The organism is Buttiauxella sp. 3AFRM03 (assembly GCF_003675305.1).
GTDB lineage: Bacteria > Pseudomonadota > Gammaproteobacteria > Enterobacterales > Enterobacteriaceae > Buttiauxella > Buttiauxella ferragutiae.
The window spans coordinates 2,473,207-2,588,549 of record NZ_CP033076.1; the positions used below are offsets into that span (position 1 = coordinate 2,473,207).

Genomic DNA, 115,343 nt, shown 5'->3' on the forward strand with positions numbered 1-115,343 from the left:
ATTAATTAAACAACGCCTGGATGAGCGCGGCTTTGCTATTTCCTCTGTCGGTTCGCCCATTGGCAAAATTGGCCTCGATGAAGATTTTGACGCGCATCTTGACCTGTTTCGTCACACCTTAAAAATCGCCCAAATTCTTGAAGCGCCATACATCCGCATGTTCAGCTTCTGGATGCCGAAAGATGAAGATCCGCAGCAATACTGGCCGGAAGTGTTGCACCGCTGGCAGCAACTGGTTGCCGCCGCCGAAGGCTATGACGTCACGCTACTGCACGAAAACGAAAAAGACATTTTCGGTGATACCGCCGAACGTTGCCTGCAACTGCTGGAAGCGCTGAATACGCCGAAAGTAAAAGCGGTTTTCGACCCGGCAAACTTTGTGCAGTGCGGCGTCACTCCATTCCCGGATGCGTTTACGCTGCTGCGCAAACACGTCGTCTATATCCATATTAAAGACGCTCTTTTCGCCACGGGCGATGTCATGCCTGCGGACCTGGGTGACGGGCGCATCGGCGATATGCTGGCAGAACTGGCAGCCTGCGGTTACCAGGGATTCTTGTCCCTTGAGCCCCATCTGGCCGATTTCAGCGGTTTCAAAGCATTAGAAAATAGCGCGATAACCAGTGACAAAATGGACCATGGTGAAGCCGCATTTACCTGCGCGGTGAACGCCCTGAATAGCGTCATTAATGAGCGAGGCCTGTAACATGGAAAAAGTACGCTTTGGCATTATTGGAGTTGGCAATATGGGCACCGTTCACGCCCGTTATTTGCTGGCAGGTACGGTGAAAGAAGCGGTTCTTAGCGCCGTTTGCGATAACAATCCGCAAAAGCATGAGGCGATTCGTCAGGTGGTTGGGGAAAATATCCCGCTGTTTAGTGACGCAGAAGAAATGCTGCAAAGTGGGCTTATCGACGCGGTATTAATCGTCACGCCCCACTACGACCACCCGGCGCTGGCCATGTTGGCGATGCGCAACGGCATTCATACTTTGTGCGAAAAGCCCGCAGGCGTCTACACCGCGCAAGTGCGTGAAATGAATGAATGCGCGCAGCAGTGCGATGTACTTTTCGGCCTGATGTACAACCAGCGCCCTAACCCGCTGTACCAGAAAGTAAAAGACCTTATCGACAGCGGCGAGCTGGGTGAAATCCGCCGCTCAAACTGGATCATTACTAACTGGTATCGCTCGCAAAGCTATTACGATTCCGGAAGCTGGCGCGCCACCTGGAAAGGCGAAGGCGGCGGTGTGCTGCTAAACCAGGACCCGCATCAACTGGATTTGTGGCAGTGGCTGGTGGGGATGCCGGTTCGCCTGCGCGCTTTTTGCCAGTTTGGTAAACATCGCAAGATTGAAGTGGAAGATGAAGTGACCGCTTACGCGGAATACGCCAACGGCGCGACCGGCGTGTTTATTACCACCGTGGCAGAAACCCCCGGCACCAACCGCCTGGAGATTATCGGTGATAAAGGCAAAGTGGTGGTTGAGGAAGGCAAGCTTCGCTACTGGCGTTTGCGGGAATCCGAAACCGAGTTCAACGCCCGCTGGACCGGCGGATTTGGCGAACCGGAGTGCTGGGAAGTGCTGATCTCTACCGCGTCTGAATGCAGTGAACATCATGTGATTACCCGCAACTTCTGCGCCGCCGTGCTGCGTGGCGAGCCGCTCATCGCACCGGGTGAAGAAGGGATTCGCGGGCTGACGATTTCCAACGCCATGCACCTTTCAAGCTGGACCGACGGTTGGGTGACATTGCCGCTCGACGAAGAGCTGTACAAGACACTGCTTGACGAGCGGATTACGCAGTCTGTTGAAAAACAGACCGAAAGCAAAACCCTCGACGCCAGCGGTACCTGGTAACACAGTCACCAAACGCGGGTATCCGTTCTGGTTGCCCGCTCATTCCCCCTTCACATCAGACTGTACAAACCGTTACCCGCGTTCCGTTTACGAATAATTGCTGGCCGTGATATGTTATATGGTAACAATAAACCTCAATGACACAGCCCTCCCAAATGACTGAACCCACCAAACGCTCGCCGTTTAGCTCCCAGGCGCGTGACTCTCTCGCCCCCGCGCAAGCCAGGCTGACCGGCAGACTGGTCGGCGGATTAAGCGCCGCGATCTTCCTGATGATTTTAGTGGCGCTGGTTGTCAGTATGTTCGAGTCATCTTCCCGCTGGCCGGTGCTATTAAGCAGCAATGCCGCAGCCCTGATTTTGCTGGCGATCTCTTTATTTAATGCGCAGCGGATTTGCCAGTGGCGCGCCGGGAAGTTCGCCCCCGTGCCAGAACCTGAAGCACAAACCGAACCCGCTCCCCCGCCGACCATTTACCAGCGGCTTGGGGAACTGATTCCTGTCAATTTCAGCCGTATCAATGCGTTGCTTAAGAGCGATGGCATTTGGCTCGCTTCGATGGCGCTGTTTGTGTTGTTTGTCGCGCAAGTGGATTTTGCCACGCAATACCTGGCGCTGGATGAAGGCAACTTGCGCTGGGTGGCGGTTGGGATAATTACCACGGCGATGTTTACCACGCTGGTGGCTGAACGCCATCTGGCGGCCACCGTCGATGAAGCCTGGCCGGAAGCAAAATTTATTGCGCCGCTATTACGCCTGGCTCTGGCGGTGCAATGTCTCACCCTGATCGCGCTAATTTTCCCGGCGGCTAACCTCCCGTTACTGGTCGATCTCCCTGCCATGCTGGTGATTCTGGTCGCGCTTGAGTTCCTGCTGCGCGGCCTGTTTTCCCTGTTTACTCCGCCAAAAGAAGCAGATAGCGAACCGGATTTCCTCGCCAAAAGCCAACTGGCCGCGCAGCTCGTTTGGCCGCCTCGCCCGCTGCTTTTTTTACAGCGCGAGCTGCATCAACACTTTGGGATAGATTTGCGCCAGCTGTGGGCGTTTACCGTGTTGCGGCGGGCTTTTTTACCGGTGCTGACGGTGATGCTGATTTGCGGCTGGTTGCTGACCGGCTTGCAGCAAATTTCTGCCACGCAGCGTGGGATTTATGAACGCTTTGGTAAGCCGGTAAAAGTGTTGTCATCCGGCCTGCATTACGGGCTGCCGTGGCCGTTCGGGCAAGTGGTGTTGACGGAAAATGGCCAGGTGCACGAGTTAGCCACAGGTGAAGAACCCGGCACCACCGCGGAACCATTGACCAGCGCCGAAGGTGAAGCACCGCAAAGTGCCGATCGCCTGTGGGACGCGGTGCATAATTTTGATAAAGCACAGATTATTGCCAGCCAAAGTGGTAGCCAGCAGAGCCTGCAAATCATTAATAGCGATGTGCGTTTTATGTGGCGCATCGGCCTGACCGACAACGCGGCGCTGGCAGCCACTTACAACAGTGCCAATCTGCCAGAACTGATTCGCAGCGCTGCCAACCAGGTGCTGGTGCATCAGTTTTCCTCTCAGACGCTTGAGCAGTTATTGGCTGAGCAACGCATCGCCTTAGCCAGCCAGATTAACCGCGCGGTGCAGCAAAAACTCGATAGCCTGCAGTCCGGCGTCGAACTGTTATCGACCGTGGTCGAAGCCATTCACCCGCCCGCTGGTGCAGCGGATGCTTTTCATGGCGTACAGGCGGCACAAATTTCTGCCCAGGCGCTGATTTCCCGTGAACGCGGGCACGCGGCGGAACTGGCGGCCAGCGCACAAACCACCGCGACCACCCGCCATAATCAGGCACAGATGAATGCCAGCGATGTGACCAGCAAAGCACAGGCCACAGCGGTGCGTTTCGCCGCCCAAAAACAGGCGGTGGCGCAGTCGGGCCAGGTGTTTGTCGATGAATTATGGTACAGCCAGCTGCACCAGACGCTCGGCCACAGCCCGCTGTTAATTATCGACCAGCGCATTGGCGCGGGCTCGCCACCGACTATCGACCTGCGCGAGTTTCCTTCATTGAACGATGCAGCACGGCGCGACGCGCCATCCAAACCGACACAGGAGTCTTCCCGTTGAGCCATTCACATCATCATGGTTGCGGTTGCCATCACAGCCATCACTCCGATGCACCCAAAACCAAAGCCTGGAAGCGTATTGCGGGTGCGGGATTGCTGGTTGCTTTGCTGGTCGCGGCGGCAAGCCTGGTGCAGGTGCGCTCTGGCGAATCGCTGATCATTACTCGCTTCGGTAACCCGGTGCGCGTGCTGCTCAACCCTGGGCTGGCGTGGCGCTTACCCGCACCGTTTGAGATGGCGACCGCTGTGGATTTACGGCTGCGTACCACATCGAGCGGGCTACAGGATGTTGGTACGCGTGACGGGTTGCGGATCATCGTGCAGTCTTATGCGGTCTGGCAGGTTGATAACACGCCGCAACATGTGCAGCGCTTTATGCGCGCGGTGCAAAACCAGCCCGATGAAGCGGCACGGCAAATCCGCGCTTATTTAGGTTCAGCGCTGGAAACCACCGCCAGCGGTTTTAGCCTCGCGCAGCTGGTCAATACCGATAGCCAGCAAGTGCAACTGAACCAGTTTGAAAGCCATTTGCAGGCGCAAATCAGCCAGCCGCTGCTCGAAAGTTACGGCATCCGTTTAGTGCAAGTTGGCACTGAACGCCTGACATTACCGGCGGTCACGCTGAACGCCACGGTCGACCGGATGCGTGCCGAACGCGAAACCATTGCCACCGAGCGCACCGCCGAAGGCAAACGCGCTGCCGCAGAAATCCGCTCGGCAGCAGAACGGGATGCTCGCATTGTTGAAGCTCAGGCGCAGGTTCAGGCGGCAGATATTGAAGCGCAGTCTCAGGTGCAAGCCGCTGAAATTTATGGCAAGGCGTATGCCAGCTCGCCTCAGCTTTACAGCCTGTTGCGCCAGCTTGATGCGCTCAGTGGCGTGGTGAATTCCAGCACTCGCCTGGTGTTACGCACCGATGCCGCGCCGTTCCACCTGTTAGTTGAAGGGCCGAAACTGGATAAAACCCATGAGTGAGCATCAGGTTAATAAACCCGCTGGCCCGTGGACGCAATCCATACGCCTTGCCTTTTATGCGCTGTATGCGCTGACGTTGCTGGCTGCGGCGTCGTGGTTGTTCTCGAACATCCGCCAAATCCCCGCCGACAGCCGCGCGGTGGTGCTGCACTTTGGCGCACAGCAGCGCGTGGATGAAGCGGGTTTGTTGTTAACCTGGCCGAAGCCGATTGACGATGTGGTGATGGTTCCTGCGCCCGACCGCGTTATCGAACATCACGTGACCGCACTGTTACGCTCAGCCGATGCGCAGCGCGGCGATGACAGCAGCGATGCGCTGGCGGGTTCCGGTTACTTGTTAACCGGCGATGCGGGCGTGGTGCAACTGGATATCAGCGTGTTTTATCGTGTGGTCACACCAATGGCTTATGTCTTGCAGGGCGAGCATGTGATGCCAGCACTCGACCGCCTGGTACAGCGCGCAGCCATTGCCGTTTGTGCCTCGCGGGATTTGGATACAATTCTGGTGGCGCGGCCAGAAATGGTCAGCGGCGATTCGAATGTCGCCCAACAGCGCGAACGCCTGCGTGCCGATGTGCAGCACAATATCGAACAGAATCTGCAACGCCTGGCGCTGGCGGGCAGCCCACTTGGTATTACGCTTGAGCGCGTAACCGTGCAATCAACTTTGCCGGAAACCACCGTCACCGCCTTCAACGCGGTATTAACCGCCAGCCAGCAAGCGTCACAAGCGATTGCCAACGCAAATACCGACGCTTCGTTAATACGCCAGAAATCGACACAGCTTGCCGACCAGCTACGCCAAACCGCACAAGCACAGGCACAAGAAAAAGTGGCGAAAGCGCAGTCTGACACCGCGATGGTCAACCGCCTGGCCGGTAGCCATAACGATCCGGATTTGTTAGCGCGAGTGTACCGCGAACGCATTGCGGCGATTCTGGCGCAGGCCGAATCGGTGGTCACCGTATCCCCCCAGGATGATGCCAATTTGATCCTGCAAGCGGCTGGGAAAAAGGAACCGTCTAAACCATGACAACTCATTCAGTGAACCCCGGCAGCGCGCTGTCGCATCAAGAACAACGACAAATCACCCGCCAGTTAATCCTCGCGCTGGTCGCCAGCGGCACGCTCATTTTGGGTTTGCTGTGGCGCTGGATGGCACCGGAGCAAATCGCCGTAGCCGACATTTTATTAGGCTGCGCCTCGTTAATGGTCGCCATCCCCGTCTTGCGCCACGCCTTTTACAGCCTGCGTTACCCGAGCTTGCACGGCATCACCGATCAGCTGGTAGCACTCGCGCTGATCGGTTCGTGGGCAACCGGAGATTTACTCACCGCCGCACTGTTACCGCTGATTATGATCGTCGGCCATATTCTTGAGGAGCGCAGCGTAATTGGCTCGCAGGAAGCGATTGAATCACTGAGTAAACTGACGCGCAGCCGGGCGCGACGTTTTGATGCCGAGGGGCATTTGCATGACGTCGATAACCATCAACTGGTGGCGGGCGATATTGTAGAAGTGCGCGCGGGCGACCGCTTGCCTGCCGACGGACGCGTGCTGGAAGGCCAGGCGAGCCTCGATACCGCGCCGATTACCGGTGAATCGGTGCCGCTGGAAGTGACACCGGGCATGGAGGTGTATGGCGGTGCGATAAATCTCGACGGGCGGTTGCGTATCGAAGTCACGCGCACCGGAGAAACCTCAACGCTTGGGCGCGTGATTGCCCTGATGCAAAGTGCCGAGCAAGCCAGCCCGCCAATTACCCGTTTGCTTGAACGCCACGCGGCGCGTTATCTGCTGCTGGTGTTGTTAATCGCTGCCAGCACCTGGTTTTTGACGCAAAACGCTCAGGCGATGTTAGCGGTGTTAGTTGCCGCTTGCCCGTGTGCGCTGGTGCTTTCCGCGCCCGCGACCTCCATTGCTGGGCTTACCGTCGCAGCACGCCACGGTATTTTAATCCGTGGTGCGGCCTTCCTCGAAGAACTCGCCGAACTGAACGCGGTGATCATCGATAAAACCGGCACGCTGACGCACGGCAAACTGCAACTTCATGAGTTACGCCCGCAAGCAGGAGAATCACCGGAAATTATCTCTTCCCTGGCGGCAAGTCTTGGCGCAACCAGCAACCATCCGGTCAGCCGCGCGCTGGTGAATATCGCCCCGCAAAGCGCATGGCCGCAGCTTGAAAATGTTTATGAACATCAAGGATTAGGCGTATCAGCGACGACAAGTGCGGGCGAAGCATTTCTCGGCAGGCATGAGCTTTTAAAAACGCAGTTGGATGATTTACCCGAAGAACCGCCACACGATGGGCCGATTGTCGGGCTGGTGCTGGCAGGCCGCTTCCGTGGCTGGATTTTACTGGCAGACAGCCTACGTGACGAAGCGGCCAGCGCGATGACCGAGCTGCGTGAACTGGGCTTGAATCAGCAATTATTACTGACCGGCGACCGCCAGGCTGTGGCAGAACGCATCGCCAAAAAGGTCGGCATCAATGACGTGATCGCCGGAGCGCTGCCCGCCGATAAACTGCAACAAGTCAGCACGCAAATCGACAACGGCTTCCGGCCCATGGTGGTCGGTGATGGCATCAACGATTCACTGGCACTCAAAGCGGGCGTCGTCGGCGTGGCGATGGGCGCTGGCGGCTCGGATATCGCTATGGCATCCGCCGATATCGTGTTGATTGGCGGTGACTTACGCCGCCTGGGAACCTGCGTGCGCTTAAGCCGCCTGTGCCGCCGCACGCTGCAAGTGAACGTGCTGATTGGCCTGGGCTGGACAGTGGTGATTGTTGCCGCCGCCGCTTTCGGCTGGCTCGGCGCATCCGGCGCGGTGATTGCCGCCATTCTGCATAATATGAGTACGTTGCTGGTGCTGGGCAATGCCGGGCGGATATTAAGGTTTGAAGAAAAATTGAGCGGGTGATGGAAATTGGCGTTGGCAAAATTTATACTATTTGTAAGAACAAGTCTTACATGGAGAGATTTTGATGGCACGAACAGTAACGGTCGATCTCGGTGAAGAACTGCGTGATTTTATTGATTCATTAGTCGATTCAGGGGATTACCGAACGCAAAGTGAAGTCTTGCGGGATGCCTTGCGGCTGCTGCGGGAAAAACAGGCGGAGTCCAGATTACAGCAGTTGCGCGACCTGCTTGCTGAAGGCATCAGCAGCGGAGCTCCACAAATCTGGGAACAGGATACTTTTCTAAAACGGATGAAAGAAAAGGTGAAATCAAATGAGGATAAATCGTAGTTGTAGGGTGGATAAGCGACTAGCGTCATCCACCATTTGCACCGGTTCTGGCGGGGGCGCTACGCTTGCCCGCCCTACGAAAGAGGTTATGTGACCTGTATCAGCAATCTTTATTGGGTCACTCCAGGCAACAAGCATCCGCCTTGCGTTCAAGGCCATGCAGCACAGGAATCAGTGAGCTAATCGCCGCAATCCCGTGCCCCACCTGGCAAAGTGTTTCTTGTGAAAACTCCACCACATTGCTATCCGCAAAGGTAACGAATGATTTACCGATAAAGCGCTGCGTGTGGCAAAGCCCTGCAATGCTCTCTTCGCATTGGCTGGCAAGATCCAGAGCTTCTTCGCTGGTTAAAGAATCGAGATTCACTGCGGATATCGCGTTTGCCATATCGGAATAAAGAACATCCGTATCGGCAAGGTGTGGAAACGTGTGGTCGGTTGATTGTGCTGCTGTGTTACTATTAGCGTCAGCCATAGCATTATCCTAAGTAATGGTTGTGGTTAGAGGCCCGGTTAGTGTTAGCGCACTGCTGGGCTTCGTTGTTTTTGTATGACTCATGTCATACACTTGCATGACAAAATCACTTTAAATTGGTGTCAGACACATGTCAATCATAGAATTTAAAAAGAAAGGAAATAAACAGATCGCATTGCGTGTTGAGCCATCTCTCGAAGAAGGGATTCAAAAAGCATTGAAGCTTGATGGGGATGCTTCTGTTTCAGCCTGGATTAAGCGCATCATCAGGAAAGAATTGCAGTCAAAGGGTATCAAAGCTGATCACTGATCTATCAGTTGTAGGGTGGATAAGCGACTAGCGTCATCCACCATTTGCGCCGGTTCCGGCGGGGGCGCTGCGCTTACCCCCCCTACGAAAGCGGTTTTTGTCCTCTGGCAGCCTCACACACCCTTACGCTATACTACCCGTTGAAATTGCTGGCCCAACCTCCACGGACTGGCAGTCAAAATGTACTAACCCTTAGATTTTCAACTTTCCTTCCGAGGCTCTGGCTCTAAGCCGGATAAACTATGTTAAACAGTATTTTATTAATACTTCTTCTTATCTCCGTCAGTGCGTTCTTCTCTATTTCGGAAATCTCACTGGCTGCATCCCGCAAAATCAAACTCAAGCTGCTGGCTGATGAGGGCAACTTGAACGCACAACGCGTACTGAAAATGCAGGAAAGCCCTGGCATGTTCTTTACCGTGGTGCAGATTGGCCTGAACGCGGTAGCCATTCTCGGCGGTATCGTCGGTGACGCAGCATTTTCCCCGGCTTTTAAAGTCCTTCTGGAGCGTTTTTTCTCGCCAGAAATGGCTGACCAATTGAGCTTTATTCTTTCCTTCACGCTGGTCACCAGCCTGTTCATTTTGTTTGCAGACCTCACTCCGAAACGCATCGGTATGATTTCGCCTGAATCTGTTGCTTTGCGAATCATCAACCCGATGCGCTTCTGTCTGTTTATCTTCCGTCCGCTGGTGTGGTTCTTCAACGGCCTGGCCAACGTCATTTTCCGCATTTTCAAACTGCCGATGGTGCGCAATGACGACATCACCTCCGATGATGTGTATGCCGTTTTTGAAGCGGGTGCATTGGCGGGAGTGTTGCGTAAGCAAGAGCATGAGTTGATTGAGAACGTGTTCGAGCTGGAATCGCGTACCGTGCCGTCATCCATGACGTCGCGCGAAAATATCATCTGGTTTGATTTGCATACCGACGAGCAGAGTCTGAAGAATAAAATCGCCGAGCATCCTCACTCCAAGTTCCTGGTGTGTAATGGCGATATCGACCATATCGTCGGCTATGTTGATTCAAAAGAGTTGCTGAACCGCGTATTGGGCAACCAAAGCCTTGCGCTCAACAGTGGCGTGCATCTGCGTAATACGCTGATTGTTCCCGATACATTGACGCTGTCCGAAGCACTGGAAAGCTTCAAAGCTGCGGGTGAAGACTTTGCAGTTATCATGAACGAGTACGCGCTGGTGGTGGGTATCATTACGCTGAACGACGTGATGACCACACTGATGGGCGACCTGGTTGGCCAGGGCATGGAGGAGCAAATTGTTGCTCGTGATGAAAACTCCTGGCTGGTTGAAGGCGGCACACCGATTGATGACGTGATGCGCGTGCTGGATATCGATGAGTTCCCGCAGTCTGGCAACTATGAAACCATTGGCGGCTTCATGATGTTTATGCTGCGTAAAATCCCGAAGCGTACTGATTCAGTGAAGTTTTCTGGCTACAAATTCGAGGTGGTGGATATTGATAACTACCGCATCGACCAGTTGCTGGTGACACGTATCGATAATAAACCAACGCCGTTGACGCCAAAACCGGCGGATGGTGAAGAACAGAACGCAGCTTAATTCTCAAAATCCAGAAACACTAACGGCACCCTCGGGTGCCGTTTTTGGTACTACTTATGGCTTCAAGCCATCTCCGCCTGCATACGCAAAACCTGGCGGTTTACCTCTGACATAACAGATAGATGCTGCTTATCTTTCACTTTTGGGATAAGAATCTTGCCCTTATCAAATTCAAAAGCGCCAACGTCCTTGATGTACAACCGTCCACGAAACAGGATTTTCACGTACTTCGCCACCTGAAGCGGGTTGTACCGTTGGAAAATTTTCATTCTTCTTCTCTCCTGCAGTGTTAACGCCCCTGCGGTTCCACATTTGGCCCGACAAAACGAGGCGGAAAATTTGGTGCCTGGAAACTATAGTCCATATACAAACCGACACCTAGTTTGCACAATCTTATTTACCGTATGATTACAATTTCTCAGAATAATCTTTGCAAATGTAAACAAATCTAAGCTTAAGCCTTCGAATTACAGGGATATGTGCGGCACCCCGCAAACTGGCATTGTTGTTGCGGGACAGAAAGCTATTCAGCACATATGCTTAAAACGTCACGACGAGTGGTCGGATCACCTGCAATCTTTCGCCAATAATAAGATAAGGAGTCATCATGTCCCTACGCACAACCCTTGCGCTTGCCCTGTTGCTGTTACCTCTTGCAGCATCGGCACATAATTTCGAGAAAAATCAGCGTGTCTCACCGATTGGCATTACGGATAAAGGTGAGTTGATGCTCGATAATGATAAGTTTAGCTACAAAAGCTGGAATAGCGCGCAGCTGGTGGGGAAAGTGCGAACGCTGCAACTTATTGCCGGGCGCACCAGTGCGAAAGAGAAAAATGCCGGTGTCGTTGAAGCAATTAAAGCGGCTAAATTCCCGCATGACCGCTATCAAACCACCACGATTGTGAACACCGATGACGCGATTATTGGCACCGGGATGTTTGTGCGCAGCAGCCTGGAGAGCAACAAGACACAGTATCCGTGGTCGCAATTTATCGTCGACAGCAACGGCGTGGCGCAAAAATCATGGCAGCTCGAAACCGGCAGTTCAGCGATTGTGGTGCTGGATAAACAGGGCCGTGTTCAGTTCGCCAAAGATGGCGCACTGACTCAGGAAGAAGTGCAGCAGGTGATAAGCCTGCTGCGAGAACTGCTGAGTAAATAGCTGCTTAGTAAATCGAGACCCGGAAACCAGGGTTTAAGAATGACTCGCGCGGGGTGTAGTCGAGCGACTTACCCTGCCAGTCATGAACGTGTGCACCAGCCGCTGCCGCAACCGCATGGCCTGCTGCGGTATCCCAGATATTGGTTGGCCCAAAACGCGGATAAAGCTGCGCCTGCCCTTCTGCCACCAGGCAAAACTTCAGTGATGAACCAATAGATGTCGTCTGGTGTTCACCCAACTGATGAAGATATTCTTTCAGTTCGTCGTCGCCATGGGAACGGCTGATCACCACCAGCGGCGGGCGGGCATCGCGCACATGGATTTGGCTACGCACGCCATTTTCTTCCTTCCAGGCTTTGCCTTCTGCCGCGCTATACATCACGTTCAGAACTGGCGCAAACACCACGCCCAACACGGCTTTGCCGTTTTCGATAAGCGCGATATTGACGGTGAATTCGCCGTTACGTTTCAGGAACTCTTTGGTGCCGTCCAGCGGGTCCACCAGCCAATAACGCTGCCAGTGCTGGCGCGTTTCCCAGGTCTGCGGATCTTCTTCAGAAAGTACCGGAATCTCTGGCGTAAGCGCTTGCAGCCCCTTCAGGATAATGGTGTGAGCCGCAATGTCAGCTGCCGTCACGGGTGAGTCATCGGATTTATGGGTCGCCTCCAGCGGCTTTTGCCCCTCATAAACCTGCATGATGGCAACTCCAGCCTCCCGAGCCAGTTGGCAAATTTTATCTAACATTCTCCACCTCATGTTGTGTCACACAAATAACCTGTTGTTTTACTTATACCCTAAATAATTCAAATTGCATCGAGGCGGCAAGAGAACAAGTGCCGATGAGCTTACATCAGTAAGTGATTCGGGCGCGTTCACGCAGCCAACAATGAGGCAATTTGAAGTATGTCGGGTATATATCTCATCGCGTCGGGTTGCGCCATCTGTGAAGCAATTCCGGTTTAACGATTCTGATTTCTGGCACACTTCACAAAATTGTAAGCAACAACGTTTATATACATAGCCTTCTGTGAACTAGCTTTAAAAAAGGACCTTTAACATGATTAAGTTTAGCGCAACGATCCTTGCCATGCTGATTGCCACCAGCGTTAACGCCGCAACCGTTGACCTGCGAATCCTGGAAACCTCCGACCTGCATAGCAATATGATGGATTTCGATTACTACAAAGACACCCCGACAGAGAAATTCGGGCTGGTGCGGACAGCAAGCTTAATCAATGCCGCCCGTAGTGAGACGCTAAACAGCGTACTGGTGGATAACGGAGATCTGATTCAGGGTAGCCCGCTTGGTGATTACATGGCGGCCAAAGGTCTGAAAAAAGGCGACATTCACCCGGTTTATAAAGCGCTGAATACGCTGGATTACGCCGTCGGCAACCTCGGCAACCACGAATTTAACTATGGGCTGAATTACCTGCAGATGGCGTTATCTGGGGCGAAATTCCCCTATGTGAATGCCAACATCATTGATGCCAAAACCAATAAGCCGCTGTTCACGCCTTACGTCATCAAAGAAACGGTAGTGAAAGATAAAGACGGCAAAGAGCAGACATTACGCATTGGCTATATCGGTTTTGTGCCGCCACAAATTATGACGTGGGATAAAACCAATCTGGAAGGCAAAGTGACGGTTAAAGATATTACCGAAACCGCCCGCCAGTATGTGCCTGAGATGCGTAAAAACGGCGCGGATTTAGTGGTGGTTATCGCCCACTCCGGCTTGTCCAGCGACCCATATCATGTGATGGCTGAAAATTCCGTTTATTACCTCAGCGAAGTTCCGGGTGTAGATACCATTCTGTTTGGCCACGCTCATGCTGTTTTCCCTGGCAAAGATTTTGCCAATATCAAAGGTGTTGATCTTGATAAAGGCACGCTGAACGGTATTCCGGCGGTGATGCCGGGAATGTGGGGCGACCATCTTGGCGTGGTTGATTTGGTGCTGAACAACGATAGCGGCTCGTGGAAGGTCACCAGCAGCAAGGCAGAAGCACGCCCAATCTACGACAGCGTAGCGAAGAAAGCGCTGGTGCCAGAAGACGCCAAACTGGTGGAAGTGATGAAACACGATCACGACGCCACGCGCGAGTTTGTCAGCAAGCCAATCGGCAAATCCTCCGACAATATGTACAGCTATCTGGCATTGGTTCAGGATGACCCGACGGTGCAAGTGGTCAATAACGCGCAGCTCGCCTACGTTGAAAAATACATTCAGGGCGACCCGGATCTGGCGAATTTGCCGGTGCTGTCTGCTGCGGCACCGTTCAAAGTCGGCGGGCGTAAGAATGACCCAGCCAGTTTTGTTGAAGTGGAAAAAGGCCAGCTCACCTTCCGTAATGCCGCCGATTTGTATCTTTACCCGAACACGCTGGTGGTAGTAAAAGCCACCGGCAAAGAGGTGAAGGAATGGCTGGAGTGTTCCGCTGGGCAGTTTAATCAGATTGATGTGAACAGCAGCAAACCGCAGTCGCTGATCAACTGGGATGGTTTCCGCACCTATAACTTTGATGTTATCGACGGCGTGGATTACCAGATTGATGTGTCGCAACCGGCGCGTTACGACGGCGAATGCCAGATGGTGAACCCGAAGGCCGAGCGTATTAGAGGGCTGACGTTCAAAGGCAAGCCAATCGACCCGAATGCGACTTTCCTGGTGGCAACCAATAACTATCGCGCTTACGGCGGCAAGTTTGCGGGTACCGGTGATAGCCATATCGCTTTCGCCTCGCCGGATGAGAACCGCTCGGTGCTGGCGAACTGGATTACCGCGAGCAAAGAGATTCACCCAGCTGCCGATAACAACTGGCGCCTTGCGCCAATCCACAGTAATCAGAAATTAGATATTCGCTTTGAAACTTCACCGACGGAGAAAGCCACCACCTTTATCAAAGATAAAGGCCAGTATCCGATGAAAAACGTTGGCAACGACGAAATCGGCTTTGCGATTTATCAGTTGGATTTGAGTAAGTAATCACTCACGCGTCCCGCTCACTGCGGGACGCCATTACCCTTGGCAAATTCCCTTCGATCCAATCAGCCAGTTCAGCCACTTTCTCAGCCACTTCACAGCCCAACGGCGTCAAACTGTATTCCACATGCGGCGGTACCACCGGGTAGGATTTGCGATTCACGAAACCGTCGGCTTCCAGCCATTGCAGCGTTTGCGCGAGCATTTTTTCACTCACCCCGCCCATTTTACGGCGCAGGTCGCTAAAGCGATGTGTACCACCCTGCAAGGCCACCAGAATCAGCACGCCCCAACGGCTGGTGACGTGCTTTAACACATCTCGCGACGGGCATTGTTCGGCGAACAAATTGCCATCACGCATTTGCTCGGTTAACGACAACGGGCGGTTCTCAATCTCACTCATTTCATACTTACCTTTTTGTGCGTACTTACTAAAAGTTAGTGCTGGTGATAGTGTGGCACAACTTAAGCAGAACCCCCACAGGAGATTTATCATGATCGCGATTACCGGAGCTTCCGGCCAACTGGGCCAACTCGTTGTTGAGGAATTACTGAAAACTGTTGCTGCTGACCAACTGGTTGCTATTGTGCGTAACCCATCAAAAATTAAGGCATTTTCTGAGCGTGGCGTTCAGGTTCGTGCGGCCAGTTATGAAGATAAAACCGCGCTGGTGCAAGCGCTGCGTGGCGTTGAAAAACTGCTGCTGATCTCTTCAAGCGAAGTCGGTCAACGTGCGGTTCAGCACCACAACGTGATTGAAGCCGCCAAAGAAGCGGGCGTGAAACTGATTGCTTACACCAGCCTGCTGCATGCCGATTCTTCACCGCTCGGTCTGGCAGATGAACACATCGCAACCGAAGAAATGCTTAAACAATCAGGCATTCCATTTGTGCTGCTGCGCAACGGTTGGTACACCGAAAACTACCTCGCCAGCGTGCCGCCAGCACTGCAACATGGTGCATTTATTGGCAGCGCCGGAGAAGGCAAAATCGCCTCGGCCACACGTGCAGATTATGCGGCTGCCGCCGCAAAAGTGATGACCCTCGACAACCAGGCGGGCAAAGTTTACGAACTGGCTGGCGACCACGGCTGGACGCTATCTGAGCTGACGGCAGAATTGACGAAACAAAGCGGCACAACCGTGGTGTATCAAAACCTGCCAGAAGCTGATTTTAAAGCGGCTTTGCTCGGTGCTGGCCTGCCAGAAGGGTTAGCCGCAATGCTGGCAAACTCCGATGCTGGCGCATCGAAAGGTGGCCTGTTCGAGGATAGCCGCCAGTTGAGTCAGTTGATTGGCCGCCCAACCACCTCACTTGCCGAAAGCGTGCGTTCTGCGCTGTAATTGTTAACTTTCCGTTAAACCAGGACATCCCTATACTTACGGGGTGTCCTTACGGAGATTAATGTGCAAGGCGTTCCTGAACAGTTCAGTGATGAAAAAGACCACGCTCAATTCCGGCATCTGCCACAGCTGCCCGGCGTTGAGCTTTATCACGCGCATATTTCTCGTTACGCCTTTGAACCGCACACTCATGAAGCCTTTGGTGTTGGCACTGTGACTATGGGGGCCGAGCGTTTTCGTTATCGCGGTGTGCAGCATGTCGCCGCCACGGATTCGTTAGTGTTGATGAACCCTGATGAACTGCATACTGGTGAAGCGGCTACCGAAGATGGCTGGCAGTACCGCATGATTTATCTCGAACCGGACATTCTCGAAGCGGTGACGGGTTCGCGTAACTGGTCATTTAATGAAGTGGTCACTTGCGATCCGCTACGGGCGAGCCACGTATCACGCTTGATTAACGGGTTATGGAACGAAAACGATCCGCTGGCTCAGCAAGGATTGTTGCTGAATCTTATCGATACGTTTAAGCCTTATGCTCACCATTTACCCATGACGCGGCAAGAGTCGGCGCATCGTTTTGAGCAAATTCGGGACTATCTGCACGATAATTATATGCACCCAGTAACGCTTGATGAGCTTGCCGCCGTGGTTTCTCTGAGTCCTTATCACTTTCAACGCATGTTCAAAGCCCATTTCCACGCCACGCCGCATCAGATGCTGATGGCGATTCGCCTGTGGCACGCCAAGCGACTCCTGACGAATGGGATGCCCGCCGCTCAAGTTGCCGCTGCCAGCGGGCTCACCGATCAGGCCCATCTGACTCGCGCCTTTTCCCAGCGTTATGGCATCACGCCGGTGCGTTATCAAAAGCAGGTCGCCCGTTAGCAATACCGCAAGCTGGTACAATATTTTCCTCCAGTCCACACCTACACTCTATGCAAAGCATTTAAGTGGATGAAGAAAATGTTAACTGGTGTGTTGTACGCCCTGCTGGCTGGGTTGATGTGGGGGCTGATTTTCGTGGGGCCACTGATTGTTCCTGATTACCCTGCTGCAATGCAGTCAACCGGACGCTATCTGGCGCTGGGGCTGATTGCGCTCCCGTTGGCCTGGTTTGGACGCCAGCGTCTGCGCCAGTTGACCCGCACTGACTGGTTCACCGCGCTCAAGCTTTCGACCATCGGCAATCTGATTTATTACGTCTGCCTGGCCAGCGCGATTCAGCGCACCGGGGCGCCCATTTCCACCATGATTATCGGCACGCTGCCGGTCGTTATTCCGGTATTTGCCAACCTGCTTTATAGCAAGCGTGATGGCAAGCTCCCGTGGCACCGGCTGGCACCTGCGCTGGTGATTATCGCGCTGGGCCTGGTAATGGTGAATACCGCCGAATTACGCACCGGCGAGCTCGATTTCAGTTGGTGGAGATATATCAGCGGCATAGGGCTGGCGTTTATTTCTGTCGCCTGCTGGGCGTGGTATGCGCTGCGAAATGCCCGTTGGCTGCGTGAGAATCCGGATAAAAACCCGCTGATGTGGGCGACTGCGCAAGGGCTTTCTATATTGCCGTTTTCATTTATCGGATACATCGCGGTTTGCTTGTGGATGTCTCGCACCGACAGCGACTTTGCCCTGCCCTTTGGTCCACGTCCGGAAGTCTTTTTAACGTTGATGTTAGCCATTGCACTATTTTGTTCGTGGCTGGGCGCGCTGTGCTGGAACATTGCCAGCCAGCGCTTACCGACGGTAATCGTCGGCCCGTTAATCGTCTTTGAAACCCTGGCGGGACTGGCTTACACATTTATGCTGCGCCACAGCTGGCCGCCGTTGATGACATTACTGGGCATCGTCTGTTTGGTTGCGGGCGTGGTGCTGGCCGTGTTGACGAAACCGCAGAAAAGTACAATCGCTGAAGTGGTTATGACGACGGATAAATAGCGTCTTACCTCGAAATAGTCATAGCGTCGACATAAAGATGTATTTAACATGCATCTTATATTATCGACAACGAGGTATTTGCTCATGGCTTTCCGCGACCAGGCTTTAGGTGAACTGGCTTTAACCATTCCACGCGCTTCCGCGCTGTTCCGTAAATTGGATCTCGATTTCTGCTGCGGTGGAAAGCAGACACTTGAACGTGCGGCAACACGTAAAGAGTTGGATCTTGATGCGATTGAAGCAGAACTAGCAACGCTTGCTGAACAACCAGTTGAGAAAGAGTGGCGTGCGGCACCGCTGGCCGAAATCATCGACCATATTCTGGTGCGTTACCACGACCGTCACCGCGAACAACTACCAGAGCTGATTCTTCAGGCAACAAAAGTTGAGCGCGTACATGCAGATAAACCGAATGTACCGAAAGGCCTGGCGAAATATCTCACCATGCTGCATCAGGAACTAAGCAGCCATATGATGAAAGAAGAACAGATCCTGTTCCCGATGATCAAACAAGGTATGGGTTCACAGGCGAACGGCCCAATTAGCGTGATGGAAAGCGAGCATGATGAAGCGGGTGAATTGCTGGATGTCATCAAACATACCACCAATAATGTGACACCACCGCCAGAAGCCTGCACCACATGGAAAGCCATGTATAACGGGATTAACGAATTGATTGATGACTTAATGAACCACATTAGTCTTGAGAATAATGTGCTGTTCCCACGGGCGTTAGCTGGGGAATAAATCAGTAAGATAACCCTCACCCCGGCCATCTCCCTCAGGGAGAGGGGGAAAACCATACCGTTAGGGTGAGGGCTAAAAAATTACTTACGCATTGCCGCAATGCGCTTCTTGCCGATAAACATCCAGCACACACCTAACACCGCAAACCACAATGGCGTCACCATCAGGGCCTGGCGGGTATCCGTTTCCAGCGTCAGCAGCACAATCACAAACGCGAAGAACGCCATACATACCCAGCACATCAGCTTACCGAGCGGCATTTTGTAGATAGATTTCTCATGCAGATGCGGACGCTGTTTACGGTACACGAGGTACGAGCACAGAATAATCGTCCAGACGAACATGAACAGAATCGCCGAAACGGTAGTGATCATCGTAAAAGCGGTAATGACGTTCGGATTCACATAAAGCATCACCACGCCACCCAACAAGCAGATGCAGGAGAAGGTTAAACCTTTCGCCGGAACCGCGCGCTTAGACAGTTTCGCAAAAGCCTTCGGCGCTGCACCATCTTGTGCCAGGCCGTATAACATACGGCTGGTGGAGAACACGCCGCTGTTGGCAGAAGAAGCTGCTGAAGTCAGCACCACGAAGTTGATGATGCTCGCCGCAGCTGGCAAGCCGACCAGAACAAACAATTCAACAAACGGGCTTTTATCTGCGACCACAGAACGCCATGGTGTCACGGACATAATCACGATCAGCGCCAGGACGTAAAACACGATAATACGCACCGGAATCGAGTTAATCGCACGCGGCAGTGATTTCTCTGGGTCTTTGGTTTCAGCAGCGGTTGTCCCTACCAGTTCAACGCCTACAAACGCGAACACCGCAATCTGGAATCCGGCAAAGAAGCCGCTCAGCCCTTTAGGGAACCAGCCACCGTCATTCCACAGGTTATTGAGGGATGCTTCGACGCCAGACGGAGAGTGGAAATTGGTTAAAATCATCACCCCACCAAGGACAATCAGCCCAACGATAGCGACAATTTTGATCATCGCAAACCAGAACTCCATTTCACCGAACATTTTAACGGTGGCGAGGTTCAGGCTCAGCAGTATCAGGATGACAGCCACTGACGCAACCCAATCCGATAATCCAGGGAACCAGAATTGCGCATAGGACGTAATGGCCACGACGTCTGCCATACCGGTGACTACCCAACAAAACCAGTATGTCCAGCCGGTGAAGTAGCCTGCCCATGGGCCTAACAAGTCTGCGGCGAAATCACTAAACGACTTGTATTCAAGATTTGATAGCAGCAATTCGCCCATGGCGCGCATGACGAAGAACACCATAAATCCGATGATCATATAAACAAAAATTATCGATGGGCCAGCAAGGCTGATGGTTTTACCCGAGCCCATGAATAAACCTGTGCCGATGGCACCGCCGATGGCGATAAGTTGGATGTGACGGTTAGTTAAGTTGCGCCGTAGCGACTGTTCGGACGGAGCTTCAGCTACGTCAGCTACTTTTATCTGATCTACCATGTTGTATGTTCCTGTCTGTCTGTTGTGTTCAGGCTCTACTGGCCTTTGAAAGGTGATGTTACCGAAATGTTGCACTGCAAGGCAGCGACAATAATAGGGAAGAATTGATGGGGTGAATATCTGAAAAAAACAATATTGTTAATTTTATGTTGTTTTTGTGTACATAATCACCCTAATAGCGAGAATTGCATCACAAAAGCACCTTATGCAGAAGTAAAACCAGAATAAAATAATGCGAACTAATATTCAGGTAAGTGAAAACCCCGCCGAAGCAGGGTTATTTGAACGCTTACAGAATTTCCAGCAGTTCAACTTCAAAAACCAGGGTGCTGTACGGAGGAATGGACGCGCCAGCGCCACGCTCACCATAAGCCAGGTTATGAGGAATAGTCAGTTCCCACTTTGAGCCAACAGGCATCAGAGTCAGCGCTTCAATCCAGCCTGCGATAACGCCGCTTACCGGGAACTCAGCAGGCTCACCACGTTGTACGGAGCTGTCAAACACGGTGCCATCAACCAGTTTGCCGGTATAATGCACACGAACGTGATCTTTACGCGCTGGGATTGGACCAGTGCCTTGAGTCAGAACGCGGAATTGCAGGCCAGATTCAGTGCTGCTCACGCCTTCTTTGGAGATGTTTTCTTCCAGGTATTTCTGACCTTCAACAGCCATTTCTTTCTGGCGTTCCTGGCGAACAGCATCAGCACGCTCGTGGACTTCACGCAGTGCACGATGAACAACGTCAACTGGAACTGCCGGAGCATTCCCTTCCAGAGCATCACGCAAACCCGCTACCAGCGCTTCTGGCAGCAGGCCTTGCAGACCAGATTCACTGAGTTGTTGACCTACCTGTAAACCAATACCGTAACTTGCTTGCGCTTCGACGCTGTCAAAAGAAGGGGTCGTCATGGGTTTTCCTTTAATGTATTTAAAAGCAGGCCAGCAGCATAGCAGCGTCAATCTATTGGGTAAAATGCAAAAGCGGCAAAGGTGACAAATGCAGACGAAACAGGAACAATGGTTTGAATGAATGCTAAATATCAGTGGCAATAGCGAGTTAGATGACGAGTAGAACGTCACATAAACCTGGATTGTGCAATGCATCAAATAGTTAGCGTTCTATAATGGAAGGGATAATGACAGAGCACATTGTGTATATGAGGAGTGTTGCTGATGCGATTCGCTATTAAACCCTGGCTTGCGCGGATTTGGCACGCACCCGATAACATCCGGCTGATGGACCCACTGCCGGCCTTGCATCGCCGCGGCATTATTATTGCGACACTGGTCGTCGTGACAGGATTTCTGTGGCCAATGCCTGATGAGACAGTCCGTCCGGTCACCCGCGATGCGCAGCTCTCCATTGAATCACAATTCCCAATTCGTGCCCACTTAGTCAACCCACCAGCCAATACTGAACCAGCGACGCCTGTCGAACCTTCTCGCGTTGAGGAACAGCCACAAGCGCCAACCCCACAAGCCAATAATGATATAGAGCAGCAATGGCGTTCATACCGTGTAGAGTCCGGGCAAACCATGGCGCAGCTGTTCCGCGATCATAATTTACCGCCCGCTGATGTTTATTCAATGGCGCAGGTAGAGGGCAACAATAAACCGCTGAGTACTTTGCAAACCGGGCAGATGGTGCAGATTCGCCAGAATGCCAGTGGCGTGGTGACAGGGCTGACAATTGATATTGGTAACGATCAGCAAGTGCTGTTTACACGCCAGCCGGATGGCAGCTTTGAGCGTGCTCGTTAACAGCTGATTTGATTTAGCGGATACAGAAATGCAAAACGCCGGCACAAGGCCGGCGTCTTTACGTGTGAATCAGCGAAAATTACGCTTCAGCAACAACGTTTACGATCAGTTTAGCGAATACTTCGCTGTGAACCTGGAAGTCCACTTCGTGCTCACCAGCGGTACGCAGAACGCCGTTCGGTAAACGAACTTCGCTCTTAGCCACTTCAACGCCAGCTGCAGTTACAGCGTCAGCGATGTCACGGGTACCGATGGAACCGAACAGTTTACCTTCGTCGCCAGCTTTAGACGCGATAGTAACAGTTTCGAGTGCGTTGATCTTCGCAGCGCGAGCTTCAGCAGCAGCCAGAACGTCAGCTAATTTAGCTTCCAGTTCTGCACGGCGTGCTTCGAAGAATTCAACGTTTTTCTTGGTAGCAGGAACAGCTTTGCCCTGTGGTACCAGGAAGTTACGAGCATAACCCGCTTTAACGTTAACCTGATCACCCAGGCTACCCAGGTTTGCTACTTTATCAAGCAGAATAACTTGCATTACCTTATCCTCTCAAAGTCATTAATGGACAGTGGCCGATTACTGATGACGATCAGTATATGGCAACAAAGAAAGGTAACGAGCGCGCTTGATGCAGCGAGCCAACTGACGCTGGTATTTTGCACGAGTACCGGTAATACGGCTCGGGACAATTTTACCACTTTCAGTGATGTAGTTTTTCAGTGTAGCGATATCTTTATAATCAATCTCTACAACGCCTTCCGCGGTGAAACGGCAGAACTTGCGACGACGGAAATAACGTGCCATTAGGCTAGTCTCCAGAATCTATCAATTCAATCTGCTCGGCATGCAATACCACTTTGTTCAGCCCATTTTTTGCCTGATGGCAACTAATGAAACCATGAACTGTGAGTACCGTGCCGACCGTTATACTTTGAGTAATGGCTGAGTGTGCGTGCCCGCTAATAATAACTGGCATACGGCACCACGCCTGCCGATCTAAACCGGCTTCCTTTTGCACAGAACGGTGCTCAAGCACGAACTGGCAATGAGGAATTCCTGACGGGCTAACCTTGCGAAGGGGCGTCTTGCACACTGTGCCAGACAATACCAGGCGGTTGGCCGTCATTGGAAATTACTCTTCAGAATCCCCAGCATCTGCATCATCAGCAGTTTCGCTAGCGAAGTCATCGCGACGATCACGACGTTCGTCTTTAGCTTTAACCATTGGTGAAGCTTCGGTTACAGCGTGCTTAGTACGCATAACCATGCTACGGATAACGGCGTCGTTGAAGCGGAAGTTAGTTTCCAGCTCATCGATCACTTCCTGCGGAGCTTCAACGTTCAGCAGAACGTAGTGTGCTTTGTGCAGTTTGTTGATCGGGTAAGCCAGTTGACGGCGGCCCCAGTCTTCCAGACGGTGGATCGTACCTTCTGCTGCAGTGATTGCACCAGTGTAACGTTCGATCATACCCGGAACCTGTTCGCTCTGGTCAGGATGGACCATAAAAACGATTTCGTAATGACGCATCGAATTGCTCCTTACGGATTATTCAGCCTCCTGTCAGGGTCAGCCGCGGCCCATGGAAGCAAGGAACGTGTTTATAAAGGCGGCTGAAAAAATTGACGCGTAATCATACAAGTGCAGCCCGCTAAACTCAAGGCAATACAGAAATTAATTCTTTTGCATGAAGGCTAAAATTTAAACTGCGTACTAACTCAGTGAAATCTATAACTTTGACGTAGATCACTTTAAATTTTTGACCAACACCATCAGAAATGGTCGCTTTTTATTCAACATGATGGAGTTACACTTACTGTCATAGGCCGCCACTATTTATTAACAGGAGCGACGACCGCATCTAACACACTAAGTTGTATACCCTGGCTGCTTCAGAACGCTGGGCTATGGGTATAGTGGAGCGGAATATGAAAACTATCGCATTAGCCTTTGTCGCTGCACTTTTGCTTTGCGTGAATGCGACAGCCGCTATCAAAATAGACAACCATCAGGCAAAAAATATGGATGATGTGATGAGCTTAGGGGTGATTTACATCAATCATAATTTTGCTACCGAACAAGAGGCCGAAGTCGCGATTAATGGCGACACGGATCAGCACGGAGCAAAGTACTTTCACCCGATATTGATGAGAGAGCCAGATAGCAACGGCAATATGCGTATCAGCGCTGATATCTATCGGTAATAGAATGCAATGAGGTAATGAAGTAACGCGTTAACACCAGGAATACCACAACGACATAGAAAGCCAACGTTTGACTTGCCCCCGCTTGCGGGGGCCTTTTTATTACGCTTTCTCATTCAAAATACAGGGGTGTTGGCTGCGTTCACTCACTCCGGTCACTTACTTTAGTAAGCTCCCGGGGATTCGCTCTCTTGCCACCTAGCTGTATTTCGAATGAGCTCGCGTAATACCTAATAATGCTCAACTAACGCTGTCCGTAATAAGCATTTGCGCCGTGTTTGCGCTGAAAATGCTTGTCCATCAAATAGCTGTCGATTGGTTTTAACTGCGGGTTTATACCCTGTGCAATCCATGCCATTCGCGCGACTTCTTCCATGACCACTGCATTATGAACGGCGTCTTCAATGCTTTTTCCCCACGTAAATGGGCCGTGCTGATAGACCACGACACCAGGCGTGTGCAAAGGATTACCACTGCCCAGCGTTTCAATGATGACATTGCCGGTGTTTAGCTCGTATTCGCCTTGCACTTCATCGCAGGTCAACGGACGAGAGCAGGGGATATCACCCAAAAAGTAATCAGCGTGTGTGGTGCCGAGAGCCGGAATACTGAGCCCAGCCTCCGCCCATGCGGTTGCGTGAGTGGAATGGGTATGCACTACGCCGCCGAGTTCGGCGTACTTTTTATAAAGCGCCAGATGGGTAGCAGTGTCCGAAGATGGTCGATACTTCCCTTCAATGACCGTACCGTTCAAATCCACGATGACCATATCGTCCGCAGACATTTGTTCATACGCTACACCACTAGGCTTGATGGCAATGTATTGCCGTTCACGGTCTATCCCGCTGACGTTTCCCCAGGTAAACGTCACCAGACCATGGCGCGGTAATGCCATGTTTGCTTCAAATACCTGTTGTTTAAGCTGCTGCATCGCCGGCCTCCTGCAACCCAGCCGCCGCCATTCGCGCCAATACCCAATCGCGAGCGGCAATGACTTCGGCAATCGGATCCGCCGCAGTCTCACTCCACATTTCAATTAAATATGGGCCACGGTAGCCACTGCGTTTTAATGTTTCAAAACAGCGCTCAAACTCCACTACCCCACTGCCGAAGGGAACATTTTTGAATACCCCCGGACGCGTGTCTTTTACATGTACTGCCACGATATGTCCGCGCCCTGCTTCGAGTTCCATCTGAACGTCGTTATCCCAGGCGGATAAATTCCCGATGTCCGGGTAAAGCTGGAACCACGGGTTATTCAGGTAATGTGCATACCCCATCGCTTTGCTGATGGAATTCATCAGCGGGTAGTCCATGATTTCCATCGCCAACGTGACTTGCGCACGGCTCGCCATTTCGACTGCCAGAGTCAAACCTTCACGAAAGCGACGGCGAGTTTCATCGTTAGCTTGCTGGTAATAAACATCGTACCCAGCCAGTTGGATGACGCGGATACCCACATCCTGCGCAAACTTAATGGCTTTGCGCATTATCTCCAGCCCCTGATTACGCACCGCGTCGTCTTCGCTTCCTAGCGGGTAACGGCGATGCGCACTCAAGCACATCGAAGGCACGCGAACGCCGGTTTGTGCTACAGCCTGAACCAGCGCTATTCTCTGCTCGCGGCTCCAGTCCAGACGCGCCAGGCGCTCATCGGTTTCATCAACTGACATTTCGACAAAATCGAACGCCAGGCTGGCGGCAAGCTGCAATCTTTCGAGCCAGCACTCCCCTGCAGGGAGCGCTTTTTCGTAGATACCTAGCGGAACTTGCTTATGTAACATGAGCCGTCCTTAACCCCAGAGCTGGGCGATAGTGCGCTTAAACTGGCGTGCTGCTTCTACCGGAGATTGCGCATCACGAATACTTCGCCCGGCGATAAACACATGGATTGGAATACTTTTAAATAGTGGTAAATCCTCCAGAGCCAGGCCGCCGGTCACCGTCACTTTAAAGCCCATATCGGAAAGGCGTTTGATGGCACTGATATCTGCTTCACTCCATGCCACCCCAGCGGCTTGCGCATCACGACTTCGGTGATAAACCACCTGTTCGATTCCTGCGGTGCGCCATTCCTGTGCCTGTTCCCACGTCCAGAAACCGGTCAGTTCGATTTGCACATCACCGTTAAATTCACGGGCCACTTCCAGTGCACCTTTGGTGGTGTTGATATCGGCACAGCAAATGACGGTCACCCAATCGGCATTGGCTTCAAAACACATCCGCGAAAGTATTTTCCCGGCATCGGCGATTTTGGCATCTGCCAGTACAATTTTATGTGGGTAGAGCGCCTTGAGATCGCGCACAGCTCGCACGCCCTCCCCGACACAAAGAATGGTCCCCACTTCAATAATGTCGACTTCTTCAGCTATCAGGCGCGTAGTTTTGTATGCGTCTGACATGGTTTGGTTATCCAGCGCAACTTGCAGCATCGGTAATGAATGAGACATGAAAAGCTCCTTAAGCAGTTGCCAGCGCCGTAGCGCGGTCAATTAAATCCAGCACTTCCTGTTCGGAACGGCAGGCGCGTAAACGGTCAAAATTGGCTTCATCTTCAAACAGATTCACAATCTGCATGATGCCGATTTCCTGATGGGTGGTGGCATCAACGGCCGCCATAGTGATGAGGATGTCCACTGGGTCGTTATCTTCATGGTTGAACACCAATGGTGTTTTCAGCGTCACCAGTGAAAAACCGGTGCTTTTCACTCCTTCCTCTGGGCGACCATGCGGCATAGCAAGGCCTGGAGCGATAACGAAGTAAGGGCCAAATTGAGCCACACCATCGAGAATCGCCTGGTAATATCGCGGTTCGACGATGTCTGCCTCCACCAGCAAATCTACGCCGATTTTTACCGCGTCCTGCCAGGTTTTGGCTTCAGCCTGTAAACGTACGGAATGGTTTTGTGCCAGAGAATCACGTAATTTCATTGGCGTTCCTTACTTCAGATCCTGAGGAAAATGCGCGGTGATCACTTCCATCAACTTTGGTCCGAAATCCGCCGCAGAAAGCATATTGCGAACCCCCACCACATGTTTGTTGCCGGTCACGGTGATTTCACCTGCGATGTGCGTCGAAGCGATAATCACATCGGCACCGCTCAGTTCACTTTTGTATTCCCCCACGGCACAACTGTTTACGGAATGATCAACACCTTGCTGCGTCAAAAACTGATCCACTTTCATTTTCATGATCATGGAACTGCCTTGCCCGTTACCACATACAGCCAGAATTCGTACGGTCATAATCTCAATTCCTTAATTGGCGGAAGATTCCGTCAGTTGTTTTTCAGCATCTTCTTCCTGGCGCAAGGTGCGCCCGGCGAAGAACATGTAAACCAGTGCAATGACTATCACGACCCCCATAAACCACAGGCCCAGTGTTAATCCTTCCATTAGCGGAGGTGCCAGAATCGACCAGTCGGCCATGCCCATCCAGGCACTGAGTCCGGTAAGTTTTACCGCCCAAACGCAACCGAAGATTTCAATCATGCCCATCACCAGGCAGATTTTTAGTGCAGCACGCCAGCCGCCAAAGTGGTTGGCAAACACGCCAATGGTGGCGTTCGAGAAGAACATCGGGATGAAACCAGGAATAATCATGATGGAGGAGCCAGCGGCGATGAGAATACCGACAGCGATAAGCTGGCCGATGGTTCCCCAGATAAAGCCCCACACCACGGCGTTAGGCGCAAAGCTATAGATAGCCGCACAGTCAATGGCAAGCACCGCACCGGGAATCAAGCGCTGCGAAATACCGTTAAACGCTTCGGAGAGTTCAGCAACAAACATCCTGACGCCCTGCACGATAATGAAAATCGCCACGGCGAACTGGAAGCCGGTTTGCAATATGTAGATAGTCCAGTGTGTTTTACCCGCCATAGCCTGCATGACATCAATGCCGAATGAGCAAAGAATCACACCGAAAAACAACGTCATTACAATGGCAGTGGAAACGATATTGTCATGGAAGATGTTGAGCCAACCGGGCAGTTTGAGGTCTTCAACGCTCTCCTCTTTTTTGCCCAAATACGGCGCAATTTTATAGGCGATCCACGAGGCGAATTGCTGTTGGTGACCAATGGAAAAACCGCTATTTTCCGTCACAGCTTGCGTAGGTTTGTACATCATGTTTGAGGTGATGCCCCAATAGAGGGAAACCAGAACAGCGGTGCAGATGATGGTCGTCCACATCGGATACCCGAGAATAAAGAAGAACACCGCTATTAAACCGGCTTGCTGGAACATGATGTGCCCAGTCAGCATGATGGTGCGAATCCCCGTCACGCGCCGTAACAGCACATAAGTTATGTTGAGAGCCAGCGCCAGCAACACCGCGTACCCCACCCAACTGTAAGCGTCCCCCATCCTTTCGATAGTGGCCATCATTGAGGCATAGGTATCTGAGATCGCGCCATTAATTCCATAAACCTCAGACATTTTTGCCACTACCGGTTTAAACGTGCCGGTCAAAATGCCAGAGCCTGCTTGTAACAGCATGAAACCAATAATGGTTTTGATGGTGCCTTTGATAATCACACTGGCGCTTTTTCGCAGCAGCAAGTAGCCAAGACAAGTGACAATCCCCAACAACAGCGGGGCGTTGGTCATTACCTGGTTAAAAAAGATGGTAAAGACGTTGTAGAGGATCTCCATAAAGCTCTCCGTAGGGTAGTCGCTCCCTGTTTTGATGAGAAAACAGGCTGAAGTAATGTTCGCCCTCACTTTATTTGTCAAAAGTAATCACAACAAGATTGAAAATGATTAATTGTGAGATGCCACGCAATTTATTTTCCACAGTTTCACAATGGTTAATGCTTCATAATAAATTCAGACAAATAATCACTAAATATCATGTGAATAGTGAGAGTAAAGCACTGCAGCGATGTCATTAAGTGAGTTTTTTATGGAATCAAATAGCAAACAAGAAAACTAAAAAACACTTCTCAAGTTAATTTTTTGATGTCAATATCAATCAAATTAAATCATTTAATGACTACTATTGATTTTAAATTCTGAATGGAAAGGAGAGAAATGATGAGCAAGGTTAAGACGATTACCCGCGAATCCTGGATATTGAACACCTTCCCGGAGTGGGGAAGTTGGCTGAATGAAGAAATTGAGCAGGAAGTTGTCGCTCCTGGCACTTTTGCCATGTGGTGGCTGGGCTGCACGGGTATCTGGTTGAAATCTCAGGGTGGTGCGAATATCTGTGTAGATTTTTGGTGCGGAACCGGCAAACAAAGCCACGGTAACCCGCTAATGAAAAAAGGCCATCAAATGCAGCGCATGGCTGGCGTCGAGAAGCTACAACCAAACTTGCGTACCACGCCATTCGTGCTCGATCCTTTCGCCATTCGTCATATTGATGCAGTGCTGTCGACGCATGATCACAACGATCATATCGACGTCAACGTGGCTGCTGCCGTAATGCAAAATTGCGCTGATGATGTGCCGTTTATCGGGCCACAAACCTGCGTTGATTTATGGATTGGCTGGGGAGTTCCACGCGAACGCTGCATTGTGGTGAAGCCTGGCGATATTGTGAAAGTGAAAGATATTGAAATTCATGCGCTGGATGCCTTTGATCGCACTGCACTTATTACACTACCTGCGGATGAAAAAGCACTGGGCGTACTGCCGGATGGCATGGACAAGCGGGCGGTAAATTATCTGTTCAAAACACCAGGCGGCAATCTGTATCACAGTGGCGACTCCCACTATTCCAACTACTACGCCAAACATGGCAATGACCACCAGATTGATGTGGCACTCGGTTCTTATGGCGAGAACCCACGCGGGATCACCGATAAAATGACCAGTGCTGATATTTTACGTATGGCGGAGTCACTGAATACTAAAGTTGTCATCCCGTTCCATCATGATATCTGGTCGAATTTCCAGGCCGATCCACAAGAAATCCGCGTCTTATGGAACATGAAGAAAGATCGCCTGAAATACGGCTTTAAGCCGTTTATCTGGCAAGTTGGCGGCAAGTTTACCTGGCCGTTGGATAAAGATTTATTCGAATATCACTATCCTCGCGGTTTTGATGACTGCTTTACCCTCGAACCAGACTTACCGTTCAAATCCTTCCTGTAATAGCATAAAGCCGGGTTTACGCCCGGCATCTTCAGCATAACTTTAGGTGTTTCATTATTTTTCAAATATCATCTTTAAAAATCATCTTTCCTCGGGAATAAGCATGACCGAAGCACAACGCCACCAAATCTTGCTTGATCTGCTCCAGCAGACTGGGTTTGTTACTGTCGAACAAGTTATGGAACGCCTGGCAATTTCTCCCGCTACAGCACGTCGTGATATCAACAAACTGGATGAAAGCGGCAGGTTAAAAAAAGTCCGCAATGGTGCCGAAGCCATTAGCCAGCAGCGCTTACGTTGGACGCCAATGAATATACATCTGGCGCAAAATCATGATGAGAAAAGCCGTATTGCCAGCGCCGCTTCTGCCCTCGTAAAACAGGGAGAAAGTGTGGTGATTAACTGCGGATCGACCGCTTTTTTACTCGGCCAGCAGATCTGCGGAAAACCCGTGCAGATCATTACTAACTATCTGCCGCTTGCTAATTATCTTATCGATCAAGAACATGAAAGTGTGGTGATCATGGGCGGTCAGTACAATAAAAGCCATTCCATCACCCTTGGGCCTCAAGATAACGATACTTCGCTGTACGCCGGACACTGGATGTTTACCAGCGGTAAGGGTTTGACTGCGGAAGGGCTTTATAAAACTGACATGCTGACGGCAATGGCTGAGCAGAAGATGCTAGGTGTGGTGGGTAAACTGGCAGTACTGGTTGATAGCTCGAAGGTGGGCCAACGTGCAGGTATGCTTTTTAGCCGGGCTGAGCAAATTGATTTAGTCATCACCGGTAAACAAGCAAACCCTGAAGTGGTCAAAAAGCTTGAAGATCAGGGTGTGCAGGTCATTCTTGTGTAATCAAAGATATTCGCTAAAAAAGCGGCTGGTCGCCTCAAGCGCTGAAGGGGTAATACGATGCTTCACTCCCGGTTCACGCAAGCAAAGAAGCTGTTTGTCCAGCCCCTTCTCAATCAGTGCCTGTTGTAAACGCCAGGTTTCTGCCGCCGGAACTACGTCATCTTCTTCGCCGTGCCACAGCATTAGTGGCCGGTTCCCGGCCTTTTCCAGTTGATGGCTGATGTCGTAGTCTGCAAGTTTGTTAAGTGATTCCAGATCTAACACCTGCGGTGGGAACAAACTTTTACCAAGCGATATGAAATATCCCGACCCCATCAGGCATGCCACACAACTCACTTGCGGGTAACGAGCCATAATTCCAAGAGCGGTCATTCCTCCCATCGACGCACCACCTACTGCAACACGATGTTCATCTATGGGATAACGTTCGCACAGTGCCTTGTGAAGCTGAGAAAACTCATCAATATTTTGTTTGAGAATCGACCAGAATTGATACAGCCGCGCCGCATCGTCTCCATTGAAACGGGAACCATGCTGCTCGGCATCAGGCATAATCACGCGCATTCCGGCCTGAGCGAGTGCGACAGCAAAGTAGCTGTACACCAGTTTGGATGACGTAAAACCGTGATAGAAAAAAACCACCGGCAGTTTGCTTTCTTTTTTCCCGGCAGGTACAGCATGCAGAACTTCGATACCGCCTAACTGCTCGGTGTACATTTCTATCATTGGAATCGCTCCGGATCATTGTGCGTCTTCTTTTGTAAGCCAGCATTCACTAGATGGCAAGCCATGTGCTTACATAGATTCTTATTCACTATGAGATCTGCTTAGCGATTTTCATTCGAAAGTGATTAAAAAGCGCGGGGAAGCTAACAGAATGGGAACATTCCCTCTTCCCAGAAAAAAACCGGGGCTACACTATGGCTATTAAGAGACGAGAAACGATCATGCGACTGCTATCAGCTTTGCTACTTATGACAGCACTCAGTGCCTGTAGCGTGTTACAGGGTACGCCGCAACCCGCACCGCCGGTAACCGAACGTCCTCAGGAAATTCAGCGTTCGCAAACGCAAGGATTAACCAAAATAGGGACAGTGACAGCACTCGAACGCGGCTCACCAATGGACTCTGAGCGAGCGATAAAAGAGAAAGCAATTGCTGCGAAAGCGGATTACTACCAAATCTTGTTAAACGATGAGACGGTGGTTCCGGGACAGTGGTATGCCCAGGCAATTTTGTATCGCAAGTAATGCAGTGCGGTGTTTACCTTTATTAAGATTTACACAGCTTTGCGTCAACTGATCGTTTGTTATGCACAATGAACTTCAGCCAACGGACAGGTCTGGAGTTCAACTAACGCGAAGGAATGCCCTGCTGATTTAGGGTAAGTATTAAAGGAGCTAACTATGAAACGATCGCTTGCCTTAACCTCATTACTGCTGTCCGTGGGGCTAATTACAACATCGGCGCAATCGGCAGAAGATGTTGCCGCAGATTGTGTGACGGGTTTGAATGAAATCGGCATGATTTCAGTAAACGGTATCGCCGGTACCGTGCAAGATGTGGAAAAAGTCATTGCCTTAAAGGCCGATGAGCACGGTGCGTCTTACTATCGTATCGTCAAAATGCAGGAAAACCAGCTTGCTGAAGGCTGGCGTGTACAAGCCATTATTTATGCGTAAATAAGCCAGCAGCCATTTAGCTCAACGCTATAGCGCTGGCTTTTATGTTTCTATCCAGTACGCCCCGTCGCTCGCAGCAGCACATCAATCAATACTTGATTCGGTAATACACTTTCCCCACGCGAATCCAGCATCATACGACACCAGGCCTCGCCCAACGGTGGAGAGAGATGTTGTAAAACTTGTGCGCCGGTTGCCAGTAGCGCCAGCAGCCGTGTCAGTTCCCTGCCCCACTCTTCTTGTGGTTTGTGCAGCCGCTGTTGCAACTGCCGCCAGCTACGATCGAAATGCCGGTTTTGCCCCTTTACCTCATCAAATTCTGCATGCAGCATTTCCATAGCACCCGGCTGTTTAGTCAAAACACGCAGCACATCAAGGCTCATGATATTGCCGGAGCCTTCCCAAATACTGTTCACCGGCATTTCACGATAAATACGAGGTAATTCGCTGTCTTCGCAATAGCCGATTCCCCCGAGTACTTCCATCGCTTCTGCGACAAACGGGATACCTGATTTACAGACGCTAAACTTGGCAGCTGGGGTAAAGAGGCGGTTATAGGCCAATTCATGCGGGTTAGCAGGTGATTCCCAGGCGCGAGCCAGACGGAACAGAAACGCCGTTTGCCCTTCAAGTTGCAATGCCATTCGTCCAAGCACCTGGCGCATAATAGGCTGGTCGATCAGCGTCTTGCCGAATGCTTGCCGTTGATGTGCGTGATACAACGCAACCGAGAGCGCACGGCGCATCAGGCCATGGCTACCCAATGCACAATCAAAACGGGTGTAGCCACCCATTTTCAGAATCGAACGAATCCCTTCGCCTTCCTCTCCAATAAGCCATGCTGTTGCATCGAGAAACTCGGCTTCACTGCTGGCGTTTGAACGATTACCAAGCTTATCTTTCAACCGCTCAAAGCGAACCTGATTGCGCTGCCCATCCGGTAAAAAGCGCGGCAGGAAGAAGCAGGACAACCCACCTTTCGCCTGTGCCAGAACCAAATGAGCATCACTTTGTGGAACGGAGAAAAACCACTTATGGCCGACTATGCGATACATTTCGCCAGGGCCGCGTTTGTCGATGGCTTCAGCGCGAGTGGTGTTGCTGAGTACATCCGAGCCACCTTGCTTTTCGGTCATCCCCATGCCAATCAACAGGCCACGTTTTTGCGCACCGGGTGCAAGATGGGCATCGTAACGATCGCTGAGCATCGGCTTCAGCCACGGTTGAAATTCTTTGGGTAGATGCTTAAGCAAGAGAGGGATCGCACCAAATGTCATGGTTATCGGACATAACGTGCCTGCTTCCACTTGTGCGTGCTGAACAAAACGCGCTGCGCGGGCAACAAACGAGCCCTGCCTGGCATCTTCCTGCCACGGCAAATTATGAACCCGATTGGCGCACAATCCCTGCATCAACAAATGCCAGGCGGGATAAAAGCGCACATCATCAAGCCGTTCGCCGCTAGAGTCATAACGAAGTAATTCAGGGGGATTCGCGTTTGCCAGCCGCCCGAGTTCCAGCGATTCAGCCGAGCCGAGTTGTTGGCCAATACTCGCCAGAAGTTCAGCATCCCAGCCAGCACCTTCACGTAAAACAGCTTCGGTTAACGAAATATCAGAAAGAAAAAGGTTACTGTTGTTGAGGGGTATTGGTTGGTTAAAAACGGTATGAGTTTGCCAGCGCATCGTGTTCCCTCCCATTAATGGCATAGCCATTAGTATGGACGGTGACAGCGCTTATGCATGGAGGAGGATCACAAAGCGGGGTGCGAGCGCACCCCACAAGAGATTAACTGCGTTGACGCACAGCTTCGAACAGGCAAATACCGGTCGCAACGGAAACGTTCAATGAAGAAACCGTTCCGGCCATTGGGATGCTAATCAGCTCATCGCAATGTTCACGTGTCAGGCGACGCATACCTTCACCTTCAGCGCCCATCACCAGCGCCATTGGGCCGGTCATTTTGCTCTGGAATAAAGTATGGTCAGCTTCGCCCGCTGTACCGACGATCCAGACGTTCGATTCCTGTAATAAGCGCATAGTGCGAGCCAGGTTGGTCACACTAATAAGCGGAACGTGCTCTGCGGCACCGCAGGCCACTTTCTTGGCAGTCGCGTTCAGCTGGGCAGATCTGTCTTTCGGAACGATAACCGCGTGCACGCCAGCGGCATCTGCGCTACGCAGGCAGGCACCGAGGTTGTGGGGATCGGTAACGCCATCCAGAATAAGCAGGAACGGGGTATCGATACTGGCAAGCAGGTCTGGAATATCATTTTCCTGATACTGACGACCCGGTTTCACGCGAGCAATAATGCCCTGGTGCACCGCGCCTTCAGATTTTTCATCCAGCCATTGGCGGTTTGCCATTTGAACCGGCACACCCTGAGCTTCCAGCGCATGAATTAAAGGCATCAGACGTTTGTCTTCACGGCCTTTAAGAATAAAGACTTCCCGAAAACGCTGAGGAGCGTTATCAAGCAGTGCCTGGACGGCGTGAATGCCGTAAATCATTTCACTCATTACTGTTACTCATTTCAGGTGCTGATGCACCGTTGTTAATGCTGATATGGTCACCCTCACCCCGGCCCTCTCCCCAGGGTGAGGGAGAAAACCGATCGGGTTAGGGTGAGAGGTATTATTCGTTAGCTCGGCTGCTTCTTCGCAGCGCGCTTGGCTTTAGTAGCGGCGGCTATTTTACGAGTTTTGTCCGACTGCGTTTTTGGTTTCTTCGCTTTCGGCTCGGCTTTTGTGTCGGCGCTTTTCTCGGCTTTCGCTTTCTTCGGCTTGGCTGGCCCTTTCTCTTTACGGAAAGTGCTGTCTGGCTCGAAGTTCGTGCGTTTACCGCCCTGACGACGTTTTGGCCCGTTGCCGTTTGCGCCTTTTTTCGCTCGGTCTTTCTCAGTTTTACCCGCGCCACGAGGAACACGAGTGCTGGAAATCAGAGCAAAATCAATTTTACGCTCGTCCATGTGGACGGCTTCAACGCGCACTTCGACACGGTCACCCAGGCGATAAGTCTGACCACCGGATTCACCAATCAGGCGCTGCCCGATTTGGTCGAAACGGTAGTAGTCATTATCGAGAGTGGAAACGTGTACCAGACCATCGATAAACAGATCCGTCAGACGAACAAAGAAACCAAAACCGGTAACGCTGGCGATGATGCCAGTAAAGGTATTACCGACCTGATCCTGCATAAAGTCGCATTTCAGCCAGTCAGCTACATCACGTGTCGCTTCATCGGCGCGGCGTTCTGCCATGGAACAATGCTGGCCCAGTTGCAGCATTTCGTCCATCTCGTAGTGCCAGCCACCAGACTCGGTGCTATTGCCCGTATGACCCTGCTCTTTCGCCAGCAGATACTTAATCGCACGGTGTAACAGCAAATCCGGATAACGGCGGATTGGCGAGGTAAAGTGCGCGTAAGATTGCAGCGCCAGGCCGAAGTGACCACGGTTTTCTGGATCGTAAACGGCCTGTTTCATGGAACGCAGCAGCATGGTTTGCAGCATTTCATGATCCGGGCGATCGGCAATCGAGTTCAGCAATTCAGCATAATCACGCGGTTCTGGTTTCTGCCCGCCAGGCAGTTCCAGACCTAGTTCAGCCAGCACCGAACGGAATGACGTGATCGCCTCGTTAGTTGGACGATCGTGGTCACGGAACAGTGACGGTTCGTTGTTTTTCTCGACAAAGCGTGCCGCCGCGATATTCGCGAGGATCATGCACTCTTCGATAAGTTTATGCGCGTCGTTACGAACGGTTTGCTCAACGCGTTCAATACGGCGCTCGGCGTTGAAGATAAACTTCGCTTCTTCGCTTTCAAACGAGATGCCGCCACGCTGCGCACGGGAAACATCCAGCACTTTATACAGGTTATGTAGCTCTTCAATGTGCTTAACCAGCGGCGCATATTGCTCGCGCAGTTCCTGGTCGCCCTGCAACATGTGCCACACTTTGGTGTAGGTCAGACGCGCATGGGAGCTCATTACCGCTTCGTAGAATTTATAACCGGTCAGACGGCCCGTCGAAGAGATGGTCATTTCACAGACCATACACAGACGGTCAACCTGTGGATTGAGCGAGCACAAGCCGTTGGACAGCACTTCCGGCAGCATCGGGATAACCTGCGATGGGAAGTAAACTGACGTGCCACGGTTACGAGCTTCTTTATCCAGCGCGGTTGGCGGGCGAACGTAATAGCTTACGTCGGCAATAGCGACATATAAACGCCAGCCGCCGCCACGTTTCTTCTCACAGAACACGGCATCATCGAAGTCACGCGCATCTTCACCATCGATGGTGACAAGCGGCAGGTCACGCAAATCCACGCGGCCAATTTTGGCTTCTTCCGGCACCTGTTCTTTAAGTGAAGCGACTTGTGCTTCGACTTCTGGCGGCCAGACGTATGGGATTTCATGGGTGCGCAGCGCCATATCGACAGCCATGCCGGTGCCCATGTTGTCGCCAAGAATCTCAACAATTTTACCTACAGCTTTGGTGCGGCGAGTTGGACGCTGAGTCAGTTCAACCACTACCACAAAGCCCATGCGTGCGCCCATTACCCCTTCTGGTGGGATAAGGATATCGAAGCTCAGGCGGCTGTCGTCAGGCACCACAAAACTAATACCGGCATCGGTAAAGTAGCGGCCAACGATTTGCCCGGTTCTTGGCTCAAGTACGCGCACAATACGCGCTTCGCGACGGCCTTTACGGTCGGCACCCAGCGGCTGCGCCAGCACGATGTCGCCATGCATGCACATTTTCATCTGCTCAGATGAAAGGTAGAGATCGTCTTTACGACCTTCTACGCGCAGGAAACCAAAACCATCGCGATGGCCAATGACTTTGCCTTTTAGCAAATCGAGACGTTCTGGCAGGGCGTAACACTGGCGGCGGGTAAAGACCAACTGTCCATCGCGTTCCATGGCTCGCAAACGGCGACGCAGCGCTTCAAGTTGTTCTTCACCGGTAATATTCAGTTCTTCAGCCAGTTCGTCACGATTGGCTGGTTTTTCACGTTTGGAGAGATGAGCGAGAATAAACTCCCGGCTTGGGATCGGGTTTTCGTATTTTTCGGCTTCTCGTTCCTGAAAAGGATCTTTTGACATTGCGGTTCCTCCGTTGTCATTTGCTGAGGAAATCGTGATTTATTCCACCAGCAATAATTTGTAGAGCGGTTGGTTTTGGTCCACCAAATCGGCCAGGGTGTGCTTATCCAGCTCTGTAAGAAAGCTTTGCACCGCCTGGGCCAGTGCCTGTTTCAGGCGACATGCGGGGGTAATATGACAAAACTCACTGCTACAGTTCACCAAAGAAAGCGGTTCCAGCTCGCGCACCACATCACCGACACGGATAGATACCGCCGGCTTGCCGAGGCGAATGCCACCGTTTTTGCCGCGCACTGCCGTCACATAGCCTGCGCGACTGAGTTGATTGATGATTTTCACCATATGATTACGTGATACACCATACACTTCTGTGACTTCAGAAATGCTCGTCATCTTGCCTTCAGGCAAAGACGCCATGTAAATCAAAGCACGTAAACCGTAATCAGTAAAACTCGTTAACTGCACATCAACCTCTAGGGTGGGAGGGGAAACGCTTTTCGCCATCAGGGCGATATATTGATGATAAACCAGCCATATGGTTGCCAGCTAATTTATTTAACGGGGAAGGTAGATAAAACGGCAGGATAAAGCAGTTGGGGCGTGCTATGCGCACACCCCATCACATCATTATGCGTCGAACGGATCGCGCAGAATCATGGTTTCAGAACGGTCCGGACCGGTAGAAATAATATCCACTGGTACTTCGGTCAGCTCTTCAATGCGTTTGATGTAGTTCAGTGCTGCCTGAGGCAAACCGCTACGCTCTTTCACGCCAAAGGTGGTTTCTGACCAGCCTGGCATGGTTTCGTAGATTGGCTCGATACCTTCCCAGTCGTCAGCAGCCATTGGAGTGGTAGTCACTTCACGGCCATCTGGCATACGGTAGCCTACGCACAGTTTAACTTCTTTCAAGCCGTCCAGTACGTCGAGCTTGGTCAGGCAGAAACCTGACAGGGAGTTAATCTGCACTGCGCGACGCACAGCAACGATGTCCAGCCAACCGGTACGACGACGACGGCCAGTGGTAGCACCATACTCGTTACCTTGTTTGCACAGGAACTCGCCGATGTCATCAAACAGTTCTGTTGGGAACGGACCTGCGCCAACGCGAGTAGAGTACGCTTTGATAATACCCAGAACGTAATCAACATAACGTGGACCAATGCCGGAACCTGTTGCCACGCCACCCGCGGTGGTGTTGGAAGAGGTCACGTACGGATAGGTACCGTGGTCGATGTCCAGCAGTGTGCCTTGAGCACCTTCGAACATGATGAAGTCGCCGCGTTTACGTGCGCCGTCCAGCAGGTCGGACACGTCAACTACCATGCTGGTCAGAATGTCAGCAACTGCCATGACATCGTCCAGAACTTTCTGGTAATCAACCGCTTCAACTTTATAGAAGTTAACCAGCTGGAAGTTATGGTATTCCAGAACTTCTTTCAGTTTGTCTGCAAAGGTGGCTTTGTCGAACAAGTCGCCAACGCGCAGGCCACGACGGGCCACTTTGTCTTCATATGCAGGACCGATACCACGACCGGTAGTACCGATAGCTTTCGCACCACGAGCTTTCTCACGAGCCACATCCAGCGCAACGTGATAATCAAGGATCAGTGGACATGCTTCAGATAACAGCAGGCGCTCACGTACCGGAATCCCACGGTCTTCCAGCTCTTTCATCTCTTTCATCAGTGCAGCAGGAGACAGCACAACGCCATTACCGATGATGCTGGTAACGTTATCACGCAGAATACCTGATGGAATAAGATGAAGAACGGTTTTTTCACCGTTGATTACGAGAGTATGGCCTGCGTTGTGACCGCCCTGGTAGCGCACAACATATTTAGCCCGTTCAGTCAGAAGATCTACGATCTTTCCTTTACCTTCGTCACCCCATTGGGTGCCCAGTACGACGACGTTGTTACCCATTTTTCAAAATCACCGTTTGCTTAAAAAAGGATTCTACCATCGGTTTCTTCGATGATCAGCCCTTTTAGTATGCAAAATGGTAATCATCGCCCTCAATGTGACTCAACCACCGCTTCGACTCAACATGTAGTAGATAACAATACCTGCAACCACTAGACCACCACCAAAACGGCGCAGCGTATTGTCGGGAAGCTGAGTTAAAGCGGCAATCATTCGGCGCCACATACGCGGGTAAAGCATTGGCCCGAGTCCTTCGAGCACTAAAACTAACGCTAATGCCATCCAGATAGTCGAATTCATATTTCCCTCAAACACCAATAAAAAAAGAGCCGGTCAGACCGGCTCTTGTATAACTCGCGAAAATTAACGTGAACTGTTCGCTGGCGTTTTCATGTAGCGGAAGAAATCATTCTCCGGACTTAGCACCATCACGTCCTGACCAGAATTGAAGCTGGCCTCGTAAGCACGCAGGCTACGAATAAAGGCATAGAAGTCTGGATCCTGGCTAAATGCGTCTGCAAACAGTTTGGCAGCTTCAGCATCACCTTCACCACGGCTAATACGGCCCTGACGCTCAGCTTCTGCCAGAGTACGAGTGACTTCGTAGTCGGCGGTAGCACGCAGCTTCTCAGCTTCTTCCTGGCCTTGTGAACGGTGACGACGAGCAACGGCTTCACGCTCTGCACGCATACGGTTGTAGATTGCTTCAGAAACCTCTGCTGGCAGGTTGATCTGCTTGATACGCACATCGACCACTTCGATACCCAGAGCCGCCATACTGTTCGTGTTAACCACAGGCACTTTGCCATTGGTTTCTTGAGTCACACGCGCCGCCGCCGATGCAATCGCATCATCCGCAGCAGGCGTTGACACTTCATCGTCAGCACCCGCAGAACCTGAGTTCAACGCATCACGAACATCCAGAGTCAGGCGACCACGGGAATCGGTCACGATGTCTTTCACATCAAGACGACCAATTTCAGAACGCAGACGGTCACTGAATTTACGTTTTAACAGCACTTCAGCTTGAGAAACATCACCACCACCGGTTGCCAGATAGTAGCGACTGAAATCACTGATACGCCATTTGATATAAGAATCAACGATCAGGTCTTTCTTCTCTTTGGTTACAAAGCGGTCGGCCTGGTTATCCATGGTCTGAATACGCGCATCAAGAGTTTTAACTGACTCGATAAACGGTACTTTGAAATGCAGACCTGGCTCGTAGACCACCGGCTTATTTTCATCATCACGCAACACCTTACCAAAGCGTAACGTAATCCCGCGCTCACCTTCTTGTACCACGAAGACCGAGGTAAACAGCACCACCAGCACGATGATAATTAAAGCAATGACTGACTTACGCATCGTTATTCACTCCCTACGCGCTGGTTATCAGTGCGCTGCGCGTTCACGCGGCGCTGATCCATGATATCGCCCTGACTAGTTGAGGACGGTGTGCTGGCGCTACCGCTGCTAGAGCCGGATGCAGGTGGCAAACGCAACAGATTATTCGCGCCACTGCTGTCACTCTTTGCTGCAGGCTGAGAGCCACCTTTCAGCATCTGATCCAGAGGCAGAACCATCAAGTTGCCGCCTTTGTCGTTAACCAGAACTTTACGAGTATGGCTAAGCACTTTTTCCATGGTTTCGATATACAGACGCTCACGGGTGATTTCCGGTGCGGCTTTGTACTCTGGCAACAGCTTCGCAAAGCGTGCAACTTCACCCTGCGCTTCTAACACTGTCTGTGTTTTATAAGCGCGAGCTTCTTCGAGAATACGCTGCGCCTGGCCGTTAGCACGCGGCTGAACTTCGTTGGTATAAGCTTCAGCTTCACGGATGTATTGCTGTTCGTTTTCACGCGCAGAAATCGCGTCATCAAACGCAGCTTTTACTTCTTCCGGTGGACGAGCTGTCTGGAAGTTAACGTCCAGTAAGGTGATACCCATGTTGTACGGACGAATGGTTTCTTCCAGTTCACGCTGAGTATCATTACGAATAATGGTACGACCCTCGGTGAGGATCTTATCCATGGTGTATTTACCAATAACACCACGCAGTGCGCTGTCGGTTGCCTGACGCAAGCTGTCGTCTGCACTGGTTACGCTATACAGATAGCGACGCGGATCGGTCACGCGATACTGGACGTTCATTTCGACGCGAACCACGTTCTCGTCAGAGGTCAGCATCACACCAGAAGCCGCCAATTCGCGAACTGCTTCAACGTTTACCGCAGTGACTTTATCAATAAATGTTGGTTTCCAGTTCAGACCTGGCTCAACCAAATGGCTGAATTGACCAAAACGAGTCACCACACCACGTTCAGCTTCTTTGATGGTATAGAACCCAGTAGCAGCCCAAATAACCACGGCTACGGCAGCAACAATGCCGACCATACGACCACCGATGTGTGGACGCGGAAGCTGTGAAGAACCGCCGCCGGTACCGCCACCACCACCGCTTTTACCGCCACCAAGGCCGCCGAGTTTTTTGCTTAATTTCCGGAAGATATCATCAAGATCAGGAGGCCCCTGATCCCGCCCTCCTTTATTACCCCCAGAGTCGCCGCCTGGTTTGCTGCTTCCCCACGGGTCGCGGTCCTGTCCGTTATTACCGGGCTGATTCCACGCCATGTTTATGCTCCATATTTGTTGTGCGGTGATATCCCCCTAAGGGGAAAAAGTCTTCAGGACAGTCCCTTGACTTGCTAAACGATGTAGTCAACGAGTGCCGGTTCTTGTTTACAGAGGCGACGCCAGTCAACAATAGGCATACGAATTTGTAAGCCAACACTGCCGTCCTCCTCCATCCACTCTTTTTCGATTGCCTGAAGCTGATAAAAACGGCTTCGCAGTCGCCCAGCCTGGGGGGGCAAGCACAACGTATGCTGTGCAATTTCACCAGATAAACGCTCAGTCAAAGCCTGGAAAAGCAGTGGAACGCCATCACCGGTCTGGGCAGAAAGCCAGACCCGTATCGGCATATTTTCATCATCTCTGTCGATACGAGGAACAAAGTCGTCCAACATATCTATCTTATTCATCACCATTAGCGCAGGAATTTCATTAGCCTCAATCTCTTCGAGAACGGTATCAACCGCGGCAATGTTTTCCTCGATCCTGAGATCACTTGCGTCAATCACATGTAATAACAATGTCGCCTGACGAGTTTCCTGCAGGGTTGCTTTAAATGCTGCCACTAAGTCATGCGGCAGGTGACGAATAAATCCTACTGTATCCGCCAGGATCGTTTCACCCACATCGGCGACGTTAATACGACGCAATGTTGGATCCAGCGTAGCAAACAACTGATCTGCGGCATAAACATCTGCCGCTGTTATTTGGTTAAACAGGGTGGATTTGCCGGCGTTGGTGTAGCCCACCAGAGAAACGGTTGGGACATCAGCCTTGGCACGCGATCTTCGCCCTTGCTCACGCTGTTTTTCGACTCGTTCTAAGCGACCAAGGATCTGCATAATCCGATTGCGCAGTAAACGGCGGTCGGTTTCGAGCTGAGTTTCCCCAGGGCCTCGTGAACCAATCCCCCCTCCCTGACGCTCAAGGTGGGTCCAGCCGCGCACAAGGCGAGTTGCCATGTGACGTAACTGAGCCAGCTCAACCTGCAATTTACCTTCATGGGTACGCGCACGTTGAGCAAAAATATCTAAAATCAGGCCGGTTCTGTCGACGACACGACATTCACACAGCGCTTCGAGGTTACGCTCCTGAGCAGGAGACAACGCATGATCAAATAAAATGACCGATGCCCCAGTGGCTTTCACTGCATCGGCAATTTCAATTGCCTTACCTTCACCAACAAAATACTTCGGGTGAGGAGCTTTGCGGCTACCAGTAACCACCTGTAACGCTTCGACACCAGCTGAAGAGACCAGAGATTCAAACTCATCCAGATCTTCTTTGTTTTTGTCTTGCGTAAAATAGATGTGTACCAGCACCGCCTGCTCACCGGCATCATAACGGTCAAACAAGCGTATAACCTCTCAAAAAGACCAGCGGGGAACCCAGCATCCCTGGTTCCCCGGCTTGGAAAAACAACGTTATGCCTTATTCAGCGTCTTCGTTGTCTTGTTGTGGCGCAGAACCTTGCGCACTTCCACCATGGTGGTAGCTGCCAGAACCGCTAGTACCGGTGTTATTGCTGTGATGAGATACCGGACGAGACGGAACAACAGTTGAAATCGCGTGCTTATAGACCATCTGGCTAACCGTGTTTTTCAACAGGATCACAAACTGATCAAAAGACTCAATCTGACCTTGCAGCTTAATACCATTCACCAAATAAATAGAAACTGGAACACGTTCGCGACGCAGTGCGTTCAAGAACGGATCTTGTAATGATTGCCCCTTAGCCATTCTATCTTTTCCTTATATGCTTGTTGTTTGTAACTCAAGAGCCCTGAGGCTCTGAAAAACTGCGTAAGATACTGCGCACCATAACGATTCAATTGTACACATTCATTGATGCTTCGCACTAACTACCTGTACTACATCGTTGTAAGACTGGGACGGATTATCACTGTCTAACCAGTGAACACCTTCCCAACCTCTCAACCAGGTCATTTGACGCTTAGCCAATTGTCTCGTCGCGCAAATACCACGATAAACCATTTCATCATGAGGAATTTCACCCGCCAGATAAGACCACATCTGCCGGTAACCCACACAACGAATGGAAGGCATGTCCGTATGCAAATCACCACGGGCAAAAAGAGCCCGTACTTCAGCTTCAAATCCCGAAGCTAACATCTGATGAAAACGCTGCTCAATTCTTTGATGGAGCAGTTCACGGCTCGCCGGGGCGATGGCGAACTGATGCACCTGGTAAGGCAGAGCTTCTCCTGACGTTTGTGTCAGTTCCGTTAAAGTTTTACCCGAAATGAAAAAAACTTCCAGTGCCCGGGAAAGCCTTTGTGGATCATTTGGATGAATACGAGCAGCGGCAACCGGATCAACCAGTGCTAATTCACGGTGCAACGCATCCCATCCTTGCTCTGCTGCCTGTTTTTCTATCCGTTCCCGAACTTCAGGAGAGGCGGATGGCAACGGCGATAAACCTTCTAACAATGCCTTGAAGTAGAGCATCGTTCCCCCTACTAATAAGGGGATACGTCCTGCAGCGGTAATTTCCGCCATTTCAGCCAGTGCATCACGCCGGAAATCTGCGGCGGAATAAGCCTGTGCCGGGTCGAGAATATCAAGTAACCGATGCGGAGCCTGGGCGAGTTCTTCTGCCGTTGGCTTCGCGGTACCGATGTCCATCCCTTGATAGATAAGGGCCGAATCGACGCTTATCAACTCTACCGGCAACGTTTTACGCAAATTAATGGCTAACGCTGTCTTACCTGAGGCCGTCGGCCCCATCAAAAAAATTGCCTGTGGCAGGTTTTGCTTAACTTCAGTCATGTTTCAGGGCGTTCATCGCCAATTGTAAATCAACAGGTTGTAACAAACCGCCAGGTGGTGATTTCACCAGTTGCGGACAAAGACGCTCTACGTCAGCCAGCAGGGCAATTGCCTGTGACTGGTTCCATTGTTCATGAAAGCCGTCCATTTGACGAGCAAACCATTGAGCAATCTGTGTTGCGCTAACCTCTGTCTGTTGCGCCAGGTATCCTGGCAGTTCGTGAATCAAGATTTGTAAATTTTGTTTACGCAAAGGTAAAGGTACCGTGCGAATTGTTATCTGACGCGACTCCGCAACAAATTCGATGCCCATTTCCAGCAACAGTGATTGATTTTTCAGCAAAACATCCTGTTCTTCTTTGGTCACCTTCAACCGAACGGGTATCAACAGCGGTTGGGCTCGAGCGCCTTCACTACCCGGCACGAGCTGCACCATTCTCAACCAGCGCTCAGCTACGCTTAGTGAAAGCAGCATCAATTTGCCTTCGCGTTCCAGCAACGCCAGGTCCGGAGGAAGAACCGTCAGTACGCGGCCAAAACTTTGCGCATGTGCATCTAACGCCTCGAAAACTTCAGGCTCAGCAACACGATTCTCCACCGCAGATGCGGGTGTATTCAGTAACTCGCGGTACAACGCACCTTCTTTCTTCTGAAAACCGGGTGCAGCATGGGGCCACAATGGTGCGACTTTATTCACGCCCCCACCGCTATGCCCAGGGATATTTTCCCCAGAACTACGTGGTGCAACGTCACGATATGCCGCTTCGCGATGTGTCGTTGCCGGAGCAGGGGTCGCAAACTGATTCCGCCCCGATGCAACGCGGTTTTCAGGCTGCCAGCGCGGTTGTGGATCTTCCGCAGTCTCTTCCAACGGTAGACGATTTTCGCTCTGCTGTTGCAAAACGCTTAACACGCCCTGGTAGATAAAATCATGTACCAGGCGCGACTGATGAAAACGGACTTCATGCTTAGCGGGATGCACATTCACATCCACCTGATGCGGGTCAATTTCAAGATATAGCACAAATGCGGGTTGTTGCTCGGCCCCAAGCTTATCTTCACAGGCCTGGCGGATCGCATGGTTGATCAGGCGATCGCGCATCATGCGTCCATTCACATAACAGTATTGAATCTCAGCAAGCGCTGACGTGGTGGCAGACGGTTCAGCCACCCAGCCACGCAACGCCAAATCACCATGTTGCCATTCGATGGCCAACGCTTGTTCGAGGAATGCAGTACCGCAGATTGCCCCAAGGCGGCGTTCACGTGGTGCGCCTTCCGCTACAGCACGGTACTGACGTATCACTTTACCGTTATGGGTGAGATTAATTGACACATCGAAGCGCGCCAGCGCAATACGTCTGACGATTTCATCAATGTGATTAAATTCGGTTTTTTCGGTGCGCATAAATTTGCGCCGGGCAGGCGTGTTGTAGAACAGATCCAACACCTCGAGCGTGGTTCCAACAGGATGTGCGGCAGGTTTAACCGTCACATCTTGTTCGCGTCCTTCGGCATAAGCCTGCCACGCCTCGCTTTGTTCAGCAGTACGCGACGTTAACGTCAGCCGCGCAACTGAACTAATACTCGCCAGCGCTTCACCACGAAAACCAAGGCTAATAATGGCTTCAAGGTCATCAAGTGTAGCGATTTTACTGGTGGCATGACGAGCCAGCGCCAGCGCCAGCTCATCTTTTTTAATCCCGCAGCCATTGTCGCGAATGCGAATGAGCTTGGCACCACCACGTTCGATATCAATATCAATCCGCGTAGCACCCGCATCAAGGCTGTTCTCAACCAGTTCTTTCACCACCGACGCGGGGCGCTCTACCACTTCGCCAGCCGCAATCTGGTTGGCAAGTTGCGGCGGCAAAACCTGAATCGGCATGAAATATCCTTATTGAGTAATCGCGACCTGATCGACACCTGAGCCTGAGCGTGCGGTCTGAGAAGAGTCAGGTGCTGATTGTAGCGGATGCGTCAGGAAATAATCTTTTAACCCTTGATAAATAGCCTGGGCAATTTTTTGCTGATAATCATCGCTATCCAGCAGACGCTCTTCCGAATGGTTACTGATAAACCCGGTTTCCACCAACACAGAAGGAATATCCGGGGAACGTAACACCCCAAGGCTCGCATGCTCCGGACGGCGTTTATGTAACGCGCCTACCCGCTGCATCTGCGCCAGAACTTTGGTTGCCACATCATACCCGACGCGCTGAGAATGGCCGAATTGCAAATCCAGCACCGCCTGGCTGAGATAAGGATCCGCCTGGCTGTTGGCCAGCACATCGCCCGCGCCGCCAAGTAACTCGGATTGTTTTTCGTGTTGCTCAAGCCAGCCTGCCATTTCGCTATTTGCCCGGCGATTTGACAACACCCAGACAGAAGCCCCTGTTGCATCGCGATTTGGTGCGGCATCAGCATGAATCGACACCAGAATATTGGCGTTCTGCTTACGGGCGACATCTGAACGCCCCATCACTGAAATAAAATAGTCGCCATCGCGAGTGAGCACACCTTTAAACATGGAGTCGTCATTAAGCAACTCACGAAGTTTACGGGCGATAGAAATAGTGACGTTTTTCTCTTTGGTACCACCGGGGCCAATCGCGCCAGGATCTTGCCCACCGTGACCGGCATCAATGGCGACGACGATAGTATCGGATTGAGTGGTGGTGCGTTTCGCTCGTGCCGGATGCGTGACGGTATTCGAACTCATGGCACCGGTTACGGTTTGAGAACTAAAAGGATTTTTTGCCGGTTCAGCGGGACGTGTTACTGGCAACACTTCAACACGTTTCGCCACTACTGGTGGAGGTGGCGGCGGCGGCGGTGCATCGGCATTAATGGTAAATACCACCGTATAATTAGCGCCGTGCTGCTGTTTCACCGCTCGTGTTTTACCTGGCTGGGTGAGGTCCACCACCAGACGTAAAGAACCGCTATCTTTAGGTTGCCCGGATCGAATGCTTTTCACCAGATTATTGCCACTGAATAGCAGCGGCAAACCTCTAATAACACCGGTTTGCTTGATATCCAGAGCAACGCTTTTTTTATCATCCTGAGAAAAAGCATATTCAGGGTCACCAATAAAACTAAAGGTGATCCGCGCCTGCGAATCACCATTTGATACCTGAATATCTGCTAAATTTGCGGCGTTGACCTGTACAGTCAGTACCAGTAAACACACCGCCATCAACCAACTTTTTACGCGAGAGATCATCCCGTCATCCTTGTTATTTGGCCAACCGCGCCAGTAACGACTCACCAGATGAGGAAACTGCTTTCAGACACGCTTCGCGCCCGCAAGCCTGGTAACTTAGGTGGATTTCGACATCCGGTTCTGGAAGCACACCCTGACCTTGTTGCGGCCACTCCACCAGACTGATTGCATCATTGGTGAAATAGTCACGGATTCCCATAAACTCGAGTTCTTCTGGATCGGCAAGACGGTAAAGATCGAAGTGATACACCATCAAATCGCCGAGGGTGTACGGCTCCACCAACGTATAGGTTGGGCTTTTAACGTTCCCTTTATGGCCTAGCGCCTGTATAAAACCACGGCTAAATGTCGTTTTCCCCGCGCCCAGGTCACCATACAGATGAATAACGGTGGCACCTTCGCAGGCTTTAGCCAGACGGGCACCCAACTCTAATGTCGCAGCTTCATCAGGTAATGCGATAACTCGATTAATCATTTTCTTTGCTATTCAAATCCGGGTTAACAAAAGGGTACAACGTCGTTAATAAGTCGCTCGCTAACATGCCACGCGTGCCGTAGCGATGGGCTAACATGTCAGCAGCAGCACCATGAGCAACACAACCAGCGCAAGCAGCATCATACGGGGTTAACTTCTGTGCCAGCAACGCTCCGATAATTCCGGACAGCACATCCCCCATTCCACCACTGCCCATACCAGCATTACCCACATCAATCATTGCGCACTCACCACTTTGGCTGGCCACAATCGTACCGGCACCTTTTAAGACCACAATTCCACCATAACGTTTTACCAGGCGGTCCGCGGAAAGTAAGCGGTCACTCTCAATTTGAGATACGGTACAATTTAATAACCTGGCGGCCTCTCCAGGATGCGGCGTAATCACGCGATTCTGACGTTTATCGGGATTGATTGCCAGAAGGTTAAGCGCATCGGCATCCCACAACATCGGTTTCTGACTGTTCTCTGCTTTTTGTAAGGCGCTTTTGCCCCACTCCTGCTGCCCTAAACCTGGGCCAATGACCACCACATCAGCCCACTCAAGAGATTCATCAAGCGTTTGTGCAGTCAGTTCCTGAACCATTAATTCCGGACGAGCAGTGAGCAATGGTACAACGTTCTCGATACGTGTCAGCACTCTGACTAAACCCGCTCCCGCCCGTAATGCGGCTTCACCCGCCATTCTAATCGCTCCGGCAGTACCGTAATCACCACCAATAACCACCAGCCGCCCGTTAGTGCCTTTGTGCGAAGTAGGTTTCCGTGGCAGAAGCCAGCCGGATAATTGTGCGCTATCCACGCGAGAAATTGGCGCTGTCTGGCCTTGCAACCACTCTTCAAGACCAAGCGCATGAAAATGCAGTTTACCGACCACATCCCGAGCCTTTCCCGTTAGTAAGCCAGGTTTGAGAGCAATAAACGTCAGGGTATGGGAGGCATGTATCACTGCACCTGGTGTCGCCCCAGTTTCTGCGAGCAGGCCTGAAGGAATATCCAGCGCAATGACCGGTGCCGAATACTGATTACATTGTTCGATAAGCTGTACTGCAGCCTCACGCGGCACGCTATTCAGACCGGTTCCCAACACACCATCAATCACAAGGTCGATATCATCGGGCCAGACAGTATCCGCTGCGTGAATCACACCCGCGGCATTTAGCCAGGCATCGCGCGCTGTAGCAGCTTCTTCCGGTAAGGCTTTATCGCTTTCTAATGCCAGCAATGTCACGCGGATGCCAGCAGCCTGAGCAAGCCGAGCCACCACGTAACCATCGCCGCCGTTATTGCCATGCCCACATGCAATCAACCAGTGGTGAGTTTGCGGGTACAGTTCACGGGCTAAATTAAACGCCGCCGCTCCCGCTCGTTGCATCAATTCATACAGCGTTAACCCTAAGTCATCCGCCGCCTGCTTTTCAGCGGTGCGCAGCCAGTCTGCTGACCAGACTGAATGTGGTATACTTTTAGCGGTTATTTTTAGGCTCAGGTCCGTCATGTCACAGCCCCTCGATCTCAATCAATTAGCGCAAAATATTAAACAGTGGGGGATCGAACTCGGCTTCCAGCAAGTTGGAATTTCCGATACCGATCTCACCGCCAGCGAGCCTGCGCTCCAGATGTGGCTGGATAAACAATACCACGGTGAGATGGACTGGATGGCTCGTCATGGCATGATGCGTGCCCGGCCTCACGAACTGCTCCCCGGCACTTTGCGTGTGATTAGCGTGCGCATGAACTATCTTCCGGCAAACGCAGCCTTCGCTTCAACGCTAAAAAACCCCAAAATTGGTTATATCAGCCGCTACGCGCTTGGACGTGACTACCACAAACTGCTGCGTAATCGGCTCAAAAAACTGGGTGAAATGATCCAGTCCCACTGTTCCACGCTGAATTTTAGACCTTTTGTGGATTCTGCGCCGATTCTTGAACGCCCGTTGGCAGAAAAAGCCGGTCTGGGTTGGACAGGTAAGCACTCACTTATCCTTAATCAGGAAGCCGGTTCATTCTTTTTCCTCGGCGAACTGTTGGTCGATATCCCTCTTCCTGTTGATAAAGCTATCGAGGAACAATGTGGGCGCTGTGTGGCTTGCATGACTATTTGTCCAACCGGCGCGATTGTGGAGCCATACACCGTGGATGCCAGGCGCTGCATCTCCTACCTCACCATTGAGCTTGAAGGCGCCATTCCCGAAGAGTTCAGACCATTAATCGGTAACCGCATCTATGGATGTGACGACTGCCAACTGATTTGCCCGTGGAATCGTTTTTCGCAACTCACCACAGAAGACGACTTTAGCCCGCGCCGTGCGTTACATGCACCACCGCTGGTTGAGTTATTCGCCTGGAGTGAAGAGTATTTCCTGCGGGTAACCGAAGGTTCGGCAATTCGGCGCATTGGACATTTGCGCTGGCTGCGAAATATTGCGGTAGCGATGGGTAATGCGCCATGGGATGAAGCGATTCTGGAAGCACTACAACAACGAAAAGGTGAGCACCCACTTCTTGACGAACACATCGACTGGGCGATTGCGCAACAATTAACCAGACGAAGCGCGAATGCAACGGAAGTCCAGTTACCGCAAAAACAGCGTCTGGTTCGAGTCATTGAAAAGGGGTTAAAACGTGATGCGTGAAATGTCCACAGGATGTGAATAAAAATTTGAAAGCCTTGCCCCACAAGCGATGTAAAATCTGCAAGCGATCGAGTTAACATTTTTAAACATTATAAAAATGAATTAAATCAATTAGTTAAACTAAAGATGTAAAAGTTAATAAATAATTAGCGATCGAAGGGAATAAAACTAAGCTGTGGATAAGTCTGTTCACAATAGTTTTTGAGGAACGTAAAAACCACCACCGACGCGACTTAGCGTTGTGGATAATTTGTACTGGATATTAGAATTTGGAGCGGGAAACGAGACTCGAACTCGCGACCCCGACCTTGGCAAGGTCGTGCTCTACCAACTGAGCTATTCCCGCTTGGGTGGTGCTGGCTGTAAAAGCCAAATCAAATTTTGGAGCGGGAAACGAGACTCGAACTCGCGACCCCGACCTTGGCAAGGTCGTGCTCTACCAACTGAGCTATTCCCGCTTGGGTGGTGCTGGCTGTAAAAAGCCTAATCAAATTTGGAGCGGGAAACGAGACTCGAACTCGCGACCCCGACCTTGGCAAGGTCGTGCTCTACCAACTGAGCTATTCCCGCTCTGTGTAACGCTGCAAATTCTGCATCGGTACGGGAGGCGCATTATACGAGAAATCGTTTTAGTCGCAAGCCCCTCAAAAGGTTTTTTTCACAAAATTAGTTTGAATGGCGATTTAAACGCCAAAATGATTAATATCTCAGCGATGGAGGAGTTTAGCTCCTCCCACACGCCTGTCAAAGCTTAATAAAATTCTCGCGATAGAATGCTAACTCAGCCACTGACTCACGAATATCGTCCATTGCCTGATGAGTGCCCTGCTTTTTGAAATCAGCCAAAATCTCAGGTTTCCAACGGCGCGCCAGCTCTTTGAGCGTACTGACATCCAGATAACGATAGTGGAAGTAAGCTTCCAGCTCAGGCATATACTTAAACAGGAAACGACGATCCTGGCCGATACTGTTACCACAGATTGGCGAGCTATTCGCTGGCACCCAAAGCTTTAGGAACTCAAGTGTTGCCAGTTCAGCTGCGCGGTCATCCTGGGTACTCGCTTTGACACGCTCAACCAGGCCACTTCCAGTATGAGTACGCACATTCCAGTCATCCATCAGCGCCAGTTGCTCATCAGACTGATGAACAGCAATGGTTGGTCCTTCAGCGAGGATATTCAAATTGGCATCAGTAACCAGAGTGGCGATTTCAATTATGCGATCCCGCTCGGGGTCCAGGCCGGTCATTTCTAAATCAATCCAAATGAGATTGTTTTCATTTCCACTCATGCTATTTTCCACCCTTCTTGTGCGTAGCCCACCCTTGTCGATGGGTTAACTCGTATAAAATAGTGTGTATCATAGAGGTTTTGCCCACTACGGGCGACCAGGAGCCAGTAAGATTGAGCAAAAATAAACTCTCCAAAGGACAGCAGCGCCGGGTTTCAGCAAACCACCAGCGTCGGCTTAAACAGACTGTGGAGAAAGCCGATCCCGACGACTCTCAGTTTGGTGAACCGCGCGATGGCCGCGTGATAAGCCGTTTCGGCCAACATGCCGATGTTGAATCTCTCGGTGGTGAAATTCACCGCTGCAATATTCGTCGCACCATCCGTTCGCTGGTGACTGGCGACAACGTGGTCTGGCGCCCAGCTAAAGAAGCGGCTGCCGGTGTCACGATTAAAGGCATTGTAGATGCAGTACATGAGCGCACTACCGTCCTGACGCGCCCTGATTTCTACGACGGCGTAAAACCTATTGCCGCTAATATCGACCAAATCATCGTGGTTTCCGCGATCTTGCCGGAGCTGTCACTGAATATTATTGACCGTTATCTGGTGGCGTGCGAAACGCTCGATGTCGAACCATTGCTGGTACTGAACAAAACCGACCTGCTGGACGAAGCAGGCCTGAAGTTCGTCAATGAACAAATGGATATCTACCGCAAGATTGGTTATCGCGTTCTGTTCGTTTCCAGCCACAAAGTTGAAGGTCTGAAAGAGCTTGAAGAAGCGTTGATTGGCCGCGTCAGTATTTTTGCCGGGCAATCAGGTGTGGGCAAATCCAGTCTGCTGAACAACCTTCTCGGCTTTAAAGAAGTCCAGATTCTGGTCAATGACGTTTCGGACAACTCCGGTTTAGGTCAACACACCACCACCGCTTCACGTCTGTATCACTTCCCGGGCGGCGGTGATGTTATCGACTCCCCAGGCGTGCGTGAGTTTGGTTTGTGGCACTTAGAGCCGGATCAGGTCACTCATGGGTTTACTGAATTCCACGACTATTTAGGTCGTTGCAAATACCGTGACTGCAGCCACACCAACGATCCAGGCTGCGCACTGCGCGAAGCTGTTGAACGTGGGGAAATCGCAGAAACGCGTTTCGATAACTACCACCGCATACTGGAAAGTATGTCCGAGGTAAAATCGCGTAAAACCTTTTCCGATACTGACCGCTGACAATTAAGCTGGGCATCGCTAAAATCGCGCTCCTTTTTGTGTATGCCCGCTTACATGTGTACTTAGCCAGGAGGCTATCTTGTTAGACAATTTTAAACTTTCACTCCAGTACATCCTGCCTAAACTTTGGCTGACACGCTTGGCAGGCTGGGGTGCGAGCAAACGAGCAGGCTGGTTAACCAAACTGGTTATCGATCTGTTCGTCAAATACTACAAAGTCGACATGAAGGAAGCACAGAAGCCGGACACCGCCAGCTACCGCACCTTCAACGAATTCTTCGTTCGCCCACTGCGTGACGATGTTCGCCCAGTGAACACCGACCCTAATGTGCTGGTGATGCCAGCAGATGGCGTAGTCAGCCAGTTAGGCCCAATTGAAGAAGACAAAATCTTGCAGGCAAAAGGCCATAATTACAGCCTCGAAGCCCTGCTCGCCGGTAACTACTTAATGGCAGATTTGTTCCGTAACGGTAGCTTCGTTACGACTTATCTGTCACCACGTGACTACCACCGCGTTCACATGCCTTGTAACGGTATTTTGCGTGAGATGATTTACGTGCCGGGCGACTTGTTCTCTGTGAACCATTTAACCGCGCAAAACGTGCCGAATCTGTTTGCCCGTAACGAACGCGTTATCTGCCTGTTTGATACCGAATTTGGCCCGATGGCCCAAATTCTGGTGGGTGCCACCATTGTTGGCAGCATCGAAACAGTCTGGGCTGGCACCATCACACCACCGCGTGAAGGCGTTATCAAACGCTGGACATGGCCTGCGGGCGAAAGCGAAGGTTCTGTGGCGCTGTTAAAAGGCCAGGAAATGGGTCGCTTTAAACTAGGTTCAACGGTTATTAACTTGTTCGCACCGGGTAAAGTGAACCTGGTTGAACAGCTGCAAAGCCTGTCTGCGACCAAAATTGGTGAGCCGCTGGCAATCTCGACTGAACCGATGAGTGAACCAGAAATTCCGGTAAGCGAAATTCCCGAACCAGAAGTGGCAGCTGAAGCGGACACACCAGAGAACAAACCAGACATCTAATAACGCTATTATCTCCAGCCCTCACCATGAGGGCTGGTTCATAAATAAGGGACTGACGTGCGCCTGATAATCACATTACTGATCGGTTGCTGCCTCAGCCTCGGTGCCTACGCCGCAACGGCCCCCGACGCCAAACAAATCACCCAGGAACTGGAACAAGCCAAATCTGCGAAGGATAAACCAGGCAGTGCTGAAACTGTGGAAGCTCTACAGGCGGCCCTTAATGCGCTTGATGAACGCAAAGTCTCCCTGGAACGAGCCACACAATATCAACAAGTTATAGATAACTTCCCCAAGCTTTCAGACACCTTGCGTCGACAAATCAATAATCAGCACGATGAACCACAAAAAGTGCCTGATGGCCTGTCGACCGATGCGTTAAATCAGGAAATCCTGCAAGTCAGTAGTCAGTTGCTGGATAAAAGCCGTCTTGCGCAGCAAGAGCAGGAACGCACCCGAGAAATCACCGACTCACTCAGCCAGCTCCCGCAGCAGCAAACTGATGCTCGCCGCCAGTTAAACGACGTTGAGCGTCGGATGGGAACCTTGCCAGCCACCAGCACACCATTAACTCAGGCGCAGAACATCGCTTTGCAGGCTGAAGCTTCACGCCTGAAAGCGTTAGTCGATGAACTGGAACTGGCACAATTGTCAGCCAGTAATCGCCAGGAACTCGCTCGCCTGCGGGCCGAGCTGGCCCAAAAACAGAGCGCACAGCTGGATGCTTATCTTCAGGCATTGCGTAACCAACTGAATAACCAGCGCCAGCGTGAAGCAGAACAAGCGCTGGAAAGCACCGAACTGTTGGCCGAAAGCAGCGCCAACCTGCCGCCAGAGATCGTTGCCCAGTTTAATAATAACCGCCAACTATCTCAGGCATTGAACCAACAAGCTCAGCGTATGGATTTAGTGGCCTCGCAGCAACGCCAGGCCTCCAGCCAGACGGTGCAAGTGCGCCAGGCACTTAATACGCTGCGCGAGCAATCACAATGGCTGGGCGTTTCAAACGTCCTCGGCGAAGCGCTGCGTGCTCAAGTAGCCCGTTTGCCTGAAATGCCAAAACCTCAGCAAGTGGATACCGAACTCGGCCAGTTGCGTGTCCAGCGTTTGCATTACGAAGACCTGCTGAGTAAACAACAACAGCTTATGCAAACTCGCCAAACCAATGGTCAGCCGCTCACCAGCGAGCAAAATCGTATTCTGGAAGCGCAACTACGTACCCAGCGCGAACTGCTCAATTCTTTGCTGCAAGGTGGCGATAACCTCATCCTTGAACTGACCAAGCTGAAAGTGGCGAACAGCCAACTGGAAGATGCACTCAAAGAGGTCAACGTAGCCACACACCGTTACCTGTTCTGGACCTCAGACGTTAGTCCAATAGGATTCGCCTGGCCGGTTGAGTTAGTGCAGGATTTACGCCGTCTGGTTTCAATGGATACCTTCAGCCAACTCGGCAGCGCTACCATGATGATGCTGACCAGCAAGGAAACACTGTTGCCGCTGTTTGGTGCCTTGATCCTCGTCGGTTTCAGTATTAGTTCGCGCCGCCATTTCACCGCTTTCCTGGACCGCTCAAGCGCCAAAGTCGGTAAAGTGACGCAGGATCATTTCAGCTTAACCTTGCGCACCGTGTTCTGGTCGATTCTGGTGGCGCTCCCGCTGCCGGTGCTATGGGCAACGCTCGGTTTCGGGCTTCAGGCTGCGTGGCCGTATCCCCTCGCGGTGGCAATTGGTGATGGTGTAACCGCCACCGTTCCCTTGCTGTGGGCCGTGATGATTTGTGCCACGTTTGCGCGCCCTAACGGTTTGTTCATCGTGCATTTTGGCTGGCCGCAACAACGTGTGGCCCGCGCGATGCGTTACTACCTGATGAGTATCGGCCTGATCGTGCCACTGATTATGGCATTGATTATGTTTGATAATCTTAGCGATCGTGAATTCTCAGGCTCACTTGGGCGGCTGTGCTTTATTTTGATTTGTGGTGCGTTAGCGCTGGTGACCTTAAGCCTGAAACGTGCGGGTATACCGCTGTATCTGGATAAACAAGGCAATAGCGAAAACATCGCGAACACCGTGCTGTGGAACCTGCTGCTTGCCGCTCCATTAGTGGCAATTCTGGCGGCCATGGTCGGTTACCTAGCGACCGCACAGGCCTTGCTTGCCAGGCTGGAAACCTCAGTCGCTATCTGGTTCCTGCTGCTGGTGGTCTACCATATCATCCGCCGCTGGATGCTGATTCAGCGTCGCCGCCTGGCGTTTGATCGTGCAAAACATCGCCGTGCTGAAATCCTCGCCCAGCGTGCGCGTGGCGAAGAAGAAACCACTCATAGCCTCAGCGCAGAAAGTTCTGCTGAAACCATCGAAGAACAGGAAATCGATCTGGATACCATCAGTGTGCAGTCACTGCGCCTGGTGCGGTCGATTCTGATGCTGATTGCACTGTTGTCGGTCATTGTATTGTGGTCAGAAATCCATTCCGCCTTTGGCTTCCTTGAGAACATCACCTTGTGGGATGTGACCTCAACCGTACAAGGCGTGGAAAGCCTTGAGCCGATTACGCTTGGTGCGGTGTTGATTGCGATTCTGGTGCTGATTATCACCATGCAGTTGGTGCGTAATTTTCCCGCACTGCTTGAACTCGCGCTGCTACAGCATCTGGATTTAGCCCCTGGTACTGGTTATGCGATTACTACCGTCACCAAATATCTGCTGTTACTGGTGGGGACGTTGGTCGGTTTCTCGATGATTGGTATCGAATGGTCGAAATTGCAGTGGCTGGTCGCCGCCCTCGGTGTGGGTTTAGGTTTTGGTTTACAGGAGATTTTTGCCAACTTTATCTCTGGCCTGATTATCTTGTTCGAAAAGCCGATTCGTATTGGCGATACCGTGACGATCCGCGATCTCACCGGTAGCGTCACCAAGATCAATACCCGTGCCACGACGATCAGCGACTGGGATCGTAAAGAGATCATCGTACCGAACAAGGCGTTTATCACCGAGCAGTTCATCAACTGGTCGCTGTCGGATTCGGTAACGCGTGTGGTGTTAACCGTTCCAGCCCCGTCGGATGCGAACAGCGAAGAAGTGACGAGGGTGCTGTTACAGGCAGCTGAGCGTTGTTCACTGGTGATTGATAACCCAGCGCCAGAAGCATTCCTGGTGGATTTACAGGCGGGTATTCAGATTTTTGAGCTGCGTATTTATGCCGCTGAGATGAACCACCGTATGCCACTGCGTCACGAGATTCATCAGTTAATTCTGCAAGGGTTCCGCGAACACGGAATCGAGCTACCGTTCCCACCATTCCAGATGCGTCTGGATACTTTAGGCGGGCAACGTAGCAGTAAAACGCTGACATCTTCGGGGAAAGCAGGCAGGACGCCGGGGAGTTTGTAAGCAAGGTCGCCCTCATCCCAGCCTTCTCCCCCAGGAGAAGGAGAAAACCGGTACCGCCCTGAGGGGGGAGAACACCAGACTATCCCCTCTCCCTCAGGGAGAGGGCCAGGGTGAGGGTGGTTTAAGCGCGATCTACCGGAAACGCCAGCACATCGGCCAGGCTTTCAGCCTTCAGAGCCAACATAATCAAACGATCCACACCTAACGCCACGCCTGAGCAATCTGGCAAACCTGCCTTCAACGCTTCCAACAAATTCACATCAATTGGTTGCTGCGGCAAACCGCGAGCGGCACGTTTACGGTTATCCTGCTCGAAACGCTGCTGCTGCTCACGCGCATCGGTTAATTCGTGGAAACCATTCGCCAGCTCAATACCTCGGAAGTAAACCTCAAAGCGCTCAGCTACACGATGGTCTTCGGTGCTGATCTGTGCAAGAGCGGCCTGGCTTGCCGGGAAGTGGTACACAAACGTCGGTTTATCTTTACCAATATGCGGCTCGACACCCATGCTGAAAAGCAGTTGCAGCAAGGTGTCACGGTCTTCTTCCTGATCGGCAATGTTGCTTAAATCGAGTTTTCTCGCCACTTCGCGCAGCTGGGTTTTGTCCGCAGAAAGCGGGTCAATTTCCAGGTGGCGTTGGAAAGCCTGCTGATAAGAGAGCGTTTCTGCCGCATCAGTTTCCAGAACCTGTTGCAGTAAATCATCCACTTCATTCATCAGACGATACATATCGTAGCAAGGGCGGTACCACTCCAGCATGGTGAATTCTGGATTATGGTGGCGACCCATTTCTTCGTTACGGAAACTGCGGCACAACTGGAATACCGGGCCAATGCCCGCCGCCAGCAGGCGTTTCATGTGATATTCCGGGCTGGTCATCAGGTACAAATTGACGCCCTGAGCGTGGCCTGGGCCAACAAAACGGGTTTCAAACGGGAACAGGTTAATATCTGTAACCGTTGCCTGGCTCATGCAGGGTGTTTCCACCTCCAGTACACCGCGATCGGCAAAAAAACGCCGAATAACCGCCATGATCGCGGCGCGTTTCAACAGGTTGGGGATGGATGCGCTCGGCTGCCAAGTGGCCGTTTCGCTCATGGTGGAATCTCCGTATACAAACAAGGCGGAGAAGTCTACTCGCAACACTCCAGGGAGACAAATTTTGCCTGGTAAATTTTCATCAGCCTACGAACCGATTTGGCAGTAAAAATTTGAATTTCGTGACCTGACTCATCATCAAAATTAATTAATTACCGATCTGAACAGCAAAAAAATCGAACACGTCAAATTTCCTTAATATGCCTACGGCTATAATCCGCTACCTACAAAGGAGCAGGGATAACCCTTTCGCGTAGCTAGCGCCGTATTGGTGAACTACCTTTGGTTACATTAGCTATACGAAATCACTAAAATCTGGAGGAATGTCGTGCAAACCTTTCAAGCCGATCTCGCCATAATAGGCGCTGGCGGAGCGGGCTTACGAGCAGCCATTGCGGCAGCACAAGCCAATCCACAAGCCAAAATCGCTCTGATCTCCAAAGTCTACCCAATGCGTAGCCACACCGTGGCCGCTGAAGGGGGTTCTGCCGCCGTTGCGCAGGATCACGACAGTTTCGAATACCATTTTAATGACACCGTAGCCGGTGGTGACTGGTTGTGCGAGCAAGATGTGGTCGACTACTTCGTCCATCAATGCCCAACCGAAATGACACAGCTGGAGCAATGGGGTTGCCCATGGAGCCGCCGTCCGGACGGTTCCGTAAACGTGCGTCGCTTCGGTGGCATGAAGATTGAGCGTACCTGGTTTGCCGCGGATAAAACCGGCTTCCATATGCTCCACACCCTGTTCCAGACTTCATTACAGTTCCCGCAGATCCAGCGTTTTGACGAGCATTTCGTGCTCGATATTCTGGTGGACGACGGCGCAGCACGTGGCCTGGTCGCCATGAATATGATGGAAGGCACGCTGGTGCAAATCCGCGCGAATGCCGTGGTAATGGCAACCGGCGGTGCAGGTCGTGTTTACCGCTACAATACCAATGGCGGCATCGTGACCGGTGATGGTATGGGCATGGCGTTAAGCCACGGCGTACCGCTACGCGATATGGAATTCGTGCAATATCACCCAACTGGCCTGCCAGGCTCCGGCATTCTGATGACAGAAGGCTGCCGTGGTGAAGGTGGTATTCTGGTCAACAAAGATGGCTATCGCTATCTGCAAGATTACGGCATGGGGCCAGAAACTCCGCTTGGCGAACCACGTAACAAGTACATGGAACTTGGCCCACGCGACAAAGTTTCTCAAGCCTTCTGGCACGAATGGCGCGCAGGCCGCACCGTTCCGACGCCACGTGGCGATGTGGTCTATCTCGACCTGCGTCATCTGGGCGAGAAAAAACTCCTCGAACGCCTGCCGTTTATCTGCGAATTGTCCAAAGCGTATGTTGGCGTCGATCCGGTTAAAGAGCCGATTCCAGTTCGCCCTACCGCGCACTACACCATGGGTGGTATCGAAACGGATAGCCAATGCGAAAGCCGTATCAAAGGGCTGTTTGCCGTCGGCGAATGTTCTTCCGTTGGTCTACATGGTGCAAACCGTCTGGGTTCTAACTCTCTTGCTGAGCTGGTGGTGTTTGGCCGTATGGCGGGCGAAAGTGCCATGAAGCGCGCGAACGAAGCGCAGCCTGCGAATGATACCGCGCTGAATGCGCAAGCCGCTGATGTCGAAACGCGTTTGAAGAAACTGGTTAATCAGGAAGGCAATGAAAACTGGTCGAAAATCCGCGATGAAATGGGCCTGTCGATGGAAGAAGGCTGCGGTATTTATCGCACCCCAGAGCTGATGCAGAAAACCATCGATAAACTGTCTGAGCTGCAAGAACGCTTCAAACGCGTACGCATCACCGATACCTCCAGCGTGTTTAATACCGATTTGCTCTACACCATCGAGCTGGGCCACGGCCTGAACGTTGCGGAATGTATGGCGCACTCGGCAATGGCGCGTAAAGAGTCTCGCGGCGCACACCAGCGTTTAGACGAAGGTTGTACCGAGCGTGATGACGTTAACTTCCTGAAGCACACTCTCGCTTTCCGTGACGCAGATGGAACGACACGTCTGGAATACAGTGATGTGAAAATCACCACTTTGCCACCGGCTAAACGCGTCTACGGTGCGGAATCCGAAGCAGCCGACAAGAAGAAGGAGACGTCGAATGGCTGATGTGATGAAGACTCTGAAGATTGAAGTGATGCGCTACAACCCGGAAACGGACAGCGAGCCACACAGTGCTATCTACGAAGTGCCTTATGATGAACAAACCTCGCTGCTTGATGCGCTGGGTTACATCAAAGACAATTTGGCACCAGACCTGACCTACCGCTGGTCGTGCCGTATGGCTATCTGCGGCTCTTGCGGCATGATGGTCAACCGTGTACCGAAACTGGCTTGTAAAACCTTCCTGCGTGAATACACGCAAGGTATGAAGGTTGAAGCGCTGGGGAACTTCCCTATCGAGCGCGATTTAGTCGTCGACATGACTCACTTTATCGAAAGCCTGGAAGCGATTAAGCCTTACATCATCGGCAACACGCGTACGCCAGATCAGGGGCCAAACACCCAAACCCCGGCACAGATGGCGAAATACCATCAGTTCTCCGGCTGCATCAACTGTGGCCTGTGCTATGCAGCTTGCCCACAGTTTGGTTTGAATCCTGAGTTCATTGGCCCGGCGGCCATTACGCTTGCTCATCGTTACAACCTGGATAACCGCGACCATGGCAAGAAAGAGCGTATGGCGCAGCTCAACGGCCAGAACGGCGTCTGGAGTTGCACTTTCGTGGGCTACTGCTCCGAGGTGTGCCCGAAACACGTCGATCCGGCAGCTGCCATCCAGCAGGGTAAAGTCGAAAGCTCGAAAGACTTTTTGATTGCCACCCTGAAACCACGCTAAGGAGTGCAAAATGACTACGAAACGTAAGCCATATGTACGGACGATGACTCCGACCTGGTGGCAAAAACTGGGCTTCTACCGTTTCTATATGATTCGCGAAGGAACATCGGTGCCAACCGTGTGGTTCAGTATTCTGCTGATCTGCGGTCTGTTTTCGCTGAAAAGTGGCCCGGAAAGTTGGGCGGGATTTGTCAGTTTTCTGCAAAACCCGATTGTGGTTATCCTCAATCTGATCACCTTAGCGGCGGCTTTACTGCATACCAAAACCTGGTTTGAACTGGCACCGAAGGCCGCCAATATCATCATTAAAGATGAGAAAATGGGGCCAGAGCCGGTGATTAAAGGATTGTGGGCGGTGACCATTGTCGCCACTGTCGTCATTCTGTTTGTTGCACTGTTCTGGTAAGGGGACGTCATGATTAATCCAAATCCAAAACGCTCCGACGAGCCGGTATTCTGGGGTCTGTTTGGCGCAGGCGGCATGTGGGGGGCGATCATCGCTCCGGTAATCGTGTTGCTGGTTGGCATTATGCTGCCGCTGGGTCTGTTCCCGGACGATGCTTTGGGCTATGAGCGTGTGCTGGCATTTTCGCAAAGCCTGATTGGCCGCCTGTTCATCTTCCTGATGATTGTGCTGCCGTTATGGTGTGGGCTTCACCGTATCCACCACGCGATGCACGACCTGAAAATTCACGTGCCGTCTGGCAAGTGGGTGTTCTACGGTCTTGCTGCCATTCTGACCGTCGTGACCTTTATCGGTGTGATCACTCTCTAATCACATTGATTGTCAACAAGGCCTGCCATTGCGCAGGCCTTTTTATTTGTACCGGCCAGAACTAAAGTGTCGTTTTATGGAGGAATACCAATGATGAACAAAACTCTCAGCTGTGCGCTGCTACTCACGGCCTCTTGCTCGACGTTTGCCGCCCCGAATACGCTGACTGAAAAACAGATTGCCCAGACAGTCGACCGTGTCATCGCACCGCTACTCAAACAGCAGAGTATTCCAGGCATGGCGGTCGCCGTGATTTATCAGGGAAAACCGTATTACTTCACTTATGGCAAAGCTGATATCAGCCAAAATTTACCGGTGACGAAAGAGACATTATTTGAGCTCGGCTCAGTCAGTAAGACCTTTACTGGCGTGCTGGGCGGCGATATCGTCGCGCGCGGTGAAATTAAACTGAGCGATCCGGCAATCAAGTACTGGCCTGAATTAACCGGTAAACAATGGAAAGATATAAACCTGCTGCATCTTGCCACCTATACCGCAGGAGGCTTGCCGTTGCAGGTGCCTGATGACGTCACCAGCCCGGCTTCCCTGCTCCACTTTTACCAGACCTGGCAGCCGCAGTGGGCACCGGGGACGACTCGTCTGTATGCCAATTCCAGCATCGGCCTTTTCGGTGCGCTGGCAGTGAAACCGTCAGGATTGAGCTTTGAAGAGGCGATGACCGAACGTGTTTTCCAGCCGTTGAACCTGTCACATACCTGGATAAAAGTGCCCGCCTCTGAAGAAAGAAATTACGCCTGGGGTTACCGTGACGGTAAGGCTGTGCACGTTTCACCAGGCATGCTGGATTCTGAAGCCTATGGTGTGAAATCGACGATTACAGACATGGCGAGCTGGATGCAGGCCAATATGCAGCCTGACCAGGTCGGTGATAAAACACTGCGCCAGGGAATTGAACTCGCGCAATCGCGCTACTGGCGAGTGGGCAACATGTATCAGGGCTTAGGTTGGGAAATGCTCAACTGGCCGGTTGAGGCCAAAACCATCGTTGATGGCAGCGATAACAAAGTGGCGCTCGCCCCACAAAAAGCCGTAGCCATCGACCCGCCAGCACCTGTTGTTAAGACATCCTGGGTCCACAAAACTGGCTCAACCGGGGGATTTGGTACTTATGTGGCATTTATCCCTGAGCAACAGCTAGGCATTGTGATGCTGGCAAATAAAAGTTATCCCAACCCCGAGCGCGTAAAAGCCGGGTATACCATCCTCGAAGCATTGCAGTAATATATTCAGGCCTGCACCGCAGGCCGATTTATTTCCGTCCACACGCCGCAATTTTTCCCGCCGCAATCTACACTTAGCAAAAAACAAACAAGGATTTTGCTATGCGCATCTGGCCGATTATCACCACCCTTGCAGTTGCGTTTCTTGTTGTCTCCTGTAGTTCCCCTACTCCACCACCAGGCACCACGGTAGTTAATAACTTTGACGCTAAACGGTATCTCGGTAAGTGGTATGAAATTGCCCGCTTCGACCATAAGTTTGAAAGTGGATTGAATCAAGTGACCGCCACTTACAGCACCATGGATGACGGCGGTATTCGGGTGATAAACAGAGGTTTTAACCCAGACAGGCAAATGTGGCAGCAAAGTGTTGGCAAAGCGTATTTTACGGGTGACCCGAGCCGTGCGGCACTGAAAGTCTCGTTCTTTGGGCCGTTTTACGGTGGCTATAACGTGATTGCGATAGATAAAGATTACCGACACGCACTGGTGTGTGGGCCGGATAAAGACTATCTGTGGATATTGTCACGCACGCCAACCATCAGCCCTGAAGTGAAACAGCAAATGCTGAAAATCGCCGCACAACAGGGCTTCCAGGTTGAAAAATTACTGTGGATTAAACAACCCAGTAGTTAATGGGTGCTGAGTTTCAGGCCAATAATCCCGAGAACAATCAACGCCAGGCTCGCGATGCGGGCCAGGCTTGCTGATTCGCCTAACAGTAAAATACCTGTAGTGGCTGCACCCACGGCACCAATTCCCGTCCAGACCGCGTAAGCCGTACCGGTCGGCAGCGTTTTCATTGACCATGACAGCAACGCGACACTTACAACCATTGCCACCACTGTGATAACGCTAGGCCATAAGCGAGTGAACCCGTGGGTATATTTGAGGCCGACAGCCCAGACAACTTCTAATAAACCAGCAATAACAAGAATCAACCAGGCCATAAACAGCTCCAGCAATGGGGCCGTCCCCGGAATCAAGAAGCGCTTATGGGTCGTCCCATAAGGCTGGTGAGGGCGTTATTTTAACAACCCAGCGAGCTTAGAACAGCCAAAAAAACACTTTGTTATCACAAAACCAGTAACGTTTAGTTGCCATGCTGAGTGAGTGCTTGACGCTAAGCCGAGAATTGACTGCTAATTAACCCGCAAATCCGCAATTCATTTCCGATGTTTTCTTCATATTATAATGTTTTCTCGCACATTCAGAAAAGGCTGTAATAGTGAGTCACGCGAACGGTAAGTATGAATAAGATATTGTTAGTGGACCGTTGTCATTATAGTCGACAAGGTTTTAAAAGCTGGCAGAGTCACAATATGGCCTTTTCCATTGCTGAAACGGACAATTTACTTTTAGCTCGTGAAAAAATAATACAGTGGCGACCAAACCTTGTTATTGCTGACTTCACCAGTTTTGCCAGCTCATTACATAATGTCCAGCAACTCTCCTCTATTTATTCAGCTTGCGGCAAGTCAATACGTTTAATGTTGCTGAATAGTATGCGTCACGTGAAGATTGAAGAATATTGCCTGTCGCAAGGCTCACATTCGATATATAGCAAATCTACACCATTACCTGAGCTTTATGCGGCCATTCAAACGCAACTCAGTACCCGGCCACCGTTTCACACTGGGCAGCAGTACACTTCGCCCTTGCTGACACTACGTGAGGAGAGGATATTAAAACTGTGGACCGATGAAGCCAATAATGATTTTATTGCCAGAATGATGGGGATAAGTACCAAGACAGTTTATACCTACAAGCGAAATATCCGCATGAAACTTGGTATTAATAATCGCTTTTCATTGTTTATAGAACAACACCAATAATAAAAATTAACAGCGGTACGGGCTTGATACCGTACCGCCAGCTAATATATTAATTTTGTGCTTTTGTTGCTGCACCAGAAATCGCCTGACCACCATCCTGAATATCTTCACCCATACCTTTAGTCGTATTACACGCAGTCAGTAACGATGAAAGCACTATGAGAGAAAAAAACGCTGCAATAGTTTTCTTAATCATAACCGTATCCTTTTTTGACGATATTGTTTGTGTATAGCAGTTAAAGCATAGTCAAAAAATGGCAGTCTGAGGGAAAAAGCAGGTTTTTAGGAGTGTTGGAAATTACTTGTTTGCTGCACGTTCAATTGAGCCGCCAAGGTGCTTAAGATCTTCACCAAAGCCGCGAGTGGTGTTACAACCGGCGAGAAATGAGGCTAACAACGTGATGAAAAGTAAATGTTTAATCAAACGGTTCATCTTCCCTGCCTTTTGCAAGCAGCGGTGAAGCATGCAATGCCTCACCGCCAACCTTCACGTATTACTTAACGCGAGAAACATATTCGCCAGAGCGAGTGTCAACTTTGATGACTTCGCCAATCTGAACGAACAAAGGTACTTTAACGACAGCACCAGTAGACAGTGTTGCAGGTTTACCGCCGGTACCAGCAGTATCACCTTTCAGACCTGGATCAGTTTCAACGATTTCCAGCTCTACGAAGTTTGGTGGCTGAACAGCGATAGGACGGCCGTTCCACAGGGTCACGATACACTCGGCCTGGTCAAGCATCCATTTAGCGTTATCACCGATAGCCTTCTCATCTGCAGCCAGCTGCTCAAAGGTTTCGTTGTTCATGAAGTGGTAGAACTCACCGTCGTTGTACAGGTAAGTCAGGTTCATATCTACAACGTCTGCGCCTTCAGCGGAGTCGGTAGATTTGAAGGTTTTCTCAACGCGGGTGCCTGTCAGCAGGCGGCGCATTTTAACGCGAGCAAAGGCCTGGCCTTTACCTGGTTTCACGAATTCACTGGATTCGACTGCGTAAGGTTCGCCTTCGAACATGATTTTAAGACCGGCACGAAAATCGTTGCTAGAATAAGTCGCCATAAGGCCCTCTGAAATTGTTAATTGGTAGCTTAGCCAAAAAATGGCACACATTGTAACCCTAAATCCCCCCCGCAGAGAAGATTGGTTAACGCAACTTGCCGATGTTATAACCGATCCTGACGAACTGCTGCATATTTTAGAGCTAGACGCTGACAAAGAGTTGCTGGCGGGACGTGATGCACGTCGACTTTTTGCCTTGCGTGTCCCACGGGCATTTGTCGCTCGCATGGGAAAAGGCAACCCGAACGACCCACTCTTACGCCAGGTGTTAACCGCCAAAGAGGAGTTTATTGCCGCTCCGGGCTTTAGCACCGATCCGCTGGAGGAACAACACAGCGTAGTACCGGGCCTGCTGCACAAATACCGCAACCGTGCGTTGTTGCTGGTAAAAGGCGGTTGTGCGGTCAATTGCCGTTATTGCTTCCGTCGCCATTTCCCCTATTCCGATAACCAGGGAAACAAACGCAACTGGCAGGCGGCTATCGCTTATATCAGCGAGCATCCGGAACTGGACGAGATTATTTTCTCCGGCGGCGACCCGTTGATGGCAAAAGATCACGAGCTGGATTGGTTATTCAGTGAACTGGAAGCAATCCCGCATATTAAGCGCTTACGCATCCACAGCCGCTTGCCGATTGTTATCCCGGCGCGCATCACTGACACGCTGGTCGAACGCATCGCTGGTTCCCGGTTGCAGGTTATTTTGGTTAACCATATCAATCATGCCAATGAGATTGGGGATGAATTTACCGCATCCATGAAGCACCTGCGCCAGGCGGGCGTAACACTGCTTAACCAAAGCGTGCTGTTGCGCGATGTGAACGACAATGCGCAGACACTCGCAGATTTGAGTAATGCGTTGTTCGATTCCGGAGTGATGCCTTATTACCTGCACGTATTGGATAAAGTACAGGGTGCGGCACATTTTATGGTCAGTGACGACCAGGCAAGATTGATTATGCGTGAACTGCTGACGTTGATTTCAGGCTATATGGTGCCGAAACTGGCACGTGAGATTGGCGGTGAGCCGAGCAAAACACCGATAGATTTGCAGTTGCGCCAGAGCTGATCGTTTTCGAGAATTTCGCCCTCACCCTAACCCTCTCCCCGAGGAGAGGGAAATGTACGATTTCTCCCTCGCCCTTTTAGGGAGAGGGTCGGGGTGAGGGTGGTTTCACCCAAAAATCAGTTCGGGCACTTATAAACCTGGCCAGTCATGGTGCTGGCAGTCGGAGCAAAGCTCGACAGCAAGTTTTGAGTCGGGCTGCTCACGCCATACAGCACGTTACCGCCCATCGCCGCTGCGTTATTACGCAGAGCATTTGCTGCGCCACGCATAGAACCGCCTTCACCGCCATGCTGCCCGGAAAACCAGTTACTTTGCTCACCGGTTGCGTTTCCTAATAACTGGCATTCGGTGCCTGGCTTATCCTCAACAAAACGGACGCCTTGCCCACCAGCAGAAAGATCGTTGCTAGTGCTACAGCCTGCCAGCAGCAGCGCTGCTACAGCCATTCCTGCTGAAACTTTAATGCGCATGTTGTTCCCCGTTATCAATGCTGTCTTGAAAAGTAGCGGGCCACCATCGCCCGGTGAGATCTTATACCAGACTGTGACCAAAAAGAAAAAACCCTCAGACATTTCTGACTGAGGGTTTTCTTAACACGGTGTTACAAACACATCAGTGTTTGGGCAATTACATCATGCCGCCCATGCCACCCATACCGCCCATACCTGCGCCACCTAAATCAGGGCCGTCAGATTTTGGCATATCGGTAATCATGCACTCAGTGGTAATCATCAGGCCAGCTACAGAGGCTGCGTACTGCAGAGCAGAACGAGTCACTTTAGTTGGATCCAGAATACCCATGTCGATCATGTTGCCGTATTCTTCAGTTGCTGCGTTGTAACCGTAGTTACCGTCACCCGCTTTCACGTTGTTAGCAACAACAGATGGCTCTTCGCCGCAGTTCAGAACGATTTGACGCAGTGGGGATTCCATTGCGCGCAGCGCAACTTTGATACCCACGTTCTGGTCTTCGTTCTGGCCACGCAGTTCAGACAGTTTAGACGCTACGCGAATCAGCGCAACACCACCACCGGCAACCACGCCTTCTTCAACCGCAGCACGGGTCGCGTGCAGGGCATCTTCAACGCGTGCTTTCTTCTCTTTCATTTCAACTTCGGTAGCAGCACCGACTTTGATGACTGCAACGCCGCCAGCCAGTTTAGCTACGCGCTCTTGCAGTTTTTCACGGTCGTAATCAGAAGTTGCTTCTTCGATCTGCTGACGAATCTGAGACACACGGCCCTGGATTGCAGCTTCTTCGCCATTACCATCGATGATGGTCGTGGTGTCTTTGTTGATAACGATACGCTTAGCAGTACCCAGATCTTCCAGGGTCGCTTTTTCCAGCTCCATACCGATCTCTTCAGAGATGACGGTACCGCCAGTCAGAGTAGCGATATCTTGCAGCATGGCTTTACGACGGTCGCCGAAACCAGGTGCTTTAACCGCAGCAACTTTCACGATGCCACGCATGGTGTTAACCACCAGAGTCGCCAGCGCTTCGCCTTCAACATCTTCAGCGATGATCAGCAGTGGTTTGCCAGCTTTCGCAACGGCTTCCAGAACTGGCAGCATTTCACGGATGTTGGAGATTTTTTTGTCAGCCAGCAGAATGAACGGGCTTTCCAGTTCGATAGAACCGGTTTCTGGCTTGTTGATGAAGTACGGAGACAGGTAGCCACGGTCGAACTGCATACCTTCTACAACGTCCAGCTCGTCTTGCAGGCCGGTGCCTTCTTCAACGGTGATAACGCCTTCTTTGCCTACTTTCTCCATCGCTTCAGCGATAAGTTGACCCACGGTTTCGTCGGAGTTAGCAGAGATAGTACCAACCTGAGCGATTGCTTTAGAGTCAGAGCAAGGAACAGACAGAGCTTTCAGCTCTTCAACAGCAGCGATAACAGCTTTATCGATACCGCGCTTCAGGTCCATTGGGTTCATGCCTGCAGCAACAGCTTTCAGGCCTTCAGTGATGATGGACTGAGCCAGCACGGTTGCAGTGGTAGTACCGTCGCCTGCCGCGTCGTTCGCTTTAGAGGCAACTTCTTTAACCATCTGTGCACCCATGTTCTCGAACTTGTCTTCCAGTTCGATTTCACGCGCTACAGAAACACCATCTTTAGTGATAGTCGGTGCACCGAAAGATTTATCCAGAACCACGTTACGGCCTTTAGGACCGAGGGTAACTTTCACTGCATCTGCCAGTACGTTAACGCCACGCAGCATTTTCACACGAGCGTCATTACCGAATTTTACGTCTTTAGCTGCCATTCTTAACTTTCCTTAAATTCGTTTATGTTCGTTCAGTTTTTGCGCGGATTACGCTTCAACAATTGCCAGGATGTCGCTTTCTGCCATGATCAACACTTCTTCATTGTCGATCTTCTCAGACTTAACACCGTAGCCATCGTTGAAAATCACGATGTCGCCGACTTTTACGTCCAGCGGTTGCACGTTACCGTTTTCCAGAATGCGGCCTTTACCGACAGCGATGATTTCGCCACGAGTTGATTTACCAGCTGCACTGCCAGTCAGAACGATGCCGCCTGCAGATTTAGATTCAACTTCTTTACGCTTGACGATGACACGGTCATGTAATGGACGAATACTCATGTGATAGCTCTCCTTTGAGAAAGTCTGTATCAGTGTTTGGGTAACGCCGGCCCAAAATGGGTTATCGGCTGGTGACCTGAGAGATGGGGATGCGCCTTCCCCCTTCAAGGGGGGAAAACAAAAAAATTTTCGATTTTTAACGATTGTGACGATCGTCGTTGTCATGATCGTCGAGCTGTTTTGGTGCATCATCTTTACGTTGATACTCACCATCGAACGTTGAACCACCACCAGCGCCCGCACTAAAACCACCACCTGGAGTGCGTGAGAAACGCAAATGAGGCATCAGCTTCAGCGTGAGGTGTTTCTGTACTGGTGGCAGTAACAGCAATAAACCGAGGAAGTCCGTAAAGAAGCCAGGCAACAGTAACAGCAAACCGGCGATGATCAACGAAACACTTTTAATCATCTCTGCCGCCGGGCTTTCACCCACCGCCATTTTCTGCTGCATCAGCATGAAATTCTTAAAGCCCTGGTTGCGAACCAGTGACATACCTATAACTGAGGTGAATATCACCAGCACCAGCGTCAGGAAAACTCCCATCACATGGGCGACTTGAATAAACAACGAGATCTCTATGTAAACATAGAGGAAAACGGCAATTAACGGTATCCAGCGCACCGTGCACTCCTGTCATTGGGAAAGTCTGTAGCAAGCGCCATCAAGCACTTGCGGGAAATTAGTTGGCTATTTAGCCAGATAAAAGAGATGGCGGCGTCTTAGTCAAAAATCAATCTATCTGCCGTATTATTTTTCTGGAAATTTTCAACAATTGATCGGCATCACATATTAATAATTGTTATGTGAGCTGGTGTTTATTAAGTGATCCAGATTACTGCATTTCTCTATCATCAGCATATCATCACTGCGTGGTGACCGAATATGGACATAATCGTCGGTCTATTCATCGCACGACCAAAGATCCTGTTCGTGCAATGATCAATCAATGGCAGCTTTAATTAAGAAGGTTCACATGTTAAATAACATTCGTATCGAAGAAGATTTGTTGGGTACCAGGGAAGTGCCAGCGGATGCCTATTATGGTGTTCATACTCTGAGAGCGATTGAAAACTTCTACATAAGCAACAGCAAAATCAGTGACATACCTGAATTTGTACGTGGTATGGTAATGGTTAAGAAAGCAGCGGCAATGGCGAACAAGGAGTTGCAAACCATTCCGAAAAGCATCGCGAACACCATTATCCAGGCTTGCGATGAAGTTCTGAATAACGGCAAATGTATGGACCAATTCCCGGTGGACGTTTACCAGGGCGGTGCCGGTACTTCCGTTAACATGAATACCAACGAAGTGCTCGCCAACATTGGGCTTGAGCTGATGGGCCACCAGAAAGGTGAGTACCAGTACCTGAACCCGAACGACCATGTCAACAAATGCCAGTCCACCAACGATGCTTACCCAACCGGTTTCCGCATCGCGGTGTACGCCTCTATTGTGAAACTGATTGATGCAATCAATCAATTAGGCGACGGCTTCCAGAACAAAGCGGTTGAGTTCGAAAACGTCCTGAAAATGGGTCGTACCCAGTTGCAGGATGCCGTGCCGATGACGCTGGGCCAGGAATTCCATGCGTTCAACGTCCTGTTGACTGAAGAAACCCGCAATCTGCTGCGTACTGCAGAATTACTGCTGGAAGTTAACCTTGGTGCGACCGCCATCGGGACTCGTCTGAACACCCCAGAAGGTTACCAGCAACTGGCTGTGCAGAAACTGGCTGAAGTCAGCAACCTGGCCTGTGTTCCGGCTGAAGACTTGATTGAAGCGACGTCTGACTGTGGCGCATACGTGATGGTTCACAGCTCGCTGAAACGCCTGGCAGTGAAATTGTCGAAGATCTGTAATGACCTTCGCCTGCTATCTTCCGGCCCGCGCTCTGGTCTGAACGAAATCAACCTGCCAGAACTGCAAGCCGGCTCTTCTATTATGCCTGCGAAAGTAAACCCGGTAATTCCAGAAGTGGTTAACCAGGTTTGCTTCAAAGTCATTGGCAACGACATCACCGTCACCATGGCTTCCGAAGCAGGTCAGTTGCAGTTGAACGTGATGGAGCCAGTGATTGGCCAGGCAATGTTCGAATCTATCCACATTCTGACTAACGCTTGCTACAATCTGCTGGAAAAATGCATCAACGGCATTACCGCGAACAAAGAAGTCTGCGAAAGCTACGTCTACAACTCGATTGGTATCGTGACTTATCTGAACCCGTTCATTGGCCACCATAATGGCGATATCGTAGGGAAGATTTGTGCTGAAACTGGCAAGAGCGTGCGTGAAGTCGTGCTGGAGCGCGGGTTACTCACCGAAGCCGAGCTGGATGATATTTTCTCTATTAACAACCTGATGCACCCAGTTTATAAAGCGAAACGTTATACCGATGAAAATGAACAGTAGTCTTAACAGGTGTTAATAAAAGGCACGTCCATTGGACGTGCCTTTTTCATTTGTACGTTCAACAAAAACACAACATATAATTATCAAATAATCAAACACAAGGAAGGCAGTTATGTTTGGAGCAGAACTCGTTATCGTGCTGTTAGCGATATATCTCGGAGCCAGACTCGGCGGCATAGGCATTGGCTTTGCTGGCGGTTTTGGCGTACTGATTTTAACTCTTGTTTTTCAAGTTAAACCTGGTGCGATTCCGTTCGATGTTATCGAAATTATCATGGCAGTTATTGCCGCAATTGCCGCCATGCAGGTGGCCGGGGGAATGGACTATCTGGTCAGCCTTGCAGAAAAACTACTGCGTCGCCATCCTAAATACATCACCTTCCTCGCCCCGTTGGTCACCTGGTTTATGACCATTCTTGCGGGAACAGGCCACACCGCGTTCTCCACGCTGCCGGTGATTACTGAAGTCGCGAAAGAGCAAGGGATTCGCCCATCGCGTCCACTGTCTATCGCGGTTGTCGCTTCGCAAATTGCCATTACCGCCTCGCCGATTTCTGCAGCGGTGGTGTTCTTCTCTGGCATCCTTGAGCCAATGGGCATCAGCTATCTGACATTGCTCGGCATCTGTATTCCTGTGACGCTGGTTGCCGTCATGCTGACAGCGATTGTTTGTAACTTCCTCGGTTGCGAACTGAAAGACGATCCGGTTTACCAGGAACGCCTCGCCAAAGGTGAAGTGAAACTGCGTGGCAGCAGCGTGTTTGTGCTGAAGCCACACGCTAAACGCTCTGTGCTGCTGTTCCTGATCGGCATTGTCGCCGTGATGTTCTACGCCACTGCCATCAGCGATACCGTTGGCCTGATTCAAAACCCAATCCTGCCGCGTAACGAAGCGATTGTGGTGTTCATGCTGACCATCGCCACGCTTATCTGCGTCACCTGTAAAATTGATACTGGCGAAATCCTTAATGCCAGCACCTTCAAATCGGGTATGAGTGCCTGTATCTGTGTGCTGGGTGTGGCATGGCTGGGTGATACCTTCGTCAAAAACCATATTCAGGATATTCAGGCCGTTGCAGGCGACTTACTACAAAGCTATCCGTGGTTGTTAGCGGTAGTGCTGTTCTTCGCCGCCACACTGCTCTACTCCCAAGCGGCGACCACCAAAGCATTGATGCCAGCGGCGCTGATGCTCGGCGTGAGCCCACTGACCGCTATCGCTTCGTTCGCTGCGGTATCTGCGTTGTTCGTCTTGCCGACCTACCCAACCTTGTTGGCGGCGGTGGAAATGGACGACACCGGCTCAACACGAATTGGTAAGTACGTGTTTAACCACGCGTTCCTGGTTCCTGGCGTTATCGCCATTACGTTGTGCGTCATCCTCGGCTTTATCGTCGGTGGTTTGGTTCTGTAAATCTTTCAAAACACGGGTCGTACAGCGGCCCGTTTAACACCTCCCCCCGCTTCACCGTGCTATAGTCAACCGCTGTTTCCCCCGGATACGAGGTTAGCTATGCCGAACACTCAGGCTGTTGTCATCCTTTGTACTGCCCCAGACGAAGCCACCGCTCAGGAACTCGCAGCCCTAATGCTGGCTGAAAAACTAGCAGCCTGCGTCACAATATTGCCCGGTGCCACTTCGTTGTATTACTGGGAGGGAAAAATGGAACAGGAGTATGAGGTGCAGATGTTGCTCAAAAGCGATATCGACCATCAAGAAGCCTTGATCGCGTGTCTCAAATCGCATCACCCATACCAAACCCCTGAATTACTGGTTCTGCCAGTTACCCACGGAGATAGTGATTACCTCTCATGGCTCTACGCATCTTTGCGCTAATCTTTGCGCTATTCAGCACTCACGCTTTTGCAGGTCTGTTCGATAACCAGAGCAAATCCCAATTTGTTCCTGTCGATCAGGCTTTTGCGTTCGATTTTCAGCAGTCTGGAAACCAGCTTAACCTCAACTGGCAGATAAAACCGGGCTACTACCTTTATCGCCAGCAAATCAAACTCAACCCGACTCAGGCCGAACTCACCCCGCTGGAATTACCAAAAGGCAGCTGGCATGAGGACGAGTTCTACGGTAAGACCGAGATTTACACTCAACAGCTCAATCTGCCCGTCATCGTTCAATCTGCGGCCAAAGGCGCGACTATCAGCGTGACTTATCAGGGCTGTGCCGAAGCGGGCTTTTGTTACCCGCCGGAGACACGTGTGGTGCCGCTGAGTGAAGTGGTTGTATCGGCTGAGGGACGCCCTCACCCTAACCCTCTCCCCCAGGAGAGGGGACAAACCAGTGCCGACTCAGAACCGTCTTCCTCCCTCTCCCCTGCGCCTACCGCGGAACCGCCTTCCTCCCTCTCCCCTGGGGAGAGGGCCGGGGTGAGGGGTACAGACAACACCGCCCCAACCCAACTGCCCTTCTCCGCACTGTGGGCATTCTTAATCGGCATCGGCATCGCCTTCACGCCTTGCGTGCTGCCAATGTACCCGCTGATTTCCGGCATCGTGCTCGGCGGTAAACAGCGTTTATCCACCACCCGCGCGCTGCTGCTAACCTTTGTCTACGTACAAGGTATGGCGCTGACCTACACCGCATTGGGTCTGGTGGTTGCCGCCGCCGGGCTGCAATTCCAGGCCACACTTCAACATCCTTATGTGCTGATCGGCCTGTCTGCACTGTTTGTGTTGCTCGCCGCGTCGATGTTCGGGTTATTCACCCTGCAACTGCCGTCCTCGCTGCAAACCCGCCTGACGCTAATGAGTAATCGCCAACAAGGGGGTTCCGCAGGTGGCGTATTTGCGATGGGCGCATTAGCCGGATTGATTTGCTCTCCCTGCACCACCGCGCCGCTGAGCGCCATTCTGCTGTACATCGCCCAAAGCGGGAACCTGTGGCTGGGTGGTGGCACGCTGTATCTCTATGCGCTGGGCATGGGCCTGCCGCTGATGCTGATCACTGTTTTTGGCAACCGCCTGCTGCCAAAAAGCGGCCCGTGGATGGAAACAGTCAAAACGGCTTTTGGTTTTGTGATCCTCGCACTACCAGTATTCCTGCTGGAACGCATACTGGGAGAGACATGGGGGATTCGTTTGTGGGGATTACTCGGCGTAGCGTTCTTTAGCTGGGCGTTTATCACCAGCCTGCAAGCCAGCAAATCATGGATGCGTATCGTGCAGATAATCCTGCTCGGTGCGGCGCTGGTCTGTGCTCGCCCGCTGCAAGACTGGGCATTTGGCACCTCCGTCGCCGCAAACCAGGCACATATTAATTTCACAAAGATTACCAACGTTGAACAGCTCGACGCAGCACTCGCCAATGCCAAAGGCCAACCGGTGATGCTCGATTTGTACGCCGACTGGTGTGTGGCCTGCAAAGAATTTGAGAAATACACTTTTAGCGATCCGAAAGTGCAAAAACACCTGGCAAATACTGTTTTATTGCAGGCTGATGTCACTGCCAATAACGCGCAGGATGTCGCCCTGTTAAAGCATTTACAGGTTTTAGGACTGCCAACGATTTTGTTCTTTGATGGACAAGGCCATGAGCAGACTGGCGCACGCGTTACCGGTTTTATGGATGCAGACACCTTTAGTACGCATTTGCAGAATCTGGCGCCGTAAATAACACTACTTATGGGACAAACCGTTGAATGAACGACGGAGGGGAGGAAAATACCGTGCAACGCGAAACAGTATTAGAGCATGCCCTGGGCGTTCTTGAACGTGAGGGGATTGCCAGCACCACACTTGAGATGGTCGCCAATGAAGCAGACTATCCGATAAAAGAAATCAGTAAATTCTGGCCTGACAGTGAAGCGTTGCTCTATGACGCGCTGCGTTATTTGAGCCAGCAAGTTGATGTCTGGCGACGCCAGCTCACGCTTAACGATGAGCTGTCGCTTGAACAAAAGTTGTTGAAGCGCTACGAAGCGTTGACTGAATGTGTCAACAAACAGCGCTATCCAGGCTGCCTGTTTATCGCGGCCTGCACCTTCTATCCAGACGCCTCACACCCGATTCACCAGTTAGCGGATCAGCAGAAAAAAGCGGCCTGGGAATTCAGCCATCAACTGCTTACGCAGCTGGAAGTGGATGACCCAACGATGGTAGCTCATCAAATGGAGCTGGTACTGGAAGGTTGCCTGAGCCGTTTACTGGTGAAACGCAGCCAGACAGACATCGAAACCGCTCGCCGTCTTGCTGAAGATATTCTGCGCTTTGCGCAATGCCGACAAGGTGGAGCGTTGACCTGATTTAGATATCCTAATCGTCCACTAAACGCATATAATTTCGGCAACATTCACATGTTAAAGGGAATTATATGCGTCATCTGACCTGGCTGGCCTGCGCTGGCCTGTTTTCAACTCAGCTTTTTGCCGCACCGTTAACCGGATTATCTTTCGAACATAAAGACTGGCAAGTTTCCTGCGACAATACCGGCACCTGTCGGGCGGCAGGATACAGCCGCGATTTGGTAAGCGTCTTATTAACGCGGGTTGCCGGTCGCGAAACCAGCGCAAAAGTTGAAGTCACCTTCGCACAACCCACGGCATCATCCGCCACGCTTTTTATAGATGGTGAACAGAAAGGCGAGTTAACCCCTCTTTCAGACGGAAGTTTTTCCATCCAATTTACCGCCCGGGACGCGTTTTTGACCGCGTTGAGCCAGGACAACACCATAGAATTCGAATCTGGCGGAAAGCGTATCCCGCTCTCATCAGCAGGTTCCAATGCCGTGTTGCTGAAGATGGATGAATTCCAAAAAACCACCAATACTTCCAATGCCATGCTTCATCCCGGCAATGAAAATACCGACAATGTATTACTGGCTAAACCTGCCCCGCTTATCATCAGCCAACCCGTTATCCCGGATCCAGACACAGTACCTTTGACTACCACGCAATTACAAAAAATAGCGCCTCAGCTAAAACTCACTCCTGAGATGCAATGCCGTGAAATTGCGGATGAACAAACGCGAACGTATTACCGCATTCCTGTCGATAAGAATCATGCACTGATTAAAACCGAATGCTTTGATAGTTCCCGCTTTGCCTTGTGGCTGACCGACAATACCCTTACCGCTCGCCCAGAATTGATCACCCACGATGCCAGTAAATATGAAAATGGCGAAATAGCCCGGCTCAGTGGCCCAATACAAATATGGGTCTGGAACGGTAAGCAGTTTCTCCTGCGGGATCAATACCGTAGTGGTGGCCACAACGGCGCCTGGACTCTACCTACGTTCGTCAGCAGAGTACGTACCCAACACGACGTAGATACCGACAAAGCCGCGTTACAGAAGCTTTACCAGGCGGTGACCGACCTGAAAAAAACCGATCCTGAATTAACCCTCACTAAACTTGCCAATCAATTCACATTAACCGGCGAAGTCACCAAATTTGAACTTTCCACTGTTGAAGATGCTACACCGTCAAAAACCAAACCCTCAGCAGAGATAAGTGACGACGAATGGCAGGCATTTTTACGCAGCCCCGTCATGGTGGAGTCGGAAGATGGCAGTATTAACTTCACGCTGCTTGATATGGATGGCGATGGCAAACGAGATCTCATTATCAACAGCTACGTGGGCGGTACGGGATTATATAGTTACACCGGAGTTTTAAAGCGCGGTGAGAATTCGTTCTACAACCCTCGAGCTGACCGTTCAAGTCACGACGGTTTTGGGCCCTTTTTCTCAGAAAACGGGCGCGGAGCGAACCAGTGGAGCGAATGGGTGCGCATCAACGGCCAGGTTTACGCTCTTTGGTTCAACGGGCAGTTTGGTGAAGACAATCTTTACTTGTTGCGCCCGTTTAGCGTTGATGACAAAACCCCTGCTGTCACCATCCGCTATCGCTACACACTGGATACCATCGGCTCATCCGAAGAAAATCAACCGAAGACACCTGCGCTAAGTGACAAAGACAAGGCCAGATTATTAAAGTCGCTTGATACCATGCAGGACCATCTTCTGAAGGATATGGCTGCTGACCAGAAAGTCCCACCAATTTGCCCTATTCCACCCGGCACATCAGCTAAAGAAGCGGAAAGTTACCACCGGGGTGTCCCCCTGCACTACGCTTTTGAGAGCGTCGCCTACATCCCAGTCTGGCTGAATGAAAAATGCTATATCGGCACCGTAGCCAGCCATCACGGTAGCTACAATAAAGGCGTCGATGCTGAGATCGCGATCAGTTCCCCAAGAGAAGGTGAAGAGAGCGTTAACGGATATTATATTTCAGGTTTACGCCATGTCACTTCAGTGAAAAGCGGCTGGAAGGCACGAGCAGGCGACAACGGCGTGCTGTGATTTTAAGCAAAAAAATGCCCAAAAAGCAGAGTTTGCCGCAAAGTTAAGCAACCGAACGGTAAAATGTGAAATTTGGTTGACGGGGTATGCAGATTACGGTTTAATGCGCCCCGTTGCCCGGATAGCTCAGTCGGTAGAGCAGGGGATTGAAAATCCCCGTGTCCTTGGTTCGATTCCGAGTCCGGGCACCACTATTTAGAAGAACCCGCCTATGGCGGGTTTTTTGCTTTCTGGGGATTAACCACTGCAAGCGCTGTTCAAAAACCTTGCCAACGTTTTTATCCGATCCCATGACCACTACAAAAAAAAAACAGCATCAACCATAAACGGCTGATGCTGTGCTGAAACGTTATTTCTTCTTATAGACCACTGCGTTTCCATGTATTTTATTATTGGTATTCCCTGATGTCAGCACATAAATATCACCGCCTTTCTCATCAGCCTTTTTTGACAACTCAGCTTTCGCATCAGCAGTACTGGTTTCACCCGAAGTAGAGATATTTCCAACTTCGACATACTGATCTTTCACCTTCTCAAAATCTTTTTGCGACATCATTTCTGCAGCAAATGAACTGAACGTGAATGTACAAGCAACCATGCCTAAAATGATTCTTTTCATCTTTCTTTCCTTTTGAGTATGTCACTGATAGTCATGAGTAAAAATAATAAAAACAACCAAATTTCTATAAACACATATAGTTTGCATGGATAACTTTATCATGATTCATCACTCACAAGATTGATACATCATTATCGTTTAATGATTATGGGATCTCCGTCATAGCCAGTGAAGATTAGGAAGTTTCATGATTATTTGCCTATTTAAAGAATAGCGATGCCACACCCCCGCTAATCAGGCGCCAATACGTAATATGTACGGTGGATATAAAAGAGGAATTGATTAACAGATGAATTATTTTATAAGGAGTAAATAACTGAGGGTAAATGCTGTGCGGAATTATCCTGCCAGTCTTTCCATCACCGGCAGGCTCAGGGTGCATCCACTCACAACACCAATGTCATAAAGCGGCTATTCGGGTCGAGCTGGTAATCGGCAAAGGGTTGGCAATCGACAAAGCCATGCTTGAGATAGAGTTGGTAGCAGGCGGCAAATCCTGGCTGGGTGCCCGTTTCTAAGCTGATACGTTGCAAACCCCTTTCGCGCGCGACTTGCAAAATATGTACTAAAAACTGATTCGCCACGCCACGGCGCAAAAATTCAGTCGCAGTGCGCATTGATTTCAGCTCACCGTGGCTGCCATCGAGCATTTTCAACGCGCCAATGCCGGCTAGTTGCTCCCCTTCCCACGCCGACCAGAATGTCACGGTGGGGTCACGGAGTTTTTGCACATCCAGCGCATGGCTGCTTTCCGGTGGCGATTGTTCCAGCATGCCGGAAATATGGTAAGCCACTAATGTCTGTACCGCGTGATGGGACAAATCGTCGATTTTAATGGTGAACATGTTTAACCTTCAAAATGTTACTAACATATTTGCAACATCAAAGCGGACTCGCTGACGTTCGTCCAATAACGATTACTTATGACCTCATTTCTTCATCTGCTGGAGCTGTATCTGGTCAGCGAATTTAGCCTGTTCAGCCAGCTCCGGGAATTGCGAGGGGACATAAAATGTTTCCGGCGCTTTCAGGCCACGCATATCGCTCCCGGTATGAATTTGCAGTTCCCCAAGCTCGCTCAGCATAGCGCCCGCGACGGTGACAGGCATCACCAGGCGATAAGGTTCCGCCCTTTCAAACGGGACTGGAGTTGGATAGCGGTTCTCACTCAAATCGTAATTACGGTTAAGCACCAAAAACTTATCCGGCACCCGGCGTTTGCTGTTCCACCAACTGCCGTCCACTTCACGAAACTCTCTTTCTGTCTCTGCTTTGGAGACGGCTCCCAACTGCACCAGCGCCTTGTGCAACGCTTTGTCTATTGCGGAGTCGTAGGAGTCAATCGACCCCGCCTGGCCATGCAGAATCACGTTAATCGCAAGCCTTGCCCCCAATAGATTGGAGTAGAGATCTTCGGGTGAGAACGCAGATATCTCCTCAGGAAACCCCGGCACAGACTCGAAGCCGTACCACTGGGCAATCTCATGCCATTGCGCGAGCTGAAATGCGAGATGCCCCGCAAGCCACGCAGCAATCGTGTAGCGTTCCGACATCGAGGCCGGTGGAGTAAACGCATGCAGTTGAATGCGCCTGACCCCCAACTCTTCACTGTAGAATAGCCGCCAGTCCTGGCCGAGACGCGAATAAATCTGCGTGAAAAGATAGAAGGTGTTATCGGCGGTATCACGGACGTGGGCGATATCGATAAAACCGCCGTGACGGGTATAAATCAGGCCGCTTTTCTCCTCGCTCAGACCGACGATATTTTTGACTGCCCCTAGTGCACTGTCGTTATAACGATGATTGCCAAGCGTCGCGAGCGTCAGAATATTACCAATCTGGTAGACCGGAATTGGCACACCCACGGCGCGCACTTGCAGGTCATAACCAAACGCACAGCAAGGCCGCAAAGATTCTGGGGCGGTAAGCTCCTGAGCAACAGGCCACACGCGCCGCGCCTGTTCGATGGGTAGAAAATCTGTTGATGCTGCGGCAGCACTTGCGCTCACGCAGGCGGCACCGAGCAACAGAGTAAAAATCCAGGCGCGCATTAAAATGCCTCCGCAACTTGAAAATAAAAACCGGTACTTTCTTTGCCAAATCCCAGATCGAGACGGATATTCATGTCTGGCTTAACTTCAAAGCGATAACCCGCGCCAATAGTGGGCAACAGCGGGTTATCTGACAAATTATGCGGGCTGTCACCCAACGCCCCTGCACCGACCCATAAAACATAGCCGTGTCGCCAGTTGAGTTTTTTGCGGTATTCCACTTGTGTGCTGACCACGTCTTTATCGCGATAGCGCCCCTGATAGTAACCGCGCATCCGGTTGTCGTCCCCCGCCTGAGATAAACGATCCCACGGCACATCACCACGGGTGAAGCGCCCCCAAAGATCGAACGCCAGAACATCCTGATCGCTAAGCGGAAGATAATAATTGTATTGCAGTTGCAGAGCGGTGAAGTGCGTGTCCGAGCCGAATGCTGGATCAAAAACGCTGTATTCAGCACTGAAAAACTGACCGTGTTGTGGACGAGTGATCACATCGCGCGAATCGTAATTAATGGTCGCCGTCACGCCGGAACTCAGCGTGCTGCCACCCGCGTTGTAACTCGAAAAGTTATCGCCTGGATGCGGATCATCAATGTTGTCGGCTTTGTAGTTCGAAAAATCCCAACCCACGCCGGCATACAAGTTATCCACCACCTGACGCATGATCTGGGGATGGAGGCTGAACGACTGCTGGGTGTATTTCTGCTCGTTACCTTGCGCCGCATCGTAGCCAATCCCCCAAAATCCAGTGGGAATTTTTGCCAGCGATCCGTCGATAAACAACCGCCACTCGTCACCGGTGAAAAACGTGTAGTTTTTCATGCCCAGCCCCAGCGCCCCGCTGGTGCTGACAAACCCGGTTAACGATAGCGACGAGTTTTGCGTCACACGGTCATGAGGATCAACGCGGTAAACACCCGCCACCGCCGTCCCGAGGCCAAGCTTCAACTCCGGGGTATAAAACGGCCCTGGCAGCACGCTCCAGTTAATGCCCTTGCTTGGGTCGTATTGATTATCCGCCCCCAACTTACCCAGAAAACCGTCAATCTCTTCGCGCGTCATGGCTTCAGTGGCGGTCGGTATCAACATCAGGCTTAACAACCCCAAAAATAGCGCGCTGCTTGTGTTCATCAGAATCGGTATTCACCTGCCAGGAAGAAGCTATTACGCTCATTAAAACCAATTTCTGTCAGCACATTAAAGTTTTGCGTGATTTCATATTGCGCACCGATCAGCGTATTCCACGGCGAGGTGAGATGCTGCTTAACATCGAAACGCCCCTGGTTATCCTGGTTCACCGCGCTTATCAGCGGCTGAAGCGAAGCTGGCATATGCAGGTCAGAGAGATTCCCCTTAAACTCCTGCTGCACGTCCTGGTACATCGCCCCAACCCAGATGCTCAAGTGCGACGGCCCGGAAATTTGTGGCATATCAAAACGATAACCAACGCGTGGTGAAACCGTCAGCGCCGAAATTTTACCATCCAGAATATCGAAATCGGTACGCGTGTAGTTGGTGTCCACCAGCGTAAACCAGTTTTTATAGCCACCCGCCAGCGTAAAACCCGTTCCGTAGGTCATGCCTTCGAAATCGAGCGTGAAATCAATATTCTGCAAGTCACCGCTTTGATTCAGGCGATGAACCGAAGCAGCAATAAGGCGATCAATCCCGGTATACAGCGACGGATCCGCATCAACCGAAACGTTGGAAACCGATGAACCTTTGGTGTACCCCACCAGCCCGTAAATATTCAGAAACGGGAATACCCACATATCCATGCGCAGGTTTTCACTGTTACTGCGCTCGCGCGTGTGGCCGACATCGATATTAAACATGTCGCTGGGAATAGCATGCTGGCCCAGTTTAAGGCCGGAGAAAGTAATGCTGTCTACATCCACATTCTGGCGGATGTTCATATAACTGAGATTCACGCCAAACGGCAGCGGGATGGAATATCCGCGCGCTCGGGCTTCATCTCCCCAGATAGGAAATGTGCTGCTATCACTGGTCGTGGTGTCCGTGGATGCGCCAAAGGCTGCACCTGATAAAAACAGCAGCGGAAGCGCAAATACCCGGCACTGCTGTATACCTTTTAATTTTGTTTTCATTGCGTTCTCTTTAAATTTTACTTGGTCAGTCAGGCGGCAAAATCCTTCTACAGCCCCGCCCCCACATTGAAATAGACCGCTTGTTCGTTGTCGCTAAACGCCACATCAATCCCAGTATGCAGACCAAATTCGCGGGCGATGAGATAACGGAACCCACCGCCCCAGGCCACTTCCGCGGTATGGAAAAGATCGTCAGCATCGTTGCTGGCACTACCGGCACCGACAAAACCCTGCAATACCCAGCGCGGCGTCATCTGCCATTCGAGTTGCGTTTGCACGGTCCCGACATAATCCCCTTGATAGCGATATTGCGAGATGCCTCGCAATTTGATGTATGGCCGCGCCATAGGTGGCAAATGGCTGTCATGGTTCGAAAGCGATTGATAATTACCCGCCAGCGCGAGGGTAAAATCACGGCTTAGCGGTTGGAAATATTTGCCATCAAGCGTCAGCATGTCGTATCGGTAATCGCCACCGAGAAAGCTGGAGTAAAACTGGTATTCGCCGGTAACCGACAAGCCATTGCGTGGATAAAAGAAGTTATCCGTCGTGTCATATTCCATCAGCAAGCCAACACCGGAAGTGGTGCTTTGCTCGCCAAGAACACGTTGAAAGGTACGGTCAATAAGCTTGTTATCGGCCGATATTTCCATATTTGCATAGAATTGCGAACCACCAACGAAAAACGGAGTATCTGCAACGCGGAACAGTAATTTTTGCATACCTCCGTACCCTCTTGTTTGGGTACTAATGCCTTTTCCGTTGTCAAAACCTGCGATATCGCCTGAATAAATGTCAATATTTACATTGGCATAGCCGAGGGCAACCAGATAGCGAATGCCGTCATTGTTCCAGGTGTGGCGATGCCCACCGCCGACAAACCAGGTGCCGTTTTGTGTCGCTCCACCACCGAATGCTGACATCGCTGGCGGGATGGATCGCCCGTCCGGACGGGTATGCCCAGGTTGACCGTCAGCAGAGTCGTGCAGGAAAAGGCCAAATAACCCACCGCCATAACCGACTGCCGGTTCGGTGATCACCACCGGAATCGGCAGAAACCCGTAGCGGTTATCACGCAGGTACTCGCTCATATCGAGCATACCGTCGGTTGGGTCAATTAACCCTGCGGCGTGGGCGTCCGTGGGCTGCCACAACCCGAGCGAGAGCACCGCCGCCAGCGAATACGTGGATTTATTCATAGCAGTTTATCCGGCTGCACGGCGGGTGCCGCAAGCAGGAGGTATACAACGTTGTCCATGCCAGAAGAAACAGCAGCGCCCTGGTCATAACCATCACCTGGTAAAGAGAGAAATTTGTTTTATTTTTCAATTACACGAGAAACCGCACTCTCGCCTAATAACTGATTTGAGCATAGACCAGCATCAAGCATATTCAAGATAAGTGGTGCGAAGTTAAGGTCCTGGAAGCCGCGGATTTCAAGGGTGGCACCGCACTGGAGAGCACGGTATCATTTATTAAACTTATGAAATAAGGCTTATCAATGGATATTAACCACAGCACGGGCGAAAGTGTCATCACCAGCACCAAAGGCTACATGTGGTTTTTATCACTGAATATTATCTTCTGCGCCTGGTTGCTGTTGCGCGGTATTCATCGCAGCGATCTCGATACCCTGCCGCTTCCGTTGCAAATACTTTGCGGTTGTATCATCGCGTTAGCCGCAATAAACCTGATGATTACGCTAAAAATAAAGAAGAATATTAACGACGGTTTTTACCACTACGCCCTGCCCTTTGTGGTGCTGACCTTTGGTTTGTTGTGGTCCGTTTTGTTGTATAACTTCACCCAGTTTTACCAAAACCCGCTTGTCACACTGATGATGACCGTATCATTGTTATTACCCGCAACCATCACCTTCTTTATTTCTGGCCGCTTATTGTTACTGTTCTCCGCCCCGTTAGTTTTGTGTTTGCTGTATGTCGAATTCTTCTTTCAGCGTAAATTCAGCATCGCACAATTCGTCGGTGCGTTGATCATGCTGCTAGTTATCTATTCTGCACGCTACATTTTGCTGGAGTGGTATCAGCGCGTGCAGCGCAGCGAATATGAAAAAAATATCCTGATCAAAAAACTGGTTCAGCAAGCGCACTACGATGCCTTAACCGGTTTGTATAACCGTCTGAGCCTGGCGCGTTACTTTGAAGAGCACGTCAGCACGCTCGCGCAGAGCAAGAAAAAGCTGTTTATGATAGTGCTGGATATTGATTTCTTTAAACAATACAACGATATATATGGGCATGTGGCTGGCGATAAATGCCTGATCAATGTGTCACGCTGCATCGAACAATCCCTGCGCAAAGAGACCGACAGCGCCTTTCGTTTTGGCGGCGAGGAGTTTGTGGTGTTAACTGTCTGCAACGATATTTCCCAGGCGAAAAACATCAGCCAGCGAATCCAGCAGAATATTGCCCATGCCCATATACTGCATAAAGGTTCTGGGGTTTCGGCGGTATTGACTGTCAGCCAGGGAATTGCGCAATGGCGCGAAGGAATGGCACTGGAAATGTTAGTTGAACAAGCCGACCAGCAGCTTTACAAGGCGAAGAAAAACGGCAGGAATCGTGTCTGTTACGAGAAATGAGTTAACGAATAAAACGCCAGAAACGAAAAAACCCGCCGAAGCGGGTTTTTAAATTCTTTAGAGCTTAGTTAACGCTAACCTTACAGGCTAGTTACGTTACCAGCTGCTGGGCCTTTAGCGCCGTTCTCGATGGTGAAGGAAACTTTCTGGCCTTCATCAAGAGATTTGTAACCTTCGTTCTGGATTGCAGAGAAGTGAACGAACAGGTCTTTAGAACCGTCGTCTGGAGTGATGAAGCCGAAACCTTTATCAGCGTTGAACCATTTTACCAGACCAGTCATTTTGTTAGACATGTGTATTACCTTTTGGATTAAGTGTGCCTTACGGCGATTTGGTATGCTTTACAGATTTTATGAAGCGGTAGAAGAGCACACGACAAAGGGTATCCAGGGATGACTCTTGAAGGACTGCTTTACTAAGTTGCTTTAAAGGTCTGTACGTCAAACCGATGGGGCGTATTAACTCATGCTTAGGCGATGAATGACAAGGATTATTTTAGCCGTCCACAGCTCTGGAGCTAAAACACCCCTGTTTTAGCGCTTCGCTTAACAGGGGCACAATGTGAAGCTAATCCATTGTTAATAATCTATTTTCGCCACTCTGCGCAGCGCTTGAGGCGTGACTTCTGGCAGGCCAAAAAATTCCATATAAGCCGGAATCATCTCAAACAACATATCGGTACCAGGTTGAATCTGGCAGTCTCTTTCCATTGCGGCACTCAAAAATGGGGTGATTTCACTTTTCATCACCACTTCGCCAACAAAACTCCCCGGTGTTATCGCATCCACGTCGATGGGCAATTCATCACCTGGATTCATGCCCAGCGGTGTTGCGTTGACGACGATGGAAAACGCCTGCGGGTTGCGCAACCCCGTTAGTACCGTGAGCGCCGGATAATGCCGACGCAGACGAGACGCCAGTTCTTCACTGCTTGCCTGGCGGGTATCAAACAACGCCAGCTTATCAACGCCCGCCGCCGCCAGCGACGCCGCGATAGCCGAACCGACGCCACCACTGCCCACCACCAACGCGCTGGCGCCTTTAACCTGAATCCCTTTGCGCAACACACCGCGCACAAAACCGTCGCCATCAAACATATCGCCGCGCAGGCTGCCATCTGGTTCGCGACGAATAGCATTACAGGCTCCGGCGATTTGTGCCGTCGGACTCAGGCTGTGGACTAACTCGCAGGTCGAGACTTTGTGCGGCATCGTCACCAGCGCCCCAACAATATTGGTCAGGCTGAATAAAGAAGGAATCAGTTGCGCATAATCACCAGGCTTTACCCCCATCGGCACCACTTTGATATCAATGCCTTGTTCTTCAAACCACGGGTTGTAAATCATCGGCGCTTTGAAGGTGGTAGTTGGGTAGCCCAAATGGGCGATTAAACGGGTGTTGCCACTAATTTCCATGATTAATCCGCCAGCTCAATACGTTTGATATCGCCAAGAATAAAGACATAGGCAAACACGCCCAGCAGTGCCGCTCCGCCGATATACACCAACGCGTAGAAGAAGTTACCGGTAGCTGCAACGATAAAACCAACGATTAACGGCGTGATAATCGACGCAAGGTTTGAGCAAAAGTTAAATAAGCCACCCGTCAGCCCCGCAAGGTTCTTCGGTGCCATATCAGAAATCAGCGTCCAGCCAAGTCCCACCATGCCTTGCCCGAAGAACGCCACCGACATCACCGTAATCACCAGCGCGTCAGTCGGCATCCAGTTCGCCGAAATAATCAGGCTCGCCATCAGCAGGCCAGCAATAATCGGCAGTTTGCGGGCCATGTTCACCGAACCGGTGCGTTTCAGAATTTGGTCAGAAACCCAGCCACCAAACATCACGCCTACTGCCGCAGCGAGGAACGGCATAATCGCGAAGAAGCCCACTTTCAGCCACGGCATATGGCGCTCGGTAGCAAGATAAGTCGGGAACCAGGTCAGGAAAAACACTAAGGTGGTATTCCCGGCAAACTGGCCAATCCCCGCGCCAAGGATCTGGCGGCATTTCACCAGCCTTGCGACGTTCGCCCAGCTAAAATTCATCTTCGGCTCAGGTTCAGCCTCTTTGTCATCATGGCCGATGTATTCCAGTTCAAGCGAGTTAGCGGTTTTTGACTCATGCGGCTCGTGATAAAAACGCCACCACACCAGCACAAACAAAATGCCGACCACGCCCACCGTAATAAACAGCGCACGCCAGCCGAAGGTTTCCATAATAAAGAACAACAGCGGAGCAAACGCGGCCAGACCGATATATTCACCAACGGTATACACCGCCGTAGCGCGGGCGCGTTCATGCTGCGGGAACCATTTGCCGACCACCCGGCTGTTGACAGGGAAACACGGCGCTTCACTGATCCCAAGGCCTAAGCGGCAGAGCAACAGCGTTTTCAGCCCGACCGTCAAACCGTGGAATAAAGTAAATGCCGACCAGAAGAACAGTGCCAGCGCGTAAGTGACTTTGTTGCCGAAGCGATCAAGGAAGATGCCGCCGGGGATCTGCATGGCCGCATAAGTCCAGGCAAACGCCGAGAAGACAATCCCCATGGTGGCCGCACCGATGCCGAGATCGGCACTCAGTTGCGGTGCCGCAATACCCAGAACGGTGCGGTCCAGGTAGTTAATCATGGTCCCGATAGCCAAAAGGGTCAGAATCACCATTCGGGTACGGGTTCGTTTTACAACACCAGTTTTCTGGGCGGCGATGTCGCCCTGGCCATAACTCGCCATGGTTGCTTCCTCTATTATTTTATAGGTTACAGGTGTTTTATTGAACCTTAAGGTTCATTTATTGTTATCAATCGAATGACTGCATCTGCATTGCCGCCAGGCGAACAGCCGCGTTAGTGGCACCATATTGTTGATAATCCCCGCGCCGCTCAACCAATTCAAAGAAGAAACGATCCGGGCGGAACGGTGGCGTATAGGCGTGCAAAAATTCCTGCTGGCGTGTATCACGCTCGTAAAGAATATCGAGGCGCTCAAGTCCTTGTAATAACGCGTTGTTTGCGCCGTAACGCGCCAGTAAATCGTCATAATAGTTGGCCGGGATCGTCAGCAATTTCAGCCCTTGCGATTGCAGGCTTTCCACTGTCGCCGGTAAATCATCGCAGGAAAATGCCGCATGTTGCAGGCCGGTTCCCTGATAACTCGCCACTGAACGGGCGATTTGCGTATCGAGGCTGTGCGACATATTCAGCGGCAGGCGAATCGAATGACACGGGCTGTGCATCACCTGGCTTCTGACCAGGCCATACGGGTCCGGTACGCTAAGCTCGTTATCCAGCTCGAAACCAAATACCGCACGGAAGAACATAATCCAGTTATCGCGGCTACCTTCCACCAGGCCTAATGCCAGATGATCAATGCCGCGCAATACGCCAGTATTCACTGAATCAGACAGCGTGAAATCGGTCTGATAAATATCGTTTTCGCCCTGCTCTGGCGCTTCTATTAAATAAATCAGGCTACCGTCTGGCGCGCAAATCGCTGCCAGTGCACGCTCGTCCGGGCCGTGTTCTTCGTGCCAGATCGGGTAACCATAATCTTGTGCGCGTTGCAGCACATTCGCCGCCCCTTTCACCCGCCACGCCATGGCACACAACGACACGCCGTGGCGACGATGAAACTCGTCCGCCCAACTGTGCGCCTGATGGTTGATAATCACGTTCACCCCACCGTTGCGCCACAGCGAAACATCTTTTGAACGATGGGTCCCGGTCTGCGCGAAACCTAGCGGTTGCAGAGCTTCGCCAAGTGCTGTGGCATCTTGCGCGTCAGTGGCGAACTCTAAAAATTCAATCCCCTGGTAGCTGGCTTGCGGCGCGCTATGGAACAGTGGTGCATCACTTTGCGGGTTGCCATTCCAGGTTTGTTCTTCCAGCCATAGCAGCGAACGATAGCCATCCTTCGCCGTTGGCGCGTTCGGCGTGGCGCGGAAGTTGTCATTGAAAATCTCCAGCGACCACGGGCCGCGGTAGCCTTTTTCGGTCAGCAAACGGGTAAATTCCACCACCGGCAATTCACCCTGCCCTGGGAAGCAGCGGAAATGACGGCTCCACTCCAGCACATCCATTTTCATCAGCGGGGCGTCGGCCAGTTGCAGGAAGGTGATTTTATCAAGCGGAATATCGTCGAGATTAATCAACTGGTCGCCGAGCGACAGCACATGGAAACTGTCCAGAACCAGCCCCAACGCTGGGCTGTTAACCTGTTTTACCCGCTCCCACGCCTGACGGTAGCGGTTTACATGGGTGCCCCACGCCAATGCTTCGTAGCCGACGATAATTTCATTTTGTTGTGCAAGTTCAGCAAGATGAGCTAAATCGCTGACTTGTAAATCAAGGCTCGGCGAACAATCTGGAGCCACATTGCTGCACAGCAACATGGTGTTGCAGCCCAGCTCGTGCATCAGAGCAAATTTACGCCGCGCACGTTCCAGGTTGCTGGCAAACTGTGGGCGAGAGGCTCCTTCAAAATCGCGGAACGGCTGAAACAGCGTGATAGTCAGCCCCAAATCTGCGGCCATTTTGCGCACATCCGCAGGTGAACCGGGGTAGTAAAGCAGGTCATTTTCAAAGATTTCGACGCCGTCAAAACCAGCAGCCGATATTGCGGCCAGTTTTTCAGGCAACGTGCCAGAGATAGATACGGTTGCAATTGAACGCTGCATGATGGCTCCTGGTCGCTCGGGGTAATTGGGCTAATGTTGTATCATTTGGTTCATATTGCAAATTTATAGTTAATTTATTGTTACCCCAGATCACACCTATGGAAGTAAAAAAAAATAGCGGGCGATTACCGAACAAAACAAAGTGGAGTTACACTTTTCAGTCACTCCCTGGCAACCCAAAGGCAGACACAACATGTCAGATAATCAATATCAGCCACCGAAAGTATGGACGTGGAATAAAAGCGACAGCGGCACCTTTGCAAACATCAATCGCCCGATTGCCGGCCCAACACACGAACGCACTCTGCCCATCGGCAAGCATCCATTGCAGCTCTATTCTCTTGGCACACCGAACGGGCAGAAGATCACTATTCTGCTGGAAGAACTGCTGGCGGCAGGTGTCAGCGCGGCCGAATACGACGCACATTTGATTCGCATCGGTGAAGGGGATCAGTTCTCCAGCGGCTTTGTGGATGTGAACCCGAACTCGAAAATCCCGGCGCTAATGGACCATTCGGTCACCCCGCCGATTCGCGTGTTTGAGTCCGGCTCAATCTTGCTGTATCTGGCGGAGAAGTTCGGTCTTTTCCTGCCAAAAGAGCTGGCGGCACGCACCGAAACCCTGAACTGGCTGTTCTGGCTGCAAGGTTCCGCTCCGTATCTTGGCGGTGGATTCGGCCACTTCTATCATTACGCGCCAGTGAAAATTGAGTACGCCATCAACCGCTTTGCCATGGAAACCAAGCGCCAGTTAGATGTGTTGGACCGCCAGTTGGCGACACATCGTTTCATTGCGGGCGATGAGTATACGATTGCGGATATTGCGATATGGCCGTGGTACGGTAGCCTGGCAAAAGGTGGGTTATATGAGTCTGCTGAATTCCTCGACATCAGCTCATACAAAAACTTTGTCCGTTGGGCCGATGAAGTGGCGAATCGCCCGGCAGTGAAACGTGGGCGTATTGTGAACCGCACGTTCGGAGAGCCGTCGCAGCAGCTGCATGAACGCCACGACGCCTCTGACTTTGATTTGCGTACTGAAGACAAACTGGTTAAATAACATCCAGATGGCAGGTTGCAACGGTGGCCTGCCTTTTTTATCGTTCAAATTTAAACAAACTTAATATAGTTTCCGGATAACCGTGCAGGTAAGTTGCCGTCTGAGTTAAATAGTAAGCAACCTGCAAGGAAATATCGTGTTCAAGAAATCCCTGTTTTTATTCGCTTTCGTTTTAGCCGGTTGTGCTCAACCAGGCGATGATAAGGTTGAAGCGTTAAATACTCTCGACTTCCACGCCACCCCGTCACCTTCCGCCCCGGCGAATAGTAACCCTGCGGAATTAGAAAGCCTGCACAAAACCAATCAGCAAGCTATCGCTAGCCTGACGGCTGAAATTAAATCGGCACGAGTGGATGAGCTGAAAAGTGGTGATGTATTTGATAATCGGGATGGCATTGATAACGTGTTTCAGGCGCTGACACGGCTCGAGGAGTTTGGTGAGCTGAACAATATCTATCTGAAAGATAATAATAAGAATGGCTTAGTACAAATTGGTAAGGTATTAAAACCGCTTACCGAGAAAGACTCCTGAGAACATACCTGGTCTGACATTTCTGTCATTAATGGTGGATGACGCTTACGCTTATCCACCCTACAAAATCCCAATCTGACATTTCTGCGTTAATGGTGGATGACGCTTACGCTTATCCACCCTACAAAATCCAAGTCTGACATTTCTGTCATTAATTGGTGGATGACGCTAACGCCTATCCACCCTACAAAATCCTAATCTGGCGTATGTCGGATAAGCGCTAGCGTCATCCGACATATTCAACTCCAATCAGTAGAGTTGTTTCTCAATCAGCATCTGCTGCAACTGCTGCTTTTGTTCAGTGGTCAGCACACGGCTTACATTAAACAGATATTTCGCGCGCTGGTAACGCACCTGGCCTTGAATATCGCTAATCGCGGTCAGCTGTTTCTTCGCCACAGTGTCATCCCATACGCCGGTGTGGAACATCTGAACAATGGCATCCTGGGTTAAAGCGTCAGTATTAATTTTACTGATCTCTTTTTCTGCATCTTCGCGCAGTGTCTTCACCGTCTTCATTTGTTCTGGTGTCAGCTTTAACTGCTGTGCCAGGTTATCCTGCGGCAGTGTTTCGGTTGAGTTGGATGCAGAAGCTACACCAGAAAAAGCCAGTACGGTTGCCATCATGGCAATTTTAAACATATTCTTCATTCGACACCCTTAGGAATAATAAGCATTAATAAAAAAAGTACAGCTGTATTATTAACGCAGATCGAATGACATTGAAAACCATTACTCGTTTATTTTTAAATAAACTAATCATGTTTTAACAAAAACCATTATAATAATGCATATATGCAATATGGAGTTCGCCATCCTTTATATTTTCATTTTATTACAATGAGTCATTATTAAAAGAACCGGACTGAAACCCTGGATTTCACTCTTAATACCGTTCACAATAATTAATCTTTCGCTTATTTATATATAGCAACCGTGCGCTGAACAAATGAAAAAAATTGAACATTCATTTCACGCTATTTATCTGTAACAAAAACATTTTTAATTTCTTCACGTTAACAGAAAACCACAGATCAAAAAGCCACACTATGCTGCCATAGTGTGGCTTCGTACTGCTTACTATTTGATAGCTGCTTACATAGCCCACATCCCTATGAGCTGAAGCCAGAATAAGGTTAATACTCCATGCATTCAAAATATTTTTTATTTAAAAATAAATTTTAATATTTAGATAAAAAAAACCCGCCGGACAGGCGGGCTTATTGTATTGGCATAGCAAAATGCACAAACAATATTAAAGGATCGAATCACTCGAATTGACGATATCAATGAGGCTTGATGTATCAACGTGATAATTGTAGTGTGTGACCATTTCGCCAGCAAACTAATTTCCGTACAAAAATAAACTTATCAGAAACTAAAATTAACCCCAGCGTAAGCGCCATCGGCTAAGATATTATCGCTGCGGCCATCTTTCCCTTCCATGCCAACATAACGGTACCCGCCATCAACGGAAAACGTGGAGTTAACATTCCAGCGAAGACCCGCGTTCGCTTCGCCATACTGTGCTACGCCACTTGAGAGCGAATCAGGTGAAAAATAAGCATCGCCAAATAGAGTAAAATTTTCGCCCAGTGGCAGCTGCGCACCACCCCCTACTGCCACGGCATAACCTTCGTCGTTATCATCCGGGTTCAGATACAGCGTTTTACCGCCGAGGGTAATCAGCACCGAACCCAACGGGATATTCCAGCCCAGTCCCAGGCTCGCAACATCACCGTCATTATCGTTATGTGCCCAGTTACCGCTAAAGGTAAAACCAGGCTCATTGGCGCCAAAACTCATACCCAGGTTGGTCCATTTAGAACCCGCCTCTCCATGAAATGAAACCGCACTTGCCGAACCTGCGGTCAGTGTTGCAACGATCAGACAAACCATTTTTAAATTTTTCATCGCGTTCCTCTTTATTCTTCAGGGTTTCAGAACCAAAAAAAAGCCCGATAGGCACTAGGGCATCGGGCAAAACGGACGTTACTGCTATTTTTGTAATTGCATGTTGGGACTTATTGCTGTGGCGCTACACCGGCAATTTCGATAACAACACGGCGATCTGGTGCCAGGCAGTTAATCAATTCTTGACGCGCAGTGACTGCATCACAGGTTGTTCCAGTGACTGGCTCACTTGCCCCACGGCCTTCAGCCTGGACGTTCTGAGCTGGCATACCTAAACGAACCAGTTCATTAGCAACGGCTTGTGCACGTTTAGCAGACAGGTCCAAGTTGTAGTCTTGCGAACCCAGACGGTCAGTAAAGCCAATCACCATAGTGGTTTTGTCTTTAGCTGCCTGAATTTCTGGACGGTTATAGAGATCACGTACCGCAGCTTCACCTTCAGCAGAAAGCACTGCAGAGTTGAAGGCAAACATCACGTCTGATTTCAGGTTGAAACGCTGTGGTTCTACTGGCGCTTCTACTGCTGCAGGCGCTGCTGCAACTGGAGCGGCTTCGGCACCAAAGCGGTAAACCACACCGGCAGTCACAGTGCTGACATCAGAGCTCACGCCAATTTGGTTAGAGTTACCCACGTTGCCAACCCATTGGTATTCCAGACGGCCAGCCCAGTTGTCATTGAACTCATATTCAGTACCGACAGCGGCCAGTGGGCGCACACCAGTTTCAAACTGGGAGTCACCATCTTGCTCAGTTTCAGCACGGTATGCAAATCCACCGGCACGGCCATAGATATCCCAGTTATCGGTGAAGCCATAGCTTGCTTTCATAGAAAGCTGCAAGCCCTGAGAACCCATTTTGGCACCGGCTACGCCGTTGTTGCCTTGAATCTGCATATTACCGAGATAGTCGTAGCCGCCTTCAACAGCCAACCACGGATTAATTTGATAACCTGCGAACACACCACCGCCAACATTGTCGCTGCTGGTTTCAAAGTCGGTCGCGTTGCTCACGTTATCATTGAAGTCATTGTCACCATTGCCATCGAAATAATGTGACCAACCTAATTTAGCACCGCCATACCAAGTATCGGTATCGGCTGCGGCATTAGCGTTCGTTACCGTGAAGGCGTTGAGTGCGATTAACGCAATAAGAGTCTTTTTCATCATAATCCTTGAAGTCGCTTCTGGGAAATTGCTCAATGGTATTAACATTCAAGCGACGGATATTATTCATGTTCCTCGTCAGAAGGAAATTGAACTTTATTTATTTTTAAATGAAAAAGGATTAGATAAAATCATTGCATAAACTCCCCCACAAAACTAACATCACATCAATAATTAGCCTGCTTTAGAATTTTTCAGGTAAATTGATGACATCTAGTAAATAACCACCACGTCGAATATCAATGTAACCGCCGTTCTTTAAAGCAAACATGACATTCAGAATACTGCTACGTGATAAGTGCGTTCTTTCCTGGATGTAATCAAGAATTGAAGTTCTTAATCGAGATTCTTCCGGCAAGCGATTCATCTCAATAAGATGACCACGAATAATGGAATAAGTGCGTTGCTGCACGACAACGGAATCACGATAGAAAAGATGGGTTGTGTAATAAGCGAGAATGATCGCCACATCTTTCCACAACCCTTCTTGAGTTATTATTTCATGCGCCTGGCTGGCATCCAGACGCAACATGGTACACTCGGTTTCTGCACGCAGAATATGGCTACGCAAAGGCTGAATGCTTTCTGCAATACCGAACAAATTCTGACCAGAGACCGTGGCAATAACCAGACCATCCGTTGCGCGCAGCACAGAAATTTCGCCTTTCTTGAAGACGTAGAACTGTGGGACATCTTTATATTCCCAGTTAATCCGCTTGCGGGGGATGATCTCCATGGGTGTTCCATAGGGCTCAAGGACGGTCAACAGGCGCTGGATGGCGGCTTCTGGTCGTGTGGGAGGAAGTATAATCATTTTTTTTCCTGAGATGGCTCACTATACATGCAGGTTCCTTGAAGTATATACCACGCCAAAGACCTTAGCGGGGGCGCACTACTCTGAAGCTTTTTACGCTTACATACAATCATGTATTGAAAAACTAAAACACCTTTTTGAAAAAAAAATTTACAACCATTTTCGTGATGAAAAGAAGTGTAATTTCTTATTTTTTCTCTTGCACATTATTCTGGTTTTGTGCAATTAAAAAATCACTAGAAATTTAAATTTAAACAAATTAAAAGTGGTACCACGCACACCTTCTCATTAGTGTCTCCGGACATTTAATCACGGAGCACCAAACTATGATCCTGGACTACCTTGCCTTAGGCGCTCTTATATTTGTGGGACTGACGCTTTTCTATGGCATTATTGTTGTGCACGATATCCCTTATGAAATCGCGGTGCATCGCAATCATCCACATCAAGATGCTATTCATGCAGCAGGTTGGGTGAGTTTATTCACACTGCATGCAATTTGGCCATTTTTGTGGATCTGGGCAATGTTATATCGCGAAGATCGTGGTTGGGGATTTGCGACTAAAAACCATGAGTTAGAGGCGCTACGTGAACGTCTGGCTCAACTGGAAGCTCAGCACAAAAATAACACAGCAAATCATCAGTAACCGAATTATTGAGCAGGATTCATTGTGGATTTATTACTTATTCTTACATATACCGCAATTTGTGTCGGTATATTTAAATTCTTTAAAATTCCATTAAATAAATGGAGCGTTCCTACTGCCGTATTAGGTGGGATTATTCTTATTGGCTCCCTGCTGTTATTAATGAATTACAACCATCCATACACTGAACGTGCTCAGATGGTTACCGTGACAGTGCCTATTATTCCTGAAGTGTCCGGAGTGGTGGTCGAAGTGACCCCTAACGCCAATAAGATGCTGAAAAAAGGGGATTTCCTGTTCCGTATTGACCCGACCGCCTATCAGGCAAAAGTCGAGTCAATCAAAGGTGAAATCGAAAGCGCTGAGAAAAACGTTGAAATGCTGCAAGCGCGCCTGGCATCCGAAAATGCCGATATCGCTCAGGTGAAAGCACAACGTGATTTAGCCATGAAAGATGCTGACCGTTACCGCAGTGGCAGCCAGGACAGAATGAAAAGCCCGTTTACTGACCAGGAAGTGGTTCGCGCGCAGCAAACCTATCTGGCAGCACAGGCGCAATGGCGCTCGACCTTATCGAAGAGGGACCAAACATCCGCTGAACTGAGCGCACTGGTTAATGGCGAAAACGCCGTCGTGTACCGACTGAAATCCAACCTCAAAGAAGCAGAATATTTCCTTGAGAGAACCGTAGTACGCGCCCCTAGTGAAGGCTACGCGACGCAACTGTTCCTGAAACCAGGCATGTTCGTGCGCCCGATTCCGCTACGCCCGGTGATGGTGTTCGTCCCTGACCAGAAAACCAGTGTTTATGCTGTCTTCCGCCAAAACTCAGCCCTGCGTTTAACCGCGGGTGATGAAGCTGAAATGGTGTTTAATGGCCTGCCAGGCAGCGTCGTGAAAGGAAAAGTGAAACAAATCCTTCCGGCGATCGCCAACAGTAGTTACCAGGCGCAAGGCCACTTACAAGGTTTAAGTCTGGATCCCAAACTCGACGGCATCTATGCAGAAATTGAGCTTAACAACGTCAAAGATGTAGAACGTTTACCGGCCGGTACCATGGGACAAGTTGCCGTGTATTCGGATTATTTCGAACACGTTTCCATTATCCGCAAAATCTTGCTGCGTATGACCAGCTGGATGCACTACCTGTATATCGATCATTAATTTGAGGTGAAAAAAGGAGCCACCCCATGCAGAAAGCCAAAATGTTGACACTTTTCGCCGTCGTTATTCTGACGTGGGGTAGCACCTGGCTGGCGATGAAATTCGCGCTAGTCAGCATGCCACCGATTTTTGCCACCGGCCTACGCTTTTTAAGCGCAGCGCCACTCCTCTTGTGGCTATTGAAGATCACTCGTTCATCGCTGTTATTCCCACCAGGCCACCGTATTTTCCAGTTCTGTGTGTTCCTGTTCTGTTACTGCCTGCCCTTCACGCTGGTGCTTTACGGTGAGCAGTACGTCGATGCCAGCAGTGCGGCAATTATCTTTGCCGTGTTGCCGGTTGCCGTTCTGCTGATTTCTATCGTAGTGCTCAACGCCCCTGTCAGCCTGTTACAACTCATGGGTTCGATGCTGGCGCTACTCTCACTGTTTTGCTTGCTGCGAGAAGAAGCCAGGATGAGCCTGAGCAACAACTGGAAAGGGTCATTAGCCGTCGTTCTTGCCGTTTTCATCCATGCTTTTATGTACGTTCAATGCAAGAAGCGCAGTTGCCAGGTTTCGCTTTCCACATTTAACGCGCTGCCGTGCCTTGCCGCAGGGTTAATCCTCACGCTGATTGGTGTGATAGTGGAAAAACCGCTGATTGAAAATATTACCTGGCTGTCTTTTGCCTCGATTATTTACCTTGGCATTGTGGCTGGGGTGTTCGGAATTTTGTGTTATTTCTCGCTGCAAAAACGTATATCGACGTTCAGTACCTCGTTGGTATTTATCTGTTTTCCGGTTATTGCCGTGCTACTCGAATGCCTGGTAATGGACAGCGTCTTTTCACCGACATCCTGGATTCTGCTCGCCGCGATGCTTAGCGGTGTCTTTTTCTCTTTAATACCGGTTGAGAAGAGAAAAAGCGTTTCAACCTCACAACAACAGTGGAACTAGCACGATTTTTTCTGCGCCATATTTACAACTCATTAATAGCTGTTAAAAATGGATATTATTTGAACATAAATATGGTCAATGTCAGAAGATATCCTCAGGCAACAGATCCAGAACCTCAAAAAGCATAATGCCCGTCTCAAGAGAATTGCGCATGACTCACGCAACAAGCTGAGTGCAACGCTCGACGGGACAGGTTTGTGCTTGTGGCAACTTGATATTAGCAGCGGCAAACTGGTTATTTTCAACCGCCGTTGGGGTTCCATGCTGGGTTATCGGCCCAAAGAACTTAGCGCTCATTTTGATGTGTGGCGTGACCATCTGCACCCTGAAGACAAAGAAATGGTGCTCGCCGCGTTTTATAACCATCTCGAAGGCAAAGCCCCCTGGTACGAAGCGCTGCACCGTATGCAGGCTAAAAATGGCACCATCACCTGGGTGCTAGACCGTGGACGAGTGACCGAATGGAGCGATGACGGTAAGCCATTGAAAGTCACCGGTACCCACATCGACATGACCAAAGAAAAGCAGTACGAGGAACAGCTGGCGAAGCTCGCCAACCACGATCCGCTCACCGGTCTTGCTAACCGCCACTCGCTGCATGCACAGTTTGATTTGTTAAAAAAACTCGGCCCGCTATCAGTGGCTTTTATCGACCTTGATGATTTCAAAAACGTTAACGATACCCTGGGGCATCGCAGCGGCGACGAAGTTCTGTTGCAGCTCAGCCAGCGGTTGTCCGAAGCCTGCCCGCCAGAAGTGACCATTGGGCGAATCGGTGGCGATGAGTTTATCCTGCTGATGCCGTGGACGCTGGAGAGTGCAGCAATCCAAACCACTGCCCAGCACTGCCTGGATGCCGCTATCACGCCATTTGAGTTGAGCAACGGTTCGGCGACTGTCGGCGCATCAATTGGCATTAATGAGTCCTGGGCCAACGACAATTTTGCCGATGCGGTAATTCGTGCCGACGAGTCGATGTATTTGATTAAGCGCACTGGTAAGAATGGGGTGGTGCTGGGTGCGAGGGTGGTGAGTCAGGCCTAAAACAACCCTCACCCCAACCCTCTCCCTGAGGGCGAGGGAGCCGACCGAGATTGCCTCGGTTTTCCCCCTCTCCTGGGGGAGAGGGCCGGGGTGAGGGTATCCCCTCTAAACCAAATACTGATTAAACCAGGCAATAGTCCGCGTCCACGCAAGATCCGCCGCCGCTTTGTCATAACGCGGGGTCGAATCATTGTGAAAACCGTGATTCACACCCGGATAAATATACGCTTCATAAACTTTCTGATTGGCTTTCAGCGCCGCCTCATAAGCAGGCCATCCTTCATTAATGCGCGAATCCAGCTCCCCATAATGCAGCAATAATGGCGCTTTGATGCGCGGCACATCTTCCGCTTTTGGCTGGCGTCCGTAGAACGGAACCGCTGCAGCTAATTCCGGATACGCCACCGCCGCAGCATTAGCGACACCGCCGCCGTAACAAAAACCAGTCATCCCGACTTTCCCTGTCACCGCATCGTGGTGCATCAGGAACTCAATCGCGGCGAAGAAATCATTCATCAGTTTGGTGGGATCAACCTGCGATTGCAGCTCGCGCCCCTTTTCATCATTGCCCGGATAACCGCCGACCGAACTTAAACCGTCTGGTGCCAGCGCGATAAATCCTGCCTTGGCAACACGCCGCGCCACATCTTCGATGTAGGGATTAAGCCCACGGTTTTCATGCACCACCACCACGCCAGGCACTTTACCCGCCGCTTTTGCCGGCCGCACCATGTAGGCTCTCACCTCGCCATGCCCTTGCGGGCTGGGGTAGCGAATATATTCAGCCACAATATCCGGGTCGGTAAATTCCACTTGCTGTGCGAAGGCATAATTTGGCGTCAGCAAAGTCCCCAGTGCCGCCGCCGCAAGCCCGCCGACCACAAATTTCCCCGCAATGTCGAGAAACTCACGTTTGCTGATTTTTCCGTGGACGTAGAAATCGAAGTATTCGAGTAATTCAGGAGGGAAATCTTTTGCGGTCAGTCTGGTCATTTGCAGGCCCTTTATCGGTAAAAGATGGATAAATAATGGCCTGCATTTGACGATTTTGTAAACTATCTGCGCGTCACGTTCACTCGCCATATCCCAAAGCACACCAGCACCAGCGCCAGGGCGTAACGCCATTCGAGAATACTTTCTTGCAAGAAGATGGCTGAAAGCACCGCACCCGATACCGGAATCAAGAAGTTAAACGGCGCAATCATTCCCACGCGGTTGTGTTTGAGCAGCAAGCTCCACAACGCAAAGGCCACGGAGGACAGCAACGCCAGATAGCCAAGAATCGCCACCGACTCCAGGCCATGAAACTCAAGCCGCCCGCCGCTTGCGTAGCCGCCAACAGTCAACACCACGCCACCGATGGCCAACTGCCAGCCTGTCATGATAGTCGGGTCGATGGTTTGCGAAATGCGCTTCCCATACAGCGAAGCGGCAGAAAGAATAAACGCTGCCAGCACCACGAAACCGTCACCCATCCAGCTAAAACTGAAGTCCATCAACTGGCTGTTGAAGTTCACCACCATCACACCGGCAAAACCCAGCACACAGCCCACCACTTTGTTAATACTGAGCTTGTCGTTTTGATAGATAAAATGCGCCAGCAGGACACTAAAGAAAGTGCCAGTGGCATTCATAATTGAGCCTTTCACGCCGGTGGTATAGGCGAGGCCAATGTAAAAGAAGATGTATTGAATGGCAGTTTGCGTAACGCCGAGCAACGCTAGCTGCGAAAACTGGTGGCGGGATAAACGCGCAATCGGCTTGCCTTGCAGCATCGCGAACGCCAGCAATAAAAGCCCCGCGATGACAAAACGATAACCGGCGAAAACAATTTTGCCCGCTAAATCGTCGGTCGCTATCTGAAAAATGTCATAACCATTTTTAATTGCCGGGTAAGCACTTCCCCATAACAAGCAACAAAAAGCGGCTCCCATCCATGCGAATTTCTTATTAGTGACCCGTCCTAAATAGCGTTGACACATTTAACTCGCAGGCAGAGGAAAATGTGATGAACCAATATGTTAAACGCACACAACGCGATTACCCTCTATCCTTTAAACTGGCCGTTGTCGAACAGGTCGAAAAAGGGGAAATGACTTACCGTCAGGCGCAAGACCGCTACGGTATTCAGGGTAGCCACACCGTCATGACGTGGTTGCGCAGATACGGTCAACTCGACTGGCACTCCCCCTCTCTCGCAAGAAAGTGCGGAGCTACTATGCCCAAAATACCTCTTACTCCCGAACAACGGATCAAAGAACTCGAGCAGCAACTGGCTGAATCAGAAATAAAAGCCCAGTTTTTTGAAGCTGTCGTGAAGGTAATGAATACCGAGTTCGGAGCCACACTGACAAAAAAGCAGTTGGCCACCTTATCACGCAAGCACAAACGCCGGGACTCACAGTAATGCGTGCTTGCCGGTTCATGGGGATCAGCCGACAGGCGTGGTATCAATCCCTGCAACGTGAGCGCGGAAGAGAAAGACAGGCGCAGCATATCGTTGAACAGGTGACGACCATCCGGCTACACCAGCCCCGGCTGGGGACACGTAAACTGCATTATTTATTGCGACAGCAACCAGAGCCGGCACTCCATGTCGGTCGGGATCGTTTGTTCCAGATACTGCGTGGCGCACGATTACTGGTAATACCGAAACGGGCGTATCACAAAACGACTCAAAGCCATCATCGCTTTTATCGTCATCCTAACTTATTGAAGGCGGGAGAAAATCAGGTTGTTGCCAGCCGCCCGGAGCAGGTGTGGGTCGCGGATATCACGTACATTCCCCTGCGTAAGGGAACGGCGTACCTCAGTCTGATAACAGACGTCTGGTCGAGAAAAATCGTGGGATATCATGTGCATGAAAGTCTGCATACCCATCATGTGGCTAAGGCGTTCAGAATGGCGCTGGTCAGCAGGCGTACAGCACATCCACTGGTGCATCACTCAGATCGGGGTGTGCAGTACTGTTCAACAGAATATCAGGCACTACACCAACGCCATGGGGTCATCTGCTCGATGACAGACGGGTATGACTGTTATCAGAATGCGCTGGCGGAACGGGTAAACGGGATATTAAAAATGGAATATCTGCTCGGGAAGCCAGAAGATATCGGACAGGCAAGAAAGATGGTCAGGGAGTCGGTGGAAATCTACAACACGCGGCGGCCACATCTGTCGCTAAAATACAAAACGCCCGATGAAGTTCATCGGGCGTTGTAAGGCCGAAAAGTGTCAACCTATAGCAGGACTAGTCATAGTAAACAGCGAAACGTTATTACTCACGCCCCTTCCCTTACCCAAAAATAAACTGTCGTTTCAGAATCGGCCATTATCCGTTAATAGCGAAAAATAGCGATAGTGCCATCCACACTTTGCGGCAGTGCGAATGGCACGACAGTGACTTTATTTTTCAGGGTAATGCGATGGGCGAGCTTTCGGGTGAACCGCAAAGTGCCCTGCCGGAGCATTTTCCACGGTCACAGGTGTGAGATGTGGAGCCTGTCTTCTCTGCGATTTATCGCGGAACATATAAACGATAAACGGCAGAATAAACACCAGACCGAAGCAGATAATCAGCAGACCGGCATAAATATCATGGGCGCTGCTGCCAGGCAGAGAACTCGGTGGAATAAACGAAACAAAGAACGCCAGCACTGAAACCAGCAGGCCAGAACAGGCGACGACCAACTTAACGGCTTTACCGCCAGGAATCTGGAAGTCACGTGCTCTGTCACGTTGATGAAGCACCAACTGAATGTATCCGAGGAACAGCATCAGGTAGCTACACAGATAAATCACCACCGTCAGCGACAGAGCAATCAGGAATGACATATTGCTGCCGCCACCAGTATTAGTGAGGACAACCAGTGCGAGAGTAGTGATGCATAACTGGGAAATCACCAGCGCTACTGGAACACCATTTTTATTCACTTTGGCAAAACGCGAAGGCAATAAACCATCCCGTGCGGTGACTAACATGCCGCGCGATGGGCCAACAATCCACGAGGCAATCTCGGCCAACACGCCCAGCATCAACAGCGCAGCAATAGCGCGAATCGCCCACTCGTATTCAGGCCCGTAATAACTAATCAGGGTACTAAAAGCCTGCATCACGCCAGCCGAAAGGTTGATTTCATAGTGCGGGATCACGGCGGCGACAGACAACCCACCAATGGAACTCAGCACAATGGCGGCAATGACCAGCAGGAATATCGCCAGCGGGTAATCACGCGCTGGATTATTCATCTCATTGACATGGGTTGCCGAGGCTTCAACACCCATATAACTGAGCACAAACGCCACAAACACCACTAACGTGCCAATCTGCGAAAAATCAGGGAAGAAGGTCTTCTCTGACATCTCAATCGCCAGCGGTTGCCCATGATAAAGCCACGCCACAGCCAGCAGCACCAGGACAATCGCCGGGAACAAAATCCCAAAGAAGAAACCGAATTTGGCAATAATCGCGGTATAGCGTGTCCCTTTAAATTGAGTCAGCGCCAGCCCCCACAAAATAACCACCGCCGCTACAGTTCTCACCAGCGGGTCGGTATTTAACGCAGGCCAACTCAGGATGTAAGAGAGAGCACCGAGCACAAAATAGAGCATCGGGATAAAACCGATGGCGATTTGCAAATAGCTAAAAGAGATTGCCGCAAAACCCCAGCGTTCCCCGAGCGTATTGGAAACCCATGCGTACAAACCACCTTCTTGCCAGCCCTCAACTGTGGCCATTTCAGCGGCACACAGACCAACGGGAATAAACCAGAAAATCCCGCCCATCAGCAGGAAGAAAATCAGGCTAAAACCTGAAGTGGCAAAAGTGGGATATTCATAAACGGCCATCACCATTGAAGCAGTAATGGCAAAAAAACCGAGCAAAGTGAGCGACTTTGCAGGGGCACTCGTCGTTGTACTGGACATAATCCTCTCCACATCAGCAGGTTTGAACCACCTGCCGATGTTCATTCACGATTAAATAAGAGAGCCGTAACAAACAGGCTCTCTGGTTGATTGATAAGAAAGGGGTTTATGCGTGGTTGAAGCCGCCCGCTTCCTCGGCAGTCAGCGAATGCGTGACAGGATTTTTTTCCAGTGCTGCGAGCGTGCGTTTCAGGTCGCTTATCAATAATTCGGCCAAATCGGTACTCATGCCATGGCGCACCAGAATGCGCTGCACCACTAGATCTTCGCGGTGAGTCGGCATGGAATAAGCAGGCACCTGCCAGCCACGGCTCCGTAAACGGTCAGCCAGATCGTACAGCGTGTAGCCACAATTGCGTTGGTCAGCTTTTAGCGTCCAGGTCAGTCCTGGAATGCCATTTTGCTGGTTGCCATCATAGATAACCTCGAATGGGCCGATAGCGGCGATTTCACGCGCCAGATACTGGGCGGTGTGATAACAGGCCATGTGAATTTTGCGATAACCTTCGCAACCCAGGCGCAGGAAGTTGTAATACTGAGCGACAATTTGCCCACCAGGACGTGAGAAGTTCAGCGCAAAGGTCGGCATATTGCCGCCGAGGTAGTTAACGTTAAAAACAAGTTCCTCTGGCAGATCTTGTTTTTCACGCCATACCACCCAACCGGCACCGAGCGGTGCAAGGCCGAATTTATGACCTGACGCGTTGATAGATTTCACTCGTGGCAGACGAAAATCCCAGTCGATTTCTGTGGCGCAGAATGGCGCCAGGAAGCCACCGCTGGCGGCATCAACGTGCATCGGAATATCCAGCCCTGTGCGCTCAAACAAATCATCAAGCGCATCGTGAATCTCTTTCACTGGCTCGTACTGGCAGGTGAAGGTAATCCCCAAAGTTGGCACTACGCCAATGGTGTTTTCGTCGATATATTTCAGCGCTTCTTCGGCTGTCATCATCAGACGGTTGCCTTCCAGCGGCACTTCGCGCAGCTCCACGTCAAAATAACGGGCGAATTTATGCCAGCAAATCTGCACCGGGCCGCACACCATATTTGGCTTATCGGTAGATTTTCCTGCCAGTTCACGGTGTTTGCGCCAGCGCCATTTCAGCGCCAGACCGCCCAGCATCGCGGCTTCGGAAGAACCGATAGTGGAACAGCCCATGGTGTCGGTGGCTGACGGAGAATGCCAAAGGTCCGCGAGCATGTTCACGCAACGCTGCTCTATCTCAGCAGTCTGTGGGTACTCATCTTTATCAATCATGTTTTTGTCGATGGAAAGATCCATCAGCTGGCGGATTTCGTCATCCACCCAAGTCTGGCAAAAAGTCGCCAGGTTCTGGCGGGAATTACCATCCAGCATTAATTCATCATGAATAGCATGAAAAACATTGCGTGGATTACTTTCGTTGACCGGAAATGCGTTTTTAGGCAGTGCGGTAGATAACTCTATCGAAGCATAAACATCGTCATTTTCATTTTCGACTGGCTGAATAAGTGTGGTCATAATAAATCCTCTATGGGTATCACTTAAGTTGATAATTCAATTAAGAGTGAATATGGAATTACTTAACGCTTTGGGTCAGCTCACCTAATTTAGCTTTCGGTGTTTTTTGACACTGTTTAAAAATCCTGGGTACTGACACGGTTTCGACTTCATGCCAATGGATATAATCGCCACCTTTAAAATCTGTATTTCTATTCACTACCCAAAAGGCGACTGGGGTCATAGATTTAGGGTTCATATCCATAAACTCCTGACAGGTCATATTTTGTGGTGTCGTTTCCTGAGTAGCGAAAGCACTATTCATAGTGGCTGAAAAAGCGGCAGCAGCAATAATTACCGAGACATAGGCTTTAATATTCATCATTTACTCCACTGTTTTTGGTGTATCGTTAAGGTTCAATTTCTTGTGCTTCGCTGGCGTCAAATTCCTGCGCAGCGCGATAAATCCAGCAGCGCTGAAGATCATCTCCACGCCAATGAAAGCGGTGGTAAATAAATAGGATTGTTCAGGGTTCAAACTGAGCCAGACAACGGCAATCAGCAGGTCTAAAACACCGATAATAATGTTGGTGATCGCCCCCGCGTTACCACGCATAGTGAAGCCGGAAACGATGCGTGAAACCCCGCCAACAATGAAGAAACAGCTAAATACCAGCGACAGTGACGTCATGCCAATCAGAGGATGGATGACAAAACTGAAGCCCAACAACAGCCAGGCTAAGGCAAATATCACGCTGACAAATTTAGAACGCCAGTGGCGTGAACGAAATACCACCAGACTATAAAGAGTATAAAAAGTATAAAAACCGCAAACCATAAACATCATGCCGATGATATAGCTGAGGTACATCCCGGCCATAAAAGGATAAATAAGACAGCAGGTACCACAAATAAACAGTAGCACCGCCATCACCAGCGCATGTTTTCTATAATGAAGACATGAAGCCTCACTCAGTGCTTTCAGTCGATATTGATTAAATATAAACATTTTATTTCCGCCATATCGTTATTGACCAACTAGTTATTGGTTAAAATAGTAAGGCCAGCTAGCAAACGGAGTAAATAAGAGTGAAGCCCTATCTTCATACGCTCAATCTGACGTCTGACTCAATAATCTGACAAGTGTCAGACAGCTCCTGCAATATTCATTCCGCGCTCTGATTTTCATTCGTTTTGTTATTTCCTATTCTGTCTGGGTTGGTGATTAACACCCATTTTATTAAGGAGACGATAATGAAAAAATTAATTCTGGCAGGCATACTGGCAACCATGATGAGTTCTGCACCGGTATTCGCTGCAACAGCAACGACTCCAGCACAAACTGCTGCGGCCACTGCACAAATCCAAAAAGAAGCGGCTGATGTGATGCAGGTTGCCGTTCAGGGCGCGAATGCCATGCGTGATATTCAGCTTGCTCGCCTGGCGCTGTTCCACGGCGAACCGGCCAGTGCTAAAAAACTGACTGATGACGCAGCAACACTGCTAAAAGATGACAGCATCGACTGGAAGAAATTTGTCAAAACCGACGCCAAAGCGAAGATGATTGACGACCAGTACGTCATCATTAACGCCACAGTTGCCCTGTCTGAAGACTATGTTGCGACTCCAGCAAAAGAGAGTGCGATCAAATCTGCCAATGAAAAACTGGCTAAAGGCGATAAAAAAGGTGCGATGGACACTTTACGTCTGGCGGGGATTGGCGTGATGGAAAATCAATATCTGATGCCACTGAACCAGACCCGCAAAGCGGTAGCTCAGGCACAAAAAATGCTGGCAGATGGTAAATACTACGAAGCGAATCTGGTACTGAAGGGTGCTGAAGACGGCATCGTTGTTGATAGCGAAATGTTCGCTGCCAGCAACTAAAATTATCGTGCTGGATGTCGGATGACGCTGCGCTTATCCGACCTTGTATCTTGAACCGGTAGCTGGTTAGCTACCGGTTACATGAAACGGAGGAAGCTTGTATCCGACCTGAAGACCTCGATCTTCCGACGTAGCTTAAGCCCTCCGTTTCACCTTTCACGCCACTCAAAATCCGAACGGTAACCAGAAGCTCTGACTTCGCATGTACAAGGCTGGAATGGCGTGTTGGTTCACGTGGAAGGAGATGAAATATGGCTTTTCTCGGTGCTGATATCAGCAAAAATAAAATAGATGTCTGTCTGCTTGTTGCCGGTATTAAGGGTAAGAAAAAGCAGAAAGTCTTCACCAATGAACCCTGTGTGGCCCGCAAAATCATCGACTGGCTGGAGGCCCAAAAATGCGCCTCTGATAATATGACAGTCGTGATGGAAGCCACGGGTATCTACCATGAGAATCTGGCGTATGGGCTTCATGATGCGGGGATTTCTGTCTGCATGGCCAATCCATACCGTGTCCGTGAGTTTGCCTGCGGAATGGATATCCTCACGAAAAATGACACAGTGGACGCATTTGTGCTGGCCTGTTATGGCGAGCTGAAGCATCCCGATGCCTGGGTCCCACCGTCAGTTGAAGTCCGTAAACTCAGGGCGTTGTTGCGTCAGCGCGACGCGCTGAAAGAGGATGTGCAGAGGACGGCCAACCGGCTTGAAAAAGCGCATTCAACCTCGACACCACGGGAGGTCATAGGCTCACTGGAGCGGACACACGGCTGGCTGAGTGATGAACTGGAACGGATAGAAAAGCTCATTACTGACCACACAGATAACGACCCGGGACTGAAGGCCGATCTGGAGCTGCTGAAATCGATAAAATGTGTGAAGGAGCAGGTGGGACGGGAGATGCTGGCACTACTGAAAGACGGGACGTTCAAAAGTGCCTCGCAGGTGGCAGCGTATCTGGGAATAACACCGGTGGAGAGAGTGTCCGGCAGTTCGGTACGCGGGCGGGCACATATGTCAAAAACAGGCCCCTCAATAGTCAGAGCCAAACTGTATGTAGCAGCCCTGAGTGCAATCCGGTGGAATAAACCCGCGAAGGCGATATATGAAAGGCTGGTAGCGAAAGGTAAGGCGAAAAAAGCGGCGCTGGGTGCAGTGATGCGTAAGCTGGTACATATGTGCTTCGGCGTACTGAAAACCCGATTACCATGGGATGAAAATTATGCAGCTACCGCTTGACGTCCAAGACGGTAGCTACAAAAGCTGTATTTGTATTATCGTGCTGGATGACGCTGCGCTTATCTGACCTACGATTTCGGTTCCAGTTCCGGTTTCGTAGGGGGGATAAGCGCCAGCGTCATCCACCATTTTTAGTGGCTTATCAAACTATCAATCTCCACGTCAATTTCCCGCATGACTGCCGTAATTTTTTCTAACGCTTGCTGGCGCTCCTCAAGTGGTAACGAACTATGACGACGTGATTCGAAAGGTTCACACAACGCCTGAAGTGCGGTGATTTCCAGAATCTGTGCCGAACCATGCAAACGATGCAACGCATGCAAAAACATTTGCGGTTCATCCTGCTCTATTGAACGCACTGCGACCTGTAAATCATTGGCTGAAGCTTCGCGGAAGGTTTCCAGAATCTCGTTCATCAACTTCCTGTCACCCCCAGTATTCTCGGTCAGAATGCTCAGCTTCAAATGTCGTGTAGTACACAGCGATGTGCGCCCGCTATCGAGTTTGCTCAACTCGTGAGTCAGCGTCTGAATCGAAACCGGTTTAAACAGGCACTGATTCATACCGCTTTGCAGGCATTGATCGCGTGATTGCGAAAGCGCACTGGCGGTCAGCCCCCAGATTTGCAGCCGCATATTCTGGCGACGCAAAGATGCCGTCAGCGCCAGCCCATCTTTTTTTGGCATGTTCAGGTCAGTTATCAACAAATCGTACGCGTTATTGGCGATTTTCGCTTCCGCCTCCTCACCGTCGCAGGCTTCATCCACGTTGTAACCAATGGCATTCAGCTGGCGTTTTAACAACAGGCGATTCGTCGGGTTATCGTCCGCAATCAGAATCGACAAACGCGGTAATGGCGATAATGCGGCCGGGGTGTTATGGGTCGGCGTAAGCCTCTTCTGTGCAGTTTCAACCAGCAACGTAATCGTGAAAGTGGTGCCCTGCGACTGCTGGCTACTGAGTTCCAGCGTGCCGCCCATCAGCGTCACCAGCTCTTTGCAGATAACCAGCCCCAGTCCGGAGCCTGTCTGTTTACGCCCCTGGCCTGCCTGAACGTAACGGTGGAATAGTGTCTCCTGCTCTTCGGCACTAATCCCGCATCCGGTGTCGCTGACCGTCACCACCAGAGTCCCATGCTTATCCTCAACTTCTGTCAGACGGGATAAGACCTCAATATGCCCTTTTTCGGTAAACTTCAGCGCGTTGCCGACCAGATTGGTGAGAATTTGCCGCCAGGCTTGTGGATCAATCAGCACCTGAGCGTCCGCCGCCAGATGGCTGATACAACGCAACTCAACACCTTTCTGCCTGGCCAGCGCGTCAAATGAGTGGCACTGTAGATTGATAAGCTGTGATAAATCAGTCCATTGCGGTGCTATCTGGTATTTACCAGACTCAATTTTATCGACATCAAGAATCTTGCCGATCAACCCCAGCAGCGATTGTGCAGTTGCCCCTGCCAGTGCTATTGCTTCTTTGCGTTGACTGGCGTTGAGATCCGAGCTCGACAGCAATTCTAAAAAGCCCACAATCGAACTCACCGGGGTACGCAGCTCATGGCTCATACTCGCCAGGAAACGGCTTTTCGCTTTAGTGGCCTGAATCGCTTTATCTTTCTCGGCCTCCAGCTCATGGGAGAGCGTCTCTTTAAGCTGCAATTCTTCTTCGAGTTGCCGTTGCGACTGTTTTCTTTTGCGCACTTCACGCGACAGCGACAGCCCCCAGCCAAGGCTAATGGCTATCAGCACCATCGCGAAGACCACCAGTTGATAGAACTGCTTGCTGTACAGGTTCCAGGTATCTTTCTGTACGCTGGAAATTTTCGACCACTTTTCCGTCATTTGCAGAATGTCGCGCGGAGGAATCGCTTGCAGCGACTGACTGATAATCGACTTCAGTTCGGGTTCATCGGAGGCTATCGCAAAACTCAGCGAACCGCTCGGCATCCCCGGCAGGCGCATGTAGTACATGTTTTGCGGGTAATAATGGTCAATCATGTAACGGGCAGATAGCTCGGTGGTAATCGCCGCATCGACCTTACCCTCCTCGACCATTTTCATTGCCTCACCGACATTTTCCGTTTCAACCAGAGTCGCCAGCGGGTATCGCTGATGTAAATCAGCAACCAAAACATCCCCCAGTGCTACGGCAATGCGCAGTGGTTTGGTCAGCAAGCGGTCAGCATTTTCGTGATGCGCGGTGACAATAACGAACGAGAGGCTCATCAACTGATCGCTAAGCGAGGTGTTCTGCGGCGTATTATTCAGCGTGGTGGCGGGGATCATGTCCCACTGCTCTGGTGCCTTTTTTGGGTCGGAACTCATCATCACCGGCTGAAATTCAAGACCGGTTTGCAGCTGAATAATATTGAGTAAATCAGCCATGATTCCGCGTAACTCGCCTTCCTTGTCGATCAGCGTAAACGGTGGATAGTTGGGATTAATGAGCACTTTGACAGTGCGGTGCTTCTCCAGCCAGTTTTGCTCTTCCTGGCTAAATGGGCCAGGTGAATTCAGATAGGAAAGATTGCCGCGGTTTAGCCAGTTCTGCATCATCCGCATATGGGTTTCATTGCTGATTGAGGCAATAAAACGTTCAAGGATATTTCGCAACAGCGGCTGACGGTTGCTGGTAATAAAGTAATTGTATTGTTCTTGCTTGTTAAAATAGTGGGTAATCACCAGCGATTGTGAAAAGTATTTAGAAATACAATTCCCGGTAGTCACGTTATTACCAATAAAATATTGGTTTTTACCGGACACCACCGATGACATCGCCTGGTAGTCATTATCGTAATAAGTCATTCTGGCATTCGGGAACGCCACCTTAACAACATCGGCAAACGAGCAATCGCGCACGCAAGCAACAGTCACCTCTTTGCTGGTTTTTAGCGGCAGCAAAGTGTTTTTAAGTGACGTCACCAGTGTCGGCCAGGTTTTGATCAACGCAGACGTTGTCAGCAAAGAACTCGGCGTTTCTTTGTGGGCAGTTAACTGAGTCAGCAGCGTATCGACTTCGTTTTTCGACAGTGCCGCAAGAGCCTCTTTCTCGCTATCATATTGTTTAATAATAATTTTAATATGCAGATTTTTCTGCAGCAGAGCCAGGTAATCGGCATTAACACCCTGATATATCCCCCCAGTACTTTCATAATCAATAGGGGAAACTTCCGGCAACCAGGTGCCGACAGTCAGCGTTTTTTTGCGCTCGAGCCATAACCTGTCTTCTGTACTTAACCGAATATCCAGCACCGCAGGCTGGTAATTACTTTTAAGCTCAATAACCTGTGTGGCGCCAGAAGAAGAAAAACTACTCAGGCAAAAAAACATCATCAAATAAATAAACCAACGAGACTGCATCTTATTAGCCAATTTTATTTCTTTGCGCATAATCATAGAGTTCCATTAATGATGAGCAATCTAACTTTTCCATTAAACGGGTTTTATAAGTACTTACCGTTTTATTACTGATATTCATTTTGTGGGCAATAGTGGTGTAATCAATGCCGTTGAGAATGTAGCGTAAAACCTTCATTTCCTGAGTCGATAAAGTATCCAGTTTATCTTGTTCAGTGAGGGTCACACCGCTAAAACGCTCAACAGAGAAAGGAAAATAGCTATAACCATTTTTTGCCGCTTCAATAGCCGCCAGAATATTATTCATACCCTCTTTTTTACTAACAAAACCATTCGCGCCGTATTCGGCACTGCGCTTGCCGTAGAACAACTCATTTTTGGCAGAGATGATAATAATAATACCGACGTAGTGGCGTTTGCGGAGTTGCTCCAGCACTTCGATACCGCTGAGACCGGGAATGTCTACATCGATGATCAGCAGTTCCGGTTTGAGTTTCTCTACGGTTTGCACCACATGCTCGCCACTGTCGAGTTCAGTGGTGACGGTGATGCCGTTGGTATCGAGCAAGTTGCGTATAGCAATCCGCGCCAATGGGTGATCGTCAACGATTATCGCGTTCATTGCGTGAGTCAATCCTGATGTAAAAAGGAATAATATTTAAGCCGGAAGAACAGATGTGGTTGTTATATTATTATTTTTCGAGATGAATCTGGAGCGGGTTAAATTCTAACATATCTGATTTGGGTGTTATTAAATATTTACAGTCAGAGTCGATAGTGCCAAAAAATGATTTAGATCATATTTTGACTACACGTGTAGGAATGGGAGTTCAATTATTAAGGCAATATCTTAATGATTTTATAAATACGTTCTTTCTAAATGATGGGGGAATGTTTGACCCATTTTTCCCAGTGCATTCTGATGTACGCACGTATAAGCCCCGACGTGCACTTTTGCATCTCATTCCTCACTTTACCCTGCACGGTATACCAGTCGGAAATATCTCGCGTTAACTGCGTGATCTTATCCATTCCAATACACTGATTGATATAAGATTTTTTTAAATTCAGTCTGTTTTTTATCGGAAAGCAGTGTTGCATTATTGATATTGATGGAATGAATATTAAAACAGGGTCCAGCGCGGGTCACCGGTTCAGTTACAGCAGGTTGACGTAATGGAAAAGAACGTTGTAATTCTTCCCTTTGCTGCTGATTTTGTTGCAATAAGCCCTGTTGTTCCTGGCGAATAAGGTCGCGATCCGCAGGGCTAAGCGGTGCAGAAAATACCGGGGGA

At 50.6% G+C, this 115,343-nt stretch carries 113 protein-coding genes, 4 tRNA genes and 1 pseudogene (2 of these 118 only partly in view); 50 read left to right on the top strand and 68 right to left on the bottom strand.

Going from position 1 to position 115,343, the window contains the following annotated elements; all coding sequences use genetic code 11:
* The 7 genes from D8682_RS13045 to D8682_RS13075 all read left to right on the top strand — a co-directional run.
* Positions 1 to 706, top strand: the 3' portion of a protein-coding gene (locus D8682_RS13045; RefSeq protein ID WP_121814449.1) for a sugar phosphate isomerase/epimerase. The gene continues 152 nt to the left of window position 1, outside the view; the window shows 706 of its 858 coding nt (coding positions 153-858); the start codon falls outside the window, past its left edge; the stop codon is at positions 704 to 706.
* A gap of 1 nt (position 707) precedes the next feature.
* On the top strand, positions 708 to 1,862 hold the full coding sequence (locus D8682_RS13050) for a Gfo/Idh/MocA family protein (protein WP_121814450.1): 1,155 nt from the start codon (positions 708 to 710) through the stop codon (positions 1,860 to 1,862).
* Between the two features lie 137 nt (positions 1,863 to 1,999).
* Positions 2,000 to 3,967 carry a protease modulator HflK gene (hflK, locus tag D8682_RS13055; RefSeq protein WP_121814451.1) on the top strand — a complete coding sequence of 656 codons (1,968 nt, stop codon included), beginning with the start codon at positions 2,000 to 2,002 and terminating at the stop codon, positions 3,965 to 3,967.
* Positions 3,964 to 4,941 (top strand): protease modulator HflC, encoded by a 978-nt coding sequence (gene hflC / locus D8682_RS13060; RefSeq protein ID WP_202914391.1) that lies wholly within the window; start codon positions 3,964 to 3,966, stop codon positions 4,939 to 4,941. The genes hflK (D8682_RS13055) and hflC (D8682_RS13060) overlap by 4 nt, the downstream gene beginning before the upstream one ends.
* On the top strand, positions 4,934 to 5,974 hold the full coding sequence (locus tag D8682_RS13065; RefSeq protein WP_121814452.1) for an SPFH domain-containing protein: 1,041 nt from the start codon (positions 4,934 to 4,936) through the stop codon (positions 5,972 to 5,974). The genes hflC (D8682_RS13060) and D8682_RS13065 overlap by 8 nt, the downstream gene beginning before the upstream one ends.
* Positions 5,971 to 7,869: a cation-translocating P-type ATPase gene (locus D8682_RS13070; protein WP_121814453.1), complete on the top strand. Its 1,899-nt coding sequence runs from the start codon at positions 5,971 to 5,973 to the stop codon at positions 7,867 to 7,869. Before D8682_RS13065 ends, D8682_RS13070 begins: the two co-directional genes overlap by 4 nt.
* Before the next feature lie 64 nt (positions 7,870 to 7,933).
* Positions 7,934 to 8,200: a type II toxin-antitoxin system ParD family antitoxin gene (locus tag D8682_RS13075; protein ID WP_121814454.1), complete on the top strand. Its 267-nt coding sequence runs from the start codon at positions 7,934 to 7,936 to the stop codon at positions 8,198 to 8,200.
* 118 nt (positions 8,201 to 8,318) lie between these two features.
* Here D8682_RS13075 and D8682_RS13080 read toward each other — a convergent pair whose 3' ends face one another.
* Positions 8,319 to 8,675: a hypothetical protein gene (locus D8682_RS13080; protein ID WP_121814455.1), complete on the bottom strand. Its 357-nt coding sequence runs from the start codon at positions 8,673 to 8,675 to the stop codon at positions 8,319 to 8,321.
* A 130-nt stretch (positions 8,676 to 8,805) separates the two neighbouring features.
* On the opposite strand from D8682_RS13080, the gene D8682_RS13085 reads away from it, so the two are divergent.
* Both D8682_RS13085 and D8682_RS13090 read left to right on the top strand, forming a co-directional pair.
* Positions 8,806 to 8,985, top strand: coding sequence for a hypothetical protein (locus tag D8682_RS13085; RefSeq protein WP_121814456.1), 180 nt, complete (start codon positions 8,806 to 8,808; stop codon positions 8,983 to 8,985).
* 242 nt (positions 8,986 to 9,227) lie between these two features.
* Complete coding sequence (locus D8682_RS13090; protein WP_064540660.1) at positions 9,228 to 10,565, top strand: hemolysin family protein; 1,338 nt, start codon at positions 9,228 to 9,230, stop codon at positions 10,563 to 10,565.
* A 62-nt stretch (positions 10,566 to 10,627) separates the two neighbouring features.
* Here D8682_RS13090 and D8682_RS13095 read toward each other — a convergent pair whose 3' ends face one another.
* Positions 10,628 to 10,834, bottom strand: coding sequence for a DUF1107 domain-containing protein (locus D8682_RS13095; protein WP_121266826.1), 207 nt, complete (start codon positions 10,832 to 10,834; stop codon positions 10,628 to 10,630).
* Between the two features lie 338 nt (positions 10,835 to 11,172).
* Here D8682_RS13095 and D8682_RS13100 point away from each other — a divergent pair, with 338 nt between their 5' ends.
* Positions 11,173 to 11,730, top strand: coding sequence for a YtfJ family protein (locus D8682_RS13100; protein ID WP_064540663.1), 558 nt, complete (start codon positions 11,173 to 11,175; stop codon positions 11,728 to 11,730).
* Positions 11,731 to 11,734: 4 nt separating this feature from the next.
* Here the strand turns inward: D8682_RS13100 and cysQ are convergent, their stop codons facing one another.
* Complete coding sequence (gene cysQ, locus D8682_RS13105) at positions 11,735 to 12,475, bottom strand: 3'(2'),5'-bisphosphate nucleotidase CysQ (protein WP_121814457.1); 741 nt, start codon at positions 12,473 to 12,475, stop codon at positions 11,735 to 11,737.
* Between the two features lie 313 nt (positions 12,476 to 12,788).
* Here cysQ and D8682_RS13110 point away from each other — a divergent pair, with 313 nt between their 5' ends.
* Positions 12,789 to 14,720, top strand: a complete 1,932-nt coding sequence (locus D8682_RS13110; RefSeq protein ID WP_121814458.1) for a bifunctional 2',3'-cyclic-nucleotide 2'-phosphodiesterase/3'-nucleotidase — start codon at positions 12,789 to 12,791, stop codon at positions 14,718 to 14,720.
* A gap of 4 nt (positions 14,721 to 14,724) precedes the next feature.
* Here the strand turns inward: D8682_RS13110 and D8682_RS13115 are convergent, their stop codons facing one another.
* Entirely contained in the window at positions 14,725 to 15,120 is a 396-nt protein-coding gene (locus tag D8682_RS13115) for a helix-turn-helix domain-containing protein (RefSeq protein ID WP_064540672.1), read from the bottom strand.
* Positions 15,121 to 15,211: 91 nt separating this feature from the next.
* Between D8682_RS13115 and D8682_RS13120 the strand changes: the two genes are divergently transcribed.
* From D8682_RS13120 to ytfE, 4 genes are all read left to right on the top strand, one after another.
* A complete protein-coding gene (locus tag D8682_RS13120; RefSeq protein WP_121814459.1) occupies positions 15,212 to 16,060 on the top strand; it encodes an SDR family oxidoreductase in 849 nt (282 codons plus the stop codon).
* Positions 16,061 to 16,123: 63 nt separating this feature from the next.
* Entirely contained in the window at positions 16,124 to 16,948 is an 825-nt protein-coding gene (locus D8682_RS13125; RefSeq protein WP_064540679.1) for an AraC family transcriptional regulator, read from the top strand.
* A gap of 78 nt (positions 16,949 to 17,026) precedes the next feature.
* Positions 17,027 to 18,001 carry a DMT family transporter gene (locus tag D8682_RS13130; protein WP_064540682.1) on the top strand — a complete coding sequence of 325 codons (975 nt, stop codon included), beginning with the start codon at positions 17,027 to 17,029 and terminating at the stop codon, positions 17,999 to 18,001.
* Positions 18,002 to 18,085: 84 nt separating this feature from the next.
* Positions 18,086 to 18,748, top strand: a complete 663-nt coding sequence (gene ytfE / locus D8682_RS13135; RefSeq protein ID WP_121814460.1) for an iron-sulfur cluster repair protein YtfE — start codon at positions 18,086 to 18,088, stop codon at positions 18,746 to 18,748.
* Between the two features lie 80 nt (positions 18,749 to 18,828).
* Here the strand turns inward: ytfE and cycA are convergent, their stop codons facing one another.
* Positions 18,829 to 20,241 (bottom strand): D-serine/D-alanine/glycine transporter, encoded by a 1,413-nt coding sequence (cycA, locus tag D8682_RS13140; protein ID WP_064540688.1) that lies wholly within the window; start codon positions 20,239 to 20,241, stop codon positions 18,829 to 18,831.
* 289 nt (positions 20,242 to 20,530) lie between these two features.
* Positions 20,531 to 21,151, bottom strand: coding sequence for an FKBP-type peptidyl-prolyl cis-trans isomerase (gene fklB, locus D8682_RS13145; RefSeq protein WP_064540691.1), 621 nt, complete (start codon positions 21,149 to 21,151; stop codon positions 20,531 to 20,533).
* Positions 21,152 to 21,409: 258 nt separating this feature from the next.
* Here fklB and D8682_RS13150 point away from each other — a divergent pair, with 258 nt between their 5' ends.
* Positions 21,410 to 22,003, top strand: a complete 594-nt coding sequence (locus D8682_RS13150; protein ID WP_121815703.1) for an OapA family protein — start codon at positions 21,410 to 21,412, stop codon at positions 22,001 to 22,003.
* A gap of 79 nt (positions 22,004 to 22,082) precedes the next feature.
* Here D8682_RS13150 and rplI read toward each other — a convergent pair whose 3' ends face one another.
* From rplI to rpsF, 4 genes are read right to left on the bottom strand one after another with little or no spacing between them, the layout of a single operon-like run.
* Positions 22,083 to 22,535 carry a 50S ribosomal protein L9 gene (rplI, locus tag D8682_RS13155; protein WP_064515713.1) on the bottom strand — a complete coding sequence of 151 codons (453 nt, stop codon included), beginning with the start codon at positions 22,533 to 22,535 and terminating at the stop codon, positions 22,083 to 22,085.
* Between the two features lie 39 nt (positions 22,536 to 22,574).
* Positions 22,575 to 22,802: a 30S ribosomal protein S18 gene (rpsR, locus tag D8682_RS13160; RefSeq protein WP_002210155.1), complete on the bottom strand. Its 228-nt coding sequence runs from the start codon at positions 22,800 to 22,802 to the stop codon at positions 22,575 to 22,577.
* 4 nt (positions 22,803 to 22,806) lie between these two features.
* Positions 22,807 to 23,124, bottom strand: coding sequence for a primosomal replication protein N (gene priB, locus D8682_RS13165; RefSeq protein WP_064540696.1), 318 nt, complete (start codon positions 23,122 to 23,124; stop codon positions 22,807 to 22,809).
* 6 nt (positions 23,125 to 23,130) lie between these two features.
* Positions 23,131 to 23,526 carry a 30S ribosomal protein S6 gene (rpsF, locus tag D8682_RS13170; protein ID WP_034492828.1) on the bottom strand — a complete coding sequence of 132 codons (396 nt, stop codon included), beginning with the start codon at positions 23,524 to 23,526 and terminating at the stop codon, positions 23,131 to 23,133.
* A 398-nt stretch (positions 23,527 to 23,924) separates the two neighbouring features.
* On the opposite strand from rpsF, the gene yjfY reads away from it, so the two are divergent.
* Entirely contained in the window at positions 23,925 to 24,200 is a 276-nt protein-coding gene (gene yjfY, locus D8682_RS13175) for a DUF1471 family protein YjfY (protein WP_064540699.1), read from the top strand.
* 244 nt (positions 24,201 to 24,444) lie between these two features.
* On the opposite strand, the gene D8682_RS13180 is transcribed toward yjfY, so the two are convergent.
* From D8682_RS13180 to ulaA, 6 genes are read right to left on the bottom strand one after another with little or no spacing between them, the layout of a single operon-like run.
* Entirely contained in the window at positions 24,445 to 25,131 is a 687-nt protein-coding gene (locus tag D8682_RS13180; RefSeq protein WP_121814461.1) for an L-ribulose-5-phosphate 4-epimerase, read from the bottom strand.
* Positions 25,118 to 25,984 (bottom strand): L-ribulose-5-phosphate 3-epimerase, encoded by an 867-nt coding sequence (locus D8682_RS13185; RefSeq protein ID WP_064540706.1) that lies wholly within the window; start codon positions 25,982 to 25,984, stop codon positions 25,118 to 25,120. The genes D8682_RS13180 and D8682_RS13185 overlap by 14 nt, the downstream gene beginning before the upstream one ends.
* Before the next feature lie 9 nt (positions 25,985 to 25,993).
* On the bottom strand, positions 25,994 to 26,650 hold the full coding sequence (locus D8682_RS13190) for a 3-keto-L-gulonate-6-phosphate decarboxylase UlaD (RefSeq protein WP_121814462.1): 657 nt from the start codon (positions 26,648 to 26,650) through the stop codon (positions 25,994 to 25,996).
* 10 nt (positions 26,651 to 26,660) lie between these two features.
* Complete coding sequence (ulaC, locus tag D8682_RS13195) at positions 26,661 to 27,131, bottom strand: PTS ascorbate transporter subunit IIA (protein WP_064540709.1); 471 nt, start codon at positions 27,129 to 27,131, stop codon at positions 26,661 to 26,663.
* 9 nt (positions 27,132 to 27,140) lie between these two features.
* Positions 27,141 to 27,446, bottom strand: coding sequence for a PTS ascorbate transporter subunit IIB (ulaB, locus tag D8682_RS13200; RefSeq protein ID WP_064540712.1), 306 nt, complete (start codon positions 27,444 to 27,446; stop codon positions 27,141 to 27,143).
* 12 nt (positions 27,447 to 27,458) lie between these two features.
* Positions 27,459 to 28,856: a PTS ascorbate transporter subunit IIC gene (gene ulaA, locus D8682_RS13205; RefSeq protein WP_121814463.1), complete on the bottom strand. Its 1,398-nt coding sequence runs from the start codon at positions 28,854 to 28,856 to the stop codon at positions 27,459 to 27,461.
* Between the two features lie 381 nt (positions 28,857 to 29,237).
* Here ulaA and ulaG point away from each other — a divergent pair, with 381 nt between their 5' ends.
* Positions 29,238 to 30,302, top strand: a complete 1,065-nt coding sequence (gene ulaG, locus D8682_RS13210; protein ID WP_064540718.1) for an L-ascorbate 6-phosphate lactonase — start codon at positions 29,238 to 29,240, stop codon at positions 30,300 to 30,302.
* A 103-nt stretch (positions 30,303 to 30,405) separates the two neighbouring features.
* A complete protein-coding gene (ulaR, locus tag D8682_RS13215; protein WP_064540721.1) occupies positions 30,406 to 31,161 on the top strand; it encodes an HTH-type transcriptional regulator UlaR in 756 nt (251 codons plus the stop codon).
* Here the strand turns inward: ulaR and yjfP are convergent, their stop codons facing one another.
* Positions 31,162 to 31,887, bottom strand: coding sequence for an esterase (yjfP, locus tag D8682_RS13220; RefSeq protein WP_121814464.1), 726 nt, complete (start codon positions 31,885 to 31,887; stop codon positions 31,162 to 31,164).
* A gap of 194 nt (positions 31,888 to 32,081) precedes the next feature.
* On the opposite strand from yjfP, the gene bsmA reads away from it, so the two are divergent.
* Positions 32,082 to 32,411, top strand: coding sequence for a biofilm peroxide resistance protein BsmA (bsmA, locus tag D8682_RS13225; protein ID WP_121814465.1), 330 nt, complete (start codon positions 32,082 to 32,084; stop codon positions 32,409 to 32,411).
* A gap of 156 nt (positions 32,412 to 32,567) precedes the next feature.
* A complete protein-coding gene (locus D8682_RS13230; RefSeq protein WP_064540730.1) occupies positions 32,568 to 32,843 on the top strand; it encodes a DUF1471 domain-containing protein in 276 nt (91 codons plus the stop codon).
* Between the two features lie 50 nt (positions 32,844 to 32,893).
* Here D8682_RS13230 and D8682_RS13235 read toward each other — a convergent pair whose 3' ends face one another.
* The 15 genes from D8682_RS13235 to nnr all read right to left on the bottom strand — a co-directional run bounded on the left by D8682_RS13235 (position 32,894) and on the right by nnr (position 50,526).
* Entirely contained in the window at positions 32,894 to 34,528 is a 1,635-nt protein-coding gene (locus D8682_RS13235; protein WP_121814466.1) for an isovaleryl-CoA dehydrogenase, read from the bottom strand.
* Positions 34,529 to 34,631: 103 nt separating this feature from the next.
* Entirely contained in the window at positions 34,632 to 35,363 is a 732-nt protein-coding gene (gene rlmB / locus D8682_RS13240) for a 23S rRNA (guanosine(2251)-2'-O)-methyltransferase RlmB (protein ID WP_034492799.1), read from the bottom strand.
* Between the two features lie 122 nt (positions 35,364 to 35,485).
* Positions 35,486 to 37,954: a ribonuclease R gene (rnr, locus tag D8682_RS13245; protein WP_121814467.1), complete on the bottom strand. Its 2,469-nt coding sequence runs from the start codon at positions 37,952 to 37,954 to the stop codon at positions 35,486 to 35,488.
* Between the two features lie 39 nt (positions 37,955 to 37,993).
* Positions 37,994 to 38,419, bottom strand: a complete 426-nt coding sequence (gene nsrR / locus D8682_RS13250) for a nitric oxide-sensing transcriptional repressor NsrR (RefSeq protein WP_034492795.1) — start codon at positions 38,417 to 38,419, stop codon at positions 37,994 to 37,996.
* A gap of 162 nt (positions 38,420 to 38,581) precedes the next feature.
* Positions 38,582 to 39,880, bottom strand: a complete 1,299-nt coding sequence (locus D8682_RS13255; RefSeq protein ID WP_064540740.1) for an adenylosuccinate synthase — start codon at positions 39,878 to 39,880, stop codon at positions 38,582 to 38,584.
* A 102-nt stretch (positions 39,881 to 39,982) separates the two neighbouring features.
* Complete coding sequence (locus D8682_RS13260) at positions 39,983 to 40,180, bottom strand: DUF2065 domain-containing protein (RefSeq protein WP_064540742.1); 198 nt, start codon at positions 40,178 to 40,180, stop codon at positions 39,983 to 39,985.
* A gap of 63 nt (positions 40,181 to 40,243) precedes the next feature.
* The gene (gene hflC, locus D8682_RS13265; protein WP_064540746.1) at positions 40,244 to 41,248 is read right to left on the bottom strand and encodes a protease modulator HflC; all 1,005 of its coding nucleotides are present in this window, start codon (positions 41,246 to 41,248) and stop codon (positions 40,244 to 40,246) included.
* Positions 41,249 to 41,250: 2 nt separating this feature from the next.
* Complete coding sequence (hflK, locus tag D8682_RS13270; RefSeq protein ID WP_064540749.1) at positions 41,251 to 42,516, bottom strand: FtsH protease activity modulator HflK; 1,266 nt, start codon at positions 42,514 to 42,516, stop codon at positions 41,251 to 41,253.
* Between the two features lie 74 nt (positions 42,517 to 42,590).
* Complete coding sequence (gene hflX, locus D8682_RS13275) at positions 42,591 to 43,871, bottom strand: ribosome rescue GTPase HflX (RefSeq protein ID WP_064540752.1); 1,281 nt, start codon at positions 43,869 to 43,871, stop codon at positions 42,591 to 42,593.
* Positions 43,872 to 43,947: 76 nt separating this feature from the next.
* The gene (gene hfq / locus D8682_RS13280; RefSeq protein ID WP_034461169.1) at positions 43,948 to 44,256 is read right to left on the bottom strand and encodes an RNA chaperone Hfq; all 309 of its coding nucleotides are present in this window, start codon (positions 44,254 to 44,256) and stop codon (positions 43,948 to 43,950) included.
* Positions 44,257 to 44,358: 102 nt separating this feature from the next.
* Positions 44,359 to 45,306: a tRNA (adenosine(37)-N6)-dimethylallyltransferase MiaA gene (miaA, locus tag D8682_RS13285; RefSeq protein ID WP_064540755.1), complete on the bottom strand. Its 948-nt coding sequence runs from the start codon at positions 45,304 to 45,306 to the stop codon at positions 44,359 to 44,361.
* Positions 45,299 to 47,194 (bottom strand): DNA mismatch repair endonuclease MutL, encoded by a 1,896-nt coding sequence (mutL, locus tag D8682_RS13290; protein WP_121814468.1) that lies wholly within the window; start codon positions 47,192 to 47,194, stop codon positions 45,299 to 45,301. Before mutL ends, miaA begins: the two co-directional genes overlap by 8 nt.
* Positions 47,195 to 47,203: 9 nt before the next feature.
* On the bottom strand, positions 47,204 to 48,532 hold the full coding sequence (amiB, locus tag D8682_RS13295; RefSeq protein WP_064540759.1) for an N-acetylmuramoyl-L-alanine amidase AmiB: 1,329 nt from the start codon (positions 48,530 to 48,532) through the stop codon (positions 47,204 to 47,206).
* A gap of 13 nt (positions 48,533 to 48,545) precedes the next feature.
* A complete protein-coding gene (gene tsaE / locus D8682_RS13300) occupies positions 48,546 to 49,007 on the bottom strand; it encodes a tRNA (adenosine(37)-N6)-threonylcarbamoyltransferase complex ATPase subunit type 1 TsaE (RefSeq protein WP_064540762.1) in 462 nt (153 codons plus the stop codon).
* Positions 49,000 to 50,526: a bifunctional ADP-dependent NAD(P)H-hydrate dehydratase/NAD(P)H-hydrate epimerase gene (nnr, locus tag D8682_RS13305; RefSeq protein ID WP_121814469.1), complete on the bottom strand. Its 1,527-nt coding sequence runs from the start codon at positions 50,524 to 50,526 to the stop codon at positions 49,000 to 49,002. Before nnr ends, tsaE begins: the two co-directional genes overlap by 8 nt.
* On the opposite strand from nnr, the gene queG reads away from it, so the two are divergent.
* On the top strand, positions 50,525 to 51,664 hold the full coding sequence (queG, locus tag D8682_RS13310; RefSeq protein WP_121814470.1) for a tRNA epoxyqueuosine(34) reductase QueG: 1,140 nt from the start codon (positions 50,525 to 50,527) through the stop codon (positions 51,662 to 51,664). The two genes, nnr and queG, sit on opposite strands and share 2 nt — an antisense overlap.
* 270 nt (positions 51,665 to 51,934) lie before the next feature.
* On the opposite strand, the gene D8682_RS13315 is transcribed toward queG, so the two are convergent.
* From D8682_RS13315 to orn, 4 genes are all read right to left on the bottom strand, one after another.
* Positions 51,935 to 52,010: transfer RNA gene (locus D8682_RS13315), tRNA-Gly, on the bottom strand.
* A 36-nt stretch (positions 52,011 to 52,046) separates the two neighbouring features.
* Positions 52,047 to 52,122 (bottom strand) — tRNA-Gly (locus D8682_RS13320).
* Between the two features lie 36 nt (positions 52,123 to 52,158).
* Positions 52,159 to 52,234 (bottom strand) — tRNA-Gly (locus tag D8682_RS13325).
* Between the two features lie 174 nt (positions 52,235 to 52,408).
* Entirely contained in the window at positions 52,409 to 52,954 is a 546-nt protein-coding gene (orn, locus tag D8682_RS13330) for an oligoribonuclease (RefSeq protein ID WP_064540773.1), read from the bottom strand.
* A 113-nt stretch (positions 52,955 to 53,067) separates the two neighbouring features.
* Here orn and rsgA point away from each other — a divergent pair, with 113 nt between their 5' ends.
* The 3 genes from rsgA to mscM all read left to right on the top strand — a co-directional run bounded on the left by rsgA (position 53,068) and on the right by mscM (position 58,555).
* Entirely contained in the window at positions 53,068 to 54,123 is a 1,056-nt protein-coding gene (gene rsgA / locus D8682_RS13335) for a small ribosomal subunit biogenesis GTPase RsgA (protein WP_064540777.1), read from the top strand.
* Positions 54,124 to 54,202: 79 nt separating this feature from the next.
* The gene (gene asd, locus D8682_RS13340; RefSeq protein ID WP_121814471.1) at positions 54,203 to 55,159 is read left to right on the top strand and encodes an archaetidylserine decarboxylase; all 957 of its coding nucleotides are present in this window, start codon (positions 54,203 to 54,205) and stop codon (positions 55,157 to 55,159) included.
* Positions 55,160 to 55,216: 57 nt separating this feature from the next.
* The gene (gene mscM, locus D8682_RS13345; protein WP_121814472.1) at positions 55,217 to 58,555 is read left to right on the top strand and encodes a miniconductance mechanosensitive channel MscM; all 3,339 of its coding nucleotides are present in this window, start codon (positions 55,217 to 55,219) and stop codon (positions 58,553 to 58,555) included.
* Between the two features lie 121 nt (positions 58,556 to 58,676).
* Here the strand turns inward: mscM and epmA are convergent, their stop codons facing one another.
* Positions 58,677 to 59,654, bottom strand: a complete 978-nt coding sequence (gene epmA, locus D8682_RS13350) for an elongation factor P--(R)-beta-lysine ligase (protein ID WP_064540787.1) — start codon at positions 59,652 to 59,654, stop codon at positions 58,677 to 58,679.
* A gap of 328 nt (positions 59,655 to 59,982) precedes the next feature.
* On the opposite strand from epmA, the gene frdA reads away from it, so the two are divergent.
* The 6 genes from frdA (at position 59,983) to D8682_RS13380 (ending at position 65,158) form a co-directional block, all read left to right on the top strand.
* Positions 59,983 to 61,776 carry a fumarate reductase (quinol) flavoprotein subunit gene (frdA, locus tag D8682_RS13355; RefSeq protein WP_064540790.1) on the top strand — a complete coding sequence of 598 codons (1,794 nt, stop codon included), beginning with the start codon at positions 59,983 to 59,985 and terminating at the stop codon, positions 61,774 to 61,776.
* Entirely contained in the window at positions 61,769 to 62,506 is a 738-nt protein-coding gene (locus tag D8682_RS13360) for a succinate dehydrogenase/fumarate reductase iron-sulfur subunit (RefSeq protein WP_064540792.1), read from the top strand. Before frdA ends, D8682_RS13360 begins: the two co-directional genes overlap by 8 nt.
* Before the next feature lie 10 nt (positions 62,507 to 62,516).
* A complete protein-coding gene (frdC, locus tag D8682_RS13365) occupies positions 62,517 to 62,912 on the top strand; it encodes a fumarate reductase subunit FrdC (RefSeq protein WP_064540794.1) in 396 nt (131 codons plus the stop codon).
* Between the two features lie 9 nt (positions 62,913 to 62,921).
* Entirely contained in the window at positions 62,922 to 63,281 is a 360-nt protein-coding gene (gene frdD / locus D8682_RS13370) for a fumarate reductase subunit FrdD (protein ID WP_121814473.1), read from the top strand.
* Positions 63,282 to 63,371: 90 nt separating this feature from the next.
* Positions 63,372 to 64,523, top strand: coding sequence for a CMY2/MIR/ACT/EC family class C beta-lactamase (gene ampC, locus D8682_RS13375; protein ID WP_121814474.1), 1,152 nt, complete (start codon positions 63,372 to 63,374; stop codon positions 64,521 to 64,523).
* 101 nt (positions 64,524 to 64,624) lie between these two features.
* On the top strand, positions 64,625 to 65,158 hold the full coding sequence (locus tag D8682_RS13380) for a lipocalin family protein (protein ID WP_064540802.1): 534 nt from the start codon (positions 64,625 to 64,627) through the stop codon (positions 65,156 to 65,158).
* On the opposite strand, the gene sugE is transcribed toward D8682_RS13380, so the two are convergent.
* A complete protein-coding gene (gene sugE / locus D8682_RS13385) occupies positions 65,155 to 65,472 on the bottom strand; it encodes a quaternary ammonium compound efflux SMR transporter SugE (RefSeq protein ID WP_064540805.1) in 318 nt (105 codons plus the stop codon). The two genes, D8682_RS13380 and sugE, sit on opposite strands and share 4 nt — an antisense overlap.
* 372 nt (positions 65,473 to 65,844) lie before the next feature.
* On the opposite strand from sugE, the gene D8682_RS13390 reads away from it, so the two are divergent.
* The gene (locus D8682_RS13390; protein ID WP_232887174.1) at positions 65,845 to 66,357 is read left to right on the top strand and encodes a LuxR C-terminal-related transcriptional regulator; all 513 of its coding nucleotides are present in this window, start codon (positions 65,845 to 65,847) and stop codon (positions 66,355 to 66,357) included.
* A gap of 49 nt (positions 66,358 to 66,406) precedes the next feature.
* Here the strand turns inward: D8682_RS13390 and ecnB are convergent, their stop codons facing one another.
* The 3 genes from ecnB to efp all read right to left on the bottom strand — a co-directional run bounded on the left by ecnB (position 66,407) and on the right by efp (position 67,418).
* Complete coding sequence (ecnB, locus tag D8682_RS13395; RefSeq protein ID WP_034492730.1) at positions 66,407 to 66,553, bottom strand: lipoprotein toxin entericidin B; 147 nt, start codon at positions 66,551 to 66,553, stop codon at positions 66,407 to 66,409.
* Positions 66,554 to 66,655: 102 nt separating this feature from the next.
* A complete protein-coding gene (locus D8682_RS13400) occupies positions 66,656 to 66,790 on the bottom strand; it encodes an entericidin A/B family lipoprotein (RefSeq protein ID WP_064540811.1) in 135 nt (44 codons plus the stop codon).
* A 61-nt stretch (positions 66,791 to 66,851) separates the two neighbouring features.
* A complete protein-coding gene (efp, locus tag D8682_RS13405) occupies positions 66,852 to 67,418 on the bottom strand; it encodes an elongation factor P (RefSeq protein WP_064540813.1) in 567 nt (188 codons plus the stop codon).
* Between the two features lie 40 nt (positions 67,419 to 67,458).
* Here efp and epmB point away from each other — a divergent pair, with 40 nt between their 5' ends.
* Positions 67,459 to 68,487 carry an EF-P beta-lysylation protein EpmB gene (epmB, locus tag D8682_RS13410; protein ID WP_064540816.1) on the top strand — a complete coding sequence of 343 codons (1,029 nt, stop codon included), beginning with the start codon at positions 67,459 to 67,461 and terminating at the stop codon, positions 68,485 to 68,487.
* 116 nt (positions 68,488 to 68,603) lie between these two features.
* Here epmB and D8682_RS13415 read toward each other — a convergent pair whose 3' ends face one another.
* From D8682_RS13415 to D8682_RS13430, 4 genes are all read right to left on the bottom strand, one after another.
* Positions 68,604 to 68,975, bottom strand: a complete 372-nt coding sequence (locus D8682_RS13415) for a DUF4156 domain-containing protein (protein WP_269811616.1) — start codon at positions 68,973 to 68,975, stop codon at positions 68,604 to 68,606.
* A 139-nt stretch (positions 68,976 to 69,114) separates the two neighbouring features.
* Positions 69,115 to 70,758, bottom strand: a complete 1,644-nt coding sequence (gene groL / locus D8682_RS13420) for a chaperonin GroEL (protein WP_064540821.1) — start codon at positions 70,756 to 70,758, stop codon at positions 69,115 to 69,117.
* 48 nt (positions 70,759 to 70,806) lie between these two features.
* Entirely contained in the window at positions 70,807 to 71,100 is a 294-nt protein-coding gene (locus D8682_RS13425; RefSeq protein ID WP_034461121.1) for a co-chaperone GroES, read from the bottom strand.
* A gap of 136 nt (positions 71,101 to 71,236) precedes the next feature.
* The gene (locus D8682_RS13430) at positions 71,237 to 71,722 is read right to left on the bottom strand and encodes an FxsA family protein (RefSeq protein ID WP_064540825.1); all 486 of its coding nucleotides are present in this window, start codon (positions 71,720 to 71,722) and stop codon (positions 71,237 to 71,239) included.
* Positions 71,723 to 72,074: 352 nt separating this feature from the next.
* Here D8682_RS13430 and aspA point away from each other — a divergent pair, with 352 nt between their 5' ends.
* The 7 genes from aspA (at position 72,075) to D8682_RS13465 (ending at position 80,015) form a co-directional block, all read left to right on the top strand.
* Entirely contained in the window at positions 72,075 to 73,511 is a 1,437-nt protein-coding gene (gene aspA / locus D8682_RS13435; RefSeq protein WP_064540828.1) for an aspartate ammonia-lyase, read from the top strand.
* A 112-nt stretch (positions 73,512 to 73,623) separates the two neighbouring features.
* Entirely contained in the window at positions 73,624 to 74,925 is a 1,302-nt protein-coding gene (locus D8682_RS13440) for an anaerobic C4-dicarboxylate transporter (protein ID WP_064540830.1), read from the top strand.
* A gap of 99 nt (positions 74,926 to 75,024) precedes the next feature.
* Positions 75,025 to 75,348, top strand: a complete 324-nt coding sequence (cutA, locus tag D8682_RS13445; RefSeq protein WP_121814475.1) for a divalent cation tolerance protein CutA — start codon at positions 75,025 to 75,027, stop codon at positions 75,346 to 75,348.
* Positions 75,324 to 77,135, top strand: a complete 1,812-nt coding sequence (locus D8682_RS13450; protein ID WP_121814476.1) for a protein-disulfide reductase DsbD — start codon at positions 75,324 to 75,326, stop codon at positions 77,133 to 77,135. Before cutA ends, D8682_RS13450 begins: the two co-directional genes overlap by 25 nt.
* A gap of 29 nt (positions 77,136 to 77,164) precedes the next feature.
* Positions 77,165 to 77,767, top strand: a complete 603-nt coding sequence (locus D8682_RS13455; RefSeq protein ID WP_232887176.1) for a transcriptional regulator — start codon at positions 77,165 to 77,167, stop codon at positions 77,765 to 77,767.
* 68 nt (positions 77,768 to 77,835) lie between these two features.
* Positions 77,836 to 79,824 carry a DUF1176 domain-containing protein gene (locus tag D8682_RS13460; protein ID WP_121814477.1) on the top strand — a complete coding sequence of 663 codons (1,989 nt, stop codon included), beginning with the start codon at positions 77,836 to 77,838 and terminating at the stop codon, positions 79,822 to 79,824.
* Positions 79,825 to 79,939: 115 nt separating this feature from the next.
* Positions 79,940 to 80,015, top strand: a tRNA-Phe gene (locus D8682_RS13465).
* 158 nt (positions 80,016 to 80,173) lie between these two features.
* Here the strand turns inward: D8682_RS13465 and yahO are convergent.
* The 6 genes from yahO to D8682_RS13495 all read right to left on the bottom strand — a co-directional run bounded on the left by yahO (position 80,174) and on the right by D8682_RS13495 (position 85,803).
* Positions 80,174 to 80,443: a DUF1471 family periplasmic protein YahO gene (gene yahO, locus D8682_RS13470; protein ID WP_064540898.1), complete on the bottom strand. Its 270-nt coding sequence runs from the start codon at positions 80,441 to 80,443 to the stop codon at positions 80,174 to 80,176.
* 386 nt (positions 80,444 to 80,829) lie between these two features.
* Entirely contained in the window at positions 80,830 to 81,288 is a 459-nt protein-coding gene (locus tag D8682_RS13475; RefSeq protein WP_121814478.1) for a GNAT family N-acetyltransferase, read from the bottom strand.
* Positions 81,289 to 81,372: 84 nt separating this feature from the next.
* Entirely contained in the window at positions 81,373 to 82,494 is a 1,122-nt protein-coding gene (locus tag D8682_RS13480; protein ID WP_121814479.1) for a DUF4056 domain-containing protein, read from the bottom strand.
* Complete coding sequence (locus tag D8682_RS13485; RefSeq protein WP_064540916.1) at positions 82,494 to 83,627, bottom strand: BamA/TamA family outer membrane protein; 1,134 nt, start codon at positions 83,625 to 83,627, stop codon at positions 82,494 to 82,496. The genes D8682_RS13480 and D8682_RS13485 overlap by 1 nt, the downstream gene beginning before the upstream one ends.
* Positions 83,627 to 84,604, bottom strand: a complete 978-nt coding sequence (locus D8682_RS13490; protein WP_064540919.1) for a hypothetical protein — start codon at positions 84,602 to 84,604, stop codon at positions 83,627 to 83,629. The genes D8682_RS13485 and D8682_RS13490 overlap by 1 nt, the downstream gene beginning before the upstream one ends.
* Before the next feature lie 47 nt (positions 84,605 to 84,651).
* The gene (locus D8682_RS13495) at positions 84,652 to 85,803 is read right to left on the bottom strand and encodes a BamA/TamA family outer membrane protein (RefSeq protein ID WP_232887180.1); all 1,152 of its coding nucleotides are present in this window, start codon (positions 85,801 to 85,803) and stop codon (positions 84,652 to 84,654) included.
* A 302-nt stretch (positions 85,804 to 86,105) separates the two neighbouring features.
* Here D8682_RS13495 and D8682_RS13500 point away from each other — a divergent pair, with 302 nt between their 5' ends.
* On the top strand, positions 86,106 to 87,206 hold the full coding sequence (locus D8682_RS13500) for a GGDEF domain-containing protein (RefSeq protein ID WP_121814480.1): 1,101 nt from the start codon (positions 86,106 to 86,108) through the stop codon (positions 87,204 to 87,206).
* Positions 87,207 to 87,286: 80 nt separating this feature from the next.
* On the opposite strand, the gene cspA is transcribed toward D8682_RS13500, so the two are convergent.
* From cspA to D8682_RS13520, 4 genes are all read right to left on the bottom strand, one after another.
* Complete coding sequence (gene cspA / locus D8682_RS13505) at positions 87,287 to 87,499, bottom strand: RNA chaperone/antiterminator CspA (RefSeq protein WP_064540929.1); 213 nt, start codon at positions 87,497 to 87,499, stop codon at positions 87,287 to 87,289.
* Between the two features lie 285 nt (positions 87,500 to 87,784).
* Complete coding sequence (locus tag D8682_RS13510) at positions 87,785 to 88,621, bottom strand: shikimate dehydrogenase (RefSeq protein ID WP_064540932.1); 837 nt, start codon at positions 88,619 to 88,621, stop codon at positions 87,785 to 87,787.
* Positions 88,622 to 88,623: 2 nt separating this feature from the next.
* The gene (locus tag D8682_RS13515; protein WP_121814481.1) at positions 88,624 to 89,940 is read right to left on the bottom strand and encodes an MFS transporter; all 1,317 of its coding nucleotides are present in this window, start codon (positions 89,938 to 89,940) and stop codon (positions 88,624 to 88,626) included.
* A 67-nt stretch (positions 89,941 to 90,007) separates the two neighbouring features.
* The gene (locus tag D8682_RS13520) at positions 90,008 to 91,882 is read right to left on the bottom strand and encodes a bifunctional sugar phosphate isomerase/epimerase/4-hydroxyphenylpyruvate dioxygenase family protein (protein ID WP_121814482.1); all 1,875 of its coding nucleotides are present in this window, start codon (positions 91,880 to 91,882) and stop codon (positions 90,008 to 90,010) included.
* Between the two features lie 193 nt (positions 91,883 to 92,075).
* Here D8682_RS13520 and yghU point away from each other — a divergent pair, with 193 nt between their 5' ends.
* Together yghU and D8682_RS13530 are read left to right on the top strand one after the other, a co-directional pair.
* On the top strand, positions 92,076 to 92,942 hold the full coding sequence (yghU, locus tag D8682_RS13525) for a glutathione-dependent disulfide-bond oxidoreductase (RefSeq protein ID WP_064540941.1): 867 nt from the start codon (positions 92,076 to 92,078) through the stop codon (positions 92,940 to 92,942).
* Positions 92,943 to 93,078: 136 nt separating this feature from the next.
* The gene (locus tag D8682_RS13530) at positions 93,079 to 93,474 is read left to right on the top strand and encodes a hypothetical protein (protein ID WP_064540944.1); all 396 of its coding nucleotides are present in this window, start codon (positions 93,079 to 93,081) and stop codon (positions 93,472 to 93,474) included.
* A 249-nt stretch (positions 93,475 to 93,723) separates the two neighbouring features.
* On the opposite strand, the gene D8682_RS13535 is transcribed toward D8682_RS13530, so the two are convergent.
* From D8682_RS13535 to D8682_RS13550, 4 genes are all read right to left on the bottom strand, one after another.
* Positions 93,724 to 94,125 carry a Spy/CpxP family protein refolding chaperone gene (locus D8682_RS13535; RefSeq protein ID WP_121814483.1) on the bottom strand — a complete coding sequence of 134 codons (402 nt, stop codon included), beginning with the start codon at positions 94,123 to 94,125 and terminating at the stop codon, positions 93,724 to 93,726.
* A 720-nt stretch (positions 94,126 to 94,845) separates the two neighbouring features.
* Positions 94,846 to 95,388 (bottom strand): YfaZ family outer membrane protein, encoded by a 543-nt coding sequence (locus tag D8682_RS13540; RefSeq protein WP_121814484.1) that lies wholly within the window; start codon positions 95,386 to 95,388, stop codon positions 94,846 to 94,848.
* Positions 95,389 to 95,498: 110 nt separating this feature from the next.
* Positions 95,499 to 96,551 carry a porin OmpA gene (ompA, locus tag D8682_RS13545; protein WP_121814485.1) on the bottom strand — a complete coding sequence of 351 codons (1,053 nt, stop codon included), beginning with the start codon at positions 96,549 to 96,551 and terminating at the stop codon, positions 95,499 to 95,501.
* Between the two features lie 184 nt (positions 96,552 to 96,735).
* Entirely contained in the window at positions 96,736 to 97,365 is a 630-nt protein-coding gene (locus D8682_RS13550) for a helix-turn-helix domain-containing protein (protein WP_121814486.1), read from the bottom strand.
* A 326-nt stretch (positions 97,366 to 97,691) separates the two neighbouring features.
* Here D8682_RS13550 and D8682_RS13555 point away from each other — a divergent pair, with 326 nt between their 5' ends.
* From D8682_RS13555 to D8682_RS13570, 4 genes are all read left to right on the top strand, one after another.
* Positions 97,692 to 98,012 (top strand): DUF3302 domain-containing protein, encoded by a 321-nt coding sequence (locus D8682_RS13555; protein ID WP_202914393.1) that lies wholly within the window; start codon positions 97,692 to 97,694, stop codon positions 98,010 to 98,012.
* Positions 98,013 to 98,036: 24 nt separating this feature from the next.
* Entirely contained in the window at positions 98,037 to 99,176 is a 1,140-nt protein-coding gene (locus D8682_RS13560; RefSeq protein ID WP_121814487.1) for an HlyD family secretion protein, read from the top strand.
* Between the two features lie 26 nt (positions 99,177 to 99,202).
* Complete coding sequence (locus D8682_RS13565; protein WP_064540969.1) at positions 99,203 to 100,114, top strand: DMT family transporter; 912 nt, start codon at positions 99,203 to 99,205, stop codon at positions 100,112 to 100,114.
* A gap of 78 nt (positions 100,115 to 100,192) precedes the next feature.
* Positions 100,193 to 101,158: a sensor domain-containing diguanylate cyclase gene (locus D8682_RS13570; protein ID WP_121814488.1), complete on the top strand. Its 966-nt coding sequence runs from the start codon at positions 100,193 to 100,195 to the stop codon at positions 101,156 to 101,158.
* A gap of 105 nt (positions 101,159 to 101,263) precedes the next feature.
* On the opposite strand, the gene yghX is transcribed toward D8682_RS13570, so the two are convergent.
* Entirely contained in the window at positions 101,264 to 102,151 is an 888-nt protein-coding gene (gene yghX / locus D8682_RS13575) for a YghX family hydrolase (RefSeq protein WP_121814489.1), read from the bottom strand.
* A 62-nt stretch (positions 102,152 to 102,213) separates the two neighbouring features.
* Positions 102,214 to 103,140, bottom strand: coding sequence for a DMT family transporter (locus D8682_RS13580; RefSeq protein WP_121814490.1), 927 nt, complete (start codon positions 103,138 to 103,140; stop codon positions 102,214 to 102,216).
* Between the two features lie 26 nt (positions 103,141 to 103,166).
* Between D8682_RS13580 and D8682_RS13585 the strand changes: the two are divergent.
* Positions 103,167 to 104,403: pseudogene (locus tag D8682_RS13585) on the top strand (IS3 family transposase).
* Between the two features lie 160 nt (positions 104,404 to 104,563).
* On the opposite strand, the gene gadC reads toward D8682_RS13585, so the two are convergent.
* The 4 genes from gadC to D8682_RS13605 all read right to left on the bottom strand — a co-directional run bounded on the left by gadC (position 104,564) and on the right by D8682_RS13605 (position 108,576).
* Positions 104,564 to 106,084 carry a glutamate:gamma-aminobutyrate antiporter gene (gadC, locus tag D8682_RS13590; protein ID WP_121814491.1) on the bottom strand — a complete coding sequence of 507 codons (1,521 nt, stop codon included), beginning with the start codon at positions 106,082 to 106,084 and terminating at the stop codon, positions 104,564 to 104,566.
* 106 nt (positions 106,085 to 106,190) lie between these two features.
* Positions 106,191 to 107,588, bottom strand: a complete 1,398-nt coding sequence (locus tag D8682_RS13595) for a glutamate decarboxylase (protein ID WP_064540979.1) — start codon at positions 107,586 to 107,588, stop codon at positions 106,191 to 106,193.
* A 58-nt stretch (positions 107,589 to 107,646) separates the two neighbouring features.
* Positions 107,647 to 107,892 carry an acid-activated periplasmic chaperone HdeB gene (gene hdeB, locus D8682_RS13600; RefSeq protein ID WP_370090874.1) on the bottom strand — a complete coding sequence of 82 codons (246 nt, stop codon included), beginning with the start codon at positions 107,890 to 107,892 and terminating at the stop codon, positions 107,647 to 107,649.
* 60 nt (positions 107,893 to 107,952) lie between these two features.
* The gene (locus D8682_RS13605; RefSeq protein ID WP_121814492.1) at positions 107,953 to 108,576 is read right to left on the bottom strand and encodes a DUF308 domain-containing protein; all 624 of its coding nucleotides are present in this window, start codon (positions 108,574 to 108,576) and stop codon (positions 107,953 to 107,955) included.
* Positions 108,577 to 108,821: 245 nt separating this feature from the next.
* Between D8682_RS13605 and D8682_RS13610 the strand changes: the two genes are divergently transcribed.
* Together D8682_RS13610 and D8682_RS13615 are read left to right on the top strand one after the other, a co-directional pair.
* A complete protein-coding gene (locus tag D8682_RS13610) occupies positions 108,822 to 109,454 on the top strand; it encodes a YfdX family protein (RefSeq protein WP_121814493.1) in 633 nt (210 codons plus the stop codon).
* Between the two features lie 251 nt (positions 109,455 to 109,705).
* On the top strand, positions 109,706 to 110,692 hold the full coding sequence (locus D8682_RS13615; RefSeq protein WP_121813607.1) for an IS110 family transposase: 987 nt from the start codon (positions 109,706 to 109,708) through the stop codon (positions 110,690 to 110,692).
* Positions 110,693 to 110,823: 131 nt separating this feature from the next.
* On the opposite strand, the gene D8682_RS13620 is transcribed toward D8682_RS13615, so the two are convergent.
* From D8682_RS13620 to D8682_RS13630, 3 genes are all read right to left on the bottom strand, one after another.
* Positions 110,824 to 114,051: a transporter substrate-binding domain-containing protein gene (locus D8682_RS13620; protein WP_121815706.1), complete on the bottom strand. Its 3,228-nt coding sequence runs from the start codon at positions 114,049 to 114,051 to the stop codon at positions 110,824 to 110,826.
* Positions 114,052 to 114,055: 4 nt separating this feature from the next.
* Entirely contained in the window at positions 114,056 to 114,670 is a 615-nt protein-coding gene (gene evgA / locus D8682_RS13625; RefSeq protein ID WP_064540988.1) for an acid-sensing system DNA-binding response regulator EvgA, read from the bottom strand.
* A 402-nt stretch (positions 114,671 to 115,072) separates the two neighbouring features.
* Positions 115,073 to 115,343 carry the 3' portion of a hypothetical protein gene (locus D8682_RS13630; protein WP_162303018.1) on the bottom strand. It continues 11 nt past the right edge of the window, so the window shows 271 of its 282 coding nt (coding positions 12-282); the start codon falls outside the window, past its right edge — the gene reads right to left on this strand; the stop codon is at positions 115,073 to 115,075.

Coding starts and splice junctions, on each gene's coding strand:
- D8682_RS13050 (WP_121814450.1), top strand. CDS start 708: ATGGAAAAAGTACGCTTTGGCATTATTGGAGTTGGCAATATGGGCACC.
- hflK (WP_121814451.1), top strand. CDS start 2,000: ATGACACAGCCCTCCCAAATGACTGAACCCACCAAACGCTCGCCGTTT.
- D8682_RS13065 (WP_121814452.1), top strand. CDS start 4,934: ATGAGTGAGCATCAGGTTAATAAACCCGCTGGCCCGTGGACGCAATCC.
- D8682_RS13070 (WP_121814453.1), top strand. CDS start 5,971: ATGACAACTCATTCAGTGAACCCCGGCAGCGCGCTGTCGCATCAAGAA.
- D8682_RS13075 (WP_121814454.1), top strand. CDS start 7,934: ATGGCACGAACAGTAACGGTCGATCTCGGTGAAGAACTGCGTGATTTT.
- D8682_RS13080 (WP_121814455.1), bottom strand. CDS start 8,675: ATGGCTGACGCTAATAGTAACACAGCAGCACAATCAACCGACCACACG.
- D8682_RS13085 (WP_121814456.1), top strand. CDS start 8,806: ATGTCAATCATAGAATTTAAAAAGAAAGGAAATAAACAGATCGCATTG.
- D8682_RS13090 (WP_064540660.1), top strand. CDS start 9,228: ATGTTAAACAGTATTTTATTAATACTTCTTCTTATCTCCGTCAGTGCG.
- D8682_RS13095 (WP_121266826.1), bottom strand. CDS start 10,834: ATGAAAATTTTCCAACGGTACAACCCGCTTCAGGTGGCGAAGTACGTG.
- D8682_RS13100 (WP_064540663.1), top strand. CDS start 11,173: ATGTCCCTACGCACAACCCTTGCGCTTGCCCTGTTGCTGTTACCTCTT.
- cysQ (WP_121814457.1), bottom strand. CDS start 12,475: ATGTTAGATAAAATTTGCCAACTGGCTCGGGAGGCTGGAGTTGCCATC.
- D8682_RS13110 (WP_121814458.1), top strand. CDS start 12,789: ATGATTAAGTTTAGCGCAACGATCCTTGCCATGCTGATTGCCACCAGC.
- D8682_RS13115 (WP_064540672.1), bottom strand. CDS start 15,120: ATGAGTGAGATTGAGAACCGCCCGTTGTCGTTAACCGAGCAAATGCGT.
- D8682_RS13120 (WP_121814459.1), top strand. CDS start 15,212: ATGATCGCGATTACCGGAGCTTCCGGCCAACTGGGCCAACTCGTTGTT.
- D8682_RS13130 (WP_064540682.1), top strand. CDS start 17,027: ATGTTAACTGGTGTGTTGTACGCCCTGCTGGCTGGGTTGATGTGGGGG.
- ytfE (WP_121814460.1), top strand. CDS start 18,086: ATGGCTTTCCGCGACCAGGCTTTAGGTGAACTGGCTTTAACCATTCCA.
- cycA (WP_064540688.1), bottom strand. CDS start 20,241: ATGGTAGATCAGATAAAAGTAGCTGACGTAGCTGAAGCTCCGTCCGAA.
- fklB (WP_064540691.1), bottom strand. CDS start 21,151: ATGACGACCCCTTCTTTTGACAGCGTCGAAGCGCAAGCAAGTTACGGT.
- rplI (WP_064515713.1), bottom strand. CDS start 22,535: ATGCAAGTTATTCTGCTTGATAAAGTAGCAAACCTGGGTAGCCTGGGT.
- rpsR (WP_002210155.1), bottom strand. CDS start 22,802: ATGGCACGTTATTTCCGTCGTCGCAAGTTCTGCCGTTTCACCGCGGAA.
- priB (WP_064540696.1), bottom strand. CDS start 23,124: ATGACGGCCAACCGCCTGGTATTGTCTGGCACAGTGTGCAAGACGCCC.
- rpsF (WP_034492828.1), bottom strand. CDS start 23,526: ATGCGTCATTACGAAATCGTTTTTATGGTCCATCCTGACCAGAGCGAA.
- yjfY (WP_064540699.1), top strand. CDS start 23,925: ATGAAAACTATCGCATTAGCCTTTGTCGCTGCACTTTTGCTTTGCGTG.
- D8682_RS13180 (WP_121814461.1), bottom strand. CDS start 25,131: ATGCAGCAGCTTAAACAACAGGTATTTGAAGCAAACATGGCATTACCG.
- D8682_RS13185 (WP_064540706.1), bottom strand. CDS start 25,984: ATGTTACATAAGCAAGTTCCGCTAGGTATCTACGAAAAAGCGCTCCCT.
- D8682_RS13190 (WP_121814462.1), bottom strand. CDS start 26,650: ATGTCTCATTCATTACCGATGCTGCAAGTTGCGCTGGATAACCAAACC.
- ulaC (WP_064540709.1), bottom strand. CDS start 27,131: ATGAAATTACGTGATTCTCTGGCACAAAACCATTCCGTACGTTTACAG.
- ulaB (WP_064540712.1), bottom strand. CDS start 27,446: ATGACCGTACGAATTCTGGCTGTATGTGGTAACGGGCAAGGCAGTTCC.
- ulaA (WP_121814463.1), bottom strand. CDS start 28,856: ATGGAGATCCTCTACAACGTCTTTACCATCTTTTTTAACCAGGTAATG.
- ulaG (WP_064540718.1), top strand. CDS start 29,238: ATGAGCAAGGTTAAGACGATTACCCGCGAATCCTGGATATTGAACACC.
- ulaR (WP_064540721.1), top strand. CDS start 30,406: ATGACCGAAGCACAACGCCACCAAATCTTGCTTGATCTGCTCCAGCAG.
- yjfP (WP_121814464.1), bottom strand. CDS start 31,887: ATGATAGAAATGTACACCGAGCAGTTAGGCGGTATCGAAGTTCTGCAT.
- bsmA (WP_121814465.1), top strand. CDS start 32,082: ATGGCTATTAAGAGACGAGAAACGATCATGCGACTGCTATCAGCTTTG.
- D8682_RS13230 (WP_064540730.1), top strand. CDS start 32,568: ATGAAACGATCGCTTGCCTTAACCTCATTACTGCTGTCCGTGGGGCTA.
- D8682_RS13235 (WP_121814466.1), bottom strand. CDS start 34,528: ATGCGCTGGCAAACTCATACCGTTTTTAACCAACCAATACCCCTCAAC.
- rlmB (WP_034492799.1), bottom strand. CDS start 35,363: ATGAGTGAAATGATTTACGGCATTCACGCCGTCCAGGCACTGCTTGAT.
- rnr (WP_121814467.1), bottom strand. CDS start 37,954: ATGTCAAAAGATCCTTTTCAGGAACGAGAAGCCGAAAAATACGAAAAC.
- D8682_RS13255 (WP_064540740.1), bottom strand. CDS start 39,880: ATGGGTAACAACGTCGTCGTACTGGGCACCCAATGGGGTGACGAAGGT.
- D8682_RS13260 (WP_064540742.1), bottom strand. CDS start 40,180: ATGAATTCGACTATCTGGATGGCATTAGCGTTAGTTTTAGTGCTCGAA.
- hflC (WP_064540746.1), bottom strand. CDS start 41,248: ATGCGTAAGTCAGTCATTGCTTTAATTATCATCGTGCTGGTGGTGCTG.
- hflK (WP_064540749.1), bottom strand. CDS start 42,516: ATGGCGTGGAATCAGCCCGGTAATAACGGACAGGACCGCGACCCGTGG.
- hfq (WP_034461169.1), bottom strand. CDS start 44,256: ATGGCTAAGGGGCAATCATTACAAGATCCGTTCTTGAACGCACTGCGT.
- miaA (WP_064540755.1), bottom strand. CDS start 45,306: ATGACTGAAGTTAAGCAAAACCTGCCACAGGCAATTTTTTTGATGGGG.
- mutL (WP_121814468.1), bottom strand. CDS start 47,194: ATGCCGATTCAGGTTTTGCCGCCGCAACTTGCCAACCAGATTGCGGCT.
- amiB (WP_064540759.1), bottom strand. CDS start 48,532: ATGATCTCTCGCGTAAAAAGTTGGTTGATGGCGGTGTGTTTACTGGTA.
- tsaE (WP_064540762.1), bottom strand. CDS start 49,007: ATGATTAATCGAGTTATCGCATTACCTGATGAAGCTGCGACATTAGAG.
- queG (WP_121814470.1), top strand. CDS start 50,525: ATGTCACAGCCCCTCGATCTCAATCAATTAGCGCAAAATATTAAACAG.
- nnr (WP_121814469.1), bottom strand. CDS start 50,526: ATGACGGACCTGAGCCTAAAAATAACCGCTAAAAGTATACCACATTCA.
- orn (WP_064540773.1), bottom strand. CDS start 52,954: ATGAGTGGAAATGAAAACAATCTCATTTGGATTGATTTAGAAATGACC.
- epmA (WP_064540787.1), bottom strand. CDS start 59,654: ATGAGCGAAACGGCCACTTGGCAGCCGAGCGCATCCATCCCCAACCTG.
- D8682_RS13360 (WP_064540792.1), top strand. CDS start 61,769: ATGGCTGATGTGATGAAGACTCTGAAGATTGAAGTGATGCGCTACAAC.
- frdC (WP_064540794.1), top strand. CDS start 62,517: ATGACTACGAAACGTAAGCCATATGTACGGACGATGACTCCGACCTGG.
- frdD (WP_121814473.1), top strand. CDS start 62,922: ATGATTAATCCAAATCCAAAACGCTCCGACGAGCCGGTATTCTGGGGT.
- ampC (WP_121814474.1), top strand. CDS start 63,372: ATGATGAACAAAACTCTCAGCTGTGCGCTGCTACTCACGGCCTCTTGC.
- D8682_RS13380 (WP_064540802.1), top strand. CDS start 64,625: ATGCGCATCTGGCCGATTATCACCACCCTTGCAGTTGCGTTTCTTGTT.
- sugE (WP_064540805.1), bottom strand. CDS start 65,472: ATGGCCTGGTTGATTCTTGTTATTGCTGGTTTATTAGAAGTTGTCTGG.
- D8682_RS13390 (WP_232887174.1), top strand. CDS start 65,845: ATGGCCTTTTCCATTGCTGAAACGGACAATTTACTTTTAGCTCGTGAA.
- ecnB (WP_034492730.1), bottom strand. CDS start 66,553: ATGATTAAGAAAACTATTGCAGCGTTTTTTTCTCTCATAGTGCTTTCA.
- D8682_RS13400 (WP_064540811.1), bottom strand. CDS start 66,790: ATGAACCGTTTGATTAAACATTTACTTTTCATCACGTTGTTAGCCTCA.
- efp (WP_064540813.1), bottom strand. CDS start 67,418: ATGGCGACTTATTCTAGCAACGATTTTCGTGCCGGTCTTAAAATCATG.
- epmB (WP_064540816.1), top strand. CDS start 67,459: ATGGCACACATTGTAACCCTAAATCCCCCCCGCAGAGAAGATTGGTTA.
- groL (WP_064540821.1), bottom strand. CDS start 70,758: ATGGCAGCTAAAGACGTAAAATTCGGTAATGACGCTCGTGTGAAAATG.
- D8682_RS13425 (WP_034461121.1), bottom strand. CDS start 71,100: ATGAGTATTCGTCCATTACATGACCGTGTCATCGTCAAGCGTAAAGAA.
- aspA (WP_064540828.1), top strand. CDS start 72,075: ATGTTAAATAACATTCGTATCGAAGAAGATTTGTTGGGTACCAGGGAA.
- D8682_RS13440 (WP_064540830.1), top strand. CDS start 73,624: ATGTTTGGAGCAGAACTCGTTATCGTGCTGTTAGCGATATATCTCGGA.
- cutA (WP_121814475.1), top strand. CDS start 75,025: ATGCCGAACACTCAGGCTGTTGTCATCCTTTGTACTGCCCCAGACGAA.
- D8682_RS13450 (WP_121814476.1), top strand. CDS start 75,324: ATGGCTCTACGCATCTTTGCGCTAATCTTTGCGCTATTCAGCACTCAC.
- D8682_RS13455 (WP_232887176.1), top strand. CDS start 77,165: ATGAACGACGGAGGGGAGGAAAATACCGTGCAACGCGAAACAGTATTA.
- D8682_RS13460 (WP_121814477.1), top strand. CDS start 77,836: ATGCGTCATCTGACCTGGCTGGCCTGCGCTGGCCTGTTTTCAACTCAG.
- yahO (WP_064540898.1), bottom strand. CDS start 80,443: ATGAAAAGAATCATTTTAGGCATGGTTGCTTGTACATTCACGTTCAGT.
- D8682_RS13475 (WP_121814478.1), bottom strand. CDS start 81,288: ATGTTCACCATTAAAATCGACGATTTGTCCCATCACGCGGTACAGACA.
- D8682_RS13480 (WP_121814479.1), bottom strand. CDS start 82,494: ATGCGCGCCTGGATTTTTACTCTGTTGCTCGGTGCCGCCTGCGTGAGC.
- D8682_RS13485 (WP_064540916.1), bottom strand. CDS start 83,627: ATGAACACAAGCAGCGCGCTATTTTTGGGGTTGTTAAGCCTGATGTTG.
- D8682_RS13490 (WP_064540919.1), bottom strand. CDS start 84,604: ATGAAAACAAAATTAAAAGGTATACAGCAGTGCCGGGTATTTGCGCTT.
- D8682_RS13495 (WP_232887180.1), bottom strand. CDS start 85,803: ATGAATAAATCCACGTATTCGCTGGCGGCGGTGCTCTCGCTCGGGTTG.
- D8682_RS13500 (WP_121814480.1), top strand. CDS start 86,106: ATGGATATTAACCACAGCACGGGCGAAAGTGTCATCACCAGCACCAAA.
- cspA (WP_064540929.1), bottom strand. CDS start 87,499: ATGTCTAACAAAATGACTGGTCTGGTAAAATGGTTCAACGCTGATAAA.
- D8682_RS13510 (WP_064540932.1), bottom strand. CDS start 88,621: ATGGAAATTAGTGGCAACACCCGTTTAATCGCCCATTTGGGCTACCCA.
- D8682_RS13515 (WP_121814481.1), bottom strand. CDS start 89,940: ATGGCGAGTTATGGCCAGGGCGACATCGCCGCCCAGAAAACTGGTGTT.
- D8682_RS13520 (WP_121814482.1), bottom strand. CDS start 91,882: ATGCAGCGTTCAATTGCAACCGTATCTATCTCTGGCACGTTGCCTGAA.
- yghU (WP_064540941.1), top strand. CDS start 92,076: ATGTCAGATAATCAATATCAGCCACCGAAAGTATGGACGTGGAATAAA.
- D8682_RS13535 (WP_121814483.1), bottom strand. CDS start 94,125: ATGAAGAATATGTTTAAAATTGCCATGATGGCAACCGTACTGGCTTTT.
- D8682_RS13540 (WP_121814484.1), bottom strand. CDS start 95,388: ATGAAAAATTTAAAAATGGTTTGTCTGATCGTTGCAACACTGACCGCA.
- ompA (WP_121814485.1), bottom strand. CDS start 96,551: ATGAAAAAGACTCTTATTGCGTTAATCGCACTCAACGCCTTCACGGTA.
- D8682_RS13550 (WP_121814486.1), bottom strand. CDS start 97,365: ATGATTATACTTCCTCCCACACGACCAGAAGCCGCCATCCAGCGCCTG.
- D8682_RS13555 (WP_202914393.1), top strand. CDS start 97,692: ATGATCCTGGACTACCTTGCCTTAGGCGCTCTTATATTTGTGGGACTG.
- D8682_RS13565 (WP_064540969.1), top strand. CDS start 99,203: ATGCAGAAAGCCAAAATGTTGACACTTTTCGCCGTCGTTATTCTGACG.
- D8682_RS13570 (WP_121814488.1), top strand. CDS start 100,193: ATGTCAGAAGATATCCTCAGGCAACAGATCCAGAACCTCAAAAAGCAT.
- yghX (WP_121814489.1), bottom strand. CDS start 102,151: ATGACCAGACTGACCGCAAAAGATTTCCCTCCTGAATTACTCGAATAC.
- D8682_RS13580 (WP_121814490.1), bottom strand. CDS start 103,140: ATGTGTCAACGCTATTTAGGACGGGTCACTAATAAGAAATTCGCATGG.
- gadC (WP_121814491.1), bottom strand. CDS start 106,084: ATGTCCAGTACAACGACGAGTGCCCCTGCAAAGTCGCTCACTTTGCTC.
- D8682_RS13595 (WP_064540979.1), bottom strand. CDS start 107,588: ATGACCACACTTATTCAGCCAGTCGAAAATGAAAATGACGATGTTTAT.
- hdeB (WP_370090874.1), bottom strand. CDS start 107,892: ATGAATAGTGCTTTCGCTACTCAGGAAACGACACCACAAAATATGACC.
- D8682_RS13605 (WP_121814492.1), bottom strand. CDS start 108,576: ATGTTTATATTTAATCAATATCGACTGAAAGCACTGAGTGAGGCTTCA.
- D8682_RS13610 (WP_121814493.1), top strand. CDS start 108,822: ATGAAAAAATTAATTCTGGCAGGCATACTGGCAACCATGATGAGTTCT.
- D8682_RS13615 (WP_121813607.1), top strand. CDS start 109,706: ATGGCTTTTCTCGGTGCTGATATCAGCAAAAATAAAATAGATGTCTGT.
- D8682_RS13620 (WP_121815706.1), bottom strand. CDS start 114,051: ATGCAGTCTCGTTGGTTTATTTATTTGATGATGTTTTTTTGCCTGAGT.
- evgA (WP_064540988.1), bottom strand. CDS start 114,670: ATGAACGCGATAATCGTTGACGATCACCCATTGGCGCGGATTGCTATA.